The organism is Actinoallomurus iriomotensis (genome assembly GCF_030269445.1).
Taxonomy (GTDB): domain Bacteria; phylum Actinomycetota; class Actinomycetes; order Streptosporangiales; family Streptosporangiaceae; genus Actinoallomurus; species Actinoallomurus iriomotensis.
On record NZ_BSTJ01000015.1, the window covers coordinates 1 to 115,343 of the forward strand.

Here is a 115,343-nt window from a genome sequence, read left to right on the forward strand (position 1 = left end):
CGGTTCGATCCGCTCCCACAAGCTGTCGGCCACGATCCACGGTGGCTGCTCACCCTTCCTCACACCGAAGATCAAACAGGCAGACCCACCATCACCGGGCAACAGTGATCATTTTGTTAGGACCTCTTAGTGCGCCCCGGTCGCGCCGGCGAGGCGTGCGGCGCGGATCTCGGCGTCGGCGACCTTGTCGTCCAGCAGGGTGTAGAGCTGGGTGGTTTCGATGCTGGCGTGGCCGAGGCGGCCCGCGAGGAGGCTGGGTGCAGGGATTAGCGGTAGGAAGCTGATCTTCGTTTCGGTTCGGTGACGAGCCGGGTCTGGCCGGGTGAGGGGCCGTACGTTCTGGGGCCATGCCCTTCGAATTTCTCTCTGATGAGCAGGTCGCCCGCTATGGCCGGTTCCCGCAGGAGCCGTCGGTGGCCGAGCTGGAGCAGTTCTTCCGGTTGGACCGGGTCGCGCTGTAGCAGATGGACAAGCGGTGGCGGCCGTCGACGAAGCTGGGCTGCGCTTCGTCTGGTGCCGCCGACGTCGCCGCCGCGCAGCCCTGCGGGACGGTGTGGGTCTTGCGGTGTCCGGCCGGGAGACGTTCCAGGACGTCGATCACGTGTTATGCGCCAGTGTCGGTGCCGCCTTCCTGGATGAGGGTGGTCGCGCGGGCGCGGAGATCGAGGGGCGGCCTGCTGCTGCGGCGGCGTCCGGCTCATTCGCGGTCGTCGGGGTGGTGATCCACAGCGAACCCTGTGATCGTTGGAGCACTGTCAGTGGTGGCCCCGACACGAATGAGGCTGGACGATGGCGACGCCAAGAATGCGGACCGACTCGGTGACCCGGGCGCGGCTCGGCCCGCGGGTGCTCGCCGAGCTGGAGGCGAACCTGTGGCCGGTCGACTGCCAGACGTGCGGGCGGTCGCTCGGGCGATGGGGGAGCCCCGCGCTGGAGGCCCGGGGGGAGGACGGGTTGGCTACGGCGTCACTGCACCACCAGCGGTGCCGCCCGCCCGCGTGGGTCGAGGGCGACCTCCAGGCCACCGGGCGACCGCACCTCACATGGCGGGCGGGCTGTTTCCGGCTGCCGCCCGGTGAAATGCCCCTCTTCCTGGTCAACCCCTCGTACGAGTGCGCCCTCCTGCGCGAGGACGACGGATGGCGGGTCGCCAACCTGGAGCTGTTCACGCGGTTGGGGTTCGGCCTGGAGTTCCCGTCGAGGCCGCTCCCTCCGCTTCCCGCACTGTCGGCGTCGATCGACGGAGACCGCATCCGCGTCGACGTCGACGTCGACGTCCGGCACGAGAGCGCGGTCCTGCACGCTTGGCACGACGTTCCGATCGCGCTCGACATCGCCAGGGTGACGCACGAGTGGGGAACCATCATGGTCGCGGTCACCACGCTCATGGACGTCAGCAGGCGGTTCACGGTCGGGCAGGTGATGGATCTGATGGCGGCGGGCGGGATAGCGCTCGCGCAGGCGCCGCTCGTCTCCGTCTCGTACGCGCCGCAGGCTCAGAAGCTCAAGCCGCGCGACACCTCCGACCGGCAGGTCACGGCATTCAGCCTGGCCGCCGAGGCGATTCAGAGAACCTTCGCGCTGGAGGTGGACGACAGGCAGGTCGCCGCCGGATTCGCGTTGTCGGACGGCAAGACCCTGCTGATCCGGCACCTGACAGGTAGGGACAGGATCGCGGTCCTGTTCTTGCTGAGCGTGTACTACGCGCTCTGGTCGCGGTACGGGGACGGCGAGCCGAAACGGGCGTGCGGTGTGCACCTCATCGCCCCCGACGCCGCGAGCGCCGACGAACTCGCGGAGTTCTTCTCGGCCGCCGGAGAGACGGGCGTACTCGAATCGGTCGGCAGATTGGGCGCCTCACCTCTTTCCAACGAGGGCTCGACCGCCTACCTGTCCGATGCCGTCATCGGGACGGCGGAGCACTTCGCCGCCGCCTTCAGCGCTTACCGCGATGCGGGCGACGACTGGTCCCTTCACGCGAGCCGCGGATACATCGCCACCCAACTACGACCACCTGCACAAGACTCCGGCCCTGCCCCGGCCCAAGCAAACCGACAGCCACATCATCGTGCGCGGTTACGCGACCGGGATGAACGGGCTGACGGGGCTCCAACAGATTTGGATCTTCTTCGACCACCTCGAACCCGCCCTCGTCTTCAGCCGCGCCGGCCGAATGTCCGGCTACGACATCACCGCGCACGGCGTCTACGAAGCAGCACGCGAAACCCGCTGCGACTTCGAACTCGACCGCGACGTCACAACCCTCCACGTCAACCTCCGCTCCGAATTCGAGCGCGGTGCCGAAGACGAGATCGAAATCTTCAAGCGATGGGTACGAGGCTGCGGCGAAGGCCCCTACTTCGATCCCCCGAAGTGACCCATTCCGACTGATAACAACCAGGCGAAAGCTACTGACAACAACCGGGCGCTCAACAGTAGAGGTGTGCGGGCCGATCGTCCAGAATCGTGTGCATGCGAAGGCTGGATCGGATCTCATGGTGGGCGTTCGGCATCGGCATCGTCGTGATCTTTGGTGGTGTGGCGATCTCCGGCATGCTGGCCGATCCGCCGCCGCCGGAGCCGCCCTCCCCGGCCTCCGTGGACAAATTCTGCCCGCCTGAGCCGGTCGGTAAGGCGCGGGGCGACACGTATTTCAAGGAGATCGCCGAGCCCTACTGGGGGAAGGGCCCGCACGCGGTGAGACTGCTGTTCGTGGATACCAACACCAGCGACGACGCCGACGAGCTCCCCTCCCGCTGGGGGGTGAGCGATACCGACGTGAAGTCCAAGGCCCAGCTCGCCGTCTGTGGTTACCAGGACATGGTCGGGACACGAAAGACCCGGGTCTGCGAATACGTTCCCGGATCCGTTGCGAGGTTGTACTGGCAAGGGTCGGGGCGCACACGGCCGCAGTACACGACCAAGATCGAGGTCCTGAAGGCTTCCTACGTCTTCGAGATCTACGAGGCGAAGACCGCCAGGCCGCTGGGCCGCTTCACGGTGCCCGGCGATGAGGCGTGCCCATTTAGCGTCACGCTCGACGGCCGGACCGTCATCGGGCAGGCGCCGGACGCGGCCAAGCTGCGCAAGGCTTTGCGCCCTTACGTGGAGCGCACGGTCAGCTGAGGGGCGGCAGGCCAGAGGCCCGGTCTGGCCAGCACCCACGCGGCGTTTTGGCTGGTCGTCAGGCCGACCACGGGTGTTCCGGTCTGCTCGCGCCACAGCTCGGCGAGCCGGGCGACCGTGAACGACTTGCCGGTGCCGACGGGCCCGACGAGCACGTTGACGCCAGAGCTGATGCGGCGCCTGCAGAGCCAGGAGTGACCACCACGACCCGCGCCCGCCGCCGGGCGGGCCAGGCGGCGCCTCGCGCCAGATCGCCACGCCCCGCTTCCCCCCGGGCTAGGTCAGGAGCTGTTCGGGCAGGCCGGACCGGGATGGACCATCGCGGGCAGGTTGCAGCGCTCCCGCAGTTCCTCCAGGGCCTGCCAGTGCGCCATCGGGGGCTCGTCCCCGCTGGTGATCACTGTGGCGGCCAGCTCGGACGTGGATAATCAGGCATGGGCCAGGACGGAAATCTGCAGGTGACTGCCGCCGTACGGCAGGGTCACCTCGCCGCCGGCGGTGACCACCGCGATCCGCCGTTCGATGAGCCAGGAAGCGAACGGTGAGTCCGCTGGCTCGATCAACACGTGGCTGAAGATCCCCGAGGTGCCGAGCAGTGCTGTGGTCGGATCGGCTTTGGCCGCCTCGATGTAGGCGATCAGCAGCGCCTTTCGAACTGCTCGGACTGTCCGGGCTCCTCTGCGGTCATGAACCGATCTTGCCCGCAGCCCCGGCAGCGCCATCCCATGCCGCCCCAACGCCCGGTCAAATGTAGGCGCGGGCCGGGAAGGTGACGCGTCTGCAGGCCCCGGCCCGCCCCGCCCTGGTCCCGCGCACCCTCGTCGCGCGAGACCGGCGGGAGCTCATCAACACCAGTCATCGCCAACTGTAAATGACTCATCGCTGATCGTGGTGGTCAGTCTTCGTCTCCGGTGTCGGCGGCGTCCGGGTCGCGTAGCGGCCGGTGGCCGCCGAAGGCCGGCCGGGTGGTCATTCTGGCCACGGCGGTGACCACCGGGAGCCGCTGAACGCGGCTTGGGCTGTTTCTACGCCCGTCTTAAAACACCGCCATGGCGGCCGGGTGGACCTCTTCGCCGACGATCTTAGGCAAAAGGGATTCGCTCGTCTGCGACTGCGAACCTCATGCGCACGATGCGCGTCCAACCAATTGGTCGAACCGATGAACGGAGACGGTAATGGGATACGGGTATCGGTACGGTTACGGCAACAAGACCGACGGCAGTGGTTATGGAATGGGATACAGCTGGGGACCGGTGCCCGACCGGCCACGCCACATCCCGCCCAGGACGAGCGCCCCGCGCACGCTCTCCTCACAGCGGAACGCGCCGGTCACCGAGGATCTCGACGGCCGCCACCCGGGCACCCTCATCGCCGGATTCTTCATCACGGTGATCTTCATCGCCGTCTTGGCGTGGATCGGATTCTGCGCATTGAAGATCGCCGGCGTCGTCTGAGAAACCACCCGGAACAATGGCGCACCACAAAGCACGGTGCGCGACGGGGATCATCTCCGGTTCGCCGACTGCTCTACACCATTCACGATAACGGTCCGGCGTAACAGTAAATAAGGGCGCGCCTGGCCCGGCTTTTGCCGCCGCCTGTCGTCGCTGCCAGCGAGCCGGGCCCGCGCCGCAGCTGACCCAGCCCACCACCACCCGACCGCATCGACCTTCCCCTTATCGTCGCCCGCATGGGCCGATCCAACGGAGATGAGAATGAACCCGCGGAGAACCACAGCCGCTGTCCTGGGCGCGGTCGTCCTGACCGCCGGGCTGGCCACCATCAGCGCCTCACCGGCGTACGCCGACCCATGCCACGGCACGCGATCGCTGGAGCTGGACCGAACCTTCACCATCGACGCCCGAGGAGGCACGATCGTCGATGTGGAGGGCAGCGGGCGCGGCATCGACCTGCATCCCGGCGACTCGATCGAGGTGCTGGAGACCGGCGGTGATATCTGGGCCGGCGTCTGGTTCACCGGACGAAACGGGCCGCGCGGCTGGGAGGGCTGGCCCGCGCCGAACGACGGCAAATGGCCGCTGCCCGGCGCCAACCTCTACTCCCTCATCGGCGAGTTCCGCGCCCGGCAGACCGGCTACCCCCAAGGAGCGTTCTTCTTGCCCGGCACAGGCTGTATCGCGGTTCCCTCGACCGGCACGACCGTGCTGTACCTGGAGCCCAACGATCAGACATTCAGCGACAACGACGGCGCCTTCACCGCCCACCTGCGCGTCTGGAAACACGTATGACCTGCTGCGTCATTGGTGAGTACGACGTGGGAAGACCCCCCGTCTGAGCAGCTATGCCACCTCGCCGCGGCGCCCATGGCCGCCCTCCGGTTCACCGCATCTCCCACGGTAGAGCGCACCGGCGGGTCGCGGCCGGGACCAGCGCCACACCATGCCAGGCCCTCGGCACGGACGGCCGCCCGCCCGGCTCGCGGAGGGCCGGGACCGATTACCAAGGCGCGCCGACACGTCGTGTGAGAGGGCGCCTACGGCGGCCGAGCGGGAAGAGGCTCGGCGGTCCCGTTGGCTCGGGCCCCGGCTCTCTATCCTCAAGGCGGCACCGGTGGGCCGCCGAGAATGTCCAGGTGGTTGTTCATGTCGAGTTCGAACCGGCCGTACAGGTTCAGGGGGGACCAGAACAAGGCGGACAGGCCGCGCCGGTCGGCCGGGGTGAGGCGCCGGTTCCAGGCCGGGTCGCGTAGCACGATCTGGATCATCACGGTGTTGAGGTAGGTGATCGCCGCGGTGATCAGATGCAGAGCGAGGGCGGAGACCTCGAGGTGCTCGCGGTCATCGCCGGTCAGGTCGCCGGCCTTGCCGTAGAAGATGTCCTTGCTGGCGGAGTTGAAGTTCTCCACCACGTTCAGGCCCTCGTGGATCTCTCGGCGCAGTTCCTCGTCGGCGAGGTAGTCGCAGATGAAGATGGTGCGGATGCCCCGGCCGAGTTCTTCGATGGCCTGGTAGGTGGGGTGCCACCGGAATACGGCAGATTCGGGCCGCCTATCTGTCTGACCTGCAATTTTTCAGACTGATGGGCCCCACCACGCGTCCGGGAACGTACACTTTTCCGGACACCATAGCGACGAGCGACGACACCGTCCAGAAACCATGTCCAGAAATTTGATGCCGCAGACCTAATACTCCAAAGTCAACTTGCCCGAGGCCGGCGAGGGACCGCCCCGTTGGGGCGTATCCTCGCCGGCCTCGTGTTGTGGTTCCGCAGGTCGATCACTCCGAGAGGGGAGAGGGGCCGTCCCCGGCTGGCTGCCGGGGACGGCCGGTGATCACTCCTCCGAGGACTCGTCGTCCTCGGCGTCGAGACGTCGCCCGCCCGTACGTCAGCGTCCTGCTCGACGAAATGCCCGCCGGAGACCGACAGTGATCCCCCGGGGGCGGCCGGTCGTCGACGGGGCCGGGGCCGCGCGGATCCTCGGCATCGCGTACAAGACGTTCCGGAACACGCGCGTCGTGACCGACCCGGCATTCCCCGCGCCGGTGAACCCCGGCCGCCGGAAGCTGCTGTACGACGAGGAGCAGGTGCGCGCGTACGCGGCCGAGAAGCCGCTTCCCGAGTTGCCGACCGGTGAGCACCCGGACGACCTCCTCGACGACCAGGAGGCCGCCGACGTCCTCCGCGTGGCGTACGCGACGATCCGCGCCGACCGGCGGGCCGGCCGCCTGCCCGAGCATGTCGACGTACTCGGCGTCCCGCATTACCGGCGCGCGGACCTCGAGAGGGTCCCGACCGAAATGCGGCCGGGCCGCGGTGTCGGTGGTGGCCGACCGCGCGGTTAAGGCGTCACTCCACTAGCCACATCAGGTTGGTGGTCGTAGGCGGCGGCTAGGTGGTCTTGAAGCTCGGCATGCCGGAACTGGTAGATAGGGCCGACCGCGCGCAACAGACCGAGGCGGTGACAGTCGTCCAGGAAGGGCATCAGCTGGCGCGGTAGAAGCTCGGCTCGGGAGAGTCGCCAGGTGGCAACCAAATACGCCAGCCAGGCACGATGCTTGGCAGTGAGCCCGCCTACGATGCCGGTCGCGAGCCCGACCGTGAGTCCGACCGCCAGCCCCGTGAGCCCGACCGTGACTCCAAACATGAAGCCGGCCATGAGCCCGACCGTAAGCCCAGCAGTGCTGATACGAAGGAGGTTCAGGGTCCGGTCGGCGCGCCAGCTGCCCATCGGTGTCGTGGCGTGGTCGAGCTGCGCCGGTGCCTCCGCCAGAAACGGGACCGGAAGCCTAAATAGGAGCCCGACCGTGAGCGCGCCCAGAAGCCCGAACGCGAGCCCGACCGCGAGCCCGGACATGAGCCCGAACTTGTGCCAGTCCGTGAGCCCGAACGCGAGCCCGATCACGAGCCCGAGCCCGAGTTCACCCAAAACTCCGCCCGTGAGCCCGGCTGTGAGCCCGGCCACGACCCCACTCATGAGCCCGGCCACGAGCCCGAACTCGAGCCCGAACTCGAGCCAGACCACCCCGCCGGCCATATACCCGGCCACTAGCCCGATCACTACGATGCGCATGGGCTTGGCTGCTCGCTGCTGGAAGCGCAGGTCGGCGCGGCCTGGCAAGTCATTCGCCCACGGCCGTGCACCGCCCTTGCGCCAGGCTTCGGGTCCGACCGTGAGCGCGGCCACGAGCCCGACCATGATCCCGACCATGGGCCCGGCGAGGAAGCCGGCCATGAGCCCGAGCATGAGCCCAAACACGAGGGCGTTGAGGAGCGTGGCGGCGAGGTGAGTGGTTCGCGTGATCGCGTGGCTGGTGGCGGCCAGCCGCCACCAGGCGAAGTCGCGGATTCCGTTGCCGCCTGGCGTCGGTTGGTTGGTGAGGTGATAGGCCAAGTAGCTCAGCCAGCGCCGTGCCTGTTCGGGGTCACGGCGGCGCAGGGGCCGAAACGTCTCGGCGGGGTTCTTACCGGGCTCGCGCGTGGCGATGACCGCGGGGATGAGCTGGTCGAACAGGTGTGCCCGCAGCACGGCGGAGGCGGGAAAGCGGTTACGGTCGGCCAGGACACTGAGGTCGGTGCCGGGTGCGGTGTAAACGGTGCGCAGTAGCCACAATCCCAGCGGTGTGGCGGCGATCCCGGCCAATGCCGCTGGGCCATCCCCGGACGGTCCGGCCGGGGGCGTGTTGCGCAGTTTGATCAGGATGTCTCGCCATTGCGGTCCAGGGTTGGGCGGCAGGCAGCGGGCGAGGTGATCAGCGGCGTCCGCAGGGGCCAGCAGGCGTGGTTGCAGTATGGCGGCGGAGGTGAGTACGTCCCCGGCTGTGGTGACGGCGGCGGTGAACTCGTTGGTGCGGCTGGTGAGGATGAGTTGGTCATCGCCGCCCAGGGATCGGTTCAACGCGGCGATCACCTTGGCTCGGGCGGAGGAGGGTAGCTCGTCCAGCCCGTCCAGGATCGGGAGGATGTGCCCGCGGGCGGTCAGGGCTCGTACGACGTGGGCGCCGAGCCCGGGTGAGCGCAGTGCGGGGTAGTCGCGAGGAAGACGGTCGGTGAGCCACTCGTGCAGCCGGGGATGCTGGTCGGTGTCCCAGCTGGCGACCGGCAGCATCACCGGGATCGGTTCGTCGGGGGTACGGGTGGCCAGCAGGTGCAGCAGAAGCTGCATCGCCAGGGTGGTCTTGCCCATCCCAGGCCCGCCCAGGATCACCAGGCGCCGCCGTCGAAGGTGGCGGAATCGGTCGACCAGTGCGTCGATGTCGGCGCTGGAGGCCGTCCACCACTCCTGATCGGTTTTGAGTGCGTCGCCTGGTGCGATGTTGGCCGGATGGTCCATCACTGCGGCGGTGCGCGAGTTCGGTGCGGGGGTGCGCCACCTCACTGGGATCGGTTCTGGATCGTCCAAGGACCGCAGCCGTGCCTCGTTTTTCCACTGTTCGCCCACCAACCCGGCCAGCATGTCCTTGGCGCGGGTCAGCGTGTCGGTGGTCGGTGCGGTCGCCGCGCGGTGCGCGTTTGAGCGCTGCCGGGCCCAGCGAAACACGGCGATGGCGGAACCTGCGACAACAAGCACGAACCCCCCGGTCAGCTGGGCGCGGTTCGCAGAGCTCTGCAGACCGTCCTTGCCGCCCAGAGGAGCGAACGTCACCGCTCCTAACAGCACCAGCCCGCCCATCAGCGCCAGCGCCGCCAGCCACGGCCACCACCTCTTGCCGCCTCGCATGGCCATCATTCTGGCCCGCGTCACCGGCGCTAGAAGAAATAGCGTCCACAAGCGGCCCACCGATCGCTGTGGCGCACGAGATTCGATGGTCTCCCACGTGCGGTGCGGACTTAGACCGGGACGATGGAGCAGGACCGGTGATACGCGCCTACGCGGCCGGCAAGTCGCTGCCTGAACTGCCGACCGGGGAGCAGCCGAGAGACGTCCTCGGCGTGGCGTACGCAACGATCCCCGTCGACCGGCGCGCCAGCCGCCTGCCCGAACATGTGGACGTGCTGGGCGTCCCGCACTACCGGCGCGGCGACCTCGAGCGGGTGCCGGTGGAGATGCGGCCGGGCCGCGGCGTGGGCGGTGGCCGGCCACGTAAGTAGCGCCGGACCTGCACGTCTCTCTCTAAGTTGAACTCTACTTAGGGTCTAGGTAGAGTTAAAGCATGCCGAAGAAGACGGGCCCGCGGATGACGCTGCCGACGCAGCTCGTCTTGCGGGCAATGCTCGAAGAACCGACACGCGAAATGTACGGCTTGGAGATCGTCCAGGCCGCCGGTCTCGCCAGCGGCACCATCCACCCGATCCTTGCCCGCCTGGAAGGCATCGACTGGGTGGAGTCACGATGGGAGGAAGCTGACCCTCGCGAGCAGGGACGCCCGCGGCGCCGCTACTACCGCCTGACCCCCGATGGCGCAGAGCGGGCCCGCATCGCCCTCGCTCAGGCCCGTACCCAGATCGGAGAGTTCACCGCCCTGCGGACTCGTCCTGCCGGCGGCGCAACGTGAAGCACATACAGCTCGTCGGCATAGTGGACGTGACGATCTCTGACCTGGATGAAGAGCTATACAGACGGGCAGCAAATCTTACGAAAGATGTAAATAAGGCCCACGAAGAAGCGCGACTGTTTTGCCGACTTGTGCAATCATCGGACCGTCCGCCCGACAATGCACTTCCCAAATTTAGGACGTTTGTCCGATCGCTTGAGGCTGAAGCATTGACGCTCGGCCGTCAGACCCTCAGCCCTGTAGCACAGTCCAATGCCGAAGCCCTTGCCCACTGCCTCAGGGACGTTCATCAGTTCATTCGACATATTGACGTACGCGTCACCCAATCAATCAGACAGTTGAATGATAATCTGTGTCTTTTGAACAACGCTCAGCTCCATGCCCATAACCTAGTCAACTCGTTGCATACCGCTCGGGAGGAAATTGCGTGGGCTCAGAGAAGACGGGCTGAGGTGACGCCATCAGCCGGGCGGCTCATGGCGGCGGTTGGGACGATGGTGCCCATCGCACACCGGCTGCGCTACCTAGAGGAGTGGAATGCCGAGTTGTGGGACTTGGCAGAAGCTGGAGCGGGCCGATGGCATCAGCTCGGCTACGCGACGCGTCTCCTCACCCGTGCATGGACGCTGCGCCGTGAACTGAACGCACCGCACGCGCGGAAGACTATGTCGTGAAGAGTCACGGTGCCCAGATCGCGAAGGCGGCGGGTGGCGGCCTTATGGTGTCGGCCATCGGCGCACTCGCAGCCATGGACCATCTGGCACTGGCCCTCGTCGTCGGCGTGCTCGTGCTAGTCGTCCTGGCAATGTGCTGGGTCGTGGCCGACTTCGCCAGGTCTTCGAACCTCGCGCTGTTGATCCGCGCGTTCGGGGAGCGGCGAGGGCCACAGGAACCACCCTCCGCTGAAGGAGTTGATCCGGCCGGAGTGGAGCGGCGCGGCGGTGGGCGCCGAGCTGGGGTGCACGCGTGAGCGGTCCGACGCCTCGCACGACCGGCGCGCGGACCTCGCGCGGGTCCCGGTCGAGATGCGGCCGGGCCGCGGCGTCGGCGGTGGGCGACCTCGGGATTAGCCTGTATCGGCAAAGCCTCAGTAGAGCGCGATCGCGTTCACGATGATGGCTGGACCCGCGATGAAGGCGTGGACGTCCTCTGCCGGAAGGTCGAGCTCAAGCTGATTGACCATAACGTCTTCGACGATGTCGCCTATCTGGGGCATGAGCTTGCGCCGCATTATGTGCTCCCAGTCATAGAGCAGCCACTCTTCAGCGCTGATATATCCCTCGTCGCCTTCAGGGATCAGCCGTTCGACGTTGCCCAAGACGCGCAGTTCACCCTCCACCCTGTTAGCCGATGCCTCGTCGATGAAGTGGTCCGGCCGTACGTTGACGTAGACCTTCTGCGGGAGTGTGGAACCGGTGAGTTCCAACAAGAGCGGGATAGGTAGGAGTTCATTCCGCAGGTAAACCTGCTTCAGTTGTTCGGCGACAGGCAGCGCCTCGACATTGAGATCGGAGATAGTCTCAAGATCGACATCTGCATCGTCCATGAGCCGGCGGAAAACAAAAAACATTTTTCCAGCCAGGCTGGCCGCAGTTATTCGCGTGATTCCTTCGATCTCAATCAGGTCATCTTTACTGAGGGCCGTATTGTCGTCCGGGTTGACCGTGACGGCACCATCAGCGATAAGAGAGTCGATTACCTTGCTCGCCGTGGCCTTCTCCTTCGGCTCCAGCTTGTAGGTCGATTGGTATTCGACATCTGTCCCAACAGATGCATTCATTGTCAGGCCGGAGATACCCGCTTTGCCTCCGCCGGACCTCTTGCGCACTGTCTTCTCGACAATGTCCGCCTGCCGGGATACCTCAATCTCGTGGTATTCGGCCTGAGCGAGCAGTGTTTCTGTGTCGAGGTAGATCGGTGACCGCAGCGCCATGGGCAAAGTCTCCCACTGACCTATGACAGCACGCGAACAGCCAGATCGCGATCAGGGCTGGATCTATCGGCTCCTTTCGGGCCCGGAGGCCGACGTGCGCCGTTGACCGCGTGGCTTGTTCCTCACGACGTTGGCCCCCATCGCTGGTGTGCGCGGTCCCAGGTGACCAGGTCGGCCTCGGCGATGCGGCCGAGCTCGTTGAGGTCTACGCTGAACCGGCGCGCGTCGGCGACGCCCGGCATGGTGCCGTCCCAGATCTGGCCCCAGCCGCCCTGTCGAGGATGCGACCAGACCGTAACCGGTCACCCGGAAGCCCAGGCAGCAGACCGTCCACAAGCGGCATTATCGAGGCGTGAGCACCCTCCAGTTCATCGACTCCATGACCGGCAGGCTCGCGTGGCCACTGTCCGCCATCGTCCTCGGACTCATCTTCCGCAGGTCCCTCGTGTAACTCCTTGGCCGAGTCCGCCGGTTGAAGTGGGGGGAAAAGGAAGCCGAGCTCGCCGAGTTGGCCGAGGCCACCAACGACGTTCGGGAAGCCGTCCGGGAGGCCACAGCACCGCTGCCGGAGGACGCGCAAGAGAGAGAAGCGGCGCAACGGGAACGCATCGAACGATTGATGCGCGACGCTGCGTCTTGGGGTTTCCGCCTGGCGCAACGACGCCCCAACGAACCACCACCCAAGTTCGAAATCGACTGGGACGGCGATCTCCCTCTGCTGATGGTTAGGTCGAAAGACTCGGATCCACTCTCTGCCCGGACCCAGGCCGAGGTTGATGCTTTCTTGGACAAAGCTCACAGGGGACTTCTCTAGGCGCGACACTGGTCCATCATTGGCACATCTTCGAACACTCTAACGGCGGGGGTGACCTATATGGACAAGCACTGGGCCGAAACGATGGCCCTCTACTTTGGGGCTGGGGTCACGTTCGGGAGTAGGACGCCGGTACGCCCAGCGCGGCCCGCGCGGGCGTTCGTCAAACGCTCGTTTTCCGAACGCCCCGCCCGGCGCGACAGTCGAGGACGCCGCCTCGGTCGCGCCCCGGATATGGGTCGATGCTGCGGGCGCGGCCACCCGCACTCACCGGAGACCAGCTCGAACAGGTGCGGACGGCGTTCCGCGACGAAGGCGCCTCGATCGCTGGACTCGCGCGTCAGCACGGGATGAGCCGAGTCGCCGTGCGCACCGCACTGGCCGACCTGCTGCCCGACCCAAGGACCCCGCCCCCTCAGTCCTGATCGACAGACGGGCCACCCGCATCCGAACGGTCGACAGCGGTAACTCCGCCCGAACCGGCTCAGTGCCGCCGTTGACCGTTCCGTTGTTGGTCAAGGGCCTACTTCCGAGCCGGCCAGAACGAACAAGCCGAAATCGTCGAGCGAGTCTTCGAATAACCCCAGATCAGACACAAGTTCGTTGGTTTTTCCGCGTTCGCTACGGCCACTCCTGGTTCCGCCGCCTGCGCATCCGCTGGGAGATCCGAGACGACATCCACGAGGCGTTCATGACCCTGGCCGCAGCCATCATCTGCTGGCGACGCCTCGTCCGCTGATCATTCTGTTAGGACCTCCTAGATGATTGATTCCAAGGGATCTTGGTGTCAGTGGTCGTAGGCGGTCAGTGAGCGGGTGACGGGCTGGCCGGTGTGGTGGTTGTGCCAGATGGCGGCGGTGAGCGCGAGGATGCGCTGAAGGATGCGGGCTATGACGCCGTTCGGGGTGCGTCCGCCGTGTCGTTCGAGGTCGAGCTGGGCTTTGAAGGTTTGGTTGATCGATTCGATGATCTGACGCAGTGGTTTGAACAGTGTGGCGCCGGGCCGTTCGCGTTCGTGCTTACGGGCGGGGCGTAGCAGGTTCACGCCGGCCTCGGCGAGGGTGTGTTCGAAGGCCTTGCCGTAGTAGTGCCGGTCACCGATCAGTGTCTGGCCGGGTCGGTCGGCCACCAGGCCGGGTTCGGTGTCGAAGATGCCCAGCAGGGTCTGGCGTTCGTCGGCTTTGGCGCCGGTGAGGGCGAAGGCGATCGGCAGGCCGGACAGGGTGGCGACCAGGTGCAGGCGCAGTCCCCAAAAGAACCGCGAATGGCTGGCGCAGTAGCCGTACTGCGCCCATCCGGCCAGGTCACTGCGCTTGGCCGTCTCTCGGGAACGACCGCATTCGACCGGCGTGGAGTCGATGACCCACACATCGTCGCGCCAAAAGGCGGTATCGGTGGCCAGCGCCCGGAGCACATGTTTGATCATGACCGCCGCGCCGCGTAGCCGTTTGTTGTAACCCGGTTGTTCGGGCAGGTAGGGGAACAGATGCCGCAGGTGAGCACGGGCATGACGCAACCAGCGGGCTTCGGAGACGAAGCCCAGCAGGGCCTGCATCATCGCCATGGTGACCAACTCGGCGTCGGTGAGCTTAGGGACGATGCCCACCTTCGGGCGCCAGGGCGCCAGGTGCGGCGATTCCTTCAGGAGATCATCGATCTTCACGTACAGTGCTGTCGCGAGGGTGTCTAGATCGGTCGTCACAACCTGATCTTGGACACCCTCGCTGCGTCTGCGCACCAAGATCCCTTGGAATCACTCATCTAGTCGGCGATCCGCAACACGACCTTGCCTATCGTCCGACGGGCCGCCATGTCCTCGAACGCTCGGCGGGCTTCGGTCAGTGGGTACTCCGAGCCGGCGATCGGGCGCAGGCGGCCCTGCGCGGTGAGGGCGAGCAGTTCCCGGAGTGGCGGGTGGTAGGCGCCCCGCAGGGTGAGTGCCGGGCGTAGCCAGAAGGCGGACACCGCCAGGTTGCGTTCCGCCAGGACCATGGGGTCGACCGGCGGGCGGCCCTGGCGCGAAGCGTCGCCGTAGCTCACCAGACGGCCGAACTGGGCGAGGGCGCCGAGGCCGGCGGCGATGGCGGGCCCGCCGTTCGCGTCGAGGACGATGTCCACGGGCCGGCCGTCGTTCGCCTCCCGGACGCGTTCGGCATAGGTGTCGGGATCACTGTCCACCGCGGCGTCGGCCCCGAGCTCCAGCGCGAGGGCCCGCTTGTCGGCCGTGGAGGCCGCCGCCACGACGCGTCCCGCGCCGAACTCGCGGGCCAGTTGCACCGCGAGCGTTCCCACGCCACCGGCCGCCGCGTTCACGACGACGGACTCGCCCGGCGCGATCCGCGCCGACGAGCGCAGCAGGTGCCATGCGGTCAGCCCTTGGACGAGCAGGGCGAGCGCCGCCCCGTCGCTCACCTCGTCCGGCACCTCGACCGCCTCGGCGGAATCCAGGAGTGCACGCTCGGCGTAGCCGCCCCCATTGAAGGTGAACCCCATGACACGGCGGCCGTCCGCCGTCGTGCCGACGACCTCGCTGCCGGGAATGAAGGGAAGCTCGACTCCACCCGAGTACGTGCCGGCGGTACGCAGGATGTCGGCATAGTTGACGCCTGCCGCGGCGACTCGAACGGACGACTGCCCCGCGGCGGGCACCGGCTCGGGAACCTCGGCCGGCGTGAGAACCTCCGGTCCGCCGAATCGAGTCAAGCGAATGGCACGCATTTACCTATCAAATCAAACAGGTCGGCATCCCCAGAAATCGTCGTCATGAGGCGTCACCAATCGGGGTGGCCGGGGACGGGCGGAGCCCGTCCATCAGCACGGTGATGAAGGCGTCGATGAGCTCCCGGGAGGCCGGCCGATGCGGCCCAAAACCGGACCGAGCCCGGTCGACCGCGCACGGATGCCCGCAGCGGCGGCTCTCCGGGCTGAACTCGAACGTCACCATCGTCACGCAGAGCTACTTTGCGGCTGGTGACATCGACCCGAGTGGGGGCCCTACATGTCGGCCCCCGCTCCTCTTCCGGCGACGCCGCAGCGCGCGCCCCGCACGATGGCCAGCATGAAGACGAACGAGTTGCACGAAGCAGGCCAACCACGCCACTAACCAAGCCGAGTCGGCGGCGTACGGCTGCGATGGAGACGGCGGCGTTCATCGGTTCGGTGGCGTGAGGCGTGCCGGAGAGCGGGGCCGGGGATGTCGTGGGCTACCACCCCCACGTTCCCCGACCCCATCCGAGCCGGGCGGGCCGGATGTTCGATCACCAGCCTGGCGAGAGGCACACGGATAATCGTCAACTTCTCCAGCCTGAACCGCTCCGAACCGGAGTGAGTGGTGTCGCACTCATGGAATAGGAAACCTCCAGCTCGCGCGCCAGATTGCTTCGGTTGGGACATTTCGGGGGGACAAAAGTGGGCACCGGCGGAGCTAGCTCCGTCGCGAGCGGCCGATCTACGGTCAAGGCAGCGCAGCATCGCCCGATAGGTCCCTTACCAAGGCCTGGCGAACCCGACGCGCGTTTCGGCGAGAGGCACACGGAGGCATCGATGGATGCTCGGCTGTTGCTGGCCACCGGCTCCGGCGTGGTGGTCATCTTGGCGTTGGTGGGGCTGGTCGCGTTCATCGTCGCGCGACTCGCCCAGTCCGCCCCGACGCGGATCGCGTCGGTGATCGTGGCACTCACCGCGTTGCTCGGCGCGATCCCCGCGGTCTTGGCCGCGCTACACGGCTGATGAACAACAGCATGAGGCCGTTTGCGCTGATCGCCCCGCGCCCGGGGACACTCCTTGCCCGGCTGCCCGAGGCACAGCGCGAGGAACTGCTCTTCCAAGGCCGGACTGGCTGGGTGCCGGCCGGGCAGTGCCTGTTCCGCGCGGGCGATCCGCTCACCCACGTCCTGGTCATCCTGCGGGGTGTCGTCAAACTCAAGATGGTGACCGCCGACGGTGATGAGGTCCTGGCCGGGGTGCGGGTTGTTGGCGATGTGCTGGGCGATGCCGAAGCGCTGTCCGGCACCACGGCACACCACACGTTCGCCTTCGCCGGTACCGCCGGCGTGGAGGTCCGAACGATTGGCCGAGAGGTCTTTAACCGGCAGATGCAGTTGATGCCGGCCGAGGCGACCGGGTACCTGGCCGAGCAGGTGCACAACAATCTCTGGCACCACCTGATGACGCGACGGTCCACTCGTGCCCGGCTGGCACTGCTGCTGTACGACCTCGCCGTACGCCACGGCCAACCGGCTCCCGCCGGCGGTCGCGTCATCGACCTCGGCCTGACCCGCACCGAGCTCGGCAGCGCCATCGGCGCCTCACGCGTCTCGGTCGATCGCGTCCTCACAGCCATGACCGCCATGGGCCTGATCACTACCGGATACCGTGAGATCACAATCATCGACCTGTCGGGGCTCGCCCAGGCGGCGGCGTTGGAACCGTAGAGGCCCGTTGATCAGGTGGCGCGTACGACACCGGCGTCGTCGAGGTCGGCCGTCACTCCCGACGCTGCTAGTGAGTGCGTGGCCGGTCGGCAGGACGCCGTTGCCCGGTAGCCGCTTTATCCGTTGTCGGGCACGGGCATGATCAGCTCGGAGATGCGTGAGACGTCACCTGCCACCGTCGTCTCAGCGCGCTGCCTGGTTGCGCTGGCGGCGGGCGGCGCGGATTTCGGCGTCGGCGACTTTGTCGTCGAGCAGGGTGTAGAGCTGGGTGGTTTCGGTGGAGGCGTGGCCGAGGCGGCGGCGTACGGCTTCGATGGACACGCCGGCGTTGATGAGTTCGGTGGCGTGGGCGTGGCGGAGCTGGTGGATGTCGATGTCGACGCCTGCCGCGGTGCAGTAGCGCGTCCACCGGTGGTGGGCGGCGTCGTACGATAGCGGGCCGCCGTTGCCGTTGATGGAGGCGCGGAACACCGGCCCGTGGGTGTACCCGGCCTGGGCTAGGTACAGCTTCAGCAGGATGACGTAGCCGCGGTCGTCCAGCAGCACGGTCCGCACGCTGCCGCCCTTGCCGTGGATGCGGGCGTGCTCGTCGTCCAGGCGCAGATCGAGGTCTTCGACGTAGAGGCCGCAGGCTTCGGCGGCGCGGGCGCCGCAGACGTAGGCGGTCTCGAACAGCACCCGGTCTCGCAGCCGGTCCAGTGGCAGGTCCTTGCGCGGGCGTCGGCTGCAGATGGCGTTCAGAACCTTGGTGACGTCGGCGGCCGCGGCCGGGCGGTGCAGCGTCTTGGCCGGGCGGATGGTGTCGATCCGGTCCATCGGGTTGGCGTCGAGGAGGTTGTGGCGGATCGCCCACTTGCAGAACGAGGCGACCGCGGCGCGTTTGCGTTTGCGGCTGGAGGCCGCCAGGCCGGCGATCTCGCTTAGGTAGGCGCGGACCGGCGCGGCGGTCAGCTCGCCGATCTCCCCCCCATGGTGGGCGGCGAAGGCGATCAGGTCGCCGCGGTAGCCGCGGATGGTGTTGACCGAGGCGTCCGCGTTGGCCAGGTCGGTGAGGAAATCGGACAGATGCCGGATGAGCGGATGCTCGAGCCCGAGCCGCTCGGTCACGATCGGATCCACGCCCACCATTCTCGAAGTTGCCAGATAACTGGAAAACGAACCGCGTCGCCCGCCGGGGGTCCACCCAGCTCGCGTTGGGCCTTCGGCGGCCGTCTTGCCAGATAACAAAGGTTATCCCGCAACAACGTCGCCCGGCCTATCGGGATCGAGCAGGAACTCGGCGGAATGTTGTAGAGGGAAAGCGGTTTGTGTTGTAGAAACAGTGGTGATGTAGATAGCTACAGCACTGCCGCCGGAGAGGATCCCATGTCGCTGCACACCTACCGGGCCGTCGCCAACGGCATCCGGACCGACCACCCGATCCCCAACCTCCCGTTCGTCGACGACTCCCACATCCCCCTCGATGACCCGGTCGCGATCGAGGCCATCGGCCGCCACAAGGCCGACGACATGTTCGGCCGCGAGGACCGCTGCACCGACGGAGGCTGGTTGGTGTTCACCACCGACCCGCTCCGCCACGATCTGGGCTGGGTCGTGCGCTGGCATCCCGAGCACGGCCGTTCCGTCATGGTGTATCGCGACGACGACGTCGCCTCCGTCCACATGGTCATGGGGTTTGAGGAACAGGCCGCCCTGTTGTTCCGCGCCGGCGGGTACTGGTGGGACGGCACCACCTGGTATCGCCCCGGCCAGGTCTGGGACGGCCCCGGTGAGAAGTACTACCGGCGGCAGGTGCCCGCTGCGGTGACCGTCACCGCCAAGGACATGCTCACCGGCGGCGACCCGGCCCGCGCCCGCGTCCTGTCCATCACCGAGCTCGACGTCGAGTCCGTCCTCGGCTCTCCCGCCGGCGACTGGCGCGACGCCCTCGCCCTGTGGGCCTCCCGCCACGACGGCGATCCGGCCCGGGCCGTGGTCGCGCTGGCGGCCCCGGAGCTGACCGGCGACCAACTCGTCGGCGTCGCCGAGATGGCGGGCATCGCCGGCATCGGCGCCTCGACGCTGCGGGCCTACGTCTCCCGCGGCGAGGGTGACGTGCCGCTGCCGCAGTCGACGGTCGGCGGCCGCAGCATGTGGGCCCGGCCGGTGGCCGAAGAGTGGGCCGAACAGCGCCACCGTTCCGCCGAGGGCCGGATTGAGGCCGTCGGCGTGGACCGGGAGACCGGGCCCCTGCCGCCCGGCATCGCCGAGGTGTGGACGCGGTTCAGCCGCAGCTTCTTCAGCCAGCTGTGGGAGCGCCCCACCTGGCGGAAGCGCTGGGCTCTGCGGTGGCGGACCGAGTCCGCCGTACGGGAGATCGCCGAGACCCTCAGCTGGGACGTGGCCGCCGACGTGACAAAACTCGTTCGCGTCCACGACCTCGCCCACATCCTCCACCTCGCCATGCTGCGGGAGTTCGCGCACGGCCAGGAGCTCGATCGCAGCATCGCCGAACGCGACGAGCACGACCCGAGCGAGCATGACCACAACGACAGCGCCGACCGCCCATGGGAAGCGTGGGGGTTCTACGGAATCACGCCACCGACCGCCCGGATGCTCGACTGGCTCATCCGACACGACCCCGCCACAGCCGCCCACACGATCGAGGAGATCATCGGGGAGGCGGAACGGAGGCTCGAAATCTCCCGCCAGGTCAGCGAACGATCGATCAAGAAAGCCCTCTCCCTGGACGGCACCCTGGACAAAGACGCCCGCCACGAGTTCCTCGAGCGCGTCTTCTCACCGAGAGCCGTCAGCACCTGACCATCCCCGCCGACCTCCCCACGGAGGCGAAGCATGCAGGGTGGACCGCCTCTTGCAGCGGTCCACCCTGCAGCATCAACGCCCAGGGCGGCCCCGTGTCCTGGCGGTCGCGTCGAACGCAGCCGACACGGCCCTCGGACGTCTCGAGACGTCCTCGGGACGTCCTCCTCCGACGCCAGGTCAGCGGATCGGCGGGCGGATCATGTTGCCGTAGCGATCGCCTGGCCGTTCGCCTTCGGCCGGCGGCTCGTAGACGAAACCGAGCTTGATCCACACCTCGTACAGTGCGCGGTCCCACGCGCCCAGCACGATTTCCCCCTGGTAGCTGGCGTGAAGGTGCTTCATCAGAGCTCGGGCGACACCGCGGCGTCGGTGTCGCGGGTCCACGTACAGCAGTTGCGAGGTCACGTGATCGCGCATGTCCACCACGTACATCCAGCCCAGACTTTCGCCCTGTACGTCGTCCGCGATCAGCACCGCCCACGCTTTGTCCAGCGAATAGGGCTTGCCGTACTCGCCATGCTCGTGGACGGGCCACCCTTCGTCATTGGCGTTGATCCAGTCGAGGTCGGCAACGGTCGCTCGACGGATCACGTACTGCGCGGTATCGGCCGGGCCGTCGAGGGCGTTGGACACGTCGCTCTCCTATCAGGGGTGTTCATGCCTTCCGTACGTTCGCATAGCTCGGTTAGCCCCAGGACGGTTTCGTCACGGCGGCCGCGGCTTGCCGGCTGGCGATGGACGTGGGTTGCACGTCGCGGCTGATGTCTGCACTTCCCTATCGATGCCAGGCGGGCAGTGCGATGGAGGAACGATGCAGCAGGGATTCCCTCACCTTCCGGTCAAGCAGCGGAATGACGCTGCGCAGCCGCCGAATGAGCCGGGCGGTACGCCGGGGCTGATGACCGTGGTGAACGCGATGCTGGTGGGCGTGCCAGCCGCCTACGCCGGCTCTCACTCGATCCTGGTCACCGCGATCACGGCGGTGGTCACGCTCGGCGTCGTCCTCATGTGGCGTTGGATCCGGTGATCTCAAACCCGCCCGAAAAATTTTGGGAGAGGACTGCACGCTCGGGCCTTCCCAAGACACTTAGTGGTCGAGAGATGAGGGTCAGCCACACGCGTGGGGGGTCAGCCACACGTTTGGCGCCCCCCGAAGACCGTTGTCCAACGGAGGTTGCCATGCAGTTCCAACGTCAGGTCCTAGACCGACACACAAAGGAGCGGGCACCTTGTTCACCGTCGACCTCACCCCCCGGAGTTTCGATGATTACTTCCGGTACGACTTCCCTCGCCTGACCGGCTTCATGGTGCGGCTCGGCGCGTCCGTCCAGGAGGCCGAAGATGTGGCGCAGCAGGCCATGCTGGATCTCTTCCGCCACTGGGCCGACGTCTCCGCGCCGGAGGCATATGCGCGCATCGCCGCCAAGAGGATCTACCTGCGTAGCCGCAACAACGTCAAGCGCGAGCGCGAGGCGATCCAGGTCAACTGGACTCAGCACGCCAACCATTTGTCGTTCACCGGGGACGTCGAGTACGTCATGGGCCTGCTGACCAGTCTGCCGACCGAGCAGCGCGAGGTCATGGCGTGGACGATCGATGGCTACGAGCCGAGCGAGATCGCCGAGCTCACCGGCCGGACGGCCTCCACGGTCCGGTCCCACCTGCGGCACGCGCGGAAGAAGCTCGGGCAGGCGATCGCCCAGCGCAACGACGAGCCGACCAGGAAGGAGGAGGACGACGATGGATAAGGACACCGACTTCGTACTCGACCAGCTCATCAACCAGACGGCCGAGTCCGCACTGGCCACTCTGACCGCGGCAATCGACATCGAACAGCGCCTCCGCGACCTCCATCAGGCGGCAGAAGCCAACCCTGAAACCGACGTCCCCGGTCCCGGGACTGCGTGATCCCGGGACCACTCGCACAAGTCGAGTGCGGGTGCAGGGACACGAGCTCGCCGGCCTACGAGAGGGGTCCCCGCCTACCTTGCGGCTCGCCGGGCGTTCGGAAGTTCCGGGCCGCACCCCTCGTACGCCGATGGAACCACCTCGGCGAGTCTCACGGTCATAGTGCGCGTCGGGATCGGTCTTAGGACTGAGGGGGCGACGGCGGCTTGACTGGACCTAGCTATCACGGACCTGACGCACCGTACGGTCCTGGTCAGCCCGCTCCCCCGCCGTACCCGTCGCCGACCGTCCCGTTTCCCTGCCCGGATACCGCCGAGCAGAGACCGGCGCCGCCGGTCGAGCCAGGCCTGTTCGCCACGCTGCTCGACTTCTCGTTCGACCGTCTCGTGACGGTGCGGCTCGCGCGCCTGCTGTACATGCTCGCCGTGCTGTGCATCAGCGGTACGGCGTTCGTGTTCATCATGTTCGGGTGGAGCTTGGCCGCGGGCTCGTTCTGGCCGTTCCTCGGCTGGTGCATGGTCATCGGCGTACCGGTCCTGTGGCTGGGCTCCGTTGCCTTGGCCCGGGTGGTCGTCGAGTACCTCGTCGTCCAGGCCAAGACGTCACAGGACGTCGCCGTGCTCCGTGATGACGTCAAAGAGATCAAGGCACGGGCGGCATGACGTGCGCACGGTGCGGCGGTCCGCTCGATCATGGCGGTTGCCCGCGCTGCGGGCGGCCCGGCACTGCCACGGCTCCCCCGGGGGGCGCCTCCCCCGCCGGGCATTGTGGGCCCTCCACTCGGGTCGGTGCGACCAAGTGAAAAGTAGCTGTGCGTAGTTGTGGTGACTGATGGTGAAGGTCAGGGATCGGCCGTCGTTGCTGTCTGTTGGTCGTGTTCGCGGAGCATGCGCATCACGGTGGCGGCCGAGGGGTGCTGGCCTTTTTTCTTGCCGGTGGTGATGACGAGCCGGGAGGCGATGTCGCGCAGGCTGTGGTTCTGCTCGCGCAGGTGGAGGGCGATAGCGAGCATGGCGTCGTCGGTGACGGCGGCGCCGCCGATGCTCTTGCCGCGGCTGCGGGCGGACTCGTGTCCTTCCAGGGTGCGGTCGCGGATGTACTCGCGTTCCATGCCGGACAGGGCGGCCAGGACGGTGAAGACGATCCCGGACGGGTCGTGGGAGCCTTGCAGTTCGCCGGTGAGGAACTCCAGGCCGATGCCGCCCGCCTTGAGCTGTTCGGCGAGCGTCGCCAGTTCGATGCCGCGGCCGAGCCGCTTGTGTTCGTGGACTACGAGGGTGACCGCGACGCCGGAGGCGCGCAGCTCGCGAGCGAGGGCGACGGCCCGCTCGAGTTCGGGGCGGCTGGTGGCGCGGGTGGAGATCTTCTCGGAGTAGATCCGGGTGACGCCTGCGGTCTTGAGGGAGTCGAGCTGGGTGTCCAGGGATTGGCGGACGGTGGAGGCGCGGGCGTAGCCGATCCGCACGTGCCCGGCCGGTTCGGCGCCGGCGGCCTCGGGGCGGGGCAGCTCGATCCAGGCAGTACCGGGATTGCGGATTGGCGGGGTGGGGATGTGCAGGGCCTTGGCGAGGGAAGGGACGAGCCGGAATCGGGCGGTGTGGTACTGGACGGCCACCTTGCTCTTGCCGGTTCGGCACGGTGACCCGGCGGGCGCGGCGCAACTCGACATTGGGCAGTCGCTGGCTTCCACGCGCAGGAAGTCGTCGTCGCTCACCCCGAGAGCGTTTCATGTGGGTGTTTCACAGGTCTAGCCGTATGCAACAACCCATGAAACGGGATTCGCCCTGTACAGCCTCCCCCGGGCGGCGTGTTTCATAGGTCTTCGCCTATGAAACACGCCGCGACCGCGGGTGGAGTTGTTGCACTGCTGGCGAAGCTCGATGTGGGCGGCCCGGGGCTATGAGGTCACGTACGCGACCGCCGCGTCCGCTGGGCCGTCAGTCCTATGACCAGCACGAGGGCTACCTCCACCCCCCAGAAGACGATGGTGGCGGCCGTCGGTGCCGTCGGATACACCTGCGTGATGACCGCGTCAGGGCCGATGGTCGCCGGCACGAAGATCGCAGCGGCCAGCAACCATCGCAGGTCGCGTGCCGCCGCCGTCGCCCAGATACCCGCCGACAGCAGGAACACCGCGATTGCCGGCTGCACCGTCCATGTCATCGATGTGTGAACGTGCGCCGCCGCCCACGCGATTACAGGGACGGCGAGCCACAGGTACGAGCGCTTGCGGAGGCCGCGCGATCGGCGGAGGGAGAGCACGACCAATCCGACCGCCACCGCGAGATATTGCACGGCGAGGTCGGCGAGGGCACCGGGCACCCGTGCGCTGAACACGAAGTCGACCGCCGGGATGGCGACGGCCAGGGCGAGGGGGAGCGCCACCCAGAGCCATCCCCGCACGAGGGCCACGCTCAGCACCAGGTAGCCGATCACCCAGGGGGCTGACGCGATCGACGGGGCCGAGATGTAGGCGAGGTTCAGGGCGAGATTGGTCAGCGCGATCAACAGGATGCCCAGGTGCAGGCCATCGGCCCACCACGCCACCGGATGCTCGGTAGCGGCCCGCATCCGTGCGGTGATCCCGCCGCCGATGAGCCCGGCCGCCTCACGTGGCGAGGGCAGGCGCCGGTCTGCGGATGCCTGCAGCAGCGTGCCGATGATCTCCTCGCCGTGCGCCTGTCGGTACGCGGGCGGATAGGCGTGCAGCAGACGCCGGTAGTGCGACTCCAGGGCGCTCATGACGTCACCATCCCGGGCTGTCGCCGGACCACGATCCGAGCCGCTTGTGCCATGCGTTTCGCCTCCTGGGTGACGGCGTCGGCGCCGTCGTCGGTGATGGTGAAGTAGCGGCGAGGCCGTCCATCGACGATCTCCTCCCGGTCCACGGCGATCAGGCCGTTGCCGGCCAGCCGGTCGAGCGCACCATAGAGAGTTCCGACCGCCAGGCGGACCCGGCCGCCGGATAGTTCCCCGGCGCGCTTGATGATCGCGTAGCCGTGCAGAGGACCGTCCAGAAGCGACGCCAGGATGAAGTACGTAGGTTCGCTCATCGGCCGCATGACACGGCAGCATATATCGAGTGCCGAAGTATGCGCCAATCGTTCTGCGGACCTTCCCACCGACGCCGGAATCGCCCAGCCACCCGGCTATCAACCCATCTGAGGCAGATGGATATCCCCAAGCCGCTGCCCGACCCGAGGATCCTGCCCCCCTCTAGGTCCTGTCTCATGGATCAGGTGATGGGGTTGCGGAGCCAGATCCGGATCGAGGCGACGTCGATGGTGCCCTGGTAGATACGTTCTCTTTTGTCGTATCTGGTGGCGACGGCGCGGAAGGCTTTGAGCTTGTTGAAGCAGCGTTCCACGGTGTTGCGGTCCTTGTACCGCTCGGCGTCGAAGGTGGGTGGCCGGCCGCCGGTCGAGCCGCGGTTGCGGCGATGCTGTTTCTGGTCTTCCTTGACCGGGATGACCGCTCGGATGCCACGTCCGCGAAGATAGGCCCGATTTCCGGACGAGGAGTAGGCCTTATCGGCCAGCACGGTGGCGGGCTTGCGGCGAGGGCGTCCCCGGCCGCGGCGCGGGATGCGGACCGCCTCCAGGAGAGGGATGAAGCGAGGGCTGTCACCGTGCTGACCCGGCGAGGTCAGCCGGGCGATGGGCCGGCACCGCCGGTCGGCGACCAGATGGATTTTGGTGGTCCAGCCGCCCCGCGACTTGCCCAGAGCCTCCCGCCCGGCTTTCTTGTCATTCGATAGGTCCCCCCGTGGGGTCATCACGTGCCGGAGCACGGCGAGCTCCGGCCGCGTGCTGATGGGCCCGGTTGATCGTCGAGTCCACGCTGACCGTCCAGTCCGGTCCCTCGGCCTCATCACAGCCCGCACGCAGCCCGTCTAAGATCCGCTCCCAGGTTCCGTCGAGTGACCAGCGGCGATGCCGCCCATAGACGGTCTTCCAGTTCCCGTAGCAGCCGGGCAGGTCACGCCATGGCGTACTGGTGCGGGTCCGGAAGAAGATCCCGTTGATCACCGTACGGTGATCGGCCCACCGGCCACCACGCCGGGGCAGGACCGAGGGCAGCAACGGCACCAGTCGCTCCCACTCGGCATCAGACAGATCATGACGCTTCAGCAACTCCTCATCCACACACAGTTACCTACACGCCTCACCCGAGATCACGAGACTGATCTACAAGACACGGTCTAGTCGTCGAGATCGAGATCGAGGTCGAGGTGGTTGGTCATGTCCAGCTCCAGCCGCCCGTACAGGTTCAGGTGGGTCCAGAACAGGGCCGACAGCCCGCGCCGATCCTCCTCGGTGAGCCTGTCCCGCCAGGCGGGATCACGCAGCACGATCTGGATCAAGTGGGTATTGAGGTAGGCGATCGTGGCCTGGACCAGGTGGAGGGCCAGCGCGGACACCTCGACGTGCTCGCGGTCATCGCCGGTCAGGTCACCGGCCTTGCCGTAAAAGATGTCCTTGTTCGCCGAATTCCAGTTCTCCACCACGTTCAAGTTCTCGTGGATCTCGCGGCGGATACCCGGACAGCGCGTACTAATGCGGCGTCAACCGATGTTCGCCGGGCCGGGCGAACACCCCCAAAATTTTTTTCGCGGTGATGTCGAATGGCGTCGAGTCCGTTCGTAGCCAGGGTGAGAGGCCGGCACGGAGCCGGTCGCGACGCACCGGAGGCTCACGATGTCCGTCACCACCACCACCGCTCCCGTTCCCGCCAAGTCCCTGATCGCCGGAGGCCTGACCACGACGGCCCTCGCCGCCGTGGCGACCTCGGCCATCGCCGCGGCGGGCAAGGCCGCCGGGATCAGCCTGGCCGTCGGCGGCGCGCCGATCCCGGTGCCCGGGTTCGCCACACTGACCGTCATCTTCTCCGTGGTCGGCCTGGTACTCGCCCTGGTACTGGCCCGCACGGCCCGCCGCCCGCGCACGATGTTCGTCCGCACCACGCTCGTGCTCACCGCCCTGTCACTGGTGCCCGATGTGCTCGCGGACGCGTCCGCGGCCACGAAGGCGCTGCTGATGCTGACGCACCTGGCCGCCGCCGCGATCGTGATCCCGGCCATCGCCCGCCGCCTCGCCGCCTGATCCCTCGAACGAGACCTGAGATGACCGAGAACTTCGACCTGGAGACCAAAGAAGGCCGCTTCATGTTCGCCGCCCTCGCGGCGGCCGGCGAGTACGAGCTGGAACTGCGTGCCGAACGTCAGGCCGAGGGGATCGCCGCCGCCAAGCGGCGCGAGGCCGAGGGGAAGATGCTGCCCGGAAAGCAGCGCATCGGCCGACCCCCAGTCATCGGCCCCGCTGAACTCGCCGCCCTGCGCCGCCTGGTCGACGAGGGAGTCTCCGTCACCGAAGCAGCCCGCACCCTCAAGATCGGTAGATCCACGGCATACGCCGCACTCTCAGCGCGCTGACCAGCAGATACTTCAGCAACGGCCCGCGCACGAAGTAGTCGACCGCGACGATGGTTCGCCCGCGCAGACCGGCGACGAGTCGTTCGTAGCCGTCGGAGGTCAGGATCGACGCGGTACTCACCGGGCAATCCTGGCAGTGGCACTCCGAGCTGGGCGAGCGGATTTCGCGGGGTCAGGGCGGGCAGGGCGCGCTCGCGGGGCGTCAGCTGGGACCACCGCCGATGACCAGGCGCGAGGCGAGGTCGAGGCGGACCCCGCCGTATGGACGGATATGGCTTCAGAAGAGCGGGGTCAAGCCGCGGCGGTCGGACGAAGTCGGGCCGGAGGTGATCTTCAACGGCAATCCGTGAAGTGGTCGCCGCTGCTCTCTCCGAGGTCGAAGAAAAGCCTGAGCCCAGCTTGGCGCAGCCTGCCGGGGATGTGCTGGGCTGGAGCCGGAAGTGGTAGTGCAGCTTTATACGGCTAGACCGGATTGGGAGTAGTCGGAGGTGGACTTCCCTAGTCCGTCATGTCACTCGACTGACGGCTATCAGGCGCTGAGTTCCGCCGCTCCCCTGGAGCTGGCTCCGCCGACAACAGATCGGGTCGGCTAGCAGTGGCCGTGGATCCGCGCAACGCCGCCGTAGCGCACTCGGCCAGCCATTTTATTTCCGTGATTACCAGTTCACTGCGAAGAGGCGGGGCTTGGTGCAGCGGGAACCCGCTACTCCATCGGTCGCACACCCGGTCGCGACCAGGAGGGCCGAACCGCCGTCGATCCATTCGGCGATCGTGAAGGCGGCCGAGACTTCAAGTACGCGCCAACGGCGGTTCCCCGACACCAGGTCGAACCCGTACACCGTCGTTGCTGTGGTGTCGGCTGCGACGCCCCGTACCGCCGCATCGGCCCCCTTGAGACGGGAGGACGGGATGTGGGTGTGGATGAGGGAGCCGTTTTCGGCGTTGACCGCCTGCACCGTGTTCCTGGTCGACTCGTTCAGGTAGACGGTCGGTGGCCGTGCGAGCGGGTCGAACCCGACGATGTTCCCGGCGCCGTTGTCCTCGGCGCCCGCCCGCCGCCACAGCAGGTGGCCGGTCCGTGAGTCGATCGCCGCTTCCCCGTCCGGTTTGTGCATGGCGAGGAACAAGATTCCCGGAAGATACACCGAGCCTGAGATCTCGCTGGAATCCAGGAACGTGTCACCCTGCAGACCACGCGGCAGAGAAAGATCAGCCAGTCGGTGACCCGTACGTAGATCAATACGTTGTATATGGCGGGTTATCCCGCTCTTCTTACTTGTGCTGGCATGGTCGTCGAAGTAGAGAAGATCTCCGATCAGCCTCATTCCCCAGTAGGTCCGCACGCCCTGTCGCCACACGGTTTTGCCGGATCGTGCATCCGTCGCGGTGACTCGCGCTTCATTGGTCCAGATCAAACGGCCGCCCACAATCGCGACCAACCGATCGATTCCTGCCGGGCAGTAATGATCGGAGACTTGCCCCCCTGTAACAGCATCGATCACATATACCCGCTGGTGATGAGGTCCCTTATCCGAACCGTAGGCCGTCGACACGGCGACCAGTCCGTCTCCCATGACGGGATCGTCATAAAGCAGTGTCTTGCCTATGGTGTTCCGGATATTGGCAGCGATTCGTGTCCGCCATAGTTGCCTCCCGCTGTTCCGATCGACAGCGCGCATCATCCCGTTTTCATTGACGACCAGCGTGGATCCGCTGGTAACGGCCGCTGCAGGGAGTCCCGGCGGCAAAGGGTCCGATCTTTGGATGAAGGGCCATAGTCCTCCGAGATAGTCGATCGCGTATGCCCCGTCGAGCGGCACCGACCACCGCACCGTCCCCGGCGACAGGCAGTCCCGGCGCGCGTGGTCTGGGCACGTCAACCTGCCCGCGCTTAACGGACCGATTTGTGGATCAGCTACTCGCCCGCCACCGGAACAGGCCGCCACGGCCAGCGCGATACACCACATCGCTGCAAGCGCTCTCAGAAGACGCACCGTGCCCACATTACCCATCACGGTTGCGGGCCCAGGCAGTTTTACCTCTGTCGATCAGCGCCCGGCTGTCCGATGGCGGGCCATGAGGCGGTAGCCCTTCACTCGCCCGCACATTCGAACCAGACAGCGGTGCCGACAGCCGGCAGGCGGGTGATGCCCCACCGCGTGGCCAGAAGGTCGACGATAGCCACTCCACGGCCGTCTTCGGTGTCGGCTGTAGCGTTCCTCAGATACGGGATTCCGTGCCGTCCCTCGTCAATGACGGTGATACGTACGCGGTCCGTCGGGGTTCGGGCGATGGTCAGGGCGAAGAAGCTTGAGCGGCTATGACAGACGGCGTTAGTCGCCAGTTCGCTGACAAGGAGCACTGCGGTGTCGCCTGCAGGATGGTTGATCAGATGGTCGCGAACGAGCGCGCGGGCGCGTGCGACTTGGTCGGCCGAGGCTGTGAAAGCCGCCGCGCAGACGTGCTCGCTGACCTCCCGATGAGCGACGGTCGCCGCGATAATCTGGTAAGCGTGTCTGATCGCATTGGTGGTCGACATAGCCCGTCCTTTTTCCGTCTTTGCGTCTGGCTGGACCACTGCCGTTTCCAGACGGTGGGTTACGTGTCGATGCGACGATTACCGCGCTTCAGCGTTTTCACAAGTCACGGCGGCATGGCGGCGGACCGACCATGCACGCAAAGGAAGAATGTCAGGAGCCGTGCCCCTGGCTTAGAGCGGCGAGTTTCTCTTGCGCCTTGACCTCCTGCGAGCGGGAGCCGCACTTGCGAAACAGAACGATGCTCTTCTTCAGCCGGGGGAAAACCTCATGCCAGCATCCCGTGGCGTAGTAGCTGTCGGCGAGGGCCAACAGGCACCGGGCCTGCTGGTCGTAGTTGCGCTGGGTATGGAATTGTTCTGCGGCCATGGTGAGTGTCGTGATCGCCTGGGCATGCTCACCGAGCTGTTGATAGGCCAGGCCGAGGTGCTGGTGGAAGAAGGCACGGCTGATGCTGTGGCCAGCGGGGGCTTCCGTGGCGAGTCCGTGACGGCATAGCTGGATCACTTGGGCAGGCTGGCCAGCGGCTGCGTGGCTTTGGATCAGCGCGTACAAGGCAGTACCGGTGTAGCCGGGGCCCAGCTGTTCGGCGAGTTCGACGGCGCGTTCGCTGGAGGCGATTCCTTGCTGGTAGTAGCCGCGTTCGCTGAAACTGACGCCCAGGACGTACAGGCAGAGGAATTCCGCGTGGGTGTCCCCGGCCTGCCGGGCGAGTTCCATGCCGTGGTCGGCGTCAGCATGGGCTTGGTCCTGGTCGCCTTCGAGGTAGGCGCAAAAGCTCCGCACCGCGTAGGTGAGGGCGAGGCGTGGCAGGTGACCGGCGGCCTCGAACGCGGCGAGACATGTTCGAAGAGGTTCGGCTGCGCGGGCGGTGTGCTTCTTGTCCGCGACCATCACCAGCACGGTGCGGAGGCGGGCATCGCAGGCCGCGTCGTGGTCGCCGGCGAGTTCGGCCGCGCGGGTAATGGCCGTCCAGGCGTTTTCAGCGTCGTCGTGATAGCCGTTCAGGTGGAGAAAGGCCGCCAGGTACTGCGCGAGCCGACCAGCCGTGCGGTGTTGCCCGAGGGCGCACGAACGGTGGATCGCGGCCAGCAGGTTCTCACGCTCGGTCATGAACCAGCTTTCAGGTTCAGCTATGACCATGTGCCGGAGCGGCTCGGGCATCTGTGCGGTCTCGGGGGCTGGCTGGCGCGGCGGGAGGTATCTCAGCTGGGGCAGCTGTGCGTCGGCCAGGGCTGCCAGTTCCAGCCATCCGTCGACGAGTCGGGCCTGCGCGGCCTCGGTGTCATCGACGGCGCCGTCAGGGCCCGTTTGGAGTTCGGTGGCGTAGGTCCGGATCAGGTCGTGCATCCGATAGCGCGGCCGGCCGAGAACGTCCATGCCCACCGTACAGAGCAAGGATCGATCCACCAGTACCTCGACGGCATCGGTGGCCGGTTCGCCCACGAGCCGGTCGGCCGCCCAGCCCGGCAGCTCGCCGGCGCCGGCGAGTGGCAGCAGGCGGAACAGGCGTTGCAGACGCGGAGGGAGGGCGCCGTAGCTGAGGGCCAGGCTGGCCCGTACCGCCAGGTCGCCCGCGACCAGCTCGTCCAGGCGGCGCTGTTCGTCTCTCAAGGCGCGGGCCAGGTAGGCGATCGGCCAGTTCGGGCGGGCCGCCAAACGCTCCCCGGCGATCCGGACCGCCAGCGGCAGCCCACCACACGCCGCCACCACTTCATCCGCCGCGATCGGCTCAGCTTCCATCCGGGGCCGGCCGACGATCTGAGCCAGCAGCGCCATCGCTTCATCGACCGCGAAGGGCTCCAGGTTGACCGATTGTCCAGCGGCCAGCCCGACAAGCTGGCGCTGGCTGGTGACGATCACTGCGGATCCTGCGGTGCCGGGTAGCAGCGGCCGGACCTGGTCCGGCGAGGCCGCATCATCCAACACCAGCAACAGGCGCCGGCCCGCCAGATGTGTGCGGTAGGCGGCCTCACGCTCGGCTCGTGTCTCCGGCACCTCCACAGGGCTCATTCCAGCGGCCCGCAGCACCTCGGCCAAGGCCTTCTCAGGCCGGGCCGGGTCATCGCTCGCGCCGCCGAGCCGAAGGAACAGCTGGCCGTCTGGATAGTCGTGCGCGATGGCATGAGCGACATGAACAGCGAGAGCGGTCTTGCCGATCCCAGGTGGACCGGTCACTTCCGCCAACGGCACTCCCAGCGATCCCGGCTTCGGCGAAAGCAAGGCGATCAGTTCCGCGGCTTGCGTGCCCCGGCCGGTGAAGTTCAGCGTGTCGGGTGGTAGCTGACGCGGCAGGATCTGCTGCTTCGCCCGGTGACCGGCGAGTGCTCCCGCTAGAAGGCTTTGATGCGAGCCTTCACCTTCGGGTCTCAACTCGGGGTCGTCGACCTGGATCTGGCGGCGCAACCGGTGCAGTTGATTCCCAGGGGTAAGGCCCGCGGTCGCTAATGCCTCGCGGGCTTCGGTAAAGGCCCCCAGCGCATCCGTCTTGAGACCGCACCGATACAGCGCCAGCATCAAGTCGGCCCACAGCTGCTCGTCCACGGGTTCCGCGCTCACCCACGCCCGCAGCTCGGGCAGCAGATCCCAGTGCTGCCCGAGCCTCAACCGCACCTGAATCAGCGCGTTGCGGGCGCCGCGATGTTCTTCAGCCAGCCCGGTGACCAGCGCGGTCATCGCCGCCGTCGCGGGCAGCAACTCGTTCAACCGGCCGCTACCCCACAACCCCACTGCGTCCTGGAGTAGGTGGGCAGCGGTCAGGTCATCACCCGTCCGTGCGGCCTCACGGACCAGCTGGCGAAATCTCTCGACATCGACGCGATCCCGGCCTGCCACGATGTCGAGGCGATGGCCGCGCTCATCAGCGACGAGGCGTTGGGGCGGCAGTAGCCGCCGCAGGTTCCATAAACAGTCACGCAGCGAGTGCAACCGGTCCACCGGGCCCGGTCCCTCACCCCACAACAAGTCGATCAACCGCTCCCTGGACAGCGGCTCATTGCGGTGCAACACCAACGCGAACAAGGCGCCGCGAACCAAGGGCCGTGTGACCGGGACCAGCTCTCCCCCTGCGGAGATGATGTCAATTCGCCCCAGAACACGGTATTCCATACCTATTATCCTTAACCCCCCGTGTCCTTTCAGACACACAACGTTACACATACGGCAAGGGCCTCGCATGGCCGCATCCGGCCGCTTCACCAGCCCCGGTAAACCCCGCTCGGAAGACGCCGGCAAGACGCCGCGATGACGCTCCGCTGACCGCACCGCTTTACGGTCAGTCGCCTTGCGTGGTTCCGACATCACGCCGTCCCTACGGCGCATGCCGACCCGCCACAACGAAAGGAGGATCGATGGCACCTCACTTGAGCGTTCCCCGCCGGGTACGCATCGCCGCAGGTGTCGCCATCATCTCCTTCGCCGCAGTGCTCGCCGCGATCGAGGCGATGGCCCTACGCGGCCAGGTCGACTTCAGCCGCCAGGTCCTACACCTGAATGGGTACTGGCTCGCCATCCCACCAATCGCCCTGGAAGGCGGCACCCTCGCCGCGGCGACTCTCACCTTGTGGGCCGTGCTCGCCGGTGACTCCGCCGCCCTCTCACGCCTGATGACCGCCATATGCATCGCCGCAGCGGCCTACGCCAACTACCGAGGCGCCCAACACGCGGGACGGCCCACCCTCGCCGCCGAATACCTCGCCGGCGCCAGCGTCTTGGCATACCTGATGTGGCACACCATCCTCACTCGCATCCGCCACGCCGAACTCCGCACCGCCGATGCGATCGAAGACCCACTCCCCCGATTCCGGCTCCTGCGCTGGCTCCTGGCCTTCAACGAAACCCGCCAAGCCTTCACCATCGCCGTCCGCGAAAACCTCACCCGCCCCCGCGACGCACTCTCCCGCATCCGCGAAATACCGGCCCTACCACCCGCACGCCAGACGCCACCAACCGACGAACCGGACACCGTAGACCACCTCGTCGCACTCGCCGCCGAACGCGGCGGCAAACGCCTCGCCATCGAAAAGGCCGCCCAGATCATCAGCTCTCACGAACCGACACGAGTCCAGCAATGGCTGTCCAAGCGCGGCATCGACATCGACCTGTCCTACGTCTCTCGCACGCTCAAAGATCAGCCACAGGCGATCAATGGCAACGGGCAGCACTCATGAACGCAGTCGGACTCCATGCGCACTCACGCACCACGATCAACAGCGCCATACCCAGCAGCGATGCCGAGCGATCACCACAGGCCACACCGAACGTGCGAAGGTGGCAACAACGGCCGAATTACTGGAAGAGGAGCACGCTCGTGGAGCAGAAAGCGCATGAATGGACATCAACTGCCACAACGCACGCAAAGCACCTTGCCTACCTCGCGGCCATGATCGCCTTCTCGCTAACCGCAGTGGGATGCGACAGCGGAAGCAGCCCAAAGGTTGCACTACCGTCCACAGCACCACCGGCCGCACCATCATCAGGAGCGGCGTCCCCCACATCACCGACCGATTCCGTCGTCGCCGCTTACCAGGCTTTGTTCGCTGCAGCCGACAAGGCCATCGTGTCACCTCCCGAGCAGGCGCGGGCCATCCTGCAGACCTATGTCGCCGGTGACTACCTGGACTGGGAAATCCGGCAAGTGATGAACCACCAAGCCGAGCACCAGGAGCCGTGGGGGAAAGTTGTCGTCCACATCACAAAGGTGGACCTGAAGGCTAACACCGCGAAAATCCACGATTGCCAAGACGCCTCGCGCGCCGGCCTAGCAGATTCGCGAACTCACGTATTGATTCCGAAAACACGAGGCATAGCCAACAGGAACCTGATCGCCAACATGACACGAGGAAGTGATGGCCGATGGAGAGTGACCGGGCTCCGGCAATACGACTCCCCCTGCCACGTATCCTCATTACCCTCGGGCTGATCGGAGTTGTCCTCGCGAATGCGCCGCAGGCCACAGCGACACGAGTAACGATAGGACACACTGACGGCGATACATCTGGATGGGCGGATCCGAACGGATACCACGTCGGAGCGAAACAGCACGGCGCCCCTGCAGCCCAAAGTAATGGCGGACGAGATCGGAATAGCTTTGGCGAGCAAGACTCAGAAAGGACAAGCTCGCCGACCTACTGCAAAGCAGCAGCCGTCGCAGTTCGCATCGCCGACCCCATCGCCGCGATGGGCGGCACGCCCGTCGATTGTGTTCCCGGCCAGGCCCCGACGCCGGTCGTAATCCCGCAAGAGCTGGCTCAGCAGGCGTGGAGATCCTTGCGTTTGCCATTCCCAGACGTACACACCGCGCCTCCACGCAGAACTCAAGGACTCGTCGGCCTCGCCGAATGGGTGTGGGTGCCGCATGCCCAGTGGCGGCCGCTGGCGAAGACCGCATCCGCCGGTGCGGTGTGGGCGCGGGTCACCGCGACACCTAAGCAGCTGACGATTAAGCCTGGGGCCGGTCTGCCGACGGTTAGTTGCGGTGGGCCAGGTACCGCTTATGACGCGGCCCGCGCTGCTTCCGCGCAGCGTACGGACTGCTCCTACACCTATCTGCGGTCGTCGAAGGGGCAGCCGCACGGCGCGTATCAGATGACGGTGACGGTGACCTGGGGCGGGACGTGGGTCGGTTCTGGCGGAGCCGGTGGGGAGCTGCCGGATGTCAGCCGGTCGACGACGTTCGGGGTTCGGGTGGCCGAGGGCCAGGGCCTCTACGGGTAGAGGGGGGATCTGATCGATGTCGTCGGCTGGAGGGTCGTCGCGGGTGCCGCGGGGGCAGGCGTTGAGCAGCCGCGTGGACAGTAACGGTCACGACGGCTCGTCTGGGCGGGTGGGTGGCCGGTTGGCGCGTCGGCGTCGTCCCGCTTGGATCGCCGCTGGTGTCGCGCTGGTGGCGTTGGCGGTGCTGGTGAACGTGTATCTGTTCACCACGGCAGAGCATCGGATTTCGGTGGTGCGGGTGGCCCGGAATGTGCCGGTCGGGCAGCGGCTGGTCCGTGCGGATCTGGGCACGAGTTCGGTGGTGGTCGGGCCGGGTGTGCAGGTGATCCCGGCGCGTCAGCTGGGTGAGGTGGTCGGCCAGCGTGCTGCGGTCGACTTGCGGTCCGGGACGCTGCTGGTCGCATCGCAGATCACGACTGAGTTGTCGCCGCAGCCGGGGCAAGCGTTGGTGACGGTGGCGCTCAAGCCCGGCCAGTTGCCCCCGGGTGGCCTGGCCCCCGGCTCCCAGCTGCGCGTCGTGTCCACCCCCGGCAGCCAAGCCGCAAGCGGCGGTGACAGTGCGACGACATCGTCGGGTCAGGGCGGCCAGCCGTCGGCTAAGGATGTGCGCGCGGCGGTGGATGCGGTGGCCGGCCCGGATACCGACGGGACGATGACGGTCGCGCTCCTGGTCGCCGATGCGGACGCCAACACGGTGGCCCGTGAGGCCGCCGCCGGGCAGATCGCGTTGGTCATCACCGCGCGGGGAGCCTGAGATGGCCGTGTACTGCCTGGTCTCCGCTGGCGGGTCGCCGGGTGTCACCACCACAGCGCTGGCGCTGGCTTTGTCGTGGCCGGGTGAGGTGGTGCTTGCCGAGTGCGATCCGGCGGGCCGGCGGGTGCTGCCGGGATACCTGGCGCAACGGTTCAACGGCTCTCCAGGGCCAGGGCTGCTGGGGTTGGCCATGGCCTTGGACCACCAGCAGGCAGGCCGGGAGCCTTCCGTGCGGGTGGAGGACTTCACGATCCCGTTGGATGAGCGGCGCCGGGCCTGGCTGCTGCACGGTATCCGCGACCCTCGCCACGCCGGCCAGGTCAACTGGCAGCTCCTGGCGGACGCCTTCATCCGCGCGAGCACCGTTTCGGGCTTGGACGTGATCATCGATGCCGGTCGGGTCGGTGGATCGGATACCCCTACCGCGCTGCTGCAGCGAGCCGACGGTGTGGTGATGGTGTTGGGCCGGAGTTTGGCCCAGGTTGATGCGGCCCAGCCGCGTCTGGACGCGTTGCGGTCCCTCGCACGCCGGGTCGGGTTGTGTCTGATCGAATCCGGCCCTTACGGCACACGTGAGATCCGCAAGGCGCTGTTCGGTCTCCCGGTCGTCGCTGAGCTTCCCCACGCTCCGGGGGATGCGCGGGTGTTGTCCGATGGCGCGTCGCAGCGGCCGAGTTTCCGGACGAGCCTGCTCATGCGCGCCACCACGCAACTCGGCGAAGCGATACGCCACCTCGCCCGCGAACCAGCGAGGCCCGCCGTTCTCGGCCGCTCGGTCGTGCCAGGAGGTGGGTTCCGGTGAACGGCTACGGCTTCACCCCCAGACCCGTAAGCCAGCTGCGGGCGGCGCCTTCCACACCGCCTCCGGTAACCGAGGGCACCGCCCGCCGCGACGGGGCGGTGGATGGGGAGGAACTGTGGGCGGCGGTCGCTCAGATCAGCCGGCAGTTGGTCGATGCGCTGTCCGATGGCCTGGACGCCGCGCACGCCCGGCGGCTGATCGAGGACGCGGTCCGGGACTGGGCCCAGGACCAGACCACCGCCGGACAGCCCGTGCCCAGCGTGCAGCAGCGGGCCGTGCTCGCCCGGCTGGTGTTCGACCGCCGGTACGGATTGGGAGCGTTGCAGCCGTATCTACGGCGCGACGATGTGGAGAACATCGTCGTCAACGGCCACGACCAGACCTGGGTGACCTACACCGACGGCCGAAAAGACCCCGGGCCCGCGGTCGCGGGCAGCGATGAGGAACTCATCGAGTGGGTGCAGCTACTCGCGCGGCGCGGCGACACGGGCCGGGAGTTCTCCCGCGCGAACCCGCTGCTGGATCTGGCGCTGGCCGATGGTGTGCGCCTGGCGGTGGTGCACTGGGTGTCCCGCCGCCCGTGCCTGGCCCTGCGTATTCACCGGCTGATCAACGTCACGCTCGATGGCCTCATCGCGTACGGCACCGTGACCGAACCGGTCGCGCAGTTTCTGCGGGCGGCGTTGCGAGCGCGTCGGAACCTGGTGGTGTGCGGGGAGGTCAACACCGGTAAGACCACCCTGGTCCGCGCGCTGGCCAACGAGCTGCCCCCGGATGAGCGGATCATCACGCTGGAGTCGGACTTCGAGCTGTTCCTGGATGATCCGCAGCTGGCGGATCGGCACCGCGATGTGGTGGCGTGGGAGGCCCGCCAGGCCAACTCCGAAGGCGCCGGGCAGGTCCGGTTGCAGGACCTGGTGCCGGCCAGCCTGCGGATGAACCCGGACCGGGTGATCGTCGGTGAAGCCCGTCAAGGTGAGCTCGCGCCGATGCTGGAGGTGATGTACAGCGGGGCTCGCGGGTCGATGTGCACCCTGCACGTCCACCGCCCCGCCCACATCTTCAACCGCGTCATCCAGCTCGGCCGCCGCGCCGGCCTCGGCTACACCCCCCAGGACCTGCACCTGATGTTCGGCCTCGCCGAACCGCTCATCGTCTATCTGGAACGCGACCCGGGTACGAACGCCCGGTTCGTGTCGGCGGTGATGGAGGTCGGCCCGCCCGCCGACGGCACCGAACCGACCCGCAATCACATCTTCGTCCCCGGCGCGGACCGCCGCGCGACCCCGATCGGCGGTCACATCAGCGGTGACCTGCTCAACGAGCTCACCGCCGCCGGCTTCAATCCCGCTTTGCTCGATCAGACGGCTGGACGGTGGTCGTGATGGAGCTGCTCGCCGCCCTGGCCGGACTCGCCGCCGCCGGCGGCCTCCTCCTGGCCTTCGCCGGGTTCACCCGCCCGGCGTCCTCACCCGGCGTGCGGCCGCCGGGACGGCTTCGGCTGGCCTTGCGTTCACTCGCCGATCCCACACGGCGAAGGCGTCTTTCCGCCGCGGCGGTGGCGGGCCTGATGGTGTTGCTGGTGGCGGGGTGGCCGGTCGCCGCCCTGGCGGTCGCGGCCGGGGTGTATGTGCTGCCGCCGATGCTGTCCGGACGCGAACCCACCCGCCGCATCACCCGGCTCGAAGCCCTGGAACAGTGGGCGCGCCGCCTGGGCGAAGTGATGGGGGCCAGCCGCGGGCTGGAGGCGACCCTCACCGACAGCCTGCACGTCACCCCCACCCCGATCCGCGCCCCGGTCGCGATGCTGGCCGAACGGCTGAACAACCGCGCCAGCACCGAACACGCCCTGCGCGCCTTCGCCGACGATCTCGACGACCCGATCGGGGACCTGATCGCGACCGCGCTGATCCTCGCAGCCAAACGCCGCGGCCCCGGCACCCGCCAGGCGCTGGGCGCGCTCGCCGACGCGGTCGCCGCCGAGGTCATCGTCCGCCGCGAGGTCGAAGCCGAACGCGCCTCGCTGCGCACCACCCTGCTGGTGATCGTCATCGCCGTGGCCGGCCTAAGCCTGCTCCTCACCGCCTCCCCGAGCCTGTCGGCCCCGTACGGCACGCCGTTCGGGCAGCTGGTGCTGGCGGCGGTGGCCGTGCTGTACGCGGGTGGGCTGGCCTGGATGAAACGCCTGTCGGTCATTCACAGCGGCCCACGATTCCTCCACCCACCCGCAGCCACACGCGAGCGTGAGGAGGAGAATCCGTGATCGCCCTCGCAGCCACGGCCGGCATCCTGGCCGCGCTCGGACTCATCACGATCGCCCGCGAGCTACGGCCCGCCCCGCCGCGCCTGGACGTGGCGTTGGCCCGCCTGCAACCCACCCGCCTGCACCCATCCGAGCCCGTCTCGACCCGCGGGATGGGTGAGCGGGTCGGGGGCTGGCTCGCGGAGCGTTGGGCCCGGCCGGCCGGGATGCTCGCGGTCCCCCGCACCGACCTGGCGTTGCTGGACCGCAGCGTTGAGCGGTTCATGCTCGACAAACTCACGCTGCTCCTCGCCGGGCTCCTCATCCCCACCGTCACGGCGGGACTGCTGGCGCTGATGGGAGCCGCACTTCCGTGGACGATCCCGGCCCTGGCCAGCCTCCTGCTCGCCGCCGGTCTGACTTTCCTTCCCGACCTCAACGTCCGGTCGGCGGCGCGCCAGCGCAGGAGAGACTTCCGGTACGCGTTCGCGGCCTACCTGCAACTCGTCGTCTTGGAACGCGAGGCCGGCGCCGCCCTCAACACCGCGCTGGAAGGCCCGGTCACCATCGCCGGAACCTGGCCGTTCCGGCGCATCGCCGCTGCCCTGGCGCGGGCCCGCCGTGGTCAGGACCCGCCCTGGCAGGCCCTGGCCGAACTCGGGCAACAGCTCGGGGTGCACGACCTGGTCGACCTCGCCCACACCGCTCAGATCGCCGGCACCGAAGGCGCCAAGATTCACGACGTTCTGACCGCGAAGATCACCGCGATGCGCCATGAAGCCTCCGCCACCACCCGGACCGAGGCCAACAGCCGCACCACCGCCATGTGGGTCCCGACCTCGCTGCTCATGCTCGGGTTCGTCGTGCTGGTCGGCTACCCGTTCTTCTCCCGGCTCCTCGCCGCCGGATAAACCAAGGAGGGTCCCCCGGTGAAACACCTGCTCCAACGCTGCCGCCGGCTCACCGCGCGGCTGACGGCGCTGCCCGCCCGCGCCCGCCTCGGCGAGGATCGGGGCGCGAACGTGGTCGAGACCATCATCATCGTCGCCGGTTTCGCGATCTTGGCTGCCGGGATCTACGCCGCGGTCTCCGGCAAGGTCCACGCCTGGATCGCCAAAATGCCCTAACCCGTGATCGGCATCCGACGACGACGTAGAGGGGACCGGGGATCGGCTTCGGTCGCGATCGCGATCGTCTTCCCCGCGGTCGCTCTGCTGTTCCTCGCCCTGGCCCAGGCCGTCATGCTCGCCGCCGCCCACCAAGTCGCCCTCGCCTCCGCCGAAGAGGGCCTGCGAGCATCCCGCGCCCACGACCACACCCTGGACCAGGGGAAAAGCGCCGCGCTCGCGTTCGCTCACCATGAGCCGGTGCTGATCGGCCCGTCCGTCACAGCGTCGGGGACCACGACCATCACGGTCACCGTCCGTGGCCAGGCACCGTCCCTCTTGCCCGGCGTGCAGTTGTCCGCCACCGGTACGGCGGCGGGCGTACGCGAGCGATTCACTACAGATACCCGTGGGTTCACGAATTCTGAAGGATCGACTGGCGCGAACCCGAGTGTGGTGACGCCTGATGGTTGAGTTTAGAACCTGGAATTACCGAATCGAAGATCCCATGCTTGGACGTCTGTTCGTGACATTCTTCGCTTCAACCCTTCCAGTTGGGCGACGGCCAGTAATCGTGAGCTTCGATGACAGAAGACTGCTCGGCTCAGCCAAATCCGTCCGCGACGTCTGGATCGATGAGATCGTCACGAGTGATCCTGATTGGCGCTGGCCTACCTTGCTTGCTGGCACTGACAGTAGGCAGAGCCCGAACCGATATCAGATAGATCCGGACACCTGCGATTGTTACGTAGGGTGGCCACACTTTGGTGTCACTTTCGTTCGGCAAATCGAGCTGGCGACCGGAAATGTTTATGGCGACGAGATATGCCACTTTTTTACTGTAGTCGGTAGCGTATTGGATGGCCTGGTTTACACCGGAGCCAAGATGTCGCTTGCCTCGATCTTTTCCGTCGAAGACCTTTACCTCACAGACGAGCGGGTCCTCGGTGTCGAGGTCAGAGATCACGTCCGAAAGTCCCGAAGCCGACCTAGCCTGAGAGAAGGGCATATTAATACCCTCGCCGAAAAGGAAACGTCGCAGGTCGGCGTCATAGACGTCTTCGGTTTTCTTGGGGTCCCTTATAGCCTTGTCATAGAGGTCTTGACGGTCGAACCATTCGACGCGGCGGACGTATCGCTCGAGAACATAGAGAACGCTACTTTCTTCACCGATGCGCTCATCAAGATAGTCGAACAGATGCTGCAGGGCCCGCTCGGCGAATCCGCGCCAGCAGTCATTATAGTTCGCCTTACGGACAAAAAGACGAGCATACTCGACACCGACGCGTGCGCTATTACCTCCGTTGGCGATGTCGGCAGCGATGCGCTGCATGCACTTCCATACGAGGGTGGCTCGCCCTTCTTCGGTTCGGCTTGGCCAGGAAAAGCCGCTGCCGAAGCCGCCACCGGAGGACTGGAGAAAGGTGAGGTAATGCTCGAAGTCCAGGTCGGGTTCGACGGCCTCGGCTTCGGCGAGGATGGCCCGCAAGGCGGGTTGGTTGTTAATCCAGTCCACGGTGAGGCTCACTTCGTGGCCTGCATCCTCATAGTTGGCGACCATGAGTCGGCGGAGGCGGTCACGCATACGAACCTGCAAGTCCTGCTGATATCTCATTGTCAGAGGTTCCTCAGAGCTTGTTCGATCTGCCGCTCAATGGAATCGCCACTGGTATGCACGCTGCCCTCGGCATCACGAAGACGAATCCTAATCCGGCAGCATGGACACCAAACAGCCACTTGGGCCACAATTTCCGCGTACCGAATCCAGATCGGGTACCTACACTCGGGGCAGTCCACCTCGAGATCATCATGGAGAAGTTGCGTTCCGAGGGACTCAGCCACTATCGGATCGCCTCCCCTGGATGTGGAGCATCGTGCCGGTGTCGCGAGTGTATCTGGGAAGTCATCGTTCAGCGCTCGGTACTGCGAGAGCAACACCCCGAGAACTGTCTACCGAGACAATGCCAGCGATCGCTGGGTTATCGAGGACTGCCACATAGCGCATGGCCCCGGAAACGGTAAGACCGAAGAGGTCGCAGATGCTGCGGACGTCACCGCCCGCAGACCAGGCCATCGCCGCCACGAGACCACCGGCTCAGTGCATCCTGCTGCCGTCGGGAGTGCTGTCGTTGGCGCAGTGGGTGGCACGGCACCCACCGACCATGGTCTTCCTCGACAGCCCACGGTCCCTGCGCAGCGAGACGAAGTACCGATCGGCATCTTCTGGCGCGGCCGTCCACACCGGCTGGCCTGTAACCCGGATGGACTCCACCACGTCCGCCCGCTTGACTGCGACATGCCGATCGCTCGCGCCCGCTACCGCGAGGGAGAACTGGCCGACGAGTTCCTGCTCGAGCTCCTCAACATCGACGGCCGACTCCAGCTGGCAGGGACTCCTGATCGAACGCACCCAGCCAGGGCCATAGGCACCTCGGTTCATAAATGCCGGGGTTTGTCGGCGAATCCTGGCGATTTGTCGACCTTCCGCTTGAGATCACCGCACCGTGGCCTATCTGCACCCCCAGCCAGGAACAGGCTGAGATGCGTACGTCAACTCGCGGGATGTCCGACATCGGGGCCGTCATGACCCGCCTGCCCAGTCACCGTAGGGCACCGGCCCGGTTCCGTGGCGCGGCCGGGAACGCCGTGGTGGAAGCGGCCATCCTCGCGCCCCTGCTCGTGCTGTTCCTTGCCGGGCTGCTCACCGGCGCGCGGCTCCAACGCGCCGCCGCGGCCGTCAACCAGGCCGCCGCGGATGCCGCCCGCCAAGCCTCCATCGCCCGCACCCCCGCCCAGGCACGAACCACGGCCACGACGAGCGCCCTGACCACACTCCGGGACAAAGGACTGCACTGCACCCCGCAGGTCCACCTGGACCTGGCCGGCTTCAACCAGCCCGTCGGCAACCCGGGCGCGGTGAGCGCACGCGTGACCTGCACGGTGCGGCTCGCCGACATCGCCGCCCCTGGCATCCCTGGATCGCGCACCGTGACCAAGACACACCGATCTCCACTGGACCGTTTCCGGGGCAGGGACTGAGCCATGGCACACCAGGCCGCCTCGCGAGCGGAACGCCGATCCGGTGACCGGGGAGGGCTGAGCATCTTCACGGTCATCATCACGCTGGTCGTGGTGGTCTTCTTCGGCGCGATCGTCGACTTCGGCCGACAACTCGACGCCCGCCACGACGCGAACATCGCCGCCGAAGAAGCCGCCCGCGCCGGCGCCGGGCAAATCGACGCCGACCGCGCCTACGCCCACGGCGGCACATTCGTCATCAACCGATCTGAGGCGTTCCGCGCCGCGCAGAACTACCTGCACGCCGGCGGCTACACCGGAACCGTCACCCCTATCGGTGACCACCGCATCCGCGTGCACGTGACGGTCACCCGCCGGACGATCTTCCTGCCCCTGATCGGGATCACCGCCCTTCACGTCCAGGCCGACGCGGTCGCCGACCTGGTCACCGGCGTCGAAGGAGAAGACCGATGAGCCAGCCTCGCGTGCAACGCACCCGAACAGCCGAAGTCCTGCGCGGCCTGGGCGCCCTCGCGGTCCTGGTGGCCTTGGTGGCCGGACTCCCCGCCGCCCTCCTCACCGTCGCCGGCTCCCCCGTTCCCCACCAGGTACCGAACTGGGATCAGATCACCACGACGCTCACCCAGCCCGACACCGGCAACACCCTCTTCCTCACCCTGGTGAAGGTGATCGGCTGGACGGCCTGGTGCCTGTTCACCCTCACCACACTCGCCGAGACCATCGCCTACCGGCGCGGGCGCCCCGCCCGGCGCCTGCCCGGCCTGATCAGCCCGATGCAACACCTGGCCCGCGACCTGATCGCCATGACGGCCCTCATCATCTCCGCCACCGCCCCCACCCTCAGCTCAGCCACCCCAACCTCCATCAGCACGCCCCACACCGCCGCGGCGATCGCGCTTCCCACCACCGCAACCGCCAAAGTCCCTCACGCAAAACCGCCGGCCAGCCAGCAGGCGGACAAGCCCGACCATGGGCAATGGCGTACGCGGATCATCAAACGCGGCGACACCCTGTGGGCCATCGCCCGCACCACCACCGGATCAGGAACCAACTACCCGGCCATCTTCAAAGCCAGCACCCACCTCCCCCAACCCCACGGGCTTCCCCGGCTGACCGACCCCGACCGCATCTACCCCGGCCAGCACATCAAGACCCCACCCCGCCACGCCGCTCCCCAGCCTGTCCAACCGCGACGCCATAAACCGCCACACCAGCGTCCCCATCCGCCCGCGACGACGTCACCACCGGCTGCCGAACGCTCCCCCACACCGCACACGCCGACACCGACCGCGACACCCCGACCGAGCACCGAGCCGCCCACCGCCTCCCGCAACCCGGTCCCGCCGCCGCGGACGGCACCGGTGACGCCACCCACACGCCAACCCGCAACGACCCCCGCCCCGTCACCAGCACGCACCCGTCCGGCCCCACCGACGCCGTCCGCGGACGCCCAGCCGCCGCGAACACCGCCGGATGCGCCCGGACATCGCCACGACACGCCGGTGACCGTGACGCTCCCGACCGGCGCCTACCTCGGGCTCGGCCTCGCCACCGCGATCAGCGTCGCTCTGGCCGCCACCCGCCTCCACCGGCGCCGCCGGCGAAACCCCGCCCCCGCCTGGCCCAACCGCAGCGAACCCGCCACACCTGCGGGCATCGCCTCCGTCCGCAAAACCCACCTCGACACCTACACCGAACAGGGAGAGCCGCCACCGACCGACGCTGAACTCCTCGCTCACGACGCGGCCGAACCTCCACCGACCCACATCACCGCCGGAACGCGTGACACCGCAGAGGTTCGCCTCTCGCTGTCGGGGCTGAAGGTCGCGCTGACCGGGTCCGGCGCGGCCCCCACCGCACGGGCCCTGGCCACCGAACTCCTCGCCAAATCCCGCCGCGACCGCATCGAAGTCCTCATCCCCGAACCCGACGCCATCACCCTGTTCACCGGCACCGGAATCAACCCGCGCGAACTCGCCCGCGACATCCCCGGACTGCGCATCGTCGGCTCACTGCAGGCCGCGATCACCCACCTCACCGCCGAGTTCATCCACCGCGCCCGCCTCATGGAAGCCACCGGCGAACCCGACATCCACGCGCTACGCCGCGCCGAACCGGGCGAGCCACTCCCCACCATCATCCTGCTCGCCGCAGTACCCACATCCAGCGACGCACTCAATGCCATCTTCGCCTTCAGCGGCGCCTACGGCCTCGGCGCCGTCCTCCTCGGTGCCTGGGCGGCCGGCACCACCCTCACCCTCGCCGCCGACGGCACCGTCACCGACGCCACCGGGCCAACCGCCACCACCTGGACCGGCAGCCGGCTCTTCCACCTCAGCCCCAGCGATGCCGCCGAAATGCTCCAGACGATCCGCACCGCCCACGGCGCACCCGACCCCGACCCGGCCCCGGCACCGGCGAACGCCGCCAGCTCCACCACACCGACCGGCCGCGACCACACCAGCGCGCCCCCAGCATCGCCATCGCAACCCGCCTCTGACCGGCCGGCCGATCGTGAAGAACAGGACACGCACCGGCCGGTCCGGCTGCGAGTGCTGGGCCCGATCCGCGTCGAAGCCGACGGCAAACCGATCGCCACCGGGCTACGGCGCATCACCCGCGACCTCCTCGCCTACCTCACCCTCCACCCCCAAGGGGTCACCCGCGACCAAGGCGTGGATGCGCTCATGCCCGACCGGGACCTCACCACCGGAACCACCATGCTCCACACCGCCATCAACAACGCCCGCAAAACACTCCGCCAAGCCACCGGCCTGCGCCAAGCGATGTTCATCATCCACGCCGACGGCCGCTACCGCCTCGACCCGCACCTCATCGACACCGACCTTTGGCAACTCCACCGTCTTCTCGACCGCGCCCACCAGGCCGAAACCGACTCCAGCCGCATCAACGCCCTCCACCACATCCCCGACCTCTACACCGCCGAACTCGCCGAAGACCTCACCTACGAATGGGCCGAAACCGAACGCGAAAACCTCCGCCGCCACGCCACCGACGCCCTGGCCCAACTCGCCCACCTCACCAAAACCGACCACCCGGACCGCGCCATCACCGCCCTAGAAGCCGCGATCACCCACGACCCCTACGCCGAACCCCTCTACCGCGACCTCATGCGCATCCAAGCCGCCACCGGCCGACCCGACGCCATACGACGCACCTACGACCACCTCAAACGCCACCTCGCCGACCTCGACACCGAACCCGAGGAACGAACCCACCAACTCCTCCTCACCCTGCTAGCCCCTGCAGCCGGCATACCCACCACCAGCAAGAAGGCACCCGTCCCGACCGGGCAGGCCGCACCGCGTGGACCGGCTCCTCACAAGAACGGCAGCTCCACCGTACGGCCACTCCGTCCCCGCCAATCAGAATGACGACCGCCACCGGACTTCAAATGACATCCGTCTCATCTCACAGCCAACACACGCTCTCCGCGGACATCCCACAGCGACCCGGAGATCAGCTATCAGCTGATCGGACAACGCCCGAAATCGACGTGCACGCCGTCTACCACGGATGGCCACGACCAGACGGAACAATCGCAGTCGTCATCGAATCCCCAGCCGGAAACTACAAGCCGTTACCCCACCAGATCCGCCACTCACCTGCAGGCTTCAACTGCGGCTACAACGGCAACGGCCCCCGCGACCTCGCACTCAGCCTGCTCACCGACGTACTGTTCACCTCCACGCAAGAAGGTAGGCTTCACGCCCCTTCACATGGACAGCGAAACGGTTTCGCACCATCCGCTGCTCCACCAGAGAACAGCACTGCCACATTGGAACCGGGCCGCTGCGACATCCGGCCCCAGCATCTGCCTTACTTGTATTTTGCCGAGCAAATCGTCGCACAGCTCCCACCAGACAAAGCATGGTCGCTATCCCGGCAAGAGATCACACGCTGGCTAGCCAGCGAAGACCGGCGGTCACCACTATGTGAGCGAAGAAACGAGCGAGGCCAGTAGACGGGGCTGGGATCAGCCCGCCTACCACACACAGGCCTGGCGCGATGGAAGAACCTGGACGCTACCTGGAAGACCATCGCAGCCCTAGCCACACTGGACTGGACGGGGCACGTCCAACGACCGGAACCCCGGACGACCGTTACAGTCCTCAATAGAGCGCCACAAGGTAATTTCTCCTCCATTTTCGGACTTGTCACGTAGCAGGGTCTCCATGCGCCGCTATCCCGCATCGCGCACGTCGTTGAATATTCCGATGTGTCATAACCCCATGGCGCATCGCATGACGCATCAGCGTTGATGCACTCAAACCCTTCCGGCAAGGTGACATACCCGTCGCCATAAATTGCACGGCCGCATGAATACAGGCGGCTCAGCCAAGCCAAATGGAGGGCAAGTGTGCGCATCACGTGATCCACGAATCGCCCTTGGCGAGAACACCACCTCGCCTGCAATCGCCGAGGACGCGGCGTACCAATTGCCTCTTGCTCCACATCCGGTCGCGGCCGAACAAGCGCGTGTATTGGTGCGTCTTGCATGTACCAGCTGGAAGCTCGGCGACGTCGTCGACAGCGTCCTGCTCGTCACGGTCGAGCTGGTCACGAATGCCATGAAGATCGGAGAAGTGTTCCGGGCCGCTGTCTCCCGGCAGGCAGGGGTCGTGCTGATCGAGGTGTGGGACAGCAGCGAAGCAACCCCCGATCGCCAAGAAGAGTCCGTCCACCGTGTGGACGGACGTGGCTTGCTGTTGGTCGAAGCCTGCTCGAAGGACTGGGGCTGGCGCTTGGAAGACCACGGCGGCAAGACCGTCTGGGCGGCCATCGACGTTCCAGAGGTTCCCGACACGTCATCGGCGATGCCGCACTCGCTCGCGCGCATCTGATCAAGCACCCATCGACTCCCGGCCCTGAGCCACTGTGGACGCCGCCGAAGCCCCCGTACGGCGCGTCCCGGGGAAGCGAGACGGCTCAGGGCCGGGCGCTGACAAAGAAAGACACCATGCTCGTCCAAGAACCCAGTGACCTGCTCAAACCGCGCGAAGCCGCCGAACTGTTCGGCGTCCGCACGACGACCATCGCCCGCTGGGCACGCGAAGGAAAACTGACACCGCTTCGCACCCCCGGCGGCCACCGCCGCTACAGCCGAACGGCAATTCACGCATTGCTGTCCGACAACGCCGGCCCCAGCGCGGACTGGCAACAGATGACGGAAGACGCCGTACGGCTCTATGAGCAGGGGTGGAGCATCCGGCAGGTAGCGGACCGGTTCGAGTGCAGCTACGGCGCCATGCGTCGGATCCTGAGGACTCGCGTCACGCTACGCACCCGCGGAGGCACGTACCGGACCACCGATTAGCAGGTGACCTGCGATGACACCAGAACCAGAAGAAAGCGCCATTGAGTCTCTGTCGTCCGAGTGTCCCGACCAGGCCCCATCGCCGAGGGCCGCCGTAGTCGCCGCAGCGACCGCTGACCCCGATGTCACCTACGAGGTACTGGCAGAAAAGCTCGGTATTCCACCGAAACAGGTCAGGTGGCTCTTGCGGGACGCTCGCCGAACCGGGCGTGTCCCACCCACTAGCCCGGATCTTGATCGGGGACTGCGCGCGGCTGCCGTCGCGATCTTCACGCGTGCCCCGGACAGCTCCAAGCAGGCGATCGCCGACGAGCTCGGCATCCGCAAGCGTCGCGTCTATGGGTTGCTCCGTACTGCTGAACTCCTCGGCGAGATCCCGCCCGGCATGCGCGCCCGCAAAGATCAGCGAAGCGACTGCGGACGGCCACTCGTCTTCGCATGGACGGATGGATCAGCGCCCGGAGATAACCGTCACGGCCCCGCCGCGTGGGCGGCCATCATCAGATGGGGAGCCGGCCCAGACGCGGAAAGACGGACGCTGGGCGGGCGCCTGTCAGAACCCAACATCGCTCGGGCCGAACTGGCCGCCGCCATACACGCCCTACGAGCACTCCATCAGCCCGCATGCGTCACCATGCACTGCGACCACGAAGCTCTCATCAACGGCGCCACCGCCCGAGGGACACCACGCGCCCACCGCGACCTGTGGAACGAGCTACGGGAGGTCTCCGCGAGCCACCACGTCACCTGGGTCTGGGTCCGCGCGCACCACACAAGCCGAGGAAACCGAGCCGCAGACTCACTCGCTCGTGCCGTCCGGAAAGGCTCTCGACTCGATGAAGGCTGGCGCGAGGACCTACGAGCCGGGCGGGTGGCGAACGCCGTGAACCACCTCGTCCAAATCGGCCGGTTAAGAACTCTCGCATGGGACTTCTCCACGGTCGGCCCCCTCCACCGCCCGACACACATCGCCACCGCGGCAACCGTCGACGGCGACACCGGAGAGCCCCTCGCCGTCACCGGCACGGGCAGCTCCAAAGCCGCAGCCAAAACAGACGCACTCACGCGCCTGATCGCAGCTCTCCACCTCGAGTGACCCACACAGCGGCAGATGGCGGAGGACGCCGCACGCCTATGTCTGCGGCAGCGGAAGGATCAGCACATCCATCAGCGGGGCATGGGGCATGGCGGGACGTAGTTCGGCCGCCTTGTGCCAGCCCCACCTTGTGTATCTCCGGTAGGCGTTCTCGTTCTCGGGCTGTACGAGCAGGGTCGCTCGCTGCTCCCGTCGAAGTGCCAGCAACTCATCGTGGAGTGCGCGACCGATGCCCTGACCGGCATAACGAGGACGCACCATCAACTCACTGAACGCGAACGTGCGCGTCCCGTCTTCATCGGTGAACCCCGGTTCGACCTCCCCGGCCAGGCCAGTCCACCAGGCACTGTCCGGGCCGAGAGGCCAGCCCCACGCCTGCCCGGCCGGCTCGCCATCCATGAACGCCACGACCAGCTCGAAATCCTTGGCAGTGGTGTACGCGTCGAAACGCTGCATCGGCGCGTCGCCGGCCTCGAACGGATCACCACTTGCGATCTCGTCGGCGAAGGCCTCGCGGTAGATCAGCCAGACCGTGTCTTTGATGGCTTGGGCCCCTGCGGCGTCGTACCTGCGGAACGTCAGGTCGGGCATCGCGCCTCTCTCTTCACCATCAGGCGGCCAGCGCGCGCGTGGCCGCGTCGAAACGGACGCAGAACTCCTCATTGGAGGCTTGTTCGGCCGCGGCGCGCAGCGGGCGCAGCTCGGCGAGCGAACGCGCCGACATCATCTGCCCACCGATCATCGCGGGCAGGATCGCGGCCCCTTCGCTGATGGCCAGACTGACATCGCCCTCGTTCAACAGCGCGTCGGCCAGCCGTGCGCGATAGAAGGCCTGGTCGCGTGCGGTTCGACCTTGGTCATCGAGCACCGTTCGGTAGAGCGTCACCGCCCGGCCGTCGGTCACCTGCCGCACGCGGCTGATCGCCTCGTACCCCGCGGCCTCGTATCCGGTGATCTCCGAATCGCTCACGTACAGGGCCCACGCGGGGTCAGTGGAATGGTCACCACGCTCGAGCTCCCGTCGAGCCGTGGTGATCTGCGTCCGGAACGCGGGTTCGTCTCCGAGTTCGGCGTACGCGAGCGCCCGCCGCAGGGCGATCAACGCGTGCAGACGTGCTGACGGTTCATGCCGCGCGACCTCGGCGGCCCGATCCGCGAACCGCAGCGACTCGCGCGCGATCCCCCGCCGCCCCGTCATCCGTGCCAGGTACGTCGACTGCTGGGCGAGGTCGGTGTACACGAGCATCGTCAACACGGTGTCGCCAGAGCTTCCGGCCAGCAGTTCCGCCTCGCCGTACAGCTGCCGAGCGAGCTTCTGGTCGTTCCCGTCGTAAGCCGCCCAGCCGGCCGCCTCGCCCAGCTCGGCCGTCACCGCCAGGAGCTGTCGGCCGACGCGGTCGGTGTAGTCGGACTCGTCCAGCATCGCCCGGGACCGTCTGTACTGCCGCAGTGTCTCCTCCAGCGCCGCGCCCCCGCCCGCGTTTTGATGGCGGCGGCGGATCTGCGCCAAACTGGCGCGCAGATGGCGGACGTGCCCTTCGTTGACTCGAGCAGGCACGGGGCTCGATGGCAAGGCCGCCCCGACGGTCAGAGCGGCTGCCATCGTGTTGAAAGACCGGCGATCCACCTCACGCCCTCCCGCAGATTCGTTGTCGTCCAGGACCGCACCGGGATCGCCGAGAATCAGCGGCAACAGGTTCTCGCGAGGCATCCCGACGGCGTCCGCGAACCGCAACAGCTCACGCACGTCATACAGCGTGTCCCGCCGGCCCCGTTCGATCAGGCTCACCGTCGACTGTGACCAGCCCTCGACGACGTTCGCGAGATCGAGCTGGGATAGACCGGTCGCGGCCCGCAGGATCGCCACCACGGCCCCGACATCAAGACGAGCCAGCGCCTGCCGCATCGGCTCTGAATCCCACAGCCACCTGGGAGCCGATATACCGACATCCCGCGACGCACGCAGACAGCTGGCACACAGTAAGTCCGAGCTGTACCTGCTCAAGGACGTCAAGCGACAAGACGGGCAGACCTGCTCACGGGCCATCCAGCGGCCCTCCATCTCAGCCGGCTTCCTCAACGACACGGTCTTACCGAAGCCACCGTAACCACGCCCCACGGCACGGGCTATTCCAATGTGTCATGCCCGCTACAAGCCGGTCCATGACAAACCGACGTTGGACGAACCCCGACCTCGCGCGAGCGTGTCGCCTGACAGCGTTCCTACGCCGACCAAGGAAGTGCGGCATGCGGATCGGCTTCAGCTTTTGGGGATTTCTCGGTTCGGGGATCATCGACACTCCTGATGGGGGGCGGTTTTGGCGTCGTCCGATCGTCGATGAGCTGATCGGGCTCGGGCACGAGGTCGTGCTTCTGCAGACCGATCGGGACCGTACGGAGGCCGGTCAGGCGTTGCCGTACCGCTGGCATGCGGGCTTCCCTGCGATAGACGTGCTGATGTGTGAGTGGCGGTGGCCGCTCCCTGGACGCAACACCACCCCATGCGGCTCGGTCGGTCACACCTGCGACCTGCATCGACAGGCCGACTTGATCACGAGTTACTCCAACGCAGGTGTGCCGACACTCATCTGGGACACCGACCGGCAACTGCCCACCGACGCGTCCCTGCGGCAGCTGCAGAACGTCCTCGTGTGCGAACCCGGCTTGGCGCCGCCACCGGGGAGCGTCTCTCTGCCTACCCCTGTGCCCGACCATCTTCTCGACGCGGCTGATCCTGCCGAATTAGCGGCGCGGACGCGGAGGCTGGCGCTGGCCTACGTGGGCAACCAGTACGACCGCGACGGCGACTTCGCCGCCTTCTTCGCACCGGCCGCCGCGCGCTTCCCGCACCAGGTCGCGGGAAAGTGGACCCAAACCAGTCGGTGGCCGTGGGTGAACTTCACCGGACGTTGCGCCTTCTCCCAGACCCGCGCCGTATATCTGACCGCCACCACGACCATCCTGCTCAACCGCCCCCGCTACTCCCGAGTCGGTCACGTCAGCCAGCGCCTTGGCGAGGCCGTGCTGGCCGGCTGTCTTCCGCTCACCCCGACCAGCCTCGCGTGCGCAGACGTCTACACGCCTTCTGCCCTCCATGTGGCCGACGGTGCCGAGACCGTCGAACGCATCACCTGGGCACAGCGGATCGCCGGCAGCCGCGAGCACGAGGAGCTGATCGAGGCCTGCCTGCTCCTTCTGGAGCCGTTCCGACTTTCGGCATGGGCGCGCCGGCTCACTCAACTCATGACGACCATCCCGACCGGATCGGAGCGCACCTGATGCACCCGCCCCGTTTCCCCGCCTTCACCGACGCCTACCGAGCCGTCCTGCACCAGCTCCACACCGGCGCCGAATACACCACCGCCTCCCGCGGCAACCACTCCCGCGAGTGCCTGAACATGGCCTTCACCCTCACCGACCCGCGCCGGCGCACCCCGTACCTGAAGGCCCGTAGGCCCAACATCGTCTTCAACTACGCCGAAGCGTTGTGGTACCTGTCCGGCCGCGATGACCTGGCGATGATCGGCTACTACGCGCCCCGCCTGCGCTCCCTCTCACGCGACGGACTCCGCCTCACCGGCACCGCGTACGGACCACGGCTGTTCCGTTTCCCCGGCACCGACCGGCCCAGCCAGTGGGGACAGATCGTCGACCTGCTACGGCACGACCCGGATTCCAAGCGGGCCGTCATAACCGTCATGCGACCAGACGAACTCACCGATCCCGCCAACCCGGATGTGGCCTGCACCCTGTCCTTGCAGTTCCTGCTTCGGGACGGCCGCCTGCACCTGGTGGTCGGTATGCGCGGTAACGACGCGATGATCGGGCTGGTCTGCGACGTATTCTCCTTCACCCTCATCCAGGAGTTCACCGCCGTCCAGCTCGGTGCCCAGCTCGGCACCTACACGCACCAGGTGGCCTCGATGCACGTCAACGAGCCAGACCTGGCGCGCATGGACGAGATCCTGGCCGAGCCCGCACTCAATGATCCGTTCCCCGGCTCTCCCATGCCTGCCGACACCTCCTGGGACACGATCAGGCACGTCCTACGGTGGGAGTCCGAGCTCCGCACGAACCGGCGCCGCTTCGATCCTGAGGCCCGTCCGCCAGCCCCAGCGAGCTTGTACTGGCGCCAGATCTTACTGCTGTTCGAGGTGTACCGGCAGATCATCCACCAGCCCGGCGAACCGATTGAGGCCGCGACGCTCGACGCCCTCACTCCCGCACACCGCTGGCTGGTGACCCAGCGCTGGCCCACCCGAGCCGGCGCCGAGCCCACCGAGAGCACGATCCGATGACGGCGCCAGCAACGCCACGAAACACGACACCTTTCGGTGTCGTCGACTGGGCGCAATGGACGGTGATCCTGCTCAAGCCCGACTGCCTTCGCCGCGGACTCGCCGACGCCGTGCTCCAACGGGTCGGCCGCGTGGTCACCGTCTCGGCCGTCCGCAGTCTCATCCCGACGGAGGCGCAGGTCTTCGCCCACTACGACGACATGCTTCCACCCGAGGTCTCCCGCACTTTAGGACTCGACGTCCCCGCTGAGCTGCGCCGCATCTTCGTCGATAACCAGGTCATCGTCGCCCTCGGTCACGGTCATCAGGCCGCCGACCGACTCAGAGCGGTCCTGGGCGGCACCGATCCCTCCCTCGCCGATCCGGACAGCATCCGCGGCCATTTCAGGGCCGACAACCTGGCCACGGCCCGAGCCGAGGGACGGCTGATCGACAACCTGATCCACACCTCCGACCACACCGGCGTCGTCGAACGCGACTTCACGATCTGGTACGGCGCCGCGAACCGGCACCTGCTCATCCCCACCACCGAACGGAGCCCGCAATGACCGATATCCCCACCGGACCCCGCACACTCGCGTTAATGCCCGCCGACCAGCGCGCGGCGCTGGATCCGTACATGGCGCAGATCATCACCTACCGCAAGTCCGGGCTGTCGCTGAATCACATCATCGGCTGCCCACTGGACTGCGGCTACTGCGTCCGCCACTTCTGGGGCGACTTCGAACACAAGACACCCCACCTGCTATGCCCCACCGACCAAGCGATCGACATGCTCCTCGGCCACCAGACGTTCCGCCCGTCGATCACGCCGATCCAGCTGTTCAACAAGGCCACCGACCCATTCCTGCCCGGCGTCAAACCCCACCTGTTCCACATCCTGCAAGCCCTGGACGACCGCGGCCTGGACAACCTGGTCCTGATCATCACCCGCTTCCGCGTGACGGCCGCCGACATGGCCAAGCTGGAAGAACTCCGACACCTTCGCGTCACGCTCCTGTTCACCTACTCCGGCATCACCGACGCCCGCGTCGAGCCGATCGCCAAGAGCACCGTCACCGTCTCCTCCCTCGCCACCGCCTGCGAGCACAAAAGCCGGACCAAGGTGGTGCTGTACTGGCGGCCGATCGTGCCCGGCTGGAACGACGCCCCCGAGACCATGCGCCGTGTCCTCGACGTCGGTGACGCCGCCGACGCGATCGTGTTCACCGGCTACTACCACAAGCCTGAAAACGCCGCCTACCTGCGCGCCCAAGGCGTCGAGTTGCCGTATGACGACGCCGACTTCCACCGCCGCAAGACCATGCCCGCCGAGCTGGACGCTCGCGTCATCGACGCCTGGCGCGCCTCCGGGACCAGCACACCGCTGTTCCGTAAGACATCCTGCGGCGTCTCTTACGCCCACGACCAGCCGGATTACAACGGCCACTGGGGAGTCCGCGAGCTGTGCGACATCTGCCCCGTCGCCCAGCAGAACCTGTGCGCAGCCGACCACCGGGCACCCAGCCCCTCAGAGTTCGAACAAGTCCTGGACGGACTCGGCTACTCCAGCCTCTATCTCATCGACGCCGAGGGCGGCCATGTCTGGACCCACGGACTCGGCGAACAGCGGCGCTACCCCATCCAGCACACCCTCCGGTACCAAATCTGGGAACTGGACCAACCGCACTACCTGCACGCCCACGGCCGTTCTCTCACCGGCCACGGCCCAACCGACGAAGAACGACAACACCTCGCCGCGATACGCGAGCGCTTCACCACCACAACACGCTTTGATGAAGACGACTGATCCCAGACGACTGACCCCTAACCCATGATTCGAAAGGCGGGCGGCCGTGGCTGACGATGCCTTGTGGACGCACGCGCCCCTGGTCGCACTCGACCTGGAAGGCACAGGGGCACAAGACCGCGACGACGAGGCCATCCTGGAGATTGCCCTCGTCCCCATCACCGCCGGCCGCCCGTCGATCAACGACGCCTACACGACCCTCATAGATCCCGGCAGACGCATTCAACAGCGTCCGTGGATCTCACCCGGGCTGACCAACGCAACGCTCGCCGCCGCACCGCCCCTCTCTCATGTCGAACCCATGCTCCGCCAACACTCGAACGCCAAGATCCTCGTCGGACACAACGTCGCCGTGGACTGGCGACTGCTGCACCGCCGCTGCCCGAGCATCCGCCCCGTCGGCCTGATCGACACACTGCGCCTCGCCCGCCACCTCCACCCAGCCCTACGGGAGAAAAGCCTCGCCGCGCTGGTCGAACGCTATGCACTCACCGAACACGTCACCGGCCTGGCACCCGCCAGCCGCCCACACCGCGCCCTATGGGACGCCACCGCGGCAGCTGTCCTACTCACTGCGCTGGTTAACGATCTACCCAACAGCACGGCTCTCACGTTGAACGAGCTACGACACCTGTCTGGGCTTCCTATGCAAGACAAAACCTCGCCACCCGACACAGCCCCGCAACTCCCCCTGTTGTAACAGCACCGACCGCAGACATCCGCCTATGGGTCTGTCCAACGTTCGGCTCTGTCTCACTTACGGTGGTGACGGAGCCGAAGGTGTGTGTTGGACAGACCGTGCCCTGGCCCCCGTCACATTCCTCGAATTAGAGGTCACCACGAAGTGCCAACTGCGCTGCCTGCACTGCTACTCCAACAGCGGCCCCAGCGGTGATGCCGGCAGCATGACCGTCCCCGGCTGGAAACGCGTCATCACCGAAGCCGCCGCGGCTGGCATCGAAACCGTCCAGTTCATCGGCGGCGAGCCCACCATGTACGAGCGCCTCGACGAACTCGTCCGTCACGCGCTGGCTTTCGGCCTGAAGGTCGACGTCTACTCCAACCTCGTCCACGTCAGCGAAACGAGGTGGCGGCTGTTCGCGCAGCCCGGCGTCTCGCTCGGCGTCTCCTGGTATGCGGCGGACGCGAAGACTCACGCCCAGATCACTGGCACCCAGGGCAGCTACTGGCGCACCCGGGAGAACATCGTCGAGGCGCTGCTCCGCAAGATCCCGATCCGTGTCGGCATCGTCGAGGTCGTCGACGGCCAGGACGTCGACGAAGCCGAACGTGAGGTACGCGGCCTCGGCGTCACCGACGTCGCCGTCGACCACGCCCGCGCGGTCGGCCGGACCGCTCACGGACGCCCGACCACTCTGGAGGATCTGTGCGGGCGGTGCGGGGACGGCCGCGCCGCGATCTCCGGCCATGGCGCCGTGTCCCCTTGTGTCCTCGGTCGGCACCTGGTCGCCGGCAACGTCAAGGACGTGCCGCTCGCGAACGTCCTGTCCGGTGGCCGCTGGAGTGAGATCGTGGGCTCGATCCCGCGCCGGGATGGCTGCGTGACCTGCACCCCGGCGGACTCCAACGATTGCGATCCGAGCAGGAAGCCCACCTCGTGAACTGGCAAGAACACGCTGACCGCCTCGCGGCGCAGGTCGTCCATCCTGCGTCGCGGTGGAGGCCGATCATCGCCTGCCTGCCGCGCCACGTCTTCGTTCCCGCTGGTGGGAGTGGACATCCGGCGACCGGTGGGCGCTGCGTGACGGCTCGGCCGACCACGACGCGTGGATGGAGAATGTCTACGCGAACCGGTCGCTGGTCACCCAGGTCGCCGGCCACCACGCCGACCATGCCGAGCTCGGCGAGACCCGCTCGGGACGGCCGACGTCATCCTCGACCATGGCCAGCTTGGTCATTCGCATGCAGCGGCATGCGATGCTCAACGAGGGCATGGACGTCCTGGAGGTCGGCACCGGCTCCGGTTACGGCACCGCGACCCTGGCCACCCGCCTCGGCGACCGGCACGTCACCAGCATCGACGTGGACGAATACCTGACCAAGGCGGCAGCTGAGCGGCTCGAAACGATCGGCCTGCACCCGCAGGTCACGGCGGTCGACGCCACAGGCCCCGTACCCGGCACCCATGACCGGATCGTCTCCACCGTCGCCGTACGGCCGATCCCAGCGAGCTGGCTGACCGCGCTGCGCCCCGGCGGCCGGCTCGTCACCAGCCTCATCGATATCCCCGTGATCCTCACCGCGGACAAGACCGACGATGGTGGTGCCGAGGGCGTCATCGAATGGGACCGGGCAGGATACATGCACATCCGCACCGGCCCGGACTATCCGCCCGGCCTGGATGAGCAGTTCGCAAGGGTGGAGAACGCGGACGGCGACGAGGTGAGAGCCGGCCGGTACCCGGTGATCAACGTCGAGCAGGCGTGGGAGGTACAGGCCATGCTGGCGATCACCGTGCCCGGCATTGCTCACCGCTATAACGAGGCCGATGGGGCACGGACGGCGTGGATGGTCCACGCCGACGGGTCGTGGGCACGCGCCACCGCCCACGGCACGGACACACCGGTCGTGTCCCAGGGCGGCCCTCGTCGGCTGTGGGACATCTTCGACGAGCTCCGCGACTACTGGCTCAACCACGGCTACTTCCAGGTCTATGGAGCACGTGTCAAGGTCGCCCCCGACGGTGTCATTCATCTGCGACGCGGGCGCTGGGAGGCCACGATCACCAAATGACACGAGCACCATGGCAGCCGCCCGTCTTCGCGCCGCGGCTCGGTACATCAAGTGCTGCCGCTGGGACAGATGTAGCCATCGGGCCAGCTGGTACCGGGGCTATGGACTGTGTCAGTCAGGATTGCACGGGTCAGATTTGCCCCCGTCAGGTGAACGTCGCTCAGATTCGCGCCGGTCAAGTCAGCGCCGGTCAGATTCGCGCCGGTCAAGTCAGCGCCGGTCAAGTCAGCGCGGATCAGCTTCGCACTGCTGAGGTTCGCGTGGGATAGGTTCGCCTCAGGCAGCTTTGCGTCGGTCAGGTCCGCGCCATGCAGGTCCGCGCGAGGCAGATCCCCGCCGGACAGGTCCGCCCCGGTTAGGTTTGCCTCGGATACGAGGACGCTGCTTAGCTTCGCGCCAGCCAGGTTCGCGCCCGTAAGGTCGGCGTTAGGCATGTCAGTTCGGAAGCCCGTCACGTCTTTAAGGCATGCGCCGGCCAGATTCGCATCACCGAGCGCTACCTGGGTGAGATCCGCACGGGTCAGGTCAGCTCCAGCCAGATCGCGCCCGATTAAGCGCGTGTTGGTCAGGTTCGCGTCAGCTAGTGTCACCGCGCCGAGAAGCGTATTCGCCAGGCGCGCGTCCTTCAGGTTTGTCTGGGACAGATCTGCCTGCCACAGATTCGTACCGCTTAGGTCTGCGTCAGCGAGGTTCGCACCGGACAGATCGGCGCCCGGCAGGTTCATGCCCGTTAGGTTTGTTCCAAACAGATTGATGTGGCGAGTGTCGTTTCTTCTGTTACGGCGGGTGATGACGGTGACCGCCGCTTGTACGTCCATAGTCGGTGAATCCTGTGTCGAGGACTCGGCTTGCTGGTACGAGTGCTGGCGTACGAACGTCGCCAATACCTCCATGACCGTGGGATGGTCACGAGTAGAGTCAGCGGCGATGCGCTCCAACGCGTAGATTCCGCCGATGCGGATCTCGAGTGTGCCGGAGCCAAGTTGCTCGATGGCCTTGGTGTAACGCTCCGTCACCTGCCCCTGCTCGGCAAGTTCGGTCGTCCGCTGTGCCGCCTCGACGCTATGCTGCAGCGTTCTGCGTGCTGTGTCGGCGTTGCGTGCGGTGTAATACACCGCGACCAGCGCGGCCAATCCGGTTGTCACCGCAAGCGCCCGCCCACGTACAGCATCGAGGGCGTCCGCGAGATCCTTACCCTGGAGACCACGCACGCCGTCGACGTGTCGCAGAACCCAGCCGGCGCCAGGGCCGAGCGTCCAGACCGCAGCTGCGGCGACCATGATTGCACCACTGAGAGCGGCGTGCCTCAGCGGTGGACGTAACACGGCGCGGGTCAACGTTCGCCGTAGCACAGACAGAATTTGCGGCATAGGCGAAGCTTACGAACTCGAAGGCTTCGCGGCTCTTGAAAGCGGATGCCACCATTCATCGCTCGCAGGCATCAGACGAAGGACTGTGGGGGGGCCACGACGCCGGCAGCTAGCCAGCCCCCTGGCGAGCCCTCCACTACGGACTGCCATCACCTTGGCGCTCGTCTCCCCATGCGGACATGGACGGGCTGACCCCTCCGCGGTCACCCATCAAGGGAGCGCCGTCGGATCTTGCGCCTGAGCCCTATTCACAGTAAATGATCATTCGATGATTTCAGCGTTTATACGGATCACTGACATAAGCGTCATAGTCACAAGGGTGGCGGGATCTCGCTGTAACTCGTCGTACCCTCGGGGGAGACGGACAGGGATTGCCACACCGCGACGCGATCGACCGAAATCAGTGGTTTCGGATTTCCGCTACCCGTACCCCCGCGTGCCACCGTACATGCCTAGGCGGCCCCGCCGTCCAGGTTTTTCCGACCGCAGGTACCCGCTGGTTTGTTAGGCAAGGCGTCCGGACACATGTGCAGTGGATCTTAGGGGGTCCAGTCCGGCTCAATATCAGCGGACGGAAGGACCTGCTACTCGCGGCGCCTGTAGGGGTTGCGTGGACGAAGATGCTGTATGAGGTTGGTCCTGTCACGCAATTCCACTGTGGGAGTGCTGAGCATTGGCCGGTGGCGAGGAGGAGCCTTCGGAGTACTGGGGGCCTGACAACGCGGTCCAGACAGTAGGTCCGAAGGCAGACGAGGTGAGCGGCGACGTCGTACGGCCATGCGTACACACCAGGCAAATCCAGGGGGGCTCCGGATCACTATGACCACGTCGACGCCACAGCCGGTGCCCGTCCAGCTGCCGTCTTCGGGATTTTTCGCGAATCGCAGAGCCGAGTTGAACCGACTACAAGAACTCGCTGATTCCTCTGCGTCCTCCCAGGCGCTCCAGATAATCGTGGTCACAGGGCCTGGCGGAGTCGGGAAGACGACACTAGTGTTGCAATGGCTCCATCAGATTCGCGATAAGTACGACGCGGGACAATTGTTCGTGGACCTGCGAGGGTTTTCCGGGGATAGACCCATGGCGGTTAGCGAGCCGCTCGAACGCTTCCTGCGTGGGCTTGGGGTTAATGCAGATAATATGCCGACGGACGTAGAGGAGCAGGCAGCGCTGTTCCGTTCTTTGACGGCCAACCGCAGATTAATCGTATTTTTGGATAATGCCGTATCGGCGGCTCAGGTGCGCCCTTTGCTTCCTGGCTCCGGGTCCGCACTGGTCGTCGTGACCACGCGGGGCCGGCTGTCCGGGCTGGTCACGGATGGCGCTGTTTTCTTGGATGTGCGCCCGCTCGACGATGCAGGTGCGCTCGAACTGCTGGAAGGCATGATCGGTGCAGAGCGGGTTAGGTCTGAGCCTGATCATGCCACTTCACTCGCAGCCCTATGCGGCCGGCTGCCGCTGGCGCTATGTGCCTCGGGGGCTCGCCTGGCTGTACGGCACAGGTGGCCGATCGCACGTGCCGTTCGGGAGTTGTCCGATGAGACACGCAGGCTCTCTGCGCTACGTACGGAAGAGGGTGATATGTCTGTTCAGGCAGTGTTCAACGCCTCCTATCGCGCCCTTGAGGATGAGGGTGTACGCCGCATGTACCGCATGCTGGGGCTGGTTCCCGGAACCGATTTCGGCGTGCCTCTCGCGGCAGCGATATCGGATGTCGAGGAGGAGACGGCGGCGGACCATCTGGATACGCTCGTCGGCGCCAACCTGCTCCAGGAAACAGGACACGAGCGGTACGGCTTTCATGACCTAGTGCGGCTGCACGCGCGTGACAGAGCCCATGAGGAGGGATCCCTGCGAGAACGTCAGGGGGCCATCGAGCGGCTCTTCGACTGGTATCTGGCTATGTCGGCAGTCGCCGACCTGACGGTGCTGCCTGGACGATGGCGTCTCGGCACGTACTATTCTGCGGGACACCGTGAGCGTCTCCGTCGGGTCGCGGTGTTCCAGGGTGGTGAGGCTGCGCTGGAGTGGCTCGAGGCGGAGCGAGCTAATCTAGCCGCGCTGATTGAGCACGCGTACCAGCATGGTATCCACGATGCGGCTTGGCAGATCTGCGAGGCAATGTGGCCGCTATTCCTACTACACAAGCATTACAACCTTTGGCTTCGAACGCATCAGATCGGCCTCGATGCGGCACGTGCTTGCCGGAATCAGAAGGCCGAGGCGCGGATGCTCGTTTCCCTCGGCTATGCGCATCTGAGCCTCGGCGACTACGAAGCCGCCGTGCGTGAGTGCGCCGAGGCCCTGCGCATCGACGAAGAGACCGGCCACTTGCTCGGGCAGGCTTCCGCGCTGGAGTACCTCGGCATCGCCGCACTGCGAACCAATCACCCGGAGCCAGCCATCGCGTACTTCGCGCGGGCTCGCGCGATCGATGAGCAGGTGGATCACCCTCGGGGGGTCGCGATGATGCGCCGGCATTTGGGAGACGCGCATGCCCAGGCCGGCCGGTACGCCGCGGCCATCGAGGAGTTCGCTCACGCGCTGAGTTTCTTTGCCGAACACCATGAGCCGTATCACGAGGCTCGTACTCTCACCCGGCTCGGCAACGCTTATCTGCACGCCAACAGCTTCGATAGAGCGGAAGATGCGCTGGGTTCAGCGCTGGGCATCGCTGGGCAGACCGGAGCTCGGCATGAGGAGGCCGCAGTGCACGTCACCCTCGCAGATCTCGCGGCACGGCGAGGCGATCAGGAGACCGAACGCTCGCACCTCGATCGGGCGGTGGAGATATTCGATGAGCTCGGTGTGGCGCAGGCGGAAGAGATCAGGCGTCGGCTCGACTCGATCTCAACATCGACAAACGATCCGGACGCCACACCGTCACGCTGACTCGTCTCGAGGGTGATCAGGCTCCCGCCTCCCGCACCTCCCACATGGGGAACCACTCCTGCCCTGGATCGGCCATGGCTACCCGTACGCCACGTTCCGTGCCACGGCCCGCAGAGCAGACGGTGAGGGCCGCGTGGTGGAGGGCCATGAACGACTCGCCTGCGGCCAGCCATGCATGTACCGCTGAGGTGTAGCGCCAGAGATCTTCCTCTCTCCACGCGCCCGCGAACAGCGGTTCGAGCTTGGCGACATTCCCGTACCTGGTCCCGATGATGGCGCCTACGCCTTCTCGGAGCTGCGGCCAGGCGCTGGTCGGTTCAGGGGCCTTAGGGGCCCGTATGAACTTGCGGTCAGGTGGACGCGTTGCGGCGCTGGGCCGGCATTTCGGCCAGCGGCAGGACGATACTGTCTCACCCGTTACTGGTTCGTTGACTGTCAGCGCGGCTACGAGACAGCCAGGGAAACGTGCGAATACGTCGAAGATTGCGTGCGGATGCGGGTCTACCTGTGAACTCAGGATTACATCAGAAGCCATCAGCCAGGACGAGTCCGTCTCGTCGGCTCCCGCCAACAGGTGCTCGTCGGCCGGCTTGGGCCATACGGGCCGGTCGTGGCGTGGCGAGGGGTGAACTCGCATGTCGGAGTGGGTGCCCGCTCGGTCGCCGCTCGGGACCAGTATGCGATGCAGCAGGAACCTCATGTTCTCAGGCCGCAGTGTGCGAGGCCTTAGGTCGACGATAGCCGCGTGGTGGCGTTCGAGTGCACGTGCTACTTCAGCGGACGCGGATCCTGATGCCCTCATGTGCGGCGCGGAAGATGATCGTGCGGGCAGGTACCATGCCCGCACGATCGAGGTAAGGGCCATTAGGCGGCCCACCCGATGCCACGCTGGATGGGACGTGGGGGTGGCAGCGGCTCGATTCGCGGCGGCCGCTCTGGTTCCGGCAGACGCATCAGCCGATACATTTCCCGCCGCAAAATAAGTGCCGAGCCGCCGGGCCGGGAGCTGATGGCGTTTCTCAGTGCGGCGTAGGTCTCTTTGTTGTAGGCATGCACGGTCTTCTCGAGTTGAGGTAGGAGAGGTTGTTCAGGGTCGAGCCGGGGAGCGATAGCGCCGAGGCGGGCAACGTGCGAGCCAGGAACGACGTCATCTTCTGGGAAGGCCGCAAGCAGCGTTGGAACTCCGATAGCCGCGCCGTAGTAGGTCGCCGAACCGTGATCTCCGATGATCCAGTCTGCAGCGATCAGAGCGGCCCTGTATCCCTCCTCTGGCGGCAGTAGTCTCAGCCCGTGGCGCAGAGCCTCGTCTAGCCATGAGATCACTTGTCTTCGCCCGTGGAAGGCCCAGACATTAGGGTGCAACGCGGCGGCGACCCGGTATTCACGCGGCAGCTCGGCTGGGGCCCGTGATAGCAGACCGAGATGTTCACCCAGCAGGGACTGCTCGCGGCAGGTGGATGTGATGAATACGAGTTTTTGGCCTGGGTGAACCCCGAGCGCCCTTCGGTAGGCCTCGCGTAGGCCCTTGCTGGCCACCAGCCGATCCAGACAAGGATCGCCGCCGACGATTGCGACCGGCAGTGCCTCAGGGCACTCGCGCTCGAGCACCTGCAGGTGCCGCGTGTGCGCTAGAACGATCGCGGATGGAACGACACGTCCTCCTACGATCAGCCGCTCCCGCATCATGCCGGCGACCGGCCGAGACGCATGTGGACCCGACCCCACGGCGCGGATCAGCAGCTTGCTCGGGCCCGCGCCGTGCTGCAGTGTCATGACCGGGGCATGTAGGTGTTCCAACATGCCGTCGGCCGCCGCAACAGCGAGGTCGAACGACGTTCGGGTTGCTTGGTGCCACGGCAATACCAAACCGCCTAGTCCCCTCAGGTACTCCCCCAACCCCCCGTCGAAGATCGAACGCGGCGCCGCCGTGTAGGCAACCTGAATCCTCCGATCGCTCTCCAGCAGAGGCATCACGTCGGCAAGACGTGTGCCCGAAGTTACGTGATGAGCGACCACGAGTACGCGGCGCTCCGGCCGGATTGTCGCGCCCTGGTCCAGATCAAATCCGAACGGCCCCCGGGCCCACTGTTCACAGCCCGTCATGATGTCCCCCAGCGAGACCCCGTGCCACTACCGTCGACGTGGCGCCCGCGGACGTAGTCACGCCCCGGCACCGAGAATGCTCCGCGAGGCCATCGCGGCTAGCACGAACCAATGCGAATCTTCGTTCGAGAGTGGCAGCCGGAAGGCCTGCCAGAAGATCGGACATCGTCGTACCCGAGCCCCCTTGTGGTCTTTAAGACGACCGTTCCCGTTACCGGACCTGACCGATAACCTCGGCACCTCGAGACTGCGCCACTGACCTTGATAAGCACCTCGACATATACCTTGACGAAAGCTTGAGGGGTCCGGCCGATCTTCCTCACCGGCCCATACCGGCCAGCATCATTTGACCTTGAGTCCTCGTAGTTCAGCTCAGGCGGGGAACGATTAGGTCGACATAAGGGTGATCATGAAGGCACCGATGAGATTCGTCATTCTAGGCCCTGTCGAGCTTCGATCCGGGGGGACGCAGCACAACATCGGGACGGCGAAAGAGCGCTGCCTGCTCTCGATCTTCCTTCTGAATCCGGGGCAGGTGATACCCGCCCAAGTGCTGATCGACTGTATCTGGGGCAACGATCAGCACCAGCGGGCACGGGATAACCTCTACACCTACCTGTCACGCCTGCGACATCGTCTGCAAATGATCAGCGACGATGTGGTACTCACAACATCGCGGACCAGCGGGTATTCGCTTCAGGTCGAGCCGGAGACCGTGGACTATCACCGTTTCAAGCTTTTACAGAGGCAGGCACGGGCGATGACGGACAGCGGCGAGGATGAGTACGCGCTTCAGTTGCTTCGAGAGGCGGCGAGCCTGCGTATGGGTGAGCCGTTGGCGAACCTCAGTGGTGACTGGGCTGAGCGGACTCGGGCGAAGATCAACGACGAACTGTTAGGCGCGACGCTCGAACGCATAGAAATCGAGCTACGCCTCGGCAGCCACACTGAGCTCATTAGTGAGCTTCATAGTCTAGTCCAAGCCCACCCATTGCACGAGCGGCTCATCGGCCATCTCCTCGTGGCGCTTTATCGGTCCGGTCGGCAGGCAGAGGCCCTTGAGGTCTACCATCAAGCGACCCATCGGATGAACGAAGAATATGGCACGGACATCACCGCAGAGCTTCGCGAACTGCATGAACGTATCCTGCACGGTGACCGCTCTTTACTGGCCACACCGCGAAGCCAACCGACGGATCTGCGTCCACGCAGCAGTCTCCCATTCGATCTTCGATTCGTGGTCGGCCGGCGGGCCGATATTGAGGAGCTATCCGCCGCCGTACTCTCTTCGAGCGGATCCGATACGGACACGGCGCGACCGGCGACAGTGCTGGCTATCGACGGCATGCCGGGGGTCGGGAAGACTGCCCTGAGCATCCACCTAGCTCACCTCCTCGCCTCCCAATACCCTGACGGACAGTTCTTTCTCGATCTGCGAACGTATGACGATGCCCGCCGTCCCGCATTGGACGCCAGTGCAGCGTTGGACAGACTCTTGCGAATGCTCGGGGTCTCTCACCGACGCATCCCGGCCAGCGTTGACGATCGCGCCGAGCTCTGGCGGACGGAGCTGTCCGGCCGCCGCGTGTTACTCGTTCTCGACGATGCCGCAAGCCACGAACAAGTCCGGCCGCTGCTTCCCGGCGCTCTAGGCTGCTTGGCGATCGTGACGAGCCGACACCGCCTCGCCGGGCTTGACGACGTACGATCGCGGTCACTGGACGTACTCTCACCTGCAGACGCTGCGAGCTTGTTCACCCATATCGTCGGACCAGGCCGGTCGATGAACGACCACGACGTCGATGCCATCGTACGAATCTGTGGTCATCTACCGATGGCCATCCAGCTTGTCGCCAACCGGTTCCGGCACCGCCCGGCATGGAGCATCGCGGATCTGGCCCGCAGACTCGCCCAAGATAACCAACGGCTCGCCGAGATCAGAGCAGAGAACCGCGAGATCACTGCCGCATTCGAAGGCTCCTTCCGCGAACTCGAACCAGACCTTCAAACGGCATTCCGACTGCTCGGCCTCCACCCTGGCCCCCATCTGACCCCAGACATCGCGGCAGCCGCGATCAGCGCAGATCGGATTTCAGCGGAACGATTATTGGAAGATCTACAAGACCGACACCTAATCGAGGAAACGATTACCGGCCACTTCCAATTTCATAACCTAATTCGAGACTACGCCCGCCACCTCGCAGAACGCGATGAAACCGAGGCTAATCGCCAGGTAGCCATCCAACGGATTATCGACTACTTCCTACACACAGCCGAGCACGCCGACCGCATCTTGTACCCCCACCGTCATCGCATCGACACTGAAACAAACGTTCCGAAATCCGCGTTGCTGCCGAGAAACTCAGACGATGCGCGAGAATGGCTGGAATCCGAGCTACCGAATTTGCTCGCGGTCACGAATCATGCTGCGGCCCACGGCTGGACGACACACGCTGCACAACTCTCTTCCGCTCTCGCCGAGCGTCTGGAAAGCGGCGGACATTGGGAGATTGCCATATCACTTCACGAGCAGGCCGTCGCCGTGTGGCGAGAGAAGGAGGATCAGGAAAAGACTGCAGAAGCACTGGCAGATCTAAGTCTGGTTCAGTTCCGCCGTGGCGAGTACCTTGCCGCGGCGGAATGTGCAAGCGAGTCCCTAGAGACGTACCGTTCTTTAGGAAATCGTCGTCGCGAGGCTGCAATATGCGATCACCTCAGCCTCATCCATTGGCAACAAGCACGACTCGAGCATGCCATTGCCTACTCTCAGAGGGCGCTGACCATCTACTGCTCGTTGAGTGATCAGCAAGGACAAGCGCGTTGCCTGGACCACACCGCTATCTTTCTCGATCACCTCGGCCGGTATCGTGATGCGATAGAGACACGAAGAAAGGCATTGGCGATCTATTCTACCATCGGGGATCTCTACGGGCGACGAATGGCCCTCAACAACATGGGGCATCTCCAGATTATCCTCGGACAGGTCGACTCGGCCCTGGAATGTTTCCAGCAAGCCGCATCAGGACCAGAGCTGGGACGGCAACATGAGGCCATCTGGCAGAACAACATGGCCGATGTGTACCGACTTACTGAGCGCTACGACGAAGCCCTCGCTGGCTACCGAGCCGCTCTGCACGCCTTTCGGGATATCGGCGATAGAAGAAGCGAGAGTGAAACCCTTATCGGAATCGCCTCAACCTTCGTCGCCATGGGCCAACTCGACGAAGCGCTCGCTCACGCCGAGCGAGGAATCGCCATAGCCCAGGAAATAGGCGAGCGACACGAGGAGACACGGGCGCTTCGGTGCGCTGGCGAGGTGTTACTACGCTCCGGACGGCACACCGCCGCAATGGCGTACCTCCGACGCTCACTCAGACTCGCCGACGCCCTGAAGGTACCGTTCGAACGCGCCATGGGGCACGAAGACATGGGCTACGCATGCCTAGGCGCCGGCGAGAAGAACGAAGCCAGGAAACACTGGAAGCACGCTTTGCGGATATTTAGACGGCTGGATCTGCCGGATACACAGAGAATTCGGGCATATTTGTCGAGCATGGACAAACCCATACAAAGGTAGACACCTGTACGGTCCCGCCATGTCGCCCACCACTAGTCAACTGAAGACCCTCCGGTATCATGTCCTCGACAGCACTGCTACCGGCCCCCCAACAGGGTAGAGAGTCCAATAACCAATGAAGAACTGGCTACTCGTTGCCAGCATAGCGCTTTGCGCGCCGTGGAGTCTGGCGCCCGGCCATGTACACAGCGCCTCCGGCGCAACGGAAAATGTTATAGCAGCGCCGAACGCAGCCGAAGGATCGCTTATCTATATGACCTGAGCGCTGGCGCTTAGCGCCAGCTTCCCCGGAGCGAGTTGGTTGAGTCGTCCGACCCAACCAACTCGCTTTCCTTTATAAAAATACACTCGAATATTTTATAACTGCAAGGATATTGCGCCGCTCGGAACACACTTAATGTCTCCTCCGGAGTCGCCTGTGGCCAGCAACCTTCCAGGCATAACGTCTCTTATGCATGAAATACCGAGACGAGTCGCAAGAGCTGCCGATCGCGCACCTGCGGTGGAGGCAGCGGCTTGGACCGGTCCAGATCGCCGGGCGCCTGAGCACGCCAGCCTCCACGGTGCACGCAGTGCTGAGACGGTACCGGCTGAACCGCCCGTCTCACATCGACTGGGCCACCGGTGAACCTGGGGCACCTCACCCATTCACGTCAGTCGAAGGCGTGGACGATGGTCTCGATGATGGCGTGGACGCCGCTCCAGTCCATTGCCGATGTGTCGAGCTGCTGGCGTGCGGATTCGACCTTAGCCTCGAACGCAGCTTGAACTCTTTGTTTGTCCTGCTTGCTGAGGACGCCGTGGTACTTGCCCACCTTGTGTTCGTAGTTGTTCCACTCAACCGGAGCAAGCTCCCCATCAATGGTGAGCACATCACGCCCGAGGTACATCTCCAGGGCACCTGCACGGCCGTTCACATCGGCCAGCATCGTCGTTTGCGAGTAAGGCCCCAGGGTGGGGTAATTCCGCAGGAGGTCAAGATCGGGGTAGTGCCGAATCCGGCAGGTATCTGGGAGCGCCTTGTCCTTCTTGATCTTGTCCAGGGCTGTGTGTGCTGCGGCGTCGTTGTCAGCGATGGCCACGAACCGGTTCGCGACGCCCGCAGCGATGAACGAATAGGCCGTTCTGGCGAGTGCGCTGGCACTGGGCTCCGCCGGGGCTCTTCCGAAGTCGATGAAGTTGATGAAACCGATGAGATGGGGATGGGTGATTTCCATGGCCATGGATAGCAGGCGGGAGTCGGCGCTCCCTTCGGTGAGCACAATCAGCGGGGCGTTGTCCGAAACGCTTTGCAGCTGTGCGTCACGGGCCTGCTTGGCGATCGTGTTGCGGGGGCTGAGTTCCACGCAGCATCCCGTGAGCTCGCTGAGATCCAGCATGATCAAGGTCTCCTCAGGGACCAGATCGAGCAGCAGCCTTAGGAGGCTGCGGTGGTCAAGGTGCCAAAGAAGATCATGTCGTTCGTGAAAGCTGCCGAGCTCGTCTTCGCTGGTGAGAACTTTCCGGTATCCGTCGATCAGTTCGTCCGCAGTGCATGGCGGGCCAAGCTCCGGATCAGGGTCCTCATGCCACTTCGCAACGGCCCCTTCCAGGTCCGCCCGTGCGCTGGCGGCGGTGAAGCCCCGCAGCTGTAGTCGTTGGCGCATCTGCAAAGCGGTTGCCCGATAGCCGTACCCGAAGTCGTCCCAGTTGGTCTCAACCCCGGCGGCGTTCTGGTGCCGATCCACCTCGGTGAACAGCGCGGCGAGATCCGAGGAGTAGCCGTCCCTGGCGAAGAAGAAGCAGGATCTCCCGATGCGTAGAAAAGAATGATGCCCCACGGAAAAAGGATCCCACTTCGGTCAAGATCATAGGTGTTGCTTGGATATATTGACGGTGCCGCCAACCATGTCAGGGGAGGCCGGAACGCCGAGATGGATCGCGGTCCGGCCGGCGGCTGAGCGTGTGGGGCCGGAATCAGCAGCACCTGCTCCATGCTCTGCACCAGTTCGAAGCCTTCTACAACCACCGCCGACGTCACCAACGCATCTCCACGCCCGCTGATGCACTCCGCTGCCCCGCCGATCAGCAACCCCACGAGATCACCCACCTGGACGTACGACGACACCAACGCCTCGGTGGAATCCTTAACGAGTACCAGAGTGCCACGTGACCTGCATGGATGGGATTTTCGGCAGGGACACTGCTGCCAGGCAGCCTTGAGGACCGCCGATGAACTCAGCTGGTACGGATGATGCCGACCGGCAAGTGGGGACCAGAGCTCGGCCTCGGAGCACCGCCCGAGCCGTCGGAGATGCCGACGGCATCGCACCGTATCAGTCGGTGAGCCGATGGAGCCTGGCTAGGAAGCCATCGATTTCCGCGAGCCCCGAAGCTTGAGGGCCTCGGAAGCGACTCATCGCATCGCGGAGGACGACCGCGGCGGCATGCGCCTGAGTGAACCGTTCAGCCCCGGCTTCCAAGCGCATGATCTGCGCGAGTGCGTCGAGATGCCGATCGACAGCTCCCTCGTCATGTTCATCCGGCTCGTGCCGTACATAGGCGCTGAAAGCGGCAAGGGCAGCCGTGGACTCGCCTACCTCCATGCGGCACTGCGCCGCGTAGTACCGGCACTCCTGAACCAACGCGTCGCCGGCGTCGTATCGATCGCTCAGCGTCGCACCGACCTGTTCGAAGAGCGCAGCGGCATCACGAAAGGATCCGCCCAGGTAGTACACATGGGCAAGCGATAGGCTCAAATCCTCCGCCATGGTGTCGTGTACGGCCCGCGTCAGTGCGTCGCTGAGCAGGTCTGCAGCCTGGGTGAACTGACCCCCTTCAGCCAACTTCGCCGCACGGTCGACCATCTCGTCGAATTCGTCAGCGGCGAGTGGGCTGCTCGTGGCATGAGGCTGTGCAGAGGCGAAGGAGTCTGCTTGGGCGAGGTGGGTCCTCCAACCACCGAAGGGCCGGGTGAACGGTCGGCAAGGGTCCAGGTCACGGCCATCCGATGCCAGCAGTGGCAGGGTGCCGGCAGGGGTGCCTTTGAGTGCATGAGGGAGGAGTGCCTCGTAAACGGCCGGCGCGGCGGGCCGCTGCTCGGACTCCTTCGCCAACATGCCGAGCAGTAGTTGCTCGATCTCTTTTGGGACATCGGGACGCAGTGCCCTGACAGACGGGGGTTCGGTGTGCACATGGTGCCAGAGATAGGACCGGTCATCCGAGGCAGTGAAGGGCGTGCGTCCAGTGAGCATTTCGTAAAGCACACAGGCGAGAGCGTAGATGTCCGCGGTTGGGCTGACTGTGTTGGCAAGACACTGCTCGGGTGAGATATATGCGGGGGTTCCGACCGTCATGCCCTCTTGCGTGAGATGAGGGTGCGTCCCAGCGCCGAGGAGGGCGGCGACACCGAAATCGAGTACCTTGACCACTCCGCCGGGGGTGAGCATCAGGTTCGCTGGCTTGATGTCTCGGTGCACGATGCCCCGCCGGTGGACCTCGTCCAGGACGGAGGCGATCTGTGCACCGATGGCTGCTGCCCACGTGAGCGGTAGTGGCTCGTAGTCGTAGTCCGTGTCCCAAATTAAGGTCGAGATCTCACGTCCCTTCAGCAGTTGCATGACGATGTACAGCTGACCGGTCTGATCATCGACGCCCGTGTCGTAGACCGCTGGGATTCCGGGATGGTCGTGGAGATCGGCGGTGGTGCGGACCTCCCGCAGAAAGCGCTGACGCCTGGTCTCCAGCGCCTCATCTTGTCCCGCCCGCCCGGCCGCGAACTGAGAGGAGGATTCTGCGCCGCGCATCAGCTTGACCGCTACGCGCCGATCCAACCGCTCGTCGTACGCCTGCCAGACGTCGCTCATACCGCCAGAGCCGATCGGCTCCTTGAACCGGTAGCGGCCAGCGAGCACTCTCGCTGGCTCCACGCCGTCCTGCGTCGGCCCCACGTCGCCCATCCGCTTCTCTGTGCTGCACTGATGCGTGACAAGGCTATGGTGCCTGATGTTCCGTACGCGTGTGTGTGCCGCTTTTGAGCTGGGCAGCGCGCTCGGCAGTAGCCCGCCGGTCGGCCTCCCGCCGCGCCGGGCGACGGATGAGGTTGTAGGACTGGGCCGTCGCCACCTTCTTGAACAGGCGATTGACGTTGTCGTCGTCGAAGTAGCGGACCATCAGAGCGTCGTTGGACTGCGCCTGCCGAATGACGAAGCCGTCCATGTCCTTGGCGAGTTCGCGGCCGTAGGTCTCTGAGTCTTGGGCCAGGGCAAGCTTCTGCATGTCCGGGTCCTCGGCAATGGTCATGACGAGCTGGCCGAGCAGGATCTGGTCCGCCGTGGTGAGTCCCGCGCCGTGCTCCTCATTCAGCTCATCGATGATCTCCATGAGAGACCGTTCCTCGACCTCGGGTCCGGAGCCCGCCGCCTCCGGCACCAGCCCGGGCAGTATCTGGGCACCGGCAGCTTCCAGCTTCAGTTCCGGGGCGCCCGTCTGCTGCACCCGCATGTGGCTGGGCACCGTCTCGCCTATGTCGGCGGCGGCCGTTCCGATCCGGCGGGGCAGCCGCCTCAGCAGGAACCGCCCGTACTGGAAGAGCCGTTCGAGCTCTGGACTCTCGAAGCCGATTACATGCGACAGCCAGCCGTATGCCTTGACATACGACTCCAGAGCTCGCCGGAACTCCTCGGCCTTGTCCGGCTCCTGGGCAGCCAGCGCGTTAAAGCGGTCCACGGCCGGAGCGGTGTAGTGGTACAGCTTGGCGTGCGCCTTCTTGACCTGCTCCTCACTCGCCCGGCCGCCGTCGAGGGCCTCGAAGTACGCCTTGACGAGGGCGTCCATCTCGGACTCGACGAGCAGCTGGTAGGCCATGACCTCGTCCTGCCGGTCGAAGAGCAGGTTGGGATCGGTAATCTCGGTCAGCGACGCCTCGTAGTACTTCTGGAAAGCTTCCAAGATCACTTCGGGCTTGTTTGCGAAGTCTAGAACGAATAGATCCTCCTGAGACTTGAGCGGATGGGTGCGGTTCAGCCGGGACAGGGTCTGCACGGCGGCGACGCCGGCCAAGGGCTTGTCGACATACATCGTCGTCAGCAGCGGTTGGTCGAAGCCGGTCTGGTATTTCTCGGCAACGACCAGGATGCGGTACTCCGGTTTGGGCACGGTCGGGGTGCTCGGGTCATCTGCGCGTACGTAGTCGAAGCGGCTGGGCAGCTCCTTCTCTGGGAAGCCATTGAGCTTGGACTCGGTGTACTCGATGTCGTCGACTTTGACCGCACCGGAAAAGGCCACGAGCGTGCCGCAGTCTGTCAGGCTGCGCTCCTCGATGTGACTGCGTATGGCCTGGTAGAGACGTACGGCGTGTTCGCGGCTGGGGGTGACCACCATGGCTTTGGCTCGCCCGCCGAGCTTGGCTGCGGTGTGAGAGCGGAAGTGGTCCATGATGATCTTTGCCCGGGAGGCCATGGAGGCGTCTGAAAGCAGGGCCGCGCGCACCAGTTTGGCGCGGGCTTTGCGCGGGTCGACCTGCCGCTCGGCCTCCTCGGCCGCTGCCTGCTGCAGTTTGAAGTACGTGGCGTAGGTGGCGTACGTGCCCAAGACGTCGAGGATGAAGCCTTCCTCGATGGCCTGGCGCATTGAGTACACATGGAATGGTGCGTACTCGTCGCTGTCGGGAACCGGGACGCCGAAGAGGTGGAGTGTCTTGGTTTTGGGCGTGGCGGTGAATGCGAAGAACGACATGTTCGGCTGCTGGCCGCGCGCCAAGGCCTCAGCGGTCAGCGGGTCTCCGTCCTCGTCGACGGTATGTGCGCCAAGGGCCTTTTTCAGCGCGGCCGAGCCGTCGCCGCCCTGGGAGGAGTGTGCCTCGTCGATGATCACGGCGTAGCGCAAGGTGCCGAGCCCACCGACCTTCTTCAGGACGTATGGGAACTTCTGGAGCGTGGTGATCACAATACGAGCCGTGGATCCAGTGAGTGCCTCGGCGAGCTGGGTAGAGTCCTCGTCGATCCGCTGCACCACGCCAGGGGTGTGGGTGAACTGATGGATGGTGTCTTGGAGTTGTTTGTCCAGGACACGGCGGTCGGTGATGACGATGACTTTGTCGAACACCGGCTCGTTGGTGCCCAACCCCTTGGCACGGGCAACCGCTCCCAGATGCGCCGGATCCTCAGGGGTGTGCAGGGAGGACAGCCGGTGCGCCAACCAAGCGATGGTGTTGGACTTGCCAGAACCCGCCGAGTGCTGGACCAGGTAGTTCTCCCCGGCGCCGTGCTGAGCCGCGTGTGCGGTGAGTTGTCGCACGGCGTGCCACTGGTGGAACCGGGGGAAGATCAGCGGCTGAGTGTGTGCGCTTCCCGGACGGTACGAGGGGGCCTTGCCGGCCTTCGCCTGTGCGTCCTCGATGTGCAAGAAGCGCTCAAGTAGTTCCAGCCAGTTGTCTCGCGCCCAGATCTGTTCCCACAGGTATGACACCGGGTAGGTGCTGTCGGTCTCGGCGCGGCTGGGGTTCCCCGCGCCACCAATCCGGCCCGGTCCGCCGGAACCCATGTTGAACGGCAGGAAACGCGTCTTCGTCCCGGCCAGTCGGGTAGTGAGGAACGCCAGCGTCGGATCGATGGCGAAGTGTACGAGGGTGCGCTTGGCGAAAAACAGCTCCTTCCCGTCGCGGTCCGTGCGGTATTGGCGGATCGCGTCTTCGACGGTTTGCGGGTGCTCGGTGGTGTGGTTCTTCAGCTCGGCGGAGGCCAGCGGCAGGCCGTTTAGGAAGAAGGCCATGTCGACGGACTTGGCCGGTGTCTTCGCGGAGTAGTGGAACTGCCGTATGACGGTGAGCCTGTTGGCGTTGTAGTTGTCGAGGGCCCCGAGTGCGAGAGTGTGCGCAGGCCGGAAGTACGCCAGCTTGAACTTGACCCGCTGGTCGACGACGCCGTGGCGGAGCACATCGAGTACGCCGCGAGAGTCGATCTGCTGGGCAATCCGCTTGGCAAACCGCTGGATCGAGACCTCTTCGCTGACGCCGTACTCCGCTTGGAGCCGCAACCAGGCGTCGTTCTGCGTTGCGTCGAGGAAAACGGCGAGCTCAGAGGTGTCGATGCCAAGCTCGTGGTTGTAGGTGTTGGCCAGCCCCCGCTCCCAGCCGTGCGCGAGAAGGCTGTGCTCGACCGCGATTTCAAAGGCAGCCTCGTTGTCAACGCGGCGCGGGGTTGGGGTCGGGGCCACGACAGGTGTCTCCTTAGGGCGGCGGAGCGGGGGCAAGGGACCAGTAGGTAACAGCCTTCAGGTGGTGAACGAACTGCTCGCAGTAGTGACATCGAAACGGCCTGCGACGGCAGCAGTGATTAGCGCCTGACGTCGCTCGGAGAGGAGGTTAAGCTGCCGTTCACGGAGTTCGATGAAGTGGTCAATATTTTGGGTTTCGCCCGTGAGGCGGTCCGCGATCTTTCGCTGGTCATCCAAACTCGGGAATCTAGTCGGCAGGGTCCGCACTCGCTCGGCGCTTAGGTGGTAGATGTTCGCGCCCGTTGCAATCGAGGCGAACTCGCCAGCTGCAAAGGCGGAGCGTGCCCACCACTCGAGGAACTTGCCATCCGCGAGGCCCTTCCTCGGTCGAATACGCAGGAGCGTATTCTGGAAGCAGACGACACCTGGGATCTCCCCTCCCCAAACCGCGGAAGCACCAACGGCGTTGATACTGCCGCTTCCTTCAGTTACCAATATATCTCCCGGCCGCAAGGCAAAAATTTGCTGTTCATCAAGCGTGAAGTTCATCGACAACACATCCGTCAAGTCCAGCACGCCGTCCTTTACGTTGGCGGCTCTGAGATAGGGAACCATGTGTGGTCCGTCGGCGTGTTGCGGAGCACGCTGACGCCCCAGAATAACTTCGGCAACAGCCCTTAGGGCACGCGGCTTCCCACGAGAGGTCTGTCCGGAGACAGCCTCTGTGATCTGAGCCTGACGACGCATCTCGAGAAGAGAAACTTGCTCCCGAAGCACAGCGTCCAGTTTATCGATATGTGTAATTTGAGCGTCAAGGAAATTGGCGATTCGACGCTGCTCCTCCGGGGGGTGATTCGGGATCGGGAGGCCAAGCACAATCGTCGTGTTCAGGTTACCCATTGTGCTGCCGACGGCCCACTTCTCGAAATAGCTCCGCACTTCAATGCTTTGTAGGGCGTAGCTAATGAAGTGCGGATCGAGAAGGTCTTGGTTTGGTCGCACCCGGATACAGCCGGTACCACACAGCCATCCTTCAGCCTCTTTCTTCGCGACAGCTCCTCGCCCCAGATCGCCTCGACGCGCAAACACGATATCTCCGCGCTGGAGTCGATGTACATCGAGCCGTCGAGACGTTTCCATGCTCACGGTCGCTTTCTCGTCCGGGATTAGTCGCCCATCTTTGATATTGGATGGGTTGATAACTGGAATCCCCTTTTCGATATATTCATGAGCATGCAATTGGGATCCGAATGGGCCCGTTTGCGCTTCGATGGTGAAGGATTTAAGTGGGATCGTATTTGGACTCACCGGGCCACCTTGCCTAGCAGCTGCTGAATCTCGACCTCAAGTGACTTCAGTTCCGCATCGATCTCCGCAAGCGGCCTCGGCGGCTCATACACATAGAAGTGTCGTGTGAACGGAATCTCGTAGCCCACCTTGTAACGTTCGGTCGTCTTCGTCTTCGGATTCTTGAGCTCAGCGATCCACGCGTCCTTGACGTGCGGCTTCACCTCCGCCTCCAAGTACTCGTCGATGTCTTGCCCCATCGGGACGTTCTCCGTGTCACGCAGCTCGGGGTCGTGCTCAGGCTGTTTGCCCTTCACGAACTGCACCTCGCCCTTGGGATCGCGTACGCCCACCGCGTCTCGCAGTGCCTTCTGAAAAGGAGCGGCGGAGGGCCATAGCAAGCCAGCCGCGTTGACTGCCTTATGTAGCGCGTCCCACGCTTCCGCTTTCGTGCGCCACACCTGGCCGGTCAGCGGCTTGAGCGCGTCCGCGAATTCCCGCTGTCGCTTAGCCTGTTCCTGCGGGTCGGTCGTCTTGTCGCCGAGGACCTTACCGAGAGCCGCGGACTCGGCCAGCTGGGTTAGTGCGTCCTCAGTGACCTCAAAGCGGAGCTTGAGCGGGCGGTCGACGATGATGCGCTTGTAGCCGTACTCCTCGTTGCGAAGAATCTTGATCTTAGTGTGGTCGGGGTGGTTCTCGTCCGCCGCGATCTGCTCGGCGTCGCGGTACATGGCGCAGATATGGCGGATCTGCTCCTCGGAGATCTCCTTGCGCTTCTCACCGAGCGATCTCCGGCGCTTGACCCACTCGCCCCGCGCGTCGAGGAGGATGACCTTGCCCTTGCGTTGCTTGGGCTTGCGGTTGGAGAGGATCCAGAAGTACGTGGAGATACCGGTGTTGTAGAAGAGCTGGTCCGGCAAGCCGACGATGGCCTCTAGGTAGTCCTGCTCCAGGATCCAGCGCCTGATCTCGGACTCTCCGGACCCCGCGCCACCCGTGAACAGCGGAGAGCCGTTGAAGACGATCGCGATGCGCGAGCCACCGGTCAACTCGCCCTTCTCGTTCTTCAACAGCGGCTTCATCTTGTGGAGCATGTGCTGGAGGAAGAGAAAAGAGCCGTCGTTGATACGGGGTAGTCCAGCGCCGAAGCGACCGGCGTAGCCCTTCTCGTCATGCTCGTCCTTCACCGCCTTCTCGGACTTCTTCCACTCGACTCCGAACGGCGGATTGGCCAGCATGTACGTGAACTGCGCGTCGTCGAACCAGTCACGGGTGAAGGAGTTGCCGAAGCGGATGTTGTCGGCCACGTGCCCCTTGAGGAGCATGTCCGAGCGGCAGATTGCGTACGACTCGGCGTTAATTTCCTGCCCGTACAGGTTGACCCTCGTGTCGGGGTTTAGCTCCTTGATGTGCTCCTCGGCCGCGGCGAGAATGCCGCCTGTGCCGCAGGCTGGGTCGAGGATGTCGATGACCTGTCCGGGGCGGACGAACGCCTCATCGTCGGGCCCCAGCAGCAACTCGACCATCAGCTTGACGACCTCGCGCGGGGTGAAGTGCTCACCGGCGGTCTCGTTCGAGGCGTCCGCGAACTTGCGGATGAGCTCCTCGAAGACATAGCCCATGTCGTGGTTGCTGACCCGCTTCGGACTGAGGTCGATCTCCGAGAACTTTTGCACTACCTGGTACAGCAGACCGGCGTCGTTCAGACGGTCGATCTGGATGTGGAAGTCGTAGCGGTCGATGATCTCAGTGGCCTCAGGGGAGAAACCCCGGATGTAGTCCTTGAGGTTGGTGTAGACGTTCTTGTCATCGCTGCCGATGGTCTTGAAGTCCTGTTTCGAGACGTTGTAGAAGGGCAGGTCGGCCACGGCCCGGAGCAGTGCGTGCGGGCGCTCTCCCGTGTACGATTCGGCGCGGTCGCGGACCTCCTGGCGCGTGCCCTTCTCCTCCAGTACGCAGTCGAGCCGGCGCAGCACGGTGAGCGGCAGGATGACCTTGGCGTACTCAGATCGTTTGTAGTCCCCCCGCAACAGATCGGCCACCGACCAGATGAAGTCGGCCAACTGCTGGTTGGTGTCGCTCACTTGTCACCTTCTCGTTTCACGTCCGGCGCGAGGGCACCGTTGGTCAGTCCGTCGTAGGCCAGCCGGGCGGCCTGATCGCCCATCTTGGCAACTTCCTTGATCCTCCGCTCGAACTCACCCAACTCGCGGAAGGCATCCCCGTATCGGCGCTGCTGCTCAATATCCATCTGCGGTAGTTGAGCGCCTCGCAGGTCGGCACGGTAGGTGCCGGTGCCGGAGGTATTGCGGCGTCTGTTGCTGGCGCTGCGGAGGAATCCGCGCAGATAGTCGGTGTCCAGCTGATCGCTCGTGGAGGCGGCCTCGAGGCCCTCCGTGTCCACCAGTCCTGCCTGCACGAGGTCGCTGACGTCGATGACGTTCTGCTCCTCCATCGTCCCCACGCCAGGGCCAGCGGGCAGGGCCGGGAGCAGTGTGGCAAGCTCACGCAACTGTTGTTCGAGAGCCTGGCACAGGGTTGCGTACTCAGCGGGATAGTCGGGCTGGGCGGCGGTGACGTAGGCAGTAGGGCTGAGGTCGACATCCTCGCGGAGCAGGTTGATAAGGGGCACGTCCGTAATTTGGCCCGGAGCCGGATCGAGAGCGCCATCGGGATCATTTGCGGTTAGGTCGACCATGCGTACCGAGCGGACCTCGTCGCCTGGCATGGCCGGGCGGCGGAGTTCCCAAAGCAGCAGTGGCATGTTGTGGCTGCTCGCAAAGCCGGCGGGAAGTGCGGTGACCGAGACGAGGAGGCCTCGGCGTACGAGTTCGCTGCGGATGCGACGGCCGCTCTTGCGATAGGCGGCGGACGGCGGCAGCGCGATGAGCGCGCGGCCACTGGGTGCGGTGTGGAAGTAGCAGTGCTGGAGCCAAGCGAGGTCGCTCTCTGCCCGCGGCGGGACGCCGAGTTCCCAGCGCGGGTCGAGCAACAGGTCCTCGCGCCCCCAGTCGGGCTGGCCCAACGGTGGATCACAGACGACCAGTTGAGCCCTCAAATCTGGGACGCGGTCGTCGCGGAGTGAGTCCCCGGCCTCCAGCCGGGCCGGAGGGCCATCAGCAAAGCCGGTGCGCAGCCGAGTTAGGCGTAGCAGGTCAGGGTTGGTGTCCTGGCCGACGAGCGCGGTCGTACGCGGGCCCGTCACAGCGAGCAGGAGGGAGCCGATGCCGCAGGTAGGGTCGTACGCGGATCCGTCTGCCGTGCCCGCGAACTGAGCGAAAGCACGGACGAGCCGGGGCGAGGAGACAGCCTGAGCGCCGCTTCGGCCAACGGAGGCGACGTACCGGCTGATCAGGTCCTCGAAGAGTTGAGGCGCGGATCGCTGGCCCACGAGCCGGTCGACCACGTTGGACAGTTCGTCCGGCAACGCCCCGGACTTGGGCTCGCCCTCGCTGAGCGTATAGCCAATGCGGGCAAGCGCGGCGGTCATGTCGTCGCCGTGAGCGGAACGCAGAGACTGCCAGAGAGCGACTTCCGGCGAGACACTCCGCCCCTTGCGCTGGCCCGCGAGCCACTTCTCCACCTCAGAGAGTGAGAACAGCGGGCCTGCCGCCGTCCCGCCCACGGGCGCGGGGAAGTCATCATGGCGCCGCCGCCAATTGGCGACCGCAGCCCTGGTCACACCCGCGAGTCGGGCGATCTGCGCGGCGGTGACCACGGGCACTGAAGCGGTTCCCTCCTCAGACATGGGAGCGAGCGTACACGACTGCGTCAGTTCAAGAAATGCGTTAGCCTGTTGACAGTGCTAACGTCTTTATGGTGCCCCTTCCGCAGTCGCCATCGTGAGCCCTCGCTCCACATGGCGACTATCGCCCTCCGCTTAGCTGACTCGGTCGGGGATCTTGCAGCTGTCGATGTCGGCCGCTGGCGGCCCGCCAGACCTTCGGTCGGGGGATCTCACGTTGATCCAGGAAGTCCTGGAACGGCTGTCGGTGGCCGGGCCTGGCCCACAAAATGGCGTACGACGCTTACCAGGCCGGCATGGAGACATGCTTGCCGCCACTGCGGCTCGACGAGGCCACGAACCTGGCCACCAGGTCTTCGATCAGCCCTTGAGGGAACGGCGTGCCGCAATGCCTGAGATCAGCTCGGCGGTTGCCTTAGCGAGCGATCGCGCCCCTCATTGCTCCGCACATACGGCGAGCAGCGTACCGATCATGCCGTCGCCGAACTCAGGACGCAGCGCCTGCCAGAACTCCATCTCTTCGGAGATTTCCTGTTCTTTGCCCTGACTGGCGAGGCAATCGCACACCTCGACCAGGGCGAACAGCGGCGCGGTGGCCGCCCCTCCCGCCGATTACGGGAAGTCAGCGCGCCGGCGCTGCCAGTTCGACACCGGGGCCCGGGTCATGCCGGCCATCCGAGCAATCTCGGCCGGTGAAACCAGCCGCGCCTCGTCATCCGTCACGGACCAGACCGTACGCACTGTGAGCTAATCTTCAAGAATATATGCGCGTTGACACTGCTAACACGATCATCCATCATATGAGAGTCAGTGCGTGCCTAGCCTCCAGAGCGCGGTTCGGCGAAGCCGCGTGCCACCGGGCCAGTCCAGCCCGACCGATACCAGCCTTCCGAGTGAATCCCGGCCTGCTTCCTCCTGGAGCCCCTTATGACCGTTCGCACGCTCTACCGGCTGACCGGCGTCAACCCCGACCTCGACGGCCTGCTCGACGCCCTGCCCACCGAACAACTCGACGAACTGCAATTTCTGCCCTCGTTTCCAGAGGAGTACCTCGGCTGTCCCGCCATCTTGGTCAGCGGCCACTTCGACATCCCCAAGGCGGGATGGTGCGGAGAGGTCGCCCAGCTCACCGGCGTCGAGCTCACACTGCGGAAGCTAGAGACCGCCGCGCTTCTGCTCATCGCTGTGGACGACGAGGTATATGCAATCGGGTTCGATCAGGGCTACCGGCTCGTTCCGAATGGGTTGAAGGACCCGAGCTTCGGGCTGCGTGTCGCTGTCCGAGCTATCGACCCCGAGCTGGTCCATGACATCGTGCGGCGCTCACTGACCGGAAGGGGCCGCCAGGACGCCACCCGAGCCCCGTCCGGCCTCTCCATCGGGAGCGTCGGCATCAAGCAGCACGCCGAACTCGTCCGTGAGCTCGGCGGTCAACTCCGAGCGAGCGGCCTAGGGCTTCCTGGCAATCGCCCCATCCGCATCGAGGGCTCGGCGGGGCTTCGCCTCCCGATCCCCACAGAACCCGAGGCGTTCCTGGCCTGCATCCGTTCTCTTGCCAAGATCTGCGCCGCCGAGCCGCGGCACGACTTGGCCTTCATCGAGGCCACCCAGCCCGTCGCCGACAAGACGACCATCGCGGACCTGGACGGGCTCCTAGACGAGGCGCTGCTCGACTCCTCCGATACCTCCATCAGCCTCGCCGTACCAGTCGACCTGTCTCCGCTCCTGCCCGCCACCGGGGCTTATACGATCCAGATCGGCAACGCAACGATCCGAGGCCGTGACCATCTCAACCTGGCTGACATCCGCTACCGCGTCGGCGTGCAGCACGACACGACACCCACCGCGGCGTTGCGCGCCGGAACCGTCACCATGTGTGGTGCCAACGACGACCCGCTCGGTCAAGCCCCCGCCATCAAATGGATCGAGACCTGCCTCACCCGCGGATCCAGCCACTACTTCCTCATGGAGGGCCAGTGGTACGAAAGCGGCGTCGACTACCTAAAGACGATCCGCCGCCAGATCGAAGAACTGATCACGCCGACGCCGAGCATCGCCTTGCCGGCCTGGCGTAAGGGCGAGCACGAGCGGAACTACAACCTCCGCGCACAGGCAGAGCTCGGACGGAGGCAGTTCCTGTGCCTTGACCGGACCAGCGTCCGGACGGAGCTGCACAACCACAACGGCATCGAGGTCTGCGACGGATACGGCCCCGCCGGTGAGCTCATCTGCATCAAGCCAGCAGACAAAGCTGCCCCGCTCAGCCACCAGCTCAACCAGGCCCTCATCGCAGTTCAGACACTGCTATTCGACGCCACCGCCCGAGAACGGTTCAACACGCTCGTAACCGAGACCAGCGGCGGCACCCGCAGCGTTCCACCCAGCACCCGACCCCACAAGGTCATCTTCGGCATCCACCTCAAGAACGGCCAACAGCTCACCCCAGACACGCTCTTCCCGTTCGCCCAGATCGCCCTGATCAGCATGGCGCTCACCCTCCGCCAGGACGTCGCCGTCGAGGTGATCGGCATCCCCACCGAGAACTAGCCCGAACCACCGCAGGACTCGAATAGGGGTCCAGCCACCCCACATCACGACATGATGGCCCAGCGGGATCAGCAAGCTCTCAGGAAGGAATATCCGTGTCCGACGTCAGCATGCCGGTTGCCGTCATCGCGATCTCCACCGATGCCAACGAAGACCATTGGGCTCAGGCCACATGGCACGCGGAGGTCGCCGCGGTCGAGGCCGCCAAGGCGGACGGTATCCCGGAAGATCAACTGACCGTGTCCCATCAGCGTTCCGGAGGCGGAGTCGTCGCCTCGTCATCCGACGGCCGGACGTACATCGCCTTGGTGATCACTGACCCTGCCGTATCACCTGCTTCATACGGGGATCGCATCGACCCAGCCCGCTACTTGCGCGCTCGCGCGCAGGGCGTCTCGGTATTCTTCGAAGGTGCTCCCGCGAACGCGATCGCGGATGACCTCGAGGCGGACGACCTGTTGCCGGGATGCGCCGTCCCCGCGATGCGCCGAGTCCCCGACCGGGCACTCGCAGACACTTATGCTCAACTCTTCGACTCCAAGCGTTCGGACGTGGTGCGAGCTGCTGCGTTCGACGCATTCGCAGTCCGTTCGGGCGCTACTGCGCTGGCCGGATCGTGGCTGCTTGAAACTCCCAGCTCGCATCAGGACGACCTTCGAAAGATCGCCAGCCTGAGCATCGGCAACGCAAGGTACGACACGAGCCCCACCACACGGTCAGACCACATCCTGGCGATGTGTTACGTGACGGCCGCCAAGGCAGTTCCTGCCGAGCTAAGCCGTCGCGCCGCAGCTGAGCTCGTCTCACTCTGCCTGGATGCCGGTTACCAGGAGGCACGCCGGCTGCTTCCTAAGGGAGACTGGTCGTGGCTGGCGGTGGCGGTCAGGGAAGAAACCTGGGCGTTTCACCTCGCTCTGGAGTTTCTCAGCGATCTCACGACACCCCTGAGCACGCGGATGAAGGTCGCGATCGAGTTCGTCACACACGCACCCTCGCCCGTCGTCCCGCCATCGGTAGACGAGCTCGTTCGCTCGCCCAAGGCTTCCAGCACGGACCGGCTGAGCCTGGCCACAGCGTGGGCGAAACGGGATCCGAAGGCGGGCCAGCTCCACCTGGACGCGCTCGCCCGCGATCACACCCTTCAACAGCTGCATCGCGTTCAGGCTGCCGAACATCTGCTCCGCCTGAACCCTGACGCAGGCTCAAGCGCCCTGGCGGCGCTAACCGACGATAGACGGCTCTCCCCCGCCGCCCGAGAACTCGCTTCTCGCTCCTTGCAGGGGTCATAGCCTGACCGTAGAGGCCAGTTCAGGGCGGTTCTGCGCTCACTCCGAACACGGACCCGCGCGGATACGTTGGCGACCTATCCAAGGTCAACCCGAACTTCTACAACCAGCCGCCCCGGCGAAGCCGCAGGTCTCGGCGTTGCGGATGTGATGCGCGCCCCCGCACAACGTTCGAACTTGCGCGCCGTCCGAGAGCTTGGATCAGCGAAGGCCTGCCGCCGGCTCTTGGCACCATGTACGGATCCGTCTGTAGCACGAGTGTGGGCGCACGCCACCTCATGATCCGGACGCCCTGGTTTCATCTCTGTAGGGGCGCTGGCAGGGGAATGAACCGTGTGAAGGGCGTACGCACGTCCGGGACTCTGAGCGGAGTCGTGTCTGCTCCGGCATTGCTTGCCGCCTTCAGCGCAGCCGTGAAATCTCCTCTCGCGAGCGTCTCTACGGGGCACGCCCTGCATTCTCCTTCGGCTGCATGCTCGGCTGCAGTGCCGACCACGGCCCGGAGGTGGGCGAGCGCGTCGAGCCCACGGTCGACGCGCAACACGTACCAGGTGCTGTCGCGATGCTCCTTCGGGGGAAGTCCGGCCGCGATTCTCGGGTACATCGGCAGGCCTACTTGGCCACCGTGGATGCGGACGAGGACGACCTGATCGAGGTAGTCGCACTCGTCCGGTTGCGGATGGTGACCGTCCAACCAAACAACGGCCTCGTCACGGCTTCCGGGGCCCCAGATGTACTGCGTGGGGAAGGTTGTGGTCGCACTGCGGGCGTCGAAGTTCAACAGGTTTGGGTCAGTGGCTCCGCCAGGGCAGAATACGGCGCGGACCAGAACGTACGTGAAATTTTCCTCATCGCTTATCTCAACAAGATCGTCGGCGTAGCCGAGCGTGATCTTATCGCCACTATCGCTCCAACCGATGGCAACAATGCTCCGGCTGAGCGGCGCTGGATAGAGCCGGCCTCCCGGCGTCGGATGTCCCCACAGGCGGTTGATGACTTCCGATAGGTCCGAAAGTGACCTCGCGGCTTCCACCGGGGAGACGAGGTGGTACGCACCATGGGCAACCATATTCCGCAGATCCCGCCAGACCCGATCCAGACTCCGATTGCGCTGCCCGCCCAGCAATCCCTCCCTGCGCGCCCAGGTCAGCAGCCCAGCCAGCGTGCCGTTGAACGTCACCCACTCCCGCGAGGCCGCCAGTCGGATCTCCGCGCCGCGGATCTCCCTGAAGCTATAGAAGAAGTCGTTGAAACTGGTCATCGCGATCTGATGCTCGTGCTTCCTGCGGTCCCGGACCTCAATGGCCTGCCCGTGGTACTGAGCGGCGAAGCGATCGCGCAGCGCCTGCTCCAGTGTTAGCTGAGCCGCATCCTCGACCAACGTAAACAACTCGTAGCACAGGACGCCATGAGCATAGGCGATGCCCAGCTGCCCGAACTTGTTACGGGTGCTCTCGGCGACGTCATCAGCCAGTCGAAATCTAGCGATCAATTGCTGGTGATAATCGACAGCGTCCTCCGGGGTCATACGACCGCCGAGCCCGAGTGGGCTGAAGACCAGAGTGCGCTCATCGACGGCTTGCAACTGCTCAAGCGTCCTGATAGCCACGTGGATCACGTCTACCTTCCTGTGGAGAACAGACCAGGATGACGCCCGCTTCCGCTGAGGTGCAACCGGATCGCGGTAAGACACGGATCACTGTCGTTGCACTCCTTCGTTGATCATCCATCTCGAGCGATCACTCGATGGCCGCCTCAGTTAACGCGTTACACCGTTCAAGGCAGCGCAGCCGGATGTGGCCACAGCAGCACGTCCGACCATCCCGCATCTTGATGGAACCTGGTTCAAAGGTCACGTTGAGTGGTGTATGCGCGATCTGCCGGAGGTGAGTGTGGCGGGAGTTTCCAACCCCAACGCCGGGACCGCCACGCAAGCGATGGTGGCCAGATTCGGCCGAACCTTATCCCAGAAAATGGGTCTTGGTGGAGCAGAGGAAGATCAGCTTCGCGGCCCTCTAGAGATACTGCTGCGGGAATTTGGCGCGCTAATCGGCGTCGAGGCTGTTCCCTATGGCGAAGTGAGCTTGCGGGATCTCCGGGCGCGGCCGGATTACGCCGTGAACATTGGACACGTTCGAGTTGGCTACATCGAACTGAAGAAACCGGGCAAGGGCGTCCCCGGGACCCCTGAATGGCATCCGGCGAAAGGCGACCGGGATCAGTGGAACAAACTTCGGTCGCTCCCGAACGTGGTCTATACAGACGGGGTCACCTGGGCCCAATACTCTTTCGGTAACCGGATCTCGCCGATCGTCAGGCTTGCGAACACAGTTTCTGACCTGCGCCGACCGGCGGCGCCGGCCGTCGGCGAACTGGTCGGCGTCATCCGACGTTTCCTGCTCTGGGAGCCTGAGTCCCCTCGGACACTCGGTTCTCTGGTGCAGATCGTCGGCGGGCTATGCGCTCTCCTTAAGGACGAGGTTTACGCCGCAATCACCGAACCGCTAAAAAAGCGGTCCCAGATGCGGCTCGCGCTTTTGGCCGACGACTGGCGGGACCTGCTATTCCCCGGGCTCGACAACGACCGCTTCGCCGACGCCTTTGCACAGACCGTCACGTTCGCATTGCTACTCGCCCGTTCCGACGGCATCGACCTCGTCGGCGAATCCTACCACGAGATCGCCCAGAAGCTGGGAAAACGGCACCTGCTGATGGGGCAGGCATTCGCTGCGCTGACCAACGGAGCGGACGACGAACTGGACACGATTGAGACCCTACGCCGCGTGATCAACGTTGCCGACCTCAAAACGCTCGACATCAGCCCGGCGGACGCCTACGTCTATCTATACGAACGCTTCCTCGCGACCTACGACCCGGCGCTCCGCAAGGATACCGGCTCGTACTACACGCCAATCAAAGTCGCCCGCCACATGGTCCGATTCGTTGACGAAGTACTACGCGAGCGCCTCGACAAGGAGTGGGGGTTCGCCGACGACGACGTCGTGGTCGTGGACCCCGCCATGGGAACCGGCACCTTCCTGGTCGAGGTCATCAGCTCCGTAGCCGACCGAGTCGATGACAAGCTCGGACCAGGGACGCGCGAGGACTTCGTCAACGAGCTGGTCACTGACAGGCTCATCGGCTTCGAAATCCAAGTCGCCCCGTACGCGGTGGCCGAACTGCGCATCCACGGCTCCTTCAAGTCCCGATTTCAGGTCGAAACTCCGACTGAGGACCTACGATTCCTCACCGACGCGCTAGCCGACACGAACAACGTTCAGCGGAAGCTGGGCGCACCCTATCGAGTGATCGAGGAGTTCCGGGACAGAGCCAACCAGATCAAGCGCCAGGTCCCTGTAATGGTGGTCATCGGTAACCCACCGCACGTGGAGAACACTAAAGGCCGCGCTCCATGGATCGAACACCCGCGGACTACAATGCCAGGCCCCGGGGCCCTGGCCGAACGCCCATCCCTCGACGAGTTCAGAGCCGTCGGACTAGGCCGCTACGAATCGGACCTGCATGGGATGCCGTGGTATTTCCTGCGCTGGGCGACCTGGAAGGTGTTCGAAGCCGAGCGGCGTATGCCGGCGGGTGTGGTGGCCTTCATCGTCCCGTCAAGCGTGACCAGAAGCCTCGCTTTTCGTGGCCTACGCGAGTATTTGCGACGCAAATGCGATCTGGGCTGGGTCATCGAACTTACCCCCGAGGGAAACCGCCCACCGATCGCAACCCGAGTCTTCGGACCCGATGTGGGGCGGCAACTCAGCATCCTCATCTTCGCCAGAACGACCCACCCTGACGAATCGGAACCGGCCGACGTACGCTATCTCGAGTTACATGGGACACGTGAAGAAAAGGAATCTGCACTGGTGGGGCTGACCACGACAAGCCCACGCTGGAACCCCTGCGACACCGGTTGGCAAGACTCTTTTCTCCCGGCCGCTGACGCCGAATGGACGGCATTTCCTTCACTCGGCGACCTGATGCCATGGCGAACACGAGGCGTCACCCCCGGACGAACCTGGGTCTACGCACCCACAGCCAGCATCCTCCGGACCCGTTGGCGTAGACTCCTCGCCGCACCGGTCGAGGAACGCCGTGAACTCTTCCGGGAAACGCAGGACCGTTCCCTGCAGAGTCAAGTCAAGCCACTACCCGGCTTCCCGCACTTCCAGCGCCCGCTGGCGGAGGAGTATGGCCCCTGCCCCGAGCCGATCCAAGTTGCTTACCGCTCGTTCGACCGGCAGTGGCTGATTCCCGACAATCGGCTTCTGGCCAGGGGCCGCCCCCCGCTCTGGCAGGTCCGGTCAGAACACCAGGTCTATGTCTCCGAGCAGGACGCCCACGAGATTCAAGAAGGCCCGGCTCTGGTCTTCACCGGCCTTGTACCTGACCTCGACCACTTCTGTGGCTGGGGCGGAGGCGGCGTGCGCCCGCTCTGGCGCGACATCACATGTAGCGCCCCGAACATGACCAAGAGGCTACTCAGCTGCGTTGCCAGCACGTTGAGGGTTCCCGCCTCCGCGGAAGATGTGCTCGCCTATATCGCAGCCGTGACCGCACATCCTGGGTACACGCGCCGGTTCCAGAAGCAGCTACGACAGCCAGGTGTGCGGGTCCCGCTCACTGCAGATCCGACGCTGTGGGATCGCGCGGTGTCCATCGGGCGCGAAATCCTCTGGCTCCACACGTACGGCAATCGGTTCGACGATCCCGCTGCGGGGCGCATGCGCTCAGAGCGTTCCGTGGTCGAAGCCTTCGGAATCAAGTGTCTGGCACCCGTCAAATCACTCCCTGAGCGGCTCCCCGAACTCCTCACCTACGACCCGGACGCGCAGTCGCTCGCTGTTGGAAATGGAGTCTTCGCCCCAGTTCGACAAGAAGTCGTCGACTACACGGTCTCGGGTCGGCGCGTGGTATGGCGCTGGTTGAACGACCGGACAGCCCAGCCCCGCAACAAGCGCCGGTCGTCAGATCTGGACGACATCGCATCGATTTCCTGGAACCGCGATCTCACGTTGGAATTCCTGGCGCTCCTCTCCGTCCTAACAGGATGCGTACTTCTGCAATCGGAACAGGAACGACTGCTGAACGAGGTGTGCGCGGGGCCGTTGATCAGCAACGACGACCTCGGTGACGCTGGGGTACTCCCTGTCCCGGCAGCTGCGACGAAGCCGCCAAAGCCAGCACCACCCGGCTCCTATCCCCTTTCCGAAAGCTGACTACGATCACCGGACTTCGGCTCGGGGCTGTCCTAGAGGTTGGACAGGATCGTCAACCGAAGGCTCCAGGACCTGTGCCCGGGCAATCGCGGAATGGACGATGCCGCACGGCCCTCGGGGCACCGCAACTCTCGCTCTGCAGACCGCGCCCAGTACGAGCCAGGCGGAATATTCTCGCTACGCGTGATGATGTCCACCTGAGACACCAGCCATTTCGTTCATTCACAGAGCCTCGGCATCCGCAACAGCCTGAAGCGACACCCCCAGACGGAAGGCATGTTTGCTCGGTGTTTGCTCGTATACCACGATACGGCCCGGCAGCACCCGACACCACGGGAGGCCGGCCGGGCGAAGATGGACCAGCGCATGTAGACCAAACGGCATGTAGCGACACCAACCGGCATGCCTCGGCAGTCGTTTCTCCAGATCGGCGCGGGCGATTCCTCCGCAGCTGTGGACTTTTAATCCACAGCTGCGTTACCCCAAGACCTTCCGAAGAGTTACAGGTCAGGACACCCTCGCCGGTCGATACAGCTTTCCCAGCGGATGGCATCAAGTCCTTACAATCATCCTTGTCCCGGCCAAGCAACAGTCATCCAGTGGCACTATTCAAGGGGTGGATCGTCACGAGAAGGTTTCCATCTTCCCCCGATCGCCACCTGGAGTACGACTTCGTGACTGGCCCGGTTGTAGCGAATCTTCAGCTGGAAGGCGTCGTAGAGCTTGCGTTCAAGGTCTTCAGGCAGCTCGGTAAGGTCGCACTGTAGTTGTGGGATGTGGTCCAGCAGGTCGCCGTCATCGCTGGCCAGTGGCACGTAGGCGTTGATCTGATCGAGTTGGGACTGCTTCGTACGTCGGGCGGTGGCGAGCTCGGCGAAGCGGTATTGGATGGATTGTCGGTACTCCCGATCGGCGTCCACGTCTCCGGTGGCATCGAAGTTCTCCAGCTGATCGATGAGGTTGTCCTGGCGGCGGTGGAGCCCGGCGAGCTCCCGAGCGAGCTGATCGCGCCGGTCAGCCGCAGCGTCGTGGGCGCGGTCTTCGGTAGAGCGCTCGTGTTGGATGCGGAGGTATCGGCGGCCGCCCGGGCCGAAGATGCCCTCAGCGAAGAAGGTGCGAACGGCGTCCAGGAGGAGCTCTTCTCGGACCCAGATGCTCTTGGGGTGATCGCTATACCAGTCGGTGCGTCCCTTGTGATGCTGGCGTTCGGGTTGGCAGGCAAGGTAGGCGATGTTGCGCCGGGTTTTGCCGAACATGCGGCGGCCGCAGATGTCGCAAATGACGTAGGAACGCAGCCGGTAGGAGCGTTTCGTCTGCGGATGCGCATTGAGCCCGGCGCCGGCGCGGGAGCCCTGACGGTGCTTCGCGAGCGGTGAGGCGGCGCCGAAGAGCTCTATGGTGACCAAGGGCTCGTGGGTAGGATGGGGTGACCAGACCCATTCGCTCGGCGGGTTACAGCGACCACCCTTCTTGCTCGCTCGCCGATTCCACACCATGTAGCCGGTGTACTTCGGGTTGATGAGAATTCCGCGAACGGCCGAGCCGGTCCATCGCCCGACCGCCCGCCGGGGATCGACCGGCTCCGGAGGCGGGTACCGCGTGGGATCAGTGTTCAGCCGGTCCGCGATCTCGTCATAGCCGAGCCGTTGCAGGGCCCGCAGCTGGAAGATTGTGGTCACGGTTAACCCTTTGACCGGTTCGGTGATCAAGCGGGTTTTGGTCTTGCCTTCGGCCCGCCTGGCTGGAACGGGGTGGGGACGCTTTTCGGCTCGATAGCCGTAGGGAGGGCGGCCGATATTCCAGCCCTGCTTGGTGTGTTCGCAGAACCCCTCCCAGGACAGCTCGAGCATCTGCACGACGTACCACTCGGCGATCGCCTGGTTGATTCGCCGGGTGAGGATCGGGCCGGCCCGCATCCAAGACCGCTGACCGCCTCCGGAGAGAGGAGCGATCGGCTCATTGGCGGCCAGCAGCAGCACGCCTTCCTGCTCGAGTTCGTATTCGATCTTTGTACCGAAGTAGGTACGGCGAGCGACACGATCGATCGATTCACAGATGACGGCGACGAAACGACGGTCAGCTCTGGCGGCCTCAGTGAGCAGCTCTTGGATTCCGCCATCACGCGGAATCGCTATGTCGAACTGCTCATGTGCTCGACTGCGCCCACGATCACCCAGCTCCTTGCGGCCTGACTCCACGTCGTAGAAGTGAGCCACGATCATGTACCCGTCCGGGAGCGCCTGCCGCGACTTACGTAATTGCCGCGGAAGCGACAGCGACGGGTCTTGCTGATCTTCGGTGGACGTGCGCCCCAACCAAGCCACCGGCACAGGCAACCCAGCCTGCGCTGCGCCTCCGAGCGGGTCCGATGGCTCGCCTGGTCGCTGCCAGGGCAGCACCACGTCCCCGGCTTCGCCTGGGCGAACTACTCCCCCAGCACTTGTGGAGCGGTATGCCGATGTAGCCACAGAAGGATCTCCTGGATCACCACGAACTGATTGGCCGCTAGGCTCTCGCCCTCAGGTCCGCCCACGGCGACGAACTCGGCGCGGATCGCCAGTGGTTCGTCACCGTTGACACTCCGCCTGGTGCGAGGCTCACCAGGCACAGCGACGCCTCCGTTGTAGGTTTCCCACAGGGCTGGTCCTCGCCTTCCAAAGTCGGTAGTGCACACTCGTCGACGACCGCCGGGGCGGGCATCAAAAAGTGAGCCGCTGCGGCGGTAAAGTGTTGAATTCGATAAAAGGCAAACACAGCTCATCGAACGGGACAGGTTCAACCTATACATAGCATTTACCGACGCCCCACACGAACCCTTAAATAAGGCTGCTCTGTCCAGCCGAGATTGCACGACGCGGATTAAATTCTCTGAACTCCCGGATACAGGGTGCCGGACATCTGCTCAAACTGAACGCACTCTAGGCGGATTTTTACCCCACCAGGGTCAGATGGTTAGGTTGAATCAGCAGCGCACGTGCTCCAGCTTGCGGCTGATGTTCATCGCTCTGTACTGCCGCTGTGAGGAACATGGCCTGCGGTTCGAGGCCTTGAGCCACATCAGCCGCCCGGTCGTGAGGGTGTACTTGTCTGGGGCGGGATCGGATGGCGATCTTGGAGATACCACATCGCGGCCTCGTCGAGTTCTTTGCTGATGAGCTGGTGGAACTCAGTGCGTAGGTGGTCCAAAGCAGGTGTGAGGCTGCTGGTCGCGGCGGTGAGAAGCTTCTCGACCGGAACGGCCATAATGGCGGCGTGCCAGCCGAGGTAGATGGCGATGGTGTCCCAGCAAAAGATGTCGAAACGGTCGAGGAGAAGGTAGCCCAACAGCTGGTTCAGCCAGATGTGGAGGTATTCGGTGGGATCGGCGGATGCCTTGACCTCGACCAGTGTCCGGCCGATCGATAGATCGGCGGCCGCGAACCCGACTGCCACGGGCGGCGAGATGATGGTTCTCTCCCCCAGCTGGTTGAGTTCGTTGCGGGCGTGGCGCAGGTAGCCGCGCCACATGTGGTGCAGGCCGCGAAAGACCGGATGGTTCTCATCAGCCTGGACCGCTCCGGCTTCGCGGAACGTCAGCAAGAACGAGCGGCGTACTTGCGCAGCTGGGGCGGCGTGAAGACGGTGTGCGAGCTGGTCGAAGTTGGCGGCGTCGATACACGCCGCCAACGCTGCGCGCTGCGTCGGGTCCTCGCATTGGGTGGGGCAGGTGACGCGGTTCCAGTCCAACAGCAGTGGGTCCGTGGTGCCACTGGCGGGCATGTGGTCGTAGTCCGGCGGGGCGAATCCCGCGGCGGTCAACAGGGCGTAGCACTGCTCGGCCGGCAGGAACGAGAGCAGTTCCCAATATGCAGGTTTGCCGGCCAGGTCGAGGCCGAGGCGGATCTCGAGCGCGGTGCCCAGCCAGCGGCGGCCAGCATCAACGTCGAAGGCCGCCTGTGGCGCTGCGTGTAGCTGGTCCTTCCACTGTTCCACGATGGCGTCACGCTGCGGGAGCTGGGCATCGAGGAACGTACACAGCGTGCTGGTCGGGTTGGCGGCCTGTGCGCTCAGCGACATCGTCGACTCTCCTCATCCCGAGCGTTGTTACATCTCCCTCACTTAGCGATCACAAGGCTCTTGAAGAGGCGGCAAGCACTACAGAGGCCTTGAGTCCTGAAGTGCCGCGGAGGGCAGGTCTTCCTTGGGTGGACTGCGTGGTACGGGCACATCGAGATCCATGCCTTCGGCGACCGCACGGCGACGGAGCCACCAGGCCGAGCTGGCGTCTGCTGCGTACCGAGCCGTGAGGAAGCCAGCGCATATGATCGCGATCTTCATGGCCATGACCCGCTCGACGTCTTCCCGAGGCGAGCTGGGTGGTATCGACCGCGGTGTTGTGCTGGATGTTGTAGAGCGGACGTTTGCGCTTGATTGTCCGCCTTTCCGCATCTAAGGCAGCGGGCCTGTTCGGATACCGCTTCATGGTGATCTTGGTTGCTTCTTCGAACCAGTGCTTGCTGCTGCGGTGCTCGCTCCTCCGACGACGCAGGTCGTTGGTGATGCCAACGTATAGCGAACGTCGGCCATGCCGGTACTCGTCCAAGGTGTGTGGCTCGTCTCCGAAATTCATGTCCTGAGGTTAGGGAGCAGCACCGACAAAATGACCGCGCGTCCCAGAGGCGGCCGGGCCCACGTGTCCTCGGCCGTCCGCCGCTCGGACGCCCCGCTGTGCGCCGATCGAGCGTTCTGAGACTCAACCGTGACCGGGTGACACGTATCCGCCACAAGCCCATCAGGCGTCCTCAATAGGGCCGGCGCCTGAGCACGGCGTCTATCCGGCCGGTCGTGCCGGCGTACGGGCGATGAGAGACGGGGGATGAACCATGGGTTTCGGGGGTGAATATCAAACTGGCGCCGGGGGTGCGCGTGCGTGCCTCTTCCCGGGGCATCCGGGCGAGTGGGGGCCCCGGATCGCGCGGGTGCATGCGGGTGCCGGCCGTACGACCCTTTTCCAGCGGTATCGGCCCTTTCACCTCCTCGACGTCGGTGGGAGGGCGCAGGAGGCCTGCCTCGGGCAACAGAGGACGAAGCTCTGCGGGCAGCGCACCGCGGACCTCTCTCGCGGCGTTGGAGCGTCAGGTTCGGCAGGCGCAACGTGAGGCCGAGATCGCCGCTGTGGCACGCACGGAGCAGGCGCTGGTCTCACTCCACCACGAGCAGTTTCGTCAAGCTCAGCGTGTCGTGCTGCCCCTGCCACTACCGGTCGATCCTGGCCTGATTGAGCAGGCGATGCTTGATCAGCATCTTGCGGGAGTAAGCCCTCTGCAGCGAGCTCGCCGCCGCCAGATCAGGGAATGGGCGGCCGAAGCGTCGCGGGCCGAAGCGGCTCGGCAAGATCAGGTTCATCGCGCCGGGCATGCCCAAGGGCAGGCCCGGCTCGACGGTTTTTGGAACGCGCTCAACACCCATGTTCTCGAAGCGGTCATCGCGCAGCTGGAGCTGGCGTTCGAAGATAATCAGTCCCCAGCGGCTTGCATGGACGTGGGGCAGGACCCGGCGCGGTGCGCCACAGTGCTCGTGGTGTTCGGCCTACCACAGATGATTCCCGACCAGAGGCCAGACGTGACTCCCGGCGGCAGGCCGACACTGCGGAAGCGCAGCAAGAGCGCTCTACGCCGCCGCGCTGGGCTCCACCGTTCTCGCGACGGTCAAGGAAGGCTTCGCCGTCGCCCCGAGCGTCGACGAGATCCGCGTACTCGTCGTCTCCAAAAATCCCCAGGCGTGGAGCCCGGAGTCCTTCCTCAGTGCCATCTACGCCGCGCGGTTCCATCGCGAAGCCCTTCAGCGCTGGCACTGGCCCCTGGTCGACCCGGTCGAGGCGTTGCTGACTGCCCCCGACGCCATGCTCCAACGCAGAGGAGCGACGCAGGAGATCATGCCGCTCGACCTATCTGAGGATCCCGATCTGACTGCCCTCGTGGACCGTCTACGAACCGATCTTCAATGAGATCAGCACGACCGATCTGCTGGCCAGCGGGAGCTCCCGCATGCTGGGCAGGGCCACATCAATTTGATGCCTACAGAGGAGGCACGTGCCAGTGACTGAGAAGTCAGCGAAGCGCATCGCGTTGTCACAGCCAGCCAAGGACTGGCTGTGGTCCGAATCAGGTGGGCATTGTCAGAACCCTGACTGCCGTGCCGACCTGTACGGATTCGCGGAGCAAAAACACATCGGTGAACTAGCGCATATCATCCCGGCCAGCATGGGAGGTCCGCGGTCCGCCGAGGAGCCGGAGCTGACGGGAAGGGAACGTGCACGGCCGGAGAACGTGGTAGTGCTTTGTCCGACATGCCACACGGTGATCGACAAGGTCCCTGAGGAATATCCGGCCGATGTCTTGCGTGGGTGGAAACGACGTAGCCAGAAGGCGCGTGCGCTTGCCCACGGAACACCGATGTTCTCCTCGAGATTGGAGGCGCGGAAATTTGTCGAGGAGCTATTGGGCGCCAACCGTGCTGTGTTCGATTTGTATGGGCCACTCGATGACGTATTTGACGATACTCGGGCTGAGCAATGGCGTAGGCACGTGGAAAATACGATCATTCCAAATAACCAAACTTTGTTGCGGGTCCTACAGGTGAACCGAGAGCTGTTGAGTCGTTCAGAGAAGGCAACAGCTCAGATTTTTGCGGTGCACGCTCAGGAGCTGGAGGAGCGGCATCTGGAGGGAAATTGGACTCCTGGGTCGACAAGGTTCCCGAATGCCATGGAATCGATCCTGGAGGACAAGGGATGAGCATACGTTCCTGGGTAATGACGCAGCTTCGCAAGGACTCCCGGATCGTCGAGGGCATCGGCGAGCACGGAGTGAAGGTGCTGCGTCCGAACCAACCGGCTGCAGTCGCGTTCTGTGTGGAGCCGGACAGCGTGAATCCGTTCACCACGAAGGCTCTCCGGGAGGCGGTCGAAGAACTGCCTGAGGCGGGGATGGTGATCGTGACTCGCCGAGTCGTCGACCCTGACGTCTATGACCACGTCCGCGAGCTCGGGGTATGCGTGGACACGTTCGGCGGGTTCACTCGTGCCCTTTGGCAGTTCGATGACATCTCCGAATATGTCCACCCAGAGGAGATATACATCCAGCAGCGAATGGCTGCCACAGGGGCCGTGGCGTCGGTGACTCGTCGGGGCCACCGAGCCTGGGAACTTGAGCGAATCGCCGGGCTCCGGTCGCTGACGATCGTGAGCCACGATCGTTATGAGCTGACCGACGATGGGTTCATCGAGATTCTCAATCAATACCCAAATCTTGACCTGGATGCGTTGGTCATCACGAACCCGAACGCCCAGGGGTTCGGGGGCCGTGTCGTGGAGAGTGCCCAGCATGCCGGGGTCTCGCTGTACACGCTAAACGACTTCGTCCGCAAGATCCGCAAACCATGGACTTGAGGAATCGGTGGTCCATTCTCAATGAGCTATGCCGGTGCGCCGAGAGGTTCCCCGGATTAGAGCTGTGGGCTTTTGGCTCAATGCTCCGATCTGAGAAACCGAATGACCTGGACATCTTGATCGTCTATAACGACCGTGCTGATCTTGTCGCCTTGCGGGCCATGGGTTTTTGGGAGGTAACCGTGCCCGCGGTCGATATTATTGCGATGACATTCGACGAGGAGCACCACTACAAGTTCATCGAGTTGACCGGTGCGCTACGCTTGTATCCCGCGGTCTGATGCTGATCCTGGCTGGCGCACCGCGCACCTGTGTGCCGATCAAAGCACTAAGCCTGGCAACTCTCCGCTAATAGGGTTTGGCGTGATCGCGGTATGCGGGCCGGTCACGAATCCGACGGACCCACGTAGCAGTCATTTGGGACGGTTGCCTGATTGTGTTCGTATGCCGGCCGACGATGGGCATTACGACTGCGATGGCTGCGGCGATCGCCTGCCATTGCAGTTGGCGCTTCGCATGGTCCACGCCCGCCCACGGTGTCGGTGCCACGTCCGCTCGGTGTTTGCCCGAACGCCGCGGTACTGCCCCTCATGCGCCGACACTATGCAACACTGGAATCGAGGCAATGGCGGATGAATCGACACAGATTGACAGCGGCAGTACCGACATGACACAGCGCCTGGGGACTTTTAATCCGCAGCTTTGCTCGGGTAGGAATGTCAGGAAAGCCGCAGGTCAGGACCTGCGGCGCCGCCATGCCTATGTTCGTCGTGGCGGCATCGCCGACCGGTTCGCTGGGGGAGTTCATAGAGGTGGCGCGTGGAGCCTGTCGGCGGTCTGACGCGAAGTCTGGGCCGGTCATGAGACGCTGGTCGCTGTAGCCGGCCTGCACTATGGCCACATGCCCCATGGCTCCAGCGCAGGATCAGCCAGCCGGGCGGCCAGAAAAAGCTGTGGGCAGGCGCTCCTGCATCGCACGATGGGTGATGGATTCGTTACAGGCAGGGTCGCTGTTAGCGATCTCCGCTTCGGGATAATCTCCGTGCGACATCACGATCCCTCAGCCAGGAGACGCTCCGTGGCCAGCTTCGTTCGCCGCCTTCTCCTCCCCCTAGCGGCGCTACTGCTCGTCGCCCCCACGGGCTGTTCCACCACCGGTAGCAGCGGCGGTACCGCAGACGCCGGCACAAAACCAGCAGCAGGACAAATCCCCACCGGCGCAGGTCCGCAGCGCCGTTACACCGTGCAGTCCCAACCGGCGGCCGGGATGTGCCACTACCGCCACACCGGTGGCCAGCCACTCCCCGACCCCGCCTGCACACCGGGCGCGCTCAACCCCGACGTAACCCCCGCCACGATCAACACGACCATCTGCCGCAAAGGCGGCTACACCAGCGGCATCCGCCCCCCAGCCAACATCACCGACAAAGAAAAACACCTGAACGCCGCCTCCTACGGCTACGCCGACTCACTCCACGACGCCGAGTACGACCACCTCATCAGCCTCCAACTCGGCGGAGACCCCAACGACCCACGCAACCTCTGGGTCGAACTCCCCTCCCCTGGCCACAAACCCGGAGCAGGCCCCAACAACCCCAAAGACGCCATCGAAACCCATCTCCACACCGCCATCTGCAAAGGCACCATCACCCTCACTGCCGCCCAACACGCCATCGCCACCAACTGGACCACCGCCGAATCAGCCCTCGGCATCGCCCGGTAACCCCACCCCTGCTCGGGGATATCGCTATGGGTGATTAAGAGGGTCCGGCAGGAACGGAGTGGCAGGCGGGCATAAGTGACACTTCCGGGGAAGGCGGGGTGTCCGAGAGGGAGGGTGACCCGCGAGACGACTTTGGCCCGGGCACTCCGGTTGGCTTTGCGATAGCCCAGAAGCAGTCGATGTCCGACCCGTTGGCCCGGAAGGGCCGAGGCAATGTGGGGATCACTCCTACCCTGGTGCCGGTGCAGTCGGGCCGTGAACTGACAGGTCACGAACTTTCGGCGCTGACACGTCACGTTTCGGACCGTCCGCGATCACCTAGCGCCAACATCGCTGCATGCCGGCCGACGGCCCCGGCCGACAAGATCATGACATCCGAGCACCCACCGAGCACCCACGGGCCGCAAACCGTTCCAAAACGCACACTGGGCACTCCCGACAGCGTCGAGAATGCCCAGCTCAGCACGGGTGCGCCGCCAGGGACTTGAACCCCGAACCCGCGGATTAAGAGTCCGCTGCTCTGCCAATTGAGCTAGCGGCGCTTGCGACATCCGTTACTCTAGCAGCCCCCTCACACCCTCGCGAATCGAACGATCCCGCCCTCGGATCCGGTTCAGTGCCGGGTCTGCCACAGGCTGATCGCGGCCCCTCGGGAGTTCACCTCGAGCTTGGCGTAGATGCGGTTGACGTGGTTCTTCACCGTCTTCTCGCTCAGGAACAGCTCCCTGGCGATCTCCCCGTTCGAGCGGCCGCTGGCGATCAGGTCCATGACCTCTGCCTCTCTCGCGGACAGGCCCAAGTGGGCGCGGCCGGCGGCGCGTACGGCCTGGAGCAGCCTTCTCGGGGTCAGTTCCTTCGGGCGGAGGCAGCCGCTGGCGCCCTCGCGCAGGGCCGCGGTCGCCGCCGAAGGCGAGGGGCACAGGACGAAGACGCAGGCCGTACGGCTCAGTGGGGCGGTGTGCGCGGCGGAGGACAGACCCAGCAGCACGACGTCCGGCCTCAGGCGTTCGGCGGCCTCGATCGGCTCGGCCGGCTCTGGGAGCACTTCTACCTCATCACTGCTCCTGAGCGACGACGTGAGCGAGGGGTCGCCATCGACGATCATCACGCGAAGTGGTCGGTCCGAACTCATCCGGCCTCCGGGGGGCACCTGTAAGGCCGGAGCATAGCCCGCTCACATGCGATCGGAGATGAAGATCTAGCGTCGATCCGACGGTCGGCCCGCCTGGACGCCCGTAACCGCGACACTGGACGGGCCGGCGCGGGGACCGCCCGGCCGGTGACGGCGAGCGACGGGACGGTGTGCGGATGAGCGGAACGGACGTGCTGGTGGTCGGCGGCGCCGGAGTCGACACGATCGTGCGCGTACCGGCTCTGCCGCTGCCGGTCCGCGACTCGATCACGGTGCCCCCGATCGAGGACTTCACCGCGCACACCGGCAACGGCGTCGCCCTCGGCTGCCACGCGCTCGGCCTGCGGACCGCGTTCGTCGACGTCATCGGCGAGGACGACCAGGGACGCCTGGTGCGCCGCACGTACGAGGAGGCCGGTCTGCCGTTCCGGTACACGACCCATCCCAGCGGCACGCGCCGCAGCGTGAACCTCGTCGACCCGCAGGGGAACCGCCTGTCGCTGTACGACCCCCGGCACCCGTCGGACCTGGACGTCGATCCCGCGCTGTACCGGACGGCGGTGGGCGAGGCCCGGCACGTGCACGTGTCGATCATGCCGTGGGCCGCCGAGGCGCTGGCCGCGGCCGTGGCCGCGGGGACGCCGACCTCCACCGATCTGCACGACTGGAACGGCGAGGACGACCACCACCGCCGCTTCGCCAGACGGGCCGACGTGGTGTTCGTGTCCGCCGCCGAGCTGGGCGACCGGGCCGACGCGGTGGCCGGGGAGATCATCGAACGGGGCCGGGCGCAGGCCGTCGTGGTCATGGCCGGAGCCGCGGGCTGCCGCCTGACCGTCCGCGGCGAACCGGTCCGGGCGATCCCCGCCGTCACGCTGCCCGGCCGGCCGGTCGTCGACAGCAACGGCGCCGGGGACTGCTTCGTCGCGGCGTTCCTGTACGCCCGGCTGCGCGGCGACTCCTGGGCGGACGCGGCGCGGGCCGGCGCGATCGCCGGGGCCTACGCCTGCGGCACCGCCGGCACGCACACCTCCTTCGTCGACGCCCCGACGCTCGACCACGAACTGGCCCGCGGTTAGGCAACGGCGAATCGGCCGCCTCAGGCGTCCCCGCCGCTCGGGCCGGACCCGTTGAGGCGGCCGCGCCACCAGGGAGTCTCGATGAAACCCCGTTTGAGGTTGAGCATCTCCATATTGGCGGTCCAGCCCTGGACACCGGGGAGGGGTCCGAGCGTCCTGGTCACGAAGTCGAACACGTCGCGCGTCGTCGGCAGGATCACCTCGCACATCAACGAGCTTCCGTTGAGCGTGGCCGCGACGTACCGGACGCCTCGGTAGGTGGCGAGTTCACGAGCGGCCGAGTCGAGGTTGGCCGGCGTCACCGTGATCATGAAGATGATCTCGGACTCGAAGCCGAGCGCGGGCGCGGGGACCAGCGTGTTGACCAGGATGCATCCCCTCGCCCGCAGCGTCTCGAACCTGCGGCGGACGGTGCTCTCGTTGACCCCGATCACGTCCGCGACGCCCTGGAAGCTGGCCCGGCCGTCGTCGCGGAGCACGGCGACGATCGCCCGGTCGGTGTCGTTGAAGTGACTGGAGTCGCACTCGTGCGGCTCGACGGGCGTGTAGACGTGATCCTTTCCGGTCAGGAGCTGACGGCTCCAGTCGTTCGTGGCCTTGTAGGTGTGGAGCAGCAGGTCGGTCTCGCATCGCGACACACCGTCGATCGCCAGCACCTCGTCGATCAGGCGCGTGTGCAGCGAATCGTCCGTCCGCACGTTCAGCTCGGCGATGATGTCCGTCTCTCCGGTCACCAGCGTGAGGAAACGGACATCTTCGCGGCGGACGAGCTCCAGGGCGACCTCGGTCTGGCGGCCCGGCTCACAGCCGATGCGGAGGATGAACAGGTTCACCGGACCCGCGTGGCTGATGTCCGGGGTCACGCCGACCCGGACGATGCCCTCGGCGAGGAGCTGCTGGGCGCGCCGCGCCACCGTCGGCACCGAGGTGTCGCAGACGTCGGCGACCGACGTCCAGCTCGCCCGGCCATCGCTCTGCAGCGCGACGATGATGCGCCGGTCGAGTTCGTCGAGTTGGTTCAGAACCGGATTGATGCTCATGCCTTATCGCTGATCGGCGCCCACGTCGCGCAGGAAGTCGCGGACGACCGTTCGCCACCGCACGGCCTCCTCGATCTGGGGAGAATGCCCCGACTTCTCGAAGACGACCAATTCGGCGTCAGGAATGAGCGACACGATTTTCTCACTGCTCTCGACCGGGGTGATCCAGTCATCACGCCCGACGGTGACGAGGGTCGGGCAGATGATATCGGGCAGCTGTGCCTTGATGTCGTAACCCGGCTGGTTGACCGCGAAGGCGAAGTTATGCGTCTCGTACCGGTAAGGGGTGGCCGCGACCTTCTCTTCGACTTTCGCCGGGTCGTAGACATGGTCATAGAGCGGCAGGATCTCGCGCCAGCAGTCGCGCAGGTCATCGTTGTCGCGTACGAGGCCGTTGTTGATGCGGTCGAGTTTCTCCACGTCGACGGTGACCCTCGTCGAGTTGAGGGCGTTGCGGCGCGCGGCCTCCTCATTGTCATGGTCGGGTGAGGTGTCGCGCAGGACGAGCGCCTTGACCCGCCGCGGATGGCGAATCGCGTACTCCATCGCGATGAAACCGCCGTACGATCCGCCGGCCATGACGATCTGCTCGGCTCCGATCCACTCACGCAGCCCGTCGACGTCGGCGGCCCACTGCTCGTGGGTGAACGGCGGATTGCCGCCGCTCTCCCCCGATCCGCGGGCGTCGAAGACGACGACCCGGAAGGTGTCGGCGAACGGCGCGAAGGTCGCCCGCGGCTCGGCGCGGGAGCCCAGCCCGGGAGCACCGTGGTGCGCGATGAGGACGGGCGCGCCCTCCTCTCCGAAGACCTCCACCGCCAGTTCGTTGCCATTGATCGTGACGAACACGATCCCTCCTTGCTAGACGGGGACGACGACGTCGTCGAGCGAGCGGGGATAGAAGGTGAAGGGGGTGGCCGCGTCATCGGTGACGAGCATGCTGTCGGAGATCCGGTATCCCGCGTGCCCGGTGACGTAGATGCCGGGCTCGTTGGACACGACCATGCCCGGCTCCAGGACCGTGGCGTCGCCGTCCTCCAGCCATGGCGGCTCGTGCATGCCCAGCCCGATGCCGTGTCCCTGGCGGTGTCTGAGGAATCCCTCCAGCCCCGCGTCCCGGATGACGTCCAGGCAGGTGCGGTTCACGTCCGCGCACCGCGCCCCCGGCCGGATGCTCGCCGCGCCCACGGCCTGGGCCTCTCGTACGGCCTCGTAGTAGCGACGCTGCTCCGCCGACGGCTCACCGAGCACGAACGTCCGCTCGCCCTCGACGAACCGGCCGCCGACCGCGCACCCGAGTGAGAGCACGAACGTGTCGCCGGGGCGCAGCCGGCGAGCCGACGGCAGCCCGTGCGGCCGCGCGCTGTTCTCCGCCGCGTAGACCAGGCCGCCGGCCAGCGGCGAGACCACCACGACGTCGTCGTGCTCGGCGTACATCGTGCGGCTGCCGAACGAGGTCACGTGCGCGGCGAGTTCGGCCTCGCTCGGCAGTTCCCCGCCGGCGCCGACGGCCTGTTCGATCAGGTCTCGCCCCGCGGTGAGCATCGCGTCGGTGATCCGCCCGGCCTCCCGGTGCAGCGCGATCTCCTCGGGCCGTTTGCGCAGGCGGGCGCGTTCGGCGACACCGGTCCGGACGAACTCGGCACCGGGAAACGCGGCACGGACGGCGGCGAGGCGGTCGACCGCCATGCCGCCCGGATGGCCGACGCGTCGGCCGCGGGGCACCCGCCCGGCGAGCGCGTCGAAGGGCGGGACCACCCCCGGATACTCCGGATAGACCACGAGCTCGGCCGCGGTGTTCTGGACCCGGGCGTGCTCGACTTCGAGCTCGGGCAGCAGCAGGGCCGTGGTCCCGTCCACGCCGATCCATACCGCGACCGGCCGCTCGCAGGGATGGTGGAAGAACCCGGTCAGGTACGCCACGTCCTCCGGAGAGTCGGTGAGGAGGGCGTCCACCCGCTCGGCGGCGAGAGCCGCGCGTACGCCGTCCTGCACGTCGGCGTAGAAGACGGCGGGAAGCCGCTGGTCGAACGCCACGCTCAGTCCTTCCTCGTCCGCGGGTCGCGGGCGTCGTTGTAGGCGATGGAGAGCAGGGTCGCGGCCACCACCAGCGCGAGGATGGCCAACGACGGGAAGAGCGTCGTCCACCACGCCTCCTGCATGGCGCCGGACTGCTGGGCCTCGAAGAGGATCCGGCCCCACGACCAGCTGTTCGGGTCCCCGAGCCCGAGGAACGCCAGGCCCGCCGCGGACAGCACCGCGCGGGACGCGGTGAGCACGACGGAGACCGCGATCACCGGTGCCACGGCCGGAAGCAGGTGCTTGCGGATGATCCACAGCGGCGAGCCGGTGGCCAGCCGCGCGGCGTCCACGTACGGCAGCCGTACGACCGCGAGCGCCTGTGACCGCACGACGCGGCTGACCTCGGGCCAGGAGAAGAAGGCCAGGACGAGCACGATGGTCTGCAGGCTCGGCCCGACGAGGGCGGCGACGAGAATCATCAGCGGGAGCACCGGAAGCGACAGGAAGAGGTCGACCAGTACGCCCATCACCCCGTCGACCCAGCGGAAGTACGCGCTGCACACGGCCACGGTCACGCCGATGACGATCGCCAGCGCGGTCGCGCCGGCCGCGACGAGCATGCTGGACCTCGTGCCGTACACCACCTCGGCGAACACGTCGCGGCCGAGGTTGTCGGTGCCGAACCAGTGGGCGGCCGAGGGCGGTCGCAGGATCGCCGTGCCGTGGCCGCGCGGATAGCTCGCGAGCAGCGGCGCGACGAGCGCGACCACGATGAGCAGTGCCAGCAGCACCATCGCGAGGATGCCGAGCGGATTGCGGCGGAACGCGTCCCAGGTCGCCTTCGCCGCGGCGGGCCGGTCCGCCACGTCCGCCGCGTCCGCCGTGCCGGCCGTGGACTCGATGAGTGAGGTCATGCGGTTCGCACCCGTGGATCGAGTAGCCCGTAGGCGAGGTCGGTGAGCAGGTTGGCGACGATCACCGTCGCCGACAGGAGCACGAAGGCGCCCTGGAGAACCGGGAAGTCCAGCTGGGTCACGGCCTCGTAGATGCCGCGCCCGATCCCCGGGTAGGCGTAGATCGTTTCGGTGAGTACGGCGCCGCCGACGACGAAGCCGAGCTGGAGCCCGACGAGTGTCGTCGTCGGCAGCAGCGCGTTGCGCAGAGCGTGCTTCCAGAGGACCTTGCGCTCACCCAGCCCGTTCGCGCGGGCCAGCGTGCAGTAGTCCTCGCCGAGCGCGTCGATCAGCGTGGACCGCAGCGTGAGCACGTACGAGCCGAGCTGGACGAGCACCAGCGACAGGCACGGCAGGACCAGGTGCCGCAGCACGCTGCCGTACCAGGCGATCCCGTAGGTGTTCTCCGTGTAGGCGCCCCCGATCGGGAACCAGCGCAGCTTCAGACCGAGGAGGTACAGCAGGAAGATCCCGATGCTGGGCACGAACAGGGACTGCCCGACGACGCCGCTGAGCTGTACGGCCCGGTCCCAGAACCCACGGCGCGAGGCCGCGAGCACCCCGAGCGGGACGCCGATGACGATCGTGACGACCAGCGCGGAGAGGGTGAGCAGGAGCGTCCACGGCAGCCGGTCCATCAGCGCCGTGGTGACCGGCACCGACTGGCTGAACGACACGCCCAGGTTGCCGTGCAGGAGCTGCCACAGGTACTTGCCGTACTGCACGGCCAGCGACTGGTCCAGGCCGTACTGGTGAAGGAGCGCCTGCCGCGTCTCCCTCGTCATGTTGGGGTTGGCCACCGCCAGCGCCGGGTCGCCCGGCAGCAGGCGGAGCATGAGGAAGGTGACGGTCACGGCGAACCAGATCGTGACCACTCCGCGAAGGACCCGTCGCAGCGCGAACCGGGCGAGAGGCGGCATGGCGGTGGCCCTTCGTCAGCTGCTCGACTTGACGTTGGCCAGCGACTGCGGATCGACGATCGACAGCAGTTCGCTCGGCTTGACGACGAACCCGGTCCAGTTCGAACGGTGCGCCACGTAGAGGTTCTGCGTGTACATCACGTTGTCGTAGACCTGGTCGTGCACCAGCTTGGCGGCGGCCTGGACGAGCTTCTTCTGCTCGTTCACGTCGGTCGTCGCCTGCGCCTTGGTCACCAGCGTCGACAGGTCGGAAGCGTCGACGTGGGAGTAGTTGATGATGCCCTTCGGCAGGTACGTCAGGGTCATGTTCGTCGCCGGGTCGTCCATGATGGCGAAGTTGCCGGCGTAGATGTCGTAGTCACCCGCGTCCGTCTTGGCCAGGTAGGTGTTGCGCTCCAGGCCCTGCGGCTTGATGGTGATCCCCGCCTTGGCCGCGTCGTCCCTGACCAGGGTCGCCCACTGCGCGGTGACCGGGTCCTGCAGGGAGTAGATCATCCGGAACGACAGCGGGAACTTTCCGCTGCCGTCGGCGGTGTACCCCGCGTCCTGCAGCAGCTTGCGCGCCATCGCCGGGTCGAACGTGTACTCCTGGAGCGACGGGTCGTGGAACTGCTTGAGCACCGGCATGATCGGGCTGCTGCCCGTGGAGACCGCCTGACCCTGCAGGACGACCTTGCGGATCGCGTCGTAGTCGACGGCGTGGGACAGCGCCTGGCGCACCTTGACGTTGTCGAGGGGCTTCTTGTCCATGTTGTACGCCAGGTGCGCGTAGCCCAGACCCGGGACCTCCTCGACCGTGATGCCGGCGGCCTTCTTGAGCGGCTGCACCTGCGCGGGCGGCAGCGCGTTGGCGATCGCGTCCACGTCGCCGTTCTTCAGCGCCAGGATCTCGGTGTTGACGTCCGGGTAGACCTTGTAGACGATCCGGCTCACCGTGGGCCGGCCGCCCGGCGCGAAGGGGTACGGCGTGACCCGCTCCAGCGTGTAGCTCTGCCCCTTCGCCACCTTGGTCAGCCTGAACGGCCCGGCGCTGACCCAGTTCGCGTTGTTGGCGAACTTCGCGACGCTGCCGGCCTTGCCGAACACGTGCTCGGGGACGACGTTGCCCCAGAAGCCGACCTCAGGAATGACGGTGGCATCCGGTTTGGACAGCTTGAGCTCGACCCGGGTGGGTGACACGGCCTTGGCCGACGAGAAGTTCGCGAGCTGCCCGTACAGCGTGCCGGACGGCTTGTCCTTCTTCACCGCGTTGAGCGTGTACGCCACGTCCGAGGCGGTCAGCGGCGTTCCGTCGCTCCACTTCATGTCGCCGCGGATCTCGTAGAACCCCGTGGTCGGGTTGGTGTACCCCCACTTGGTCGCGAGGGAGGGACGCTTGCTTCCGTCGTTCCCGACCGTCAGCAGGTGGGGGTACATCAGGTTGGTGAGCCAGTAGTCGGTCCGGCTGTTGCCGATGAGGGGGTTGAAGTTCACCACGTCGGTGGTGGTGGCGATCCGCAGTTCGGCGCCCCCGCCCGAGCCCGACTCCGCCGCCTTCTTGCTGGGCGCGCAGGCGCCCAGCGCGCCGGTCAGCACGGTCACCGCGGCCGTGCCGGCCATGAGTCCGGCGCGCCGGCGCATCACACCCACACCTCTTCCAGCACGCGTAGGGTGTTGCCGCCGACCACGGCGCGGATCTCATCGTCGGAGTAGTCGTGGGAGACCAGCCAGCCGATGATGTTGTAGAAGCACTCGGCCGGGTTCTCCAGGCCGTCGACATACTCCACCTTCGGGAACTCCACGCCGCTGTGCGCCTGCCCGATCGAGAGGTTGGCGGAGAACGCGTCGTGCAGGCCCACGTGGTCGCCGAACAGGGTGTCGGGCCCGAAGGTGACGTGTTCGATGCCGACGAGTTCCACGCAGTGCACGAAGTGGTCCATCACCGACTCCAGTGAGTGGCGCGGATGGGCGTGGGACAGCGTCGTGTGCGGCGCGGCCTCCAGCCCGAGGACTCCGCCGCGCTCGGCACAGGCCTTGATGACCGCGTCGGGCTTCATCCGGTTGGTCGGCCACACCTCGCGTGACCCGCAGTGCGTGATGAAGATCGGCTTGGTGGACTTCTCGATGACGTCCATGGCGGTCCGGTCACCGGAGTGGGAGACGTCGATGGCGATGCCGAGCTTGTTCATCCGCTCGACCGCGCGCTCGCCGAAGTAGGTCAGCCCGCCGTCGCCGCGCTCCTTCAGGCCGCTGCCGAGCGTGTTCGCCTCCGAGTAGGCGATGCCCATCTGACGGACGCCGAAGCCGTACAGGACGTCGAGCCGGTCGACCTCGTTCTCGATCATCGTCGCGGCTTCGAGGCCGAAGATGTGTGCCACGCGGCCGGACGCGTGAGCGTCGTGGATGTCCTTGACCGTCTCACCCTTGACGACGAAGTCCTGGTGGGCGAGGTCGGCCATCCGTACGCCGAGGTCGAACAGGACGTCCTGGTACTTCCAGCCGGCGTCGCTGCTGATGCAGCACGTGCCGTCCATGCCGTTGTCGAACACGGCGGTCATCCCCGAGCGGGAGAGGCCCTCGTAGCCGGTGGGCTCGCGGCCCTGCCGGATGTGCTCCCGGAGGTCGGACATGTCGTCGGGGAAGACCTGCACGTGCTCGTGCAGCGAGATCACGACCTCGTCGGTCAGCAGGCGCTTGGTACGTTCCAGCTGCGCGTCGGACAGCTCGAGGCCCTGGTACGGCGGTACCCGGCCGATCTGCTTGGCGTACGCGATGTCCCGGTAGTCCTTGCCGCGCTCGAGGTACTCGTAGGCGGTGTAACCGGTGTAGCGCTTCGCGGGCTCGAGCACTGGCTCTCCTCTCGTCTCCCGACTCACCCGGACCGATATCGCCGTTGCGGCACGTCCGATAGTCGGGAGTTCGTATGGCCGCATACTCTTGCCAAACTTCGGCGGGAGTGTCAAGGTATCGGCAATATTCCGGCCGAATACACGTCTCAGCTTGTTACATCCGGCGCTAGGAGGTTTCGTGGCGGTTACGTCAACCTCACCGACGGCGGCGCGATCCGCGTTGCGCGTACGCGGCCTGTCCGTCGAATTTCGGACGCGGCGGGGTCCGGTGCCCTCGGTCAGGGGCGTGGATCTCGACGTCGCGCCGGGCGAGCTCGTGGCGCTGCTCGGGGAGTCCGGATCGGGCAAGTCCGTGACCGTGCGCTCGATCATGGGTCTCGACGCGGACAACGCGCGGTCGAGCGCGGACGAGATGCGGCTGGGCGACACCGACCTGCTGGCGCTGAGCGGCGACGAGCGCCGCCGGCTCCGCGGACACCGGATGAGCATGGTCTTCCAGGACGCGCTGTCGGCGCTGAACCCGGTGCTCTCGGTGGGCGACCAGATCGGCGACCTGATCCGCGCCCACACCGACGCCTCACGGCGTGCCGCCCGCGCCCGCGCGGTCGAGCTGCTCGCGATGGTCGGCATCCCCGGGGCGTCCCGGCGGGTCGGGGACTACCCGCACCAGTTCTCCGGCGGCATGCGCCAGCGGATCCTCATCGGCATGGCGATCGCACTCGAACCGGAACTGCTCCTCGCCGACGAGCCGACCACCGCGCTCGACGTCACCGTGCAGGCGCAGATCCTCGAACTGCTCGACCGGCTGCGCCGCGAGCTGGACATGGCGGTCCTGCTCATCACGCACGACCTCGGGGTGGTCAGCGAGGTCGCCGACCGGGTCGCCGTCATGTACGCCGGGCGGATCGTCGAACGCGGCAGCGGCGACGACCTGCTCGCACAGCCCGCGCACCCCTACACCGAGGCACTGCTGACATCGGTGCCGCAGACGGAGGGCCTCGGCCGGGACCTGGTGACCATCCCCGGCTCCCCGCCGAACCCGGAGCGGGTCCCGCCGGGCTGCGCCTTCCACCCCCGCTGCTCGTGGGCGGTGGAGGCCTGCCGGGAGACACGCCCGGCTCTCATCGAGGTGCGGCGCGGGCGGGAATCCGCCTGCCACCGCAGTCAGGAGGTCGTCGGTGCCGGCAACGAGTAGCCCCCACACGCCGCAGCCGGCCGGAACGGCGCCGCCCGGAGAGGTCGTGCTGGAGGCGCGAGACCTGGTGAAGACCTTCACCACCGGGCGTGGCGGCCTGAGCCGCACCCGCGTGTCCAGCGTGGACGGGATCAGCCTGTCACTGCGGGCCGGCGAGTCGCTGGGGATCGTCGGAGAGTCCGGCTGCGGCAAGTCGACCCTCGCACGGATGCTCGTCGGCCTGGAGGTGCCGGACTCGGGCTCGATCAGCTACCGCGGCCGCGACGTGACCGCCGCCCGTCGCGGCGACCGGAGGCTGCTGCGGCGAGGCGTGCAGATGGTCTTCCAGGACCCCTACACCTCGTTGGATCCGCGGATGACCGTGCTGGAGATCGTCGGCGAGCCGCTGACCGCGTCCCGTACGGGCACGCGGGCCTCGCGGCGCGATCGGGTCGCCGAGTTGCTCTCCCTGGTCGGCCTGGCGCCCGGCCTGATGGAACGCTATCCGCACCAGTTCTCCGGCGGGCAGCGGCAGCGGATCGGGATCGCCCGCGCGCTGGCGCTGGAGCCGGAGGTCCTGGTGTGCGACGAGCCGGTGTCCGCGCTCGACGTCTCGGTGCAGGCGCAGGTCGTCAACGTCCTTCGCGACCTGCAACGACGGCTCGGCGTGACGCTGCTGTTCATCGCCCACGACCTGTCGGTGGTCCGCCACGTGGCCGACCGCGTCGCGGTGATGTACCTCGGGCGGATCGCCGAGATCGGACCGACCGCCACCGTCTACGAGGCGCCCGCCCATCCGTACACCCAGGCGCTGCTGTCCGCCTCGCCGGTGGTGGACCGGGCGCGGCGCGGACGGATGGCGGCACGGATCGTGCTCGACGGCGACCCCCCGTCGCCGACCAGTCCCCCGCCCGGGTGCCGGTTCCACACCCGGTGCCGGATGGCCCGCGACGACTGCCGGACCGACGTGCCGTCGCTGCGCCGGCCGTCCGAGGCGCAGGAGCGAGCGCGGCTGGCCGCCTGCCACCACGCCGAAGACGCCCTCACTCGCCTGGAGGACGTCTTCGGCCCGGCGTAGCGGGTCTCGCCCGGTTTCCGGCGCGTTCCCGGAAATCCGCACCAATCCAGGCAGTCATCCGCTCCGAATCCCCTCTGCGGTCCCGGTGAGCCGGGGCCGCGGCGCGAACGGCGCCGAGTGATCCACGCGGCGCGTTCGACGTTATCGGGCGATCCCGGAGGGTAGTCGATGCGACATGACTCACTGTTCGACCGTGCCGGGCAGGACCGATCACGTGATCGTGGTCGGTGCCGGGCTGTCCGGCCTGGCCGCCGCCTCGCACCTGTGCGGGCGCGGGCGCACTGTGACGGTGCTCGAACGCGACGGAGTGCCGGGCGGCCGGGCGGGCCGCCTCGACGTCGGCGGCTACCGGCTCGACACCGGGCCGACCGTGCTCACGATGCCGGACATCGTGCGCGACACGCTGGCGGCCACCGGCGCCTCGATGGATGAGCGGCTGCCCCTCATCCGGCTGGACCCGGCGTACCGGACGTTCTTCGCCGACGGCTCGTCGCTCGACGTGCACACCGACGCCGAGGCGATGACCGAGGCGGTACGGGCGTTCGCCGGGCCCCGCGAGGCGGAGGGCTACGCGCGGCTGCGCGCCTGGCTGACCCGGCTGTACGAGGTCGAGTACGCCGGCTTCATCGCGGCGAACGTCGACTCACCGCTCGGCCTGCTCACCCCGCGGTTGGCCCGGCTGGCGGCGCTCGGCGGCTTCGGCCGGTGGGAGAGCGCCGTCCGCCGGTTCCTGCGCGACGAACGGCTGCTGCGGGTCTTCACCTTCCAGGCGCTGTACGCCGGGCTGTCCCCACGCCGGGCGCTCGCGCTGTACGCGGTCATCGCCTACATGGACACCGTCGGCGGCGTGTTCTTCCCCCGCGGTGGCATGCGGGCGCTCCCGGACGCCCTCGCCGGCGCGGCCGCCGACGCCGGTGTGGAGTTCCGCTACGGCACGCGCGTCACCTCACTCGAACGCCGCGGACGCCGCGTCACCGCCGCGCTCACCGCCGACGGCGACCGGATCCCGTGCGACGCCGTCGTCCTCAGCTGCGACCTGCCGGCCGCCTACCGGCTGCTCGGCCACGTCCCCCGGCGGCCCGCCCGCCTCGTCGCCGCGCCGTCGGCCGTCGTCGTGCACCTCGGCGTCTCCGGCGACGGGCGGCCCGGCGACCGGGCCGGCGCGAACGGCACCGCCCACCACAACCTGCTGTTCGGCCGGGCCTGGCGCACCACCTTCGACGACCTGATCCGCGCCGGCCGGCCGATGCGCGACCCGTCGCTGCTGCTGACCCGCCCGACGGTCACCGATCCCGCGCTCGCCCCCGACGGACGCCAGCTCGTGTCCGTCCTCGCCCCGGCGCCCAACCTCGCCCGTGCCCGGCTCGACTGGGACCGGATCGGCCCGGCGTACGCGGAAGAGGTCATCCAGGCCACGGCCGTCCGGTCCGGTCTGCGCGTCCACGTGAAGGACGTCCTGCACGTCATCACCCCCGCCGACTGGCGCCGCCAGGGGCTCCTCGCCGGCACACCCTTCAGCCTGGCGCACACGTTCGGCCAGACCGGGCCGTTCCGGCCCGCCAACCTCCCCCGTACGACGGACAACGTGGTGCTGGCCGGCTGCGGCACCGTACCCGGCGTCGGCGTCCCGACCGCGCTGGTGTCCGGCCGCCTGGCCGCCGACCGGATCACCGGCAACCCGTGACCGCCAGAGAGCTCGACGCCGCCGGGATCACCGACCCGTCCCTGCGGGACGCCTACCTCCGGTGCCGGACGCTCAACGCCCGGCACGGCCGGACGTTCTTCCTCGCGACCCGGCTGCTGCCGCCGTCGCGGCGGCCGGCCGTCCACGCCCTGTACGGCTTCGCCCGCCACGCCGACGACATCGTCGACGAACCCGCGCCGGGCACGCCGGTCGCGCGGATCGCCGCCGCGCTGGACCGGCTCGCCGCCGCGCTGGCCGGCGGCCTGCGCGCCGGCCGCAGCGACGACCCGGTGCTCGCGGCGGTCGTGCACACCGCGGGCCGGCACGGCATCGAGGGCGGTCTGTTCGACGCGTTCCTGCACTCGATGCGGATGGACCTGACCGTGACCGGCTATCCCACGCGAGCGGCGCTGCGGGAGTACGTGTACGGGTCGGCCGAGGTGATCGGGCTGCAGATGCTGCCCGTGCTCGGCACGATCTGCGATCCCGCCGAGGCGGCCGACGCCGCCGCGGCGCTCGGCGAGGCGTTCCAGCTGACCAACTTCCTGCGCGACGTCGCCGAGGACCTGGACCGCGGCCGCGTCTACCTGCCCGCCGACGAGCTCGCGGCGTTCGGCGTCGACCGTGAGGTGCTCGCCGCGTGCTGGCGAAGCGGCCGGGCCGAGCCTCGGGTACGGCGCGCGCTCGCCGACCAGATCGCGCGGACACGCGAGGTGTACGGCCGGGCCCGGCCCGGGATCGACCTGCTGCACCCCGCCTCACGGCCCTGCATCGCCACGGCCTGCACGCTCTACTCTCACATCCTCGACCGCATCGAGGCGCACGACTACAACGTCTTCGACGGGCGCGTCTCCGTGGGCACCGGCCGCCGGCTGGCGCTCGCCGGCGGCGCCGTCGCACGCTCCCTGTGGGCGCGCGCACGGGCGCCCGCCGATGAGGCACGGTGACGGCGGCGGAAAGGAACGAGATGGACCATCTGCAGTACCTGGCCCTGCTCGCGGGCTGTGTGGCGGTCACCCTGCCGCTGGAGCTGTCGGGCAGCCGGGTCTACCGGCGGCCCCGGCGGCTCGCCCGCGCCGTGCTCCCCGTCGCCGCGGTCTTCGTCGTGTGGGACGTCGTCGCGATCGCGGCCGGCGTCTGGTGGTACAACCCCCGATACGTCACCGGCATCACCCTGCCGCTGTCCCTGCCGCTGGAGGAGGCGCTGTTCTTCCTGGTCATCCCGGTCTGCGGGGTACTGACGCTGGAGACCGTCCGCAGGCTCGCCCCGCGGCGGCGCGCTCCCGCACAAGAGAAGGAGGACGCCAGATGAGCGGAGTCGGGTACACCGTTCCCGCCGTCGCCTCCGTCGTGGCCGTCGTCGCCCTGGAGTTCGGCCGGTTGCGCACCGGGCTGTTCCGCAGCGGCGCGTACTGGATCACGATGGTGATCGTGTTCGCGTTCCAGGCCGTGGTCGACGGCCGGCTGACCAAGCTGTCCTCGCCGATCGTCAGCTACGCCCCTCACCAGCTGTCCGGCCTGCGGTTCCCGTTCGACATCCCGGTGGAGGACTTCCTCTTCGGCTTCTCCCTCATCACCGCGACCCTGCTCCTGTGGGAACACGCGCGTAAGACCGGTGAGACCCGATGACCCCCCCGGTGCGGCGGCGGGTGCCGGAGGCGTTCGACCGCGGCGCGTCCGCGTACGACCGGCTCGTCGGGGCCAACCCCGGCTACCACGCGGACCTGCGGCGGTCCGCCCGCGCGTTCGGCTTCGGCGACCGGCCGGTCCGCCTGCTGGACCTGGGCTGCGGCACCGGTGCCTCCACCGCGGCGCTCCTGGCCGCCGCCCCGAACGCCCGCGTCGTCGGCGTCGACGCCTCGGCGGGCATGCTCGCCCGTGCGCGCGCCAAGCGGTGGCCGGACGGCGTGGAGTTCGTGCACGCGCGGGCCGAGGAGCTGGCGGGCGCCGGGGTCACCGGGCCGTTCGACGGCGTCTTCGCCGCCTACCTCATCCGCAACCTGCCCGACCCGGACGCCGTGCTCGCGTCGCTGTGGTCCCTGCTGCGGCCCGGTGGCCGCCTCATCGTGCACGACTACTCCGTACGCGACCATCCGCTCGCCCGGCTGGTCTGGCACGCCGTGTGCTGGAGCGTCATCATCCCGGCCGGCCGGCTGACCACCGGCGACGCGGGCCTGTACCG

Annotated in this window: 104 protein-coding genes, 1 tRNA gene and 1 pseudogene (1 of these 106 running past the window's edge); 59 read left to right on the forward strand and 47 right to left on the reverse strand. The window is 66.1% G+C overall.

The genetic code is table 11. From position 1 onward, the window contains the following. Window positions 1–966: 966 nt before the first annotated feature. Entirely contained in the window at window positions 967–1,653 is a 687-nt protein-coding gene (locus tag QSK37_RS43635) for a hypothetical protein (protein ID WP_285633528.1), read from the reverse strand. Between the two features lie 298 nt (window positions 1,654–1,951). Here QSK37_RS43635 and QSK37_RS43640 point away from each other — a divergent pair, with 298 nt between their 5' ends. Then, window positions 1,952–2,377, forward strand: coding sequence for a hypothetical protein (locus QSK37_RS43640; protein WP_285633531.1), 426 nt, complete (start codon window positions 1,952–1,954; stop codon window positions 2,375–2,377). 95 nt (window positions 2,378–2,472) lie between these two features. After that, a complete protein-coding gene (locus QSK37_RS43645) occupies window positions 2,473–3,126 on the forward strand; it encodes a hypothetical protein (RefSeq protein ID WP_285633534.1) in 654 nt (217 codons plus the stop codon). Here QSK37_RS43645 and QSK37_RS43650 read toward each other — a convergent pair. Together QSK37_RS43650 and QSK37_RS43655 are read right to left on the reverse strand one after the other, a co-directional pair. Further along, the gene (locus tag QSK37_RS43650) at window positions 3,102–3,359 is read right to left on the reverse strand and encodes an AAA family ATPase (RefSeq protein WP_349498042.1); all 258 of its coding nucleotides are present in this window, start codon (window positions 3,357–3,359) and stop codon (window positions 3,102–3,104) included. The two genes, QSK37_RS43645 and QSK37_RS43650, sit on opposite strands and share 25 nt — an antisense overlap. Window positions 3,360–3,554: 195 nt before the next feature. Beyond that, a complete protein-coding gene (locus QSK37_RS43655) occupies window positions 3,555–3,848 on the reverse strand; it encodes a hypothetical protein (protein WP_285633537.1) in 294 nt (97 codons plus the stop codon). Between the two features lie 453 nt (window positions 3,849–4,301). Here QSK37_RS43655 and QSK37_RS43660 point away from each other — a divergent pair, with 453 nt between their 5' ends. Beyond that, the gene (locus QSK37_RS43660) at window positions 4,302–4,580 is read left to right on the forward strand and encodes a hypothetical protein (RefSeq protein WP_285633540.1); all 279 of its coding nucleotides are present in this window, start codon (window positions 4,302–4,304) and stop codon (window positions 4,578–4,580) included. Window positions 4,581–4,841: 261 nt separating this feature from the next. Then, window positions 4,842–5,375, forward strand: a complete 534-nt coding sequence (locus QSK37_RS43665; protein ID WP_285633543.1) for a hypothetical protein — start codon at window positions 4,842–4,844, stop codon at window positions 5,373–5,375. Window positions 5,376–5,683: 308 nt separating this feature from the next. Here QSK37_RS43665 and QSK37_RS43670 read toward each other — a convergent pair whose 3' ends face one another. Then, complete coding sequence (locus QSK37_RS43670) at window positions 5,684–6,154, reverse strand: Tn3 family transposase (protein ID WP_349498043.1); 471 nt, start codon at window positions 6,152–6,154, stop codon at window positions 5,684–5,686. Window positions 6,155–6,512: 358 nt separating this feature from the next. On the opposite strand from QSK37_RS43670, the gene QSK37_RS43675 reads away from it, so the two are divergent. Further along, window positions 6,513–6,929: a MerR family transcriptional regulator gene (locus QSK37_RS43675; protein WP_285633546.1), complete on the forward strand. Its 417-nt coding sequence runs from the start codon at window positions 6,513–6,515 to the stop codon at window positions 6,927–6,929. Here QSK37_RS43675 and QSK37_RS43680 read toward each other — a convergent pair. Then, window positions 6,926–9,304: an NACHT domain-containing protein gene (locus tag QSK37_RS43680; RefSeq protein WP_285633549.1), complete on the reverse strand. Its 2,379-nt coding sequence runs from the start codon at window positions 9,302–9,304 to the stop codon at window positions 6,926–6,928. The two genes, QSK37_RS43675 and QSK37_RS43680, sit on opposite strands and share 4 nt — an antisense overlap. A 137-nt stretch (window positions 9,305–9,441) precedes the next feature. Here QSK37_RS43680 and QSK37_RS43685 point away from each other — a divergent pair, with 137 nt between their 5' ends. The 3 genes from QSK37_RS43685 (at window position 9,442) to QSK37_RS43695 (ending at window position 10,753) form a co-directional block, all read left to right on the forward strand. After that, complete coding sequence (locus QSK37_RS43685) at window positions 9,442–9,675, forward strand: hypothetical protein (RefSeq protein ID WP_285633552.1); 234 nt, start codon at window positions 9,442–9,444, stop codon at window positions 9,673–9,675. A gap of 62 nt (window positions 9,676–9,737) precedes the next feature. Further along, window positions 9,738–10,079: a PadR family transcriptional regulator gene (locus QSK37_RS43690; protein WP_285633555.1), complete on the forward strand. Its 342-nt coding sequence runs from the start codon at window positions 9,738–9,740 to the stop codon at window positions 10,077–10,079. Continuing rightward, on the forward strand, window positions 10,076–10,753 hold the full coding sequence (locus tag QSK37_RS43695; protein ID WP_285633558.1) for a hypothetical protein: 678 nt from the start codon (window positions 10,076–10,078) through the stop codon (window positions 10,751–10,753). The genes QSK37_RS43690 and QSK37_RS43695 overlap by 4 nt, the downstream gene beginning before the upstream one ends. A gap of 413 nt (window positions 10,754–11,166) precedes the next feature. Here the strand turns inward: QSK37_RS43695 and QSK37_RS43700 are convergent, their stop codons facing one another. Then, window positions 11,167–12,012, reverse strand: a complete 846-nt coding sequence (locus QSK37_RS43700) for a DUF6414 family protein (RefSeq protein ID WP_285633561.1) — start codon at window positions 12,010–12,012, stop codon at window positions 11,167–11,169. Between the two features lie 1,056 nt (window positions 12,013–13,068). Here QSK37_RS43700 and QSK37_RS43705 point away from each other — a divergent pair. After that, window positions 13,069–13,251 carry a helix-turn-helix domain-containing protein gene (locus QSK37_RS43705; RefSeq protein ID WP_285633564.1) on the forward strand — a complete coding sequence of 61 codons (183 nt, stop codon included), beginning with the start codon at window positions 13,069–13,071 and terminating at the stop codon, window positions 13,249–13,251. 362 nt (window positions 13,252–13,613) lie between these two features. On the opposite strand, the gene QSK37_RS43715 is transcribed toward QSK37_RS43705, so the two are convergent. Together QSK37_RS43715 and QSK37_RS43720 are read right to left on the reverse strand one after the other, a co-directional pair. Continuing rightward, a complete protein-coding gene (locus QSK37_RS43715) occupies window positions 13,614–14,528 on the reverse strand; it encodes an IS982 family transposase (RefSeq protein ID WP_285633567.1) in 915 nt (304 codons plus the stop codon). Window positions 14,529–14,587: 59 nt separating this feature from the next. Beyond that, window positions 14,588–15,544 carry a quinone oxidoreductase family protein gene (locus QSK37_RS43720; protein WP_285633569.1) on the reverse strand — a complete coding sequence of 319 codons (957 nt, stop codon included), beginning with the start codon at window positions 15,542–15,544 and terminating at the stop codon, window positions 14,588–14,590. An 825-nt stretch (window positions 15,545–16,369) separates the two neighbouring features. Between QSK37_RS43720 and QSK37_RS43725 the strand changes: the two genes are divergently transcribed. Next, window positions 16,370–16,555, forward strand: coding sequence for a hypothetical protein (locus QSK37_RS43725; RefSeq protein ID WP_285633576.1), 186 nt, complete (start codon window positions 16,370–16,372; stop codon window positions 16,553–16,555). Continuing rightward, a complete protein-coding gene (locus QSK37_RS43730) occupies window positions 16,555–17,259 on the forward strand; it encodes a Crp/Fnr family transcriptional regulator (RefSeq protein WP_285633579.1) in 705 nt (234 codons plus the stop codon). The genes QSK37_RS43725 and QSK37_RS43730 overlap by 1 nt, the downstream gene beginning before the upstream one ends. Before the next feature lie 183 nt (window positions 17,260–17,442). Here QSK37_RS43730 and QSK37_RS43735 read toward each other — a convergent pair whose 3' ends face one another. Continuing rightward, window positions 17,443–18,378: a tyrosine-type recombinase/integrase gene (locus tag QSK37_RS43735; RefSeq protein ID WP_432705658.1), complete on the reverse strand. Its 936-nt coding sequence runs from the start codon at window positions 18,376–18,378 to the stop codon at window positions 17,443–17,445. Window positions 18,379–18,624: 246 nt separating this feature from the next. Here QSK37_RS43735 and QSK37_RS43740 point away from each other — a divergent pair, with 246 nt between their 5' ends. Continuing rightward, on the forward strand, window positions 18,625–20,061 hold the full coding sequence (locus QSK37_RS43740) for a hypothetical protein (protein ID WP_285633585.1): 1,437 nt from the start codon (window positions 18,625–18,627) through the stop codon (window positions 20,059–20,061). A gap of 180 nt (window positions 20,062–20,241) precedes the next feature. Here the strand turns inward: QSK37_RS43740 and QSK37_RS43745 are convergent, their stop codons facing one another. Then, window positions 20,242–20,697, reverse strand: a complete 456-nt coding sequence (locus tag QSK37_RS43745) for a GNAT family N-acetyltransferase (protein ID WP_285633587.1) — start codon at window positions 20,695–20,697, stop codon at window positions 20,242–20,244. A 265-nt stretch (window positions 20,698–20,962) separates the two neighbouring features. Between QSK37_RS43745 and QSK37_RS43750 the strand changes: the two genes are divergently transcribed. The 4 genes from QSK37_RS43750 (at window position 20,963) to QSK37_RS43765 (ending at window position 22,634) form a co-directional block, all read left to right on the forward strand. Continuing rightward, window positions 20,963–21,091, forward strand: coding sequence for a hypothetical protein (locus tag QSK37_RS43750; protein ID WP_285633589.1), 129 nt, complete (start codon window positions 20,963–20,965; stop codon window positions 21,089–21,091). A gap of 202 nt (window positions 21,092–21,293) precedes the next feature. Further along, window positions 21,294–21,812 carry an RNA polymerase sigma factor gene (locus QSK37_RS43755; RefSeq protein ID WP_285633592.1) on the forward strand — a complete coding sequence of 173 codons (519 nt, stop codon included), beginning with the start codon at window positions 21,294–21,296 and terminating at the stop codon, window positions 21,810–21,812. Continuing rightward, on the forward strand, window positions 21,805–21,972 hold the full coding sequence (locus QSK37_RS43760) for a hypothetical protein (RefSeq protein WP_285633595.1): 168 nt from the start codon (window positions 21,805–21,807) through the stop codon (window positions 21,970–21,972). The genes QSK37_RS43755 and QSK37_RS43760 overlap by 8 nt, the downstream gene beginning before the upstream one ends. Before the next feature lie 206 nt (window positions 21,973–22,178). Beyond that, window positions 22,179–22,634: a DUF4282 domain-containing protein gene (locus QSK37_RS43765; RefSeq protein ID WP_285633602.1), complete on the forward strand. Its 456-nt coding sequence runs from the start codon at window positions 22,179–22,181 to the stop codon at window positions 22,632–22,634. A 179-nt stretch (window positions 22,635–22,813) separates the two neighbouring features. On the opposite strand, the gene QSK37_RS43770 is transcribed toward QSK37_RS43765, so the two are convergent. The 5 genes from QSK37_RS43770 to QSK37_RS43790 all read right to left on the reverse strand — a co-directional run bounded on the left by QSK37_RS43770 (window position 22,814) and on the right by QSK37_RS43790 (window position 26,530). After that, the gene (locus QSK37_RS43770) at window positions 22,814–23,686 is read right to left on the reverse strand and encodes a recombinase family protein (RefSeq protein WP_285633605.1); all 873 of its coding nucleotides are present in this window, start codon (window positions 23,684–23,686) and stop codon (window positions 22,814–22,816) included. A gap of 191 nt (window positions 23,687–23,877) precedes the next feature. After that, window positions 23,878–24,714: a hypothetical protein gene (locus QSK37_RS43775; protein ID WP_285633607.1), complete on the reverse strand. Its 837-nt coding sequence runs from the start codon at window positions 24,712–24,714 to the stop codon at window positions 23,878–23,880. Then, window positions 24,711–25,025 carry a PadR family transcriptional regulator gene (locus QSK37_RS43780; RefSeq protein WP_285633610.1) on the reverse strand — a complete coding sequence of 105 codons (315 nt, stop codon included), beginning with the start codon at window positions 25,023–25,025 and terminating at the stop codon, window positions 24,711–24,713. The genes QSK37_RS43775 and QSK37_RS43780 overlap by 4 nt, the downstream gene beginning before the upstream one ends. 182 nt (window positions 25,026–25,207) lie before the next feature. Further along, window positions 25,208–26,102, reverse strand: a protein-coding gene (locus QSK37_RS43785; RefSeq protein ID WP_432705661.1) for an IS5 family transposase whose coding sequence is annotated in 2 segments (ribosomal slippage) — window positions 25,208–25,748 and window positions 25,747–26,102 — 897 coding nt in all. Because the reading frame shifts where the segments join, the coding sequence is not laid out codon by codon here. Window positions 26,103–26,173: 71 nt separating this feature from the next. Next, window positions 26,174–26,530 carry a Tn3 family transposase gene (locus tag QSK37_RS43790; RefSeq protein ID WP_349498044.1) on the reverse strand — a complete coding sequence of 119 codons (357 nt, stop codon included), beginning with the start codon at window positions 26,528–26,530 and terminating at the stop codon, window positions 26,174–26,176. A gap of 139 nt (window positions 26,531–26,669) precedes the next feature. Between QSK37_RS43790 and QSK37_RS43795 the strand changes: the two genes are divergently transcribed. Together QSK37_RS43795 and QSK37_RS43800 are read left to right on the forward strand one after the other, a co-directional pair. Beyond that, window positions 26,670–27,074 carry a DUF6069 family protein gene (locus QSK37_RS43795; RefSeq protein ID WP_285633613.1) on the forward strand — a complete coding sequence of 135 codons (405 nt, stop codon included), beginning with the start codon at window positions 26,670–26,672 and terminating at the stop codon, window positions 27,072–27,074. A 20-nt stretch (window positions 27,075–27,094) separates the two neighbouring features. Further along, entirely contained in the window at window positions 27,095–27,403 is a 309-nt protein-coding gene (locus QSK37_RS43800; RefSeq protein ID WP_285633616.1) for a helix-turn-helix domain-containing protein, read from the forward strand. On the opposite strand, the gene QSK37_RS43805 is transcribed toward QSK37_RS43800, so the two are convergent. From QSK37_RS43805 to QSK37_RS43820, 4 genes are all read right to left on the reverse strand, one after another. Then, a complete protein-coding gene (locus tag QSK37_RS43805) occupies window positions 27,357–27,524 on the reverse strand; it encodes a hypothetical protein (RefSeq protein ID WP_285633619.1) in 168 nt (55 codons plus the stop codon). The genes QSK37_RS43800 and QSK37_RS43805 overlap by 47 nt on opposite strands. A gap of 535 nt (window positions 27,525–28,059) precedes the next feature. Further along, window positions 28,060–29,415, reverse strand: coding sequence for an outer membrane protein assembly factor BamB family protein (locus tag QSK37_RS43810; protein ID WP_349498038.1), 1,356 nt, complete (start codon window positions 29,413–29,415; stop codon window positions 28,060–28,062). Window positions 29,416–29,495: 80 nt separating this feature from the next. Then, window positions 29,496–29,942, reverse strand: coding sequence for an ATP-binding protein (locus QSK37_RS43815; protein WP_285633625.1), 447 nt, complete (start codon window positions 29,940–29,942; stop codon window positions 29,496–29,498). Between the two features lie 151 nt (window positions 29,943–30,093). Further along, window positions 30,094–33,048, reverse strand: a complete 2,955-nt coding sequence (locus tag QSK37_RS43820) for an AfsR/SARP family transcriptional regulator (protein ID WP_285633628.1) — start codon at window positions 33,046–33,048, stop codon at window positions 30,094–30,096. Between the two features lie 242 nt (window positions 33,049–33,290). On the opposite strand from QSK37_RS43820, the gene QSK37_RS43825 reads away from it, so the two are divergent. From QSK37_RS43825 to QSK37_RS43865, 9 genes are all read left to right on the forward strand, one after another. Continuing rightward, complete coding sequence (locus QSK37_RS43825; RefSeq protein WP_285633632.1) at window positions 33,291–34,109, forward strand: DUF2637 domain-containing protein; 819 nt, start codon at window positions 33,291–33,293, stop codon at window positions 34,107–34,109. 140 nt (window positions 34,110–34,249) lie between these two features. Beyond that, window positions 34,250–34,861, forward strand: coding sequence for a hypothetical protein (locus tag QSK37_RS43830; protein ID WP_285633635.1), 612 nt, complete (start codon window positions 34,250–34,252; stop codon window positions 34,859–34,861). 963 nt (window positions 34,862–35,824) lie between these two features. Continuing rightward, entirely contained in the window at window positions 35,825–36,409 is a 585-nt protein-coding gene (locus QSK37_RS43835) for an SAF domain-containing protein (RefSeq protein ID WP_285633638.1), read from the forward strand. Between the two features lies 1 nt (window position 36,410). Continuing rightward, a complete protein-coding gene (locus QSK37_RS43840) occupies window positions 36,411–37,211 on the forward strand; it encodes a CpaE/TadZ family protein (protein WP_285633641.1) in 801 nt (266 codons plus the stop codon). Further along, complete coding sequence (locus tag QSK37_RS43845; RefSeq protein ID WP_285633644.1) at window positions 37,208–38,596, forward strand: TadA family conjugal transfer-associated ATPase; 1,389 nt, start codon at window positions 37,208–37,210, stop codon at window positions 38,594–38,596. Before QSK37_RS43840 ends, QSK37_RS43845 begins: the two co-directional genes overlap by 4 nt. Next, window positions 38,596–39,474: a type II secretion system F family protein gene (locus QSK37_RS43850; protein WP_285633647.1), complete on the forward strand. Its 879-nt coding sequence runs from the start codon at window positions 38,596–38,598 to the stop codon at window positions 39,472–39,474. The genes QSK37_RS43845 and QSK37_RS43850 overlap by 1 nt, the downstream gene beginning before the upstream one ends. Next, complete coding sequence (locus QSK37_RS43855) at window positions 39,471–40,364, forward strand: hypothetical protein (protein WP_285633650.1); 894 nt, start codon at window positions 39,471–39,473, stop codon at window positions 40,362–40,364. The genes QSK37_RS43850 and QSK37_RS43855 overlap by 4 nt, the downstream gene beginning before the upstream one ends. 18 nt (window positions 40,365–40,382) lie before the next feature. Further along, entirely contained in the window at window positions 40,383–40,580 is a 198-nt protein-coding gene (locus QSK37_RS43860) for a hypothetical protein (RefSeq protein WP_285633653.1), read from the forward strand. Between the two features lie 3 nt (window positions 40,581–40,583). Next, on the forward strand, window positions 40,584–41,033 hold the full coding sequence (locus QSK37_RS43865; RefSeq protein ID WP_285633656.1) for a pilus assembly protein: 450 nt from the start codon (window positions 40,584–40,586) through the stop codon (window positions 41,031–41,033). 130 nt (window positions 41,034–41,163) lie between these two features. Here QSK37_RS43865 and QSK37_RS43870 read toward each other — a convergent pair whose 3' ends face one another. Next, complete coding sequence (locus QSK37_RS43870; RefSeq protein WP_285633659.1) at window positions 41,164–42,174, reverse strand: hypothetical protein; 1,011 nt, start codon at window positions 42,172–42,174, stop codon at window positions 41,164–41,166. Window positions 42,175–42,654: 480 nt separating this feature from the next. Further along, the gene (locus tag QSK37_RS43875; RefSeq protein WP_285633662.1) at window positions 42,655–42,969 is read right to left on the reverse strand and encodes a hypothetical protein; all 315 of its coding nucleotides are present in this window, start codon (window positions 42,967–42,969) and stop codon (window positions 42,655–42,657) included. 152 nt (window positions 42,970–43,121) lie between these two features. Here QSK37_RS43875 and QSK37_RS43880 point away from each other — a divergent pair, with 152 nt between their 5' ends. The 7 genes from QSK37_RS43880 to QSK37_RS51960 all read left to right on the forward strand — a co-directional run bounded on the left by QSK37_RS43880 (window position 43,122) and on the right by QSK37_RS51960 (window position 50,032). Next, window positions 43,122–43,598 (forward strand): TadE/TadG family type IV pilus assembly protein, encoded by a 477-nt coding sequence (locus QSK37_RS43880; RefSeq protein WP_285633665.1) that lies wholly within the window; start codon window positions 43,122–43,124, stop codon window positions 43,596–43,598. 3 nt (window positions 43,599–43,601) lie between these two features. Beyond that, window positions 43,602–44,051, forward strand: a complete 450-nt coding sequence (locus QSK37_RS43885; RefSeq protein ID WP_285633668.1) for a pilus assembly protein TadG-related protein — start codon at window positions 43,602–43,604, stop codon at window positions 44,049–44,051. Continuing rightward, the gene (locus tag QSK37_RS43890) at window positions 44,048–46,993 is read left to right on the forward strand and encodes a BTAD domain-containing putative transcriptional regulator (protein WP_285633671.1); all 2,946 of its coding nucleotides are present in this window, start codon (window positions 44,048–44,050) and stop codon (window positions 46,991–46,993) included. Before QSK37_RS43885 ends, QSK37_RS43890 begins: the two co-directional genes overlap by 4 nt. Before the next feature lie 20 nt (window positions 46,994–47,013). Then, window positions 47,014–47,583, forward strand: coding sequence for a DUF6166 domain-containing protein (locus tag QSK37_RS51950; protein WP_432705662.1), 570 nt, complete (start codon window positions 47,014–47,016; stop codon window positions 47,581–47,583). Between the two features lie 394 nt (window positions 47,584–47,977). Continuing rightward, window positions 47,978–48,463: an ATP-binding protein gene (locus QSK37_RS43895; protein WP_285633674.1), complete on the forward strand. Its 486-nt coding sequence runs from the start codon at window positions 47,978–47,980 to the stop codon at window positions 48,461–48,463. Window positions 48,464–48,579: 116 nt separating this feature from the next. Beyond that, window positions 48,580–48,936: a helix-turn-helix domain-containing protein gene (locus QSK37_RS51955; protein ID WP_285633677.1), complete on the forward strand. Its 357-nt coding sequence runs from the start codon at window positions 48,580–48,582 to the stop codon at window positions 48,934–48,936. 385 nt (window positions 48,937–49,321) lie between these two features. Beyond that, window positions 49,322–50,032 (forward strand): RNase H family protein, encoded by a 711-nt coding sequence (locus tag QSK37_RS51960; protein WP_432705663.1) that lies wholly within the window; start codon window positions 49,322–49,324, stop codon window positions 50,030–50,032. A 36-nt stretch (window positions 50,033–50,068) separates the two neighbouring features. Here the strand turns inward: QSK37_RS51960 and QSK37_RS43905 are convergent, their stop codons facing one another. After that, window positions 50,069–50,623 carry a GNAT family N-acetyltransferase gene (locus QSK37_RS43905; protein ID WP_285633680.1) on the reverse strand — a complete coding sequence of 185 codons (555 nt, stop codon included), beginning with the start codon at window positions 50,621–50,623 and terminating at the stop codon, window positions 50,069–50,071. A 19-nt stretch (window positions 50,624–50,642) separates the two neighbouring features. Further along, entirely contained in the window at window positions 50,643–51,938 is a 1,296-nt protein-coding gene (locus QSK37_RS43910; protein ID WP_285633684.1) for a helix-turn-helix transcriptional regulator, read from the reverse strand. Between the two features lie 341 nt (window positions 51,939–52,279). On the opposite strand from QSK37_RS43910, the gene QSK37_RS43915 reads away from it, so the two are divergent. The 7 genes from QSK37_RS43915 (at window position 52,280) to QSK37_RS43945 (ending at window position 58,873) form a co-directional block, all read left to right on the forward strand. After that, window positions 52,280–53,311 carry a hypothetical protein gene (locus tag QSK37_RS43915; protein ID WP_285633687.1) on the forward strand — a complete coding sequence of 344 codons (1,032 nt, stop codon included), beginning with the start codon at window positions 52,280–52,282 and terminating at the stop codon, window positions 53,309–53,311. Then, window positions 53,311–54,330, forward strand: coding sequence for a thymidylate synthase (locus QSK37_RS43920; protein ID WP_285633689.1), 1,020 nt, complete (start codon window positions 53,311–53,313; stop codon window positions 54,328–54,330). The genes QSK37_RS43915 and QSK37_RS43920 overlap by 1 nt, the downstream gene beginning before the upstream one ends. Beyond that, complete coding sequence (locus QSK37_RS43925; RefSeq protein ID WP_285633691.1) at window positions 54,327–54,878, forward strand: nucleoside-diphosphate kinase; 552 nt, start codon at window positions 54,327–54,329, stop codon at window positions 54,876–54,878. Before QSK37_RS43920 ends, QSK37_RS43925 begins: the two co-directional genes overlap by 4 nt. Next, window positions 54,875–56,119, forward strand: coding sequence for a hypothetical protein (locus QSK37_RS43930; protein WP_285633694.1), 1,245 nt, complete (start codon window positions 54,875–54,877; stop codon window positions 56,117–56,119). The genes QSK37_RS43925 and QSK37_RS43930 overlap by 4 nt, the downstream gene beginning before the upstream one ends. Window positions 56,120–56,165: 46 nt before the next feature. Further along, a complete protein-coding gene (locus tag QSK37_RS43935; protein WP_285633697.1) occupies window positions 56,166–56,819 on the forward strand; it encodes a 3'-5' exonuclease in 654 nt (217 codons plus the stop codon). Between the two features lie 82 nt (window positions 56,820–56,901). After that, window positions 56,902–57,741: a radical SAM protein gene (locus QSK37_RS43940; protein WP_285633700.1), complete on the forward strand. Its 840-nt coding sequence runs from the start codon at window positions 56,902–56,904 to the stop codon at window positions 57,739–57,741. Between the two features lie 55 nt (window positions 57,742–57,796). Beyond that, complete coding sequence (locus tag QSK37_RS43945) at window positions 57,797–58,873, forward strand: methyltransferase domain-containing protein (RefSeq protein WP_285633702.1); 1,077 nt, start codon at window positions 57,797–57,799, stop codon at window positions 58,871–58,873. Between the two features lie 47 nt (window positions 58,874–58,920). Here QSK37_RS43945 and QSK37_RS43950 read toward each other — a convergent pair whose 3' ends face one another. After that, the gene (locus tag QSK37_RS43950; RefSeq protein WP_285633705.1) at window positions 58,921–60,153 is read right to left on the reverse strand and encodes a pentapeptide repeat-containing protein; all 1,233 of its coding nucleotides are present in this window, start codon (window positions 60,151–60,153) and stop codon (window positions 58,921–58,923) included. Between the two features lie 909 nt (window positions 60,154–61,062). Here QSK37_RS43950 and QSK37_RS43955 point away from each other — a divergent pair. Then, window positions 61,063–63,135, forward strand: coding sequence for a tetratricopeptide repeat protein (locus QSK37_RS43955; protein WP_285633708.1), 2,073 nt, complete (start codon window positions 61,063–61,065; stop codon window positions 63,133–63,135). A gap of 864 nt (window positions 63,136–63,999) precedes the next feature. On the opposite strand, the gene QSK37_RS43960 is transcribed toward QSK37_RS43955, so the two are convergent. Further along, window positions 64,000–65,238: a hypothetical protein gene (locus QSK37_RS43960; RefSeq protein WP_285633710.1), complete on the reverse strand. Its 1,239-nt coding sequence runs from the start codon at window positions 65,236–65,238 to the stop codon at window positions 64,000–64,002. Window positions 65,239–65,647: 409 nt separating this feature from the next. On the opposite strand from QSK37_RS43960, the gene QSK37_RS43965 reads away from it, so the two are divergent. After that, window positions 65,648–68,815, forward strand: a complete 3,168-nt coding sequence (locus QSK37_RS43965; protein ID WP_285633713.1) for an AfsR/SARP family transcriptional regulator — start codon at window positions 65,648–65,650, stop codon at window positions 68,813–68,815. Between the two features lie 488 nt (window positions 68,816–69,303). Then, window positions 69,304–69,447 (forward strand): annotated as a pseudogene (locus tag QSK37_RS43970) (IS481 family transposase); the annotation flags it as partial. 21 nt (window positions 69,448–69,468) lie between these two features. On the opposite strand, the gene QSK37_RS43975 reads toward QSK37_RS43970, so the two are convergent. The 8 genes from QSK37_RS43975 to QSK37_RS44010 all read right to left on the reverse strand — a co-directional run bounded on the left by QSK37_RS43975 (window position 69,469) and on the right by QSK37_RS44010 (window position 81,764). After that, on the reverse strand, window positions 69,469–70,635 hold the full coding sequence (locus QSK37_RS43975; RefSeq protein WP_285633716.1) for a HEPN/Toprim-associated domain-containing protein: 1,167 nt from the start codon (window positions 70,633–70,635) through the stop codon (window positions 69,469–69,471). Window positions 70,636–71,130: 495 nt separating this feature from the next. Then, window positions 71,131–72,753, reverse strand: coding sequence for a serine/threonine-protein kinase (locus QSK37_RS43980; protein ID WP_285633719.1), 1,623 nt, complete (start codon window positions 72,751–72,753; stop codon window positions 71,131–71,133). A 34-nt stretch (window positions 72,754–72,787) separates the two neighbouring features. Beyond that, window positions 72,788–76,009 carry a type I restriction endonuclease subunit R gene (locus QSK37_RS43985; protein WP_285633722.1) on the reverse strand — a complete coding sequence of 1,074 codons (3,222 nt, stop codon included), beginning with the start codon at window positions 76,007–76,009 and terminating at the stop codon, window positions 72,788–72,790. 57 nt (window positions 76,010–76,066) lie between these two features. After that, window positions 76,067–77,317, reverse strand: a complete 1,251-nt coding sequence (locus tag QSK37_RS43990; protein WP_285633725.1) for a restriction endonuclease subunit S — start codon at window positions 77,315–77,317, stop codon at window positions 76,067–76,069. Further along, entirely contained in the window at window positions 77,314–79,380 is a 2,067-nt protein-coding gene (locus QSK37_RS43995; protein ID WP_285633728.1) for a type I restriction-modification system subunit M, read from the reverse strand. The genes QSK37_RS43990 and QSK37_RS43995 overlap by 4 nt, the downstream gene beginning before the upstream one ends. Further along, window positions 79,377–81,044, reverse strand: coding sequence for an N-6 DNA methylase (locus QSK37_RS44000; RefSeq protein ID WP_285633731.1), 1,668 nt, complete (start codon window positions 81,042–81,044; stop codon window positions 79,377–79,379). The genes QSK37_RS43995 and QSK37_RS44000 overlap by 4 nt, the downstream gene beginning before the upstream one ends. Window positions 81,045–81,476: 432 nt before the next feature. Beyond that, window positions 81,477–81,608, reverse strand: coding sequence for a hypothetical protein (locus QSK37_RS44005; protein WP_285633734.1), 132 nt, complete (start codon window positions 81,606–81,608; stop codon window positions 81,477–81,479). Window positions 81,609–81,653: 45 nt separating this feature from the next. Beyond that, on the reverse strand, window positions 81,654–81,764 hold the full coding sequence (locus QSK37_RS44010) for a terminase gpP N-terminus-related DNA-binding protein (RefSeq protein ID WP_285633738.1): 111 nt from the start codon (window positions 81,762–81,764) through the stop codon (window positions 81,654–81,656). Between the two features lie 204 nt (window positions 81,765–81,968). Between QSK37_RS44010 and QSK37_RS44015 the strand changes: the two genes are divergently transcribed. Further along, window positions 81,969–83,588, forward strand: coding sequence for a DUF6119 family protein (locus QSK37_RS44015; protein ID WP_285633741.1), 1,620 nt, complete (start codon window positions 81,969–81,971; stop codon window positions 83,586–83,588). Between the two features lie 95 nt (window positions 83,589–83,683). Continuing rightward, window positions 83,684–84,877, forward strand: coding sequence for a hypothetical protein (locus QSK37_RS44020; RefSeq protein ID WP_285633744.1), 1,194 nt, complete (start codon window positions 83,684–83,686; stop codon window positions 84,875–84,877). 295 nt (window positions 84,878–85,172) lie between these two features. Here the strand turns inward: QSK37_RS44020 and QSK37_RS44025 are convergent, their stop codons facing one another. Further along, window positions 85,173–86,492 (reverse strand): hypothetical protein, encoded by a 1,320-nt coding sequence (locus tag QSK37_RS44025; protein ID WP_285633747.1) that lies wholly within the window; start codon window positions 86,490–86,492, stop codon window positions 85,173–85,175. Between the two features lie 250 nt (window positions 86,493–86,742). Between QSK37_RS44025 and QSK37_RS44030 the strand changes: the two genes are divergently transcribed. Next, on the forward strand, window positions 86,743–90,099 hold the full coding sequence (locus tag QSK37_RS44030; RefSeq protein ID WP_285633750.1) for a type ISP restriction/modification enzyme: 3,357 nt from the start codon (window positions 86,743–86,745) through the stop codon (window positions 90,097–90,099). A gap of 605 nt (window positions 90,100–90,704) precedes the next feature. Here the strand turns inward: QSK37_RS44030 and QSK37_RS44035 are convergent. From QSK37_RS44035 to QSK37_RS44045, 4 genes are all read right to left on the reverse strand, one after another. Beyond that, entirely contained in the window at window positions 90,705–92,423 is a 1,719-nt protein-coding gene (locus QSK37_RS44035; RefSeq protein WP_285633753.1) for a recombinase family protein, read from the reverse strand. 733 nt (window positions 92,424–93,156) lie between these two features. Next, window positions 93,157–94,155 (reverse strand): hypothetical protein, encoded by a 999-nt coding sequence (locus QSK37_RS44040; RefSeq protein WP_285633756.1) that lies wholly within the window; start codon window positions 94,153–94,155, stop codon window positions 93,157–93,159. Window positions 94,156–94,204: 49 nt separating this feature from the next. Next, window positions 94,205–94,708 (reverse strand): GIY-YIG nuclease family protein, encoded by a 504-nt coding sequence (locus QSK37_RS51965; protein ID WP_432705659.1) that lies wholly within the window; start codon window positions 94,706–94,708, stop codon window positions 94,205–94,207. Window positions 94,709–95,334: 626 nt separating this feature from the next. Further along, entirely contained in the window at window positions 95,335–95,547 is a 213-nt protein-coding gene (locus QSK37_RS44045; RefSeq protein WP_285633759.1) for a hypothetical protein, read from the reverse strand. A 629-nt stretch (window positions 95,548–96,176) separates the two neighbouring features. Here QSK37_RS44045 and QSK37_RS44050 point away from each other — a divergent pair. From QSK37_RS44050 to QSK37_RS44065, 4 genes are all read left to right on the forward strand, one after another. After that, complete coding sequence (locus tag QSK37_RS44050) at window positions 96,177–96,875, forward strand: HNH endonuclease signature motif containing protein (protein WP_285633761.1); 699 nt, start codon at window positions 96,177–96,179, stop codon at window positions 96,873–96,875. Continuing rightward, entirely contained in the window at window positions 96,872–97,528 is a 657-nt protein-coding gene (locus QSK37_RS44055; protein ID WP_285633764.1) for a hypothetical protein, read from the forward strand. The genes QSK37_RS44050 and QSK37_RS44055 overlap by 4 nt, the downstream gene beginning before the upstream one ends. After that, complete coding sequence (locus tag QSK37_RS51560) at window positions 97,519–97,809, forward strand: nucleotidyltransferase domain-containing protein (RefSeq protein WP_349498039.1); 291 nt, start codon at window positions 97,519–97,521, stop codon at window positions 97,807–97,809. The genes QSK37_RS44055 and QSK37_RS51560 overlap by 10 nt, the downstream gene beginning before the upstream one ends. Before the next feature lie 797 nt (window positions 97,810–98,606). Further along, window positions 98,607–99,251 carry a hypothetical protein gene (locus QSK37_RS44065; protein ID WP_285633770.1) on the forward strand — a complete coding sequence of 215 codons (645 nt, stop codon included), beginning with the start codon at window positions 98,607–98,609 and terminating at the stop codon, window positions 99,249–99,251. Between the two features lie 469 nt (window positions 99,252–99,720). Here the strand turns inward: QSK37_RS44065 and QSK37_RS44070 are convergent. Both QSK37_RS44070 and QSK37_RS44075 read right to left on the reverse strand, forming a co-directional pair. Beyond that, window positions 99,721–99,793, reverse strand: a tRNA-Lys gene (locus tag QSK37_RS44070). A gap of 71 nt (window positions 99,794–99,864) precedes the next feature. Continuing rightward, a complete protein-coding gene (locus tag QSK37_RS44075; protein WP_285633772.1) occupies window positions 99,865–100,296 on the reverse strand; it encodes a response regulator transcription factor in 432 nt (143 codons plus the stop codon). Window positions 100,297–100,559: 263 nt separating this feature from the next. On the opposite strand from QSK37_RS44075, the gene QSK37_RS44080 reads away from it, so the two are divergent. After that, a complete protein-coding gene (locus tag QSK37_RS44080; protein ID WP_285633775.1) occupies window positions 100,560–101,462 on the forward strand; it encodes a carbohydrate kinase family protein in 903 nt (300 codons plus the stop codon). Between the two features lie 20 nt (window positions 101,463–101,482). On the opposite strand, the gene QSK37_RS44085 is transcribed toward QSK37_RS44080, so the two are convergent. The 7 genes from QSK37_RS44085 to QSK37_RS44115 are packed head-to-tail and all read right to left on the reverse strand — an operon-like array spanning window position 101,483 to window position 109,225. After that, the gene (locus tag QSK37_RS44085; protein WP_285633778.1) at window positions 101,483–102,502 is read right to left on the reverse strand and encodes an Lrp/AsnC family transcriptional regulator; all 1,020 of its coding nucleotides are present in this window, start codon (window positions 102,500–102,502) and stop codon (window positions 101,483–101,485) included. A 3-nt stretch (window positions 102,503–102,505) separates the two neighbouring features. Beyond that, window positions 102,506–103,351 (reverse strand): alpha/beta fold hydrolase, encoded by an 846-nt coding sequence (locus tag QSK37_RS44090; protein WP_285633781.1) that lies wholly within the window; start codon window positions 103,349–103,351, stop codon window positions 102,506–102,508. Window positions 103,352–103,363: 12 nt separating this feature from the next. Continuing rightward, window positions 103,364–104,539: a M24 family metallopeptidase gene (locus tag QSK37_RS44095; protein WP_285633784.1), complete on the reverse strand. Its 1,176-nt coding sequence runs from the start codon at window positions 104,537–104,539 to the stop codon at window positions 103,364–103,366. A gap of 2 nt (window positions 104,540–104,541) precedes the next feature. Continuing rightward, window positions 104,542–105,438: an ABC transporter permease gene (locus QSK37_RS44100; protein WP_285633787.1), complete on the reverse strand. Its 897-nt coding sequence runs from the start codon at window positions 105,436–105,438 to the stop codon at window positions 104,542–104,544. Further along, entirely contained in the window at window positions 105,435–106,397 is a 963-nt protein-coding gene (locus tag QSK37_RS44105) for an ABC transporter permease (RefSeq protein WP_285633790.1), read from the reverse strand. The genes QSK37_RS44100 and QSK37_RS44105 overlap by 4 nt, the downstream gene beginning before the upstream one ends. 15 nt (window positions 106,398–106,412) lie before the next feature. Next, window positions 106,413–108,017: an ABC transporter substrate-binding protein gene (locus tag QSK37_RS44110; protein WP_285633793.1), complete on the reverse strand. Its 1,605-nt coding sequence runs from the start codon at window positions 108,015–108,017 to the stop codon at window positions 106,413–106,415. Further along, window positions 108,017–109,225 carry a dipeptidase gene (locus QSK37_RS44115; RefSeq protein ID WP_285573338.1) on the reverse strand — a complete coding sequence of 403 codons (1,209 nt, stop codon included), beginning with the start codon at window positions 109,223–109,225 and terminating at the stop codon, window positions 108,017–108,019. The genes QSK37_RS44110 and QSK37_RS44115 overlap by 1 nt, the downstream gene beginning before the upstream one ends. Window positions 109,226–109,511: 286 nt before the next feature. Here QSK37_RS44115 and QSK37_RS44120 point away from each other — a divergent pair, with 286 nt between their 5' ends. The 7 genes from QSK37_RS44120 to QSK37_RS44150 all read left to right on the forward strand — a co-directional run. Further along, a complete protein-coding gene (locus QSK37_RS44120; RefSeq protein ID WP_285633796.1) occupies window positions 109,512–110,420 on the forward strand; it encodes an ABC transporter ATP-binding protein in 909 nt (302 codons plus the stop codon). Further along, window positions 110,404–111,477 (forward strand): ABC transporter ATP-binding protein, encoded by a 1,074-nt coding sequence (locus QSK37_RS44125; protein ID WP_285633799.1) that lies wholly within the window; start codon window positions 110,404–110,406, stop codon window positions 111,475–111,477. The genes QSK37_RS44120 and QSK37_RS44125 overlap by 17 nt, the downstream gene beginning before the upstream one ends. A 175-nt stretch (window positions 111,478–111,652) precedes the next feature. Continuing rightward, window positions 111,653–113,161 carry a phytoene desaturase family protein gene (gene crtI, locus QSK37_RS44130; RefSeq protein ID WP_285633802.1) on the forward strand — a complete coding sequence of 503 codons (1,509 nt, stop codon included), beginning with the start codon at window positions 111,653–111,655 and terminating at the stop codon, window positions 113,159–113,161. Next, window positions 113,158–114,108, forward strand: coding sequence for a phytoene/squalene synthase family protein (locus QSK37_RS44135; RefSeq protein ID WP_285633805.1), 951 nt, complete (start codon window positions 113,158–113,160; stop codon window positions 114,106–114,108). The genes crtI and QSK37_RS44135 overlap by 4 nt, the downstream gene beginning before the upstream one ends. A gap of 20 nt (window positions 114,109–114,128) precedes the next feature. Beyond that, complete coding sequence (locus tag QSK37_RS44140; RefSeq protein WP_285573326.1) at window positions 114,129–114,473, forward strand: lycopene cyclase domain-containing protein; 345 nt, start codon at window positions 114,129–114,131, stop codon at window positions 114,471–114,473. Further along, a complete protein-coding gene (locus tag QSK37_RS44145) occupies window positions 114,470–114,790 on the forward strand; it encodes a lycopene cyclase domain-containing protein (protein ID WP_285573324.1) in 321 nt (106 codons plus the stop codon). The genes QSK37_RS44140 and QSK37_RS44145 overlap by 4 nt, the downstream gene beginning before the upstream one ends. Further along, window positions 114,787–115,343: the 5' portion of a class I SAM-dependent methyltransferase gene (locus QSK37_RS44150; RefSeq protein WP_285633808.1), read on the forward strand. 160 nt of this gene lie beyond the right edge of the window; only the first 557 of its 717 coding nucleotides appear in the window; it begins with the start codon at window positions 114,787–114,789; its stop codon lies off the right edge, out of view. The genes QSK37_RS44145 and QSK37_RS44150 overlap by 4 nt, the downstream gene beginning before the upstream one ends.

Bases quoted from the DNA above. Each gene is read 5' to 3' on its own strand.
- QSK37_RS44040 (WP_285633756.1), bottom strand. From the start codon at position 94,155: ATGTCGCTGAGCGCACAGGCCGCCAACCCGACCAGCACGCTGTGTACG.
- QSK37_RS51560 (WP_349498039.1), top strand. From the start codon at position 97,519: ATGGACTTGAGGAATCGGTGGTCCATTCTCAATGAGCTATGCCGGTGC.
- QSK37_RS43660 (WP_285633540.1), top strand. From the start codon at position 4,302: ATGGGATACGGGTATCGGTACGGTTACGGCAACAAGACCGACGGCAGT.
- QSK37_RS43780 (WP_285633610.1), bottom strand. From the start codon at position 25,025: ATGAGCGAACCTACGTACTTCATCCTGGCGTCGCTTCTGGACGGTCCT.
- QSK37_RS44055 (WP_285633764.1), top strand. From the start codon at position 96,872: ATGAGCATACGTTCCTGGGTAATGACGCAGCTTCGCAAGGACTCCCGG.
- QSK37_RS43815 (WP_285633625.1), bottom strand. From the start codon at position 29,942: ATGTCGACCACCAATGCGATCAGACACGCTTACCAGATTATCGCGGCG.
- QSK37_RS44015 (WP_285633741.1), top strand. From the start codon at position 81,969: ATGACCGTTCGCACGCTCTACCGGCTGACCGGCGTCAACCCCGACCTC.
- QSK37_RS43910 (WP_285633684.1), bottom strand. From the start codon at position 51,938: ATGCGGCAGGCGCTGGCTCGTCTTGATGTCGGGGCCGTGGTGGCGATC.
- QSK37_RS43960 (WP_285633710.1), bottom strand. From the start codon at position 65,238: ATGACGGGCTGTGAACAGTGGGCCCGGGGGCCGTTCGGATTTGATCTG.
- QSK37_RS43665 (WP_285633543.1), top strand. From the start codon at position 4,842: ATGAACCCGCGGAGAACCACAGCCGCTGTCCTGGGCGCGGTCGTCCTG.
- QSK37_RS43870 (WP_285633659.1), bottom strand. From the start codon at position 42,174: ATGAGATATCAGCAGGACTTGCAGGTTCGTATGCGTGACCGCCTCCGC.
- QSK37_RS43810 (WP_349498038.1), bottom strand. From the start codon at position 29,415: ATGGGTAATGTGGGCACGGTGCGTCTTCTGAGAGCGCTTGCAGCGATG.
- QSK37_RS43965 (WP_285633713.1), top strand. From the start codon at position 65,648: ATGAAGGCACCGATGAGATTCGTCATTCTAGGCCCTGTCGAGCTTCGA.
- QSK37_RS43925 (WP_285633691.1), top strand. From the start codon at position 54,327: ATGACGGCGCCAGCAACGCCACGAAACACGACACCTTTCGGTGTCGTC.
- QSK37_RS43725 (WP_285633576.1), top strand. From the start codon at position 16,370: ATGGATGCTCGGCTGTTGCTGGCCACCGGCTCCGGCGTGGTGGTCATC.
- QSK37_RS43750 (WP_285633589.1), top strand. From the start codon at position 20,963: ATGACCGTGGTGAACGCGATGCTGGTGGGCGTGCCAGCCGCCTACGCC.
- QSK37_RS43840 (WP_285633641.1), top strand. From the start codon at position 36,411: ATGGCCGTGTACTGCCTGGTCTCCGCTGGCGGGTCGCCGGGTGTCACC.
- QSK37_RS44045 (WP_285633759.1), bottom strand. From the start codon at position 95,547: ATGGGTGTTGAGCGCGTTCCAAAAACCGTCGAGCCGGGCCTGCCCTTG.
- QSK37_RS43680 (WP_285633549.1), bottom strand. From the start codon at position 9,304: ATGCGAGGCGGCAAGAGGTGGTGGCCGTGGCTGGCGGCGCTGGCGCTG.
- QSK37_RS51965 (WP_432705659.1), bottom strand. From the start codon at position 94,708: ATGAATTTCGGAGACGAGCCACACACCTTGGACGAGTACCGGCATGGC.
- crtI (WP_285633802.1), top strand. From the start codon at position 111,653: ATGACTCACTGTTCGACCGTGCCGGGCAGGACCGATCACGTGATCGTG.
- QSK37_RS43955 (WP_285633708.1), top strand. From the start codon at position 61,063: ATGACCACGTCGACGCCACAGCCGGTGCCCGTCCAGCTGCCGTCTTCG.
- QSK37_RS43740 (WP_285633585.1), top strand. From the start codon at position 18,625: ATGTCGCTGCACACCTACCGGGCCGTCGCCAACGGCATCCGGACCGAC.
- QSK37_RS43640 (WP_285633531.1), top strand. From the start codon at position 1,952: ATGCGGGCGACGACTGGTCCCTTCACGCGAGCCGCGGATACATCGCCA.
- QSK37_RS43920 (WP_285633689.1), top strand. From the start codon at position 53,311: ATGCACCCGCCCCGTTTCCCCGCCTTCACCGACGCCTACCGAGCCGTC.
- QSK37_RS43930 (WP_285633694.1), top strand. From the start codon at position 54,875: ATGACCGATATCCCCACCGGACCCCGCACACTCGCGTTAATGCCCGCC.
- QSK37_RS43850 (WP_285633647.1), top strand. From the start codon at position 38,596: ATGGAGCTGCTCGCCGCCCTGGCCGGACTCGCCGCCGCCGGCGGCCTC.
- QSK37_RS43820 (WP_285633628.1), bottom strand. From the start codon at position 33,048: ATGGAATACCGTGTTCTGGGGCGAATTGACATCATCTCCGCAGGGGGA.
- QSK37_RS43730 (WP_285633579.1), top strand. From the start codon at position 16,555: ATGAACAACAGCATGAGGCCGTTTGCGCTGATCGCCCCGCGCCCGGGG.
- QSK37_RS43760 (WP_285633595.1), top strand. From the start codon at position 21,805: ATGGATAAGGACACCGACTTCGTACTCGACCAGCTCATCAACCAGACG.
- QSK37_RS43890 (WP_285633671.1), top strand. From the start codon at position 44,048: ATGAGCCAGCCTCGCGTGCAACGCACCCGAACAGCCGAAGTCCTGCGC.
- QSK37_RS44145 (WP_285573324.1), top strand. From the start codon at position 114,470: ATGAGCGGAGTCGGGTACACCGTTCCCGCCGTCGCCTCCGTCGTGGCC.
- QSK37_RS43645 (WP_285633534.1), top strand. From the start codon at position 2,473: ATGCGAAGGCTGGATCGGATCTCATGGTGGGCGTTCGGCATCGGCATC.
- QSK37_RS43880 (WP_285633665.1), top strand. From the start codon at position 43,122: ATGTCCGACATCGGGGCCGTCATGACCCGCCTGCCCAGTCACCGTAGG.
- QSK37_RS44105 (WP_285633790.1), bottom strand. From the start codon at position 106,397: ATGCCGCCTCTCGCCCGGTTCGCGCTGCGACGGGTCCTTCGCGGAGTG.
- QSK37_RS43795 (WP_285633613.1), top strand. From the start codon at position 26,670: ATGTCCGTCACCACCACCACCGCTCCCGTTCCCGCCAAGTCCCTGATC.
- QSK37_RS51950 (WP_432705662.1), top strand. From the start codon at position 47,014: ATGACATCCGTCTCATCTCACAGCCAACACACGCTCTCCGCGGACATC.
- QSK37_RS43690 (WP_285633555.1), top strand. From the start codon at position 9,738: ATGCCGAAGAAGACGGGCCCGCGGATGACGCTGCCGACGCAGCTCGTC.
- QSK37_RS44100 (WP_285633787.1), bottom strand. From the start codon at position 105,438: ATGACCTCACTCATCGAGTCCACGGCCGGCACGGCGGACGCGGCGGAC.
- QSK37_RS43775 (WP_285633607.1), bottom strand. From the start codon at position 24,714: ATGAGCGCCCTGGAGTCGCACTACCGGCGTCTGCTGCACGCCTATCCG.
- QSK37_RS44140 (WP_285573326.1), top strand. From the start codon at position 114,129: ATGGACCATCTGCAGTACCTGGCCCTGCTCGCGGGCTGTGTGGCGGTC.
- QSK37_RS44110 (WP_285633793.1), bottom strand. From the start codon at position 108,017: ATGCGCCGGCGCGCCGGACTCATGGCCGGCACGGCCGCGGTGACCGTG.
- QSK37_RS44080 (WP_285633775.1), top strand. From the start codon at position 100,560: ATGAGCGGAACGGACGTGCTGGTGGTCGGCGGCGCCGGAGTCGACACG.
- QSK37_RS44000 (WP_285633731.1), bottom strand. From the start codon at position 81,044: ATGTCTGAGGAGGGAACCGCTTCAGTGCCCGTGGTCACCGCCGCGCAG.
- QSK37_RS43825 (WP_285633632.1), top strand. From the start codon at position 33,291: ATGGCACCTCACTTGAGCGTTCCCCGCCGGGTACGCATCGCCGCAGGT.
- QSK37_RS43905 (WP_285633680.1), bottom strand. From the start codon at position 50,623: ATGCCCGACCTGACGTTCCGCAGGTACGACGCCGCAGGGGCCCAAGCC.
- QSK37_RS43655 (WP_285633537.1), bottom strand. From the start codon at position 3,848: ATGGCGCTGCCGGGGCTGCGGGCAAGATCGGTTCATGACCGCAGAGGA.
- QSK37_RS44030 (WP_285633750.1), top strand. From the start codon at position 86,743: ATGCGCGATCTGCCGGAGGTGAGTGTGGCGGGAGTTTCCAACCCCAAC.
- QSK37_RS43980 (WP_285633719.1), bottom strand. From the start codon at position 72,753: ATGGGCGACGTGGGGCCGACGCAGGACGGCGTGGAGCCAGCGAGAGTG.
- QSK37_RS43915 (WP_285633687.1), top strand. From the start codon at position 52,280: ATGCGGATCGGCTTCAGCTTTTGGGGATTTCTCGGTTCGGGGATCATC.
- QSK37_RS51955 (WP_285633677.1), top strand. From the start codon at position 48,580: ATGCTCGTCCAAGAACCCAGTGACCTGCTCAAACCGCGCGAAGCCGCC.
- QSK37_RS43800 (WP_285633616.1), top strand. From the start codon at position 27,095: ATGACCGAGAACTTCGACCTGGAGACCAAAGAAGGCCGCTTCATGTTC.
- QSK37_RS43700 (WP_285633561.1), bottom strand. From the start codon at position 12,012: ATGGCGCTGCGGTCACCGATCTACCTCGACACAGAAACACTGCTCGCT.
- QSK37_RS43950 (WP_285633705.1), bottom strand. From the start codon at position 60,153: ATGGTCGCCGCAGCTGCGGTCTGGACGCTCGGCCCTGGCGCCGGCTGG.
- QSK37_RS43885 (WP_285633668.1), top strand. From the start codon at position 43,602: ATGGCACACCAGGCCGCCTCGCGAGCGGAACGCCGATCCGGTGACCGG.
- QSK37_RS44085 (WP_285633778.1), bottom strand. From the start codon at position 102,502: ATGAGCATCAATCCGGTTCTGAACCAACTCGACGAACTCGACCGGCGC.
- QSK37_RS43705 (WP_285633564.1), top strand. From the start codon at position 13,069: ATGCTGCGGGCGCGGCCACCCGCACTCACCGGAGACCAGCTCGAACAG.
- QSK37_RS43720 (WP_285633569.1), bottom strand. From the start codon at position 15,544: ATGCGTGCCATTCGCTTGACTCGATTCGGCGGACCGGAGGTTCTCACG.
- QSK37_RS51960 (WP_432705663.1), top strand. From the start codon at position 49,322: ATGCGCGCCCGCAAAGATCAGCGAAGCGACTGCGGACGGCCACTCGTC.